The following is a 102,302-nucleotide window of genomic DNA, read 5'->3' as shown; positions in this document are numbered from 1 at the left end:
GCCATCTTGGCCTCCTGGCTTTAATGGCGGTGTATTTTACAGAAAATCGTATTTCTTGGGTTTACGTACAGAGCCTAAGCGCGCTTTTAATTTAGTTGCCTGTATTCTTGGCTGTCAATGAACGCAGTTTCAACTTGCGCGAGCGAATTAATATTTTGGTACATGTTTATTTTTGTTCGGTGCTATTCACTGTTCGGTTGGTGTGGGAAGGCGCTGGAATGCGGGTGTGACCGGCGTTTAATAATACGGAGGCGTGAACTTGAGTGTAGGTACAAGGGTGAGTGTGTGAGGTGTTTATTGTAGGGCTGTCAATAGAGTGCTTTTTTACAGTCAGGGCGTTTTTTTAAGTTGTGTAGGGCTCATCACTCATTTCAGGAATTAAGCGAGAGTTCGACGCGATAGGCAGTATTTTCTTACTAAAACCTTATGGGGCGAGTGTTTGTCGGATGTGGCTCAGTAAGGTGGGCTCAAGTGCATTGTGGCCTGCCTTGACCAGCAAGCTTGGGCCGCTCGAGCGCTCTTGCAGCCAGCGCATGCTCAGCAGTCCGCATGGGTCGTCTATTCCTTGGATAAGGGTCGTGTTGGGGCCGATTCGAAGATTCAGGTCCTCAGGGGTGAAGAAGTAGTGGTTGAGGTGATAGTGCAGTTCGAGACGAATGGAGGCGATGGCCGAGCTGTCTACAAAGTCATCCAGTTGCTCATCGGTCATGATCCCTGCGAGGTGGGCCTTGCTCCAGTTGAGCGCTGCAGCGCGGCGGGCTTCATGGCTATCTGTGCACAGCGCCTTGTAGGTTTGGTTGAGGGTCACGCCTACATCGGGTAAACGTTCAAGGGTTTGCTCGAGTATCCGTTCATAGGCACTAAACACTTTTTCTTCAGGTGCAAATACCGACGCAGCAACGCACCGGTTAACGCGATGCTTGAACCGGTGCTGATATTTCAGAGCCAGCCAACTGCCCCATGACACCCCGAGCACGCTGAGGCGTTCAAATCCAAAGTAATGGCGCAGAGCGTCTATGTCTTGAACCAGTGCATCCGTATTGTTATCCGTTAGTCGCCCTTGGGGCGTGGAGCGCCCGCAGCCCCGTTGATCAAATAAAACGACATCAACGTGCTTAAGATCAAAGAACAGCAGATGTTTTTCATTACAGCTTCCGCCGGGTCCGCCGTGAATAAAGAAAACGGGTTCGCCGCCGAGGTTTCCATGTCGTTCCCAATACAACTGGTGGCCATCGGTCGTTGAGTAATAACCGCTGGACTGGTGAAGAGTCTGCATGGGTCATTTTCCTTTGGTATTTTAAAAGTCGGTGCGCAGTTTTATTTATTGTTTCTAAGGCAGGAAGCTCGCGAGGCAGCGAATGTATGAGGGATAAAAATACCTGTCAATGCACCGTGTTTTTCAGTTTTGTAATAAGTATTTGATAATTTGTATGTGCAGGAAGGGGACGTATAGAGGCGCAGGCTGCTGTCGTTGCTGAGTGTTTCGCAAGGTATAAACAGCAGAGGGGAAAGCAGTGCCAATGGCTAAGCGTGGGTGAATTAACAGTGTGTAGGTAAGTGTCAATATCGAGTCTTTGGCAATCAATATTCAGAACTATTTTGGCATTACCCAGCTCGCGGGCTGTTTATAAACAGCTGATAAAAAAATACCCCGTGAAAGCCAGGCTTTCACGGGGTAGCGGGTCGGGCGAGAGGGGTTAGCCCAGCAAGCCCAGGGTGGCGCGTTGTACCAGTTCCAGCATCGGCTGAGGGTAAACACCCAGCACGAAGACCAATACCGACACAGCGAGCAACATCACGCCGCCTGCTTGCTGTTCCCAATTGAGCGGAGCATCGTGGCGATGCAGTTTCGGTTCAACAAGGTACAGAGTGACCATCACACGCAGGTAGTAGAAGACGCCGATGGCACTGCCCAGGATCAGGGAAGCCACCAGCCACCATTGCTGCGCCTGAACACCGGTAGCAATGATGTAGAACTTGCCGATGAAGCCTGCGGTCAGGGGAATACCGGCCAGCGACAGCATCATCACCGTCAGTACGGCGGTCATGTACGGACGGCGCCAGAACAGGCCGCGGTATTCATACAGGGCGTCCGCGTCACGGCCTTTGTAAGGCGAGGACATCAATGTGATCACACCGAACGCACCCAGACTGGTGAGTACGTAGGTGATCAGGTAGACGCCGATGGCTTCCATGGCCATGCCTTTACTGGCGACCAGAGCAATCAGAAGGTAGCCGAAGTGGGCGATGGACGAATAACCCAGCAGACGCTTGAGGTTGGTTTGCGTGAGTGCCAGCAAGTTACCGAACAGGATCGAGGCAATCGCGATCACGGTCAGTACGTCGCTCATGACGCCGGTGGTGGCGGCAGGAGAGATCTGGAACAACCGTACCATCACAGCAAATACCGCGACTTTCGAAGCGGTCGCCAAAAACGCCGCTACGGGCGCCGGAGCGCCTTCGTACACGTCCGGCGTCCAGAGGTGGAAAGGCACCAGCGACAGCTTGAACGCCAGACCGACCAGCATCATCCCCAAACCGAGCTGCGCGATGGCACTCGGAGCACCGGTAGCGGCCAACGCATGGCCGATGCCGCTGAAGCTCAGGCTGCCGGCTTCTGCGTAGAGCAAGGCCATACCAAACAACAGGAACGCTGAACCAGCGGCCGACAGCACCATGTATTTGATGCCGGCTTCCAGTGAACGTTTGTTGAAAAAGGCATAGGCCACGAGCCCGTAGACAGGGACCGAGAGCAGTTCCAGACCGATGAACAGGCCTGCCAGGTGTTGTGCGCTGACCAGTACCAGACCGCCCGACGCTGCCAGCAGCATCAATAAGTAAAGCTCTTCGCGGTTGCCCGGGTAACCTGTACCGCCTTCACCCAGATAGGCATGCGCAAGTGTCACGCAGGCCAGGGTCGCGACCAGGATCAGCCCGATATACAGGTAAGCAAAGTTGTCCAGCATCAACAGCGGAGTGACGGCCAATGGAGCGACTTTCAACGCCGGGAAGATCGACAGCAGTGCCAGGTTGAGACCCGCTACCGAGAGCAGGAAGGTCTGTGAGTGGTTGCGGCGCCACGCGATTGCCAGCATCACCACAACGAGGGTGATGCTGGTAATCAACAGTGGAGCAAGCGCGATAAAGTGTTGGATCGTGAATTCCATAGCGCTCTTACCGGGCCGAAGCGAGTTGAGTGAAGGCGGTGCCGAGCCATTGCTGCACGCCATTCATGGTCGCAGCAGAGGTGTCGAGGAACGGTTGCGGGTACACGCCGATGAAAATCAGCAATACCGCCAGACCGAGCACCATGATCATTTCACGTGCGTCCATGCCGGCCAGTACGGCGTCCGACTTGGAAGGGCCGAAGTAGGCGCGGTGAATCATGATCAACGAGTAGACCGAGCCAAACACCAGGCCGGTCGTGGCAATCGCCGTGACCCAAGGGAAGCTGGCAAACGAGCCAATCAGGATCAGGAACTCGCCGACAAAGTTACCGGTGCCCGGCAAGCCCAGCGACGCGGCAGCAAAGAACAGGCTAATGGCCGGCAGGTAGGCGATCTTCGACCACAAACCGCCCATTTCACGCATGTCACGGGTGTGCAGGCGCTCGTACAGCTGACCGCTGAGAATAAACAGCGCCGCCGCCGATACACCGTGCGCCAGCATCTGGATCACAGCGCCTTGCAGAGCCAGCAGGCTGCCGGAGTAAATCCCGATCAGTACGAAGCCCATGTGGGAAACACTGGAAAAAGCGATCAGACGCTTGATATCGGTTTGTGCGAAAGCGAGGAATGCGCCGTAGAAAATCCCGATCAGACCCAGGGTCATGGCAATCGGCGCGAATTCGGCCGAAGCGTTCGGGAACAGGGGCAGGGCGAAACGCAGCAAACCATACGCCGCGGTTTTCAGCAAGATACCGGCCAGGTCGACCGAGCCTGCAGTCGGCGCTTGTGCGTGAGCATCCGGTAACCAGGAGTGAAACGGTACAACCGGCAGTTTCACGGCAAAGGCAATAAAGAAGCCGAGCATCAGAATGTACTCGGTAGTGAGTGACATCTTGGTTTTCAGCAACTCGGCATAGCTGAAGGTCAGCACGCCGGTTTCATTGAAGTTGACCAGCACCAGACCGAGGATCGCCACCAGCATGATCAGGCCGGAAGCCTGAGTGAAGATGAAGAACTTGGTCGCTGCGTAAATGCGGGTTTTCTTACCGTCCGATGAACTGTGACCCCAGAGCGCGATGAGGAAGTACATCGGCACCAGCATCATTTCCCAGAAGAAGAAGAACATGAACAGGTCGATGGCGAGGAACACGCCGACCACACCGCCCAGGATCCACATCAAGTTCAGGTGGAAGAAGCCCACGTGACGCTGGATTTCTTTCCAGGAGCACAAGACCGACAGCACACCGAGCAAGCCGGTGAGCAAGATCATCAGCAGGGACAGGCCATCGAGCGCCAAGTGCACGCTGATGCCGAAGCGTTCGATCCAGGTGTGCTGGAACTCAAGCGCCCAGGCCGGGGCTGCGCCCGGGTTAGGTGCCAAGTGGTAGTCCCCGTGCGCCCACAGCCAGAGGCCGAGCGCAAGTTCAAGGGACATGGTCAGCAACGCAATCCAGCGTGGCAAGGTGGCGCCGAAGCGCTCACCCAGCCAGCACAGCAGGCCGCCGATAAAGGGGATCAGGATTAGCCAAGGCAGAATCATGACGGGCTCAATTCCTTTCGCAATGTCGAAGGTTCATATCAGACCGCTACCAGTACGATGGCGCCCATGACCAGTACCGCACCGGCAGCCATGGAAGCAGCGTACCAACGCAGTTGACCGGTTTCGCTGCGGCTCAGGGCGTTGTGCCCGGCCTTGGCCATCTTAGGTACCAGACCGATGGTCTGATCCAGAGGGTCTTTGCGCAGCAGGCGGCAGATCAACAGGTACGGTTTGACGAACAGTTTGTCGTACAGCCAGTCGAAGCCCCATGCAGCAAACCACCAGGCCGACAGGAAGCGACCAATACCGCTGTTGGCCACAGCCGTCACGAAACGACGCTTGCCCAGGTAAAGCAGGGCGGCCAGCAGGATACCCGCCAATGCGATGGCACCCGAGGCGATTTCCAGGCTGTGCTTGGCTTCGCCGCCGGCATGGCCAACGCTTTGTGGCAGTACACCCGCCAGTGGAGGCGTGATCATGGCGCCGATAAAGGTCGACAGGACGATCAGTACACTCAGTGGCAGCCAGTACGACACACCATGGCCTGCATGGGCTTGTGTCTTGGCTTCACCGTGGAAGGTGATGAAGATCAGGCGGAAGGTGTACAGCGAAGTCATGAAGGCACCCACCAGACCGGCGTACAGCAACTCGTTGTTGCCGCTGGCGAATGCTTCCCAAAGAATTTCGTCTTTGGAGTAGAAGCCTGCGGTCAGCAGAGGCAGTGCAGACAAGGCCGCGCCGCCGACGATGAAGCTGATGTAAGCCAGTGGCAGTTTCTTCCACAGACCGCCCATCTTGAAGATGTTCTGCTCGTGGTGGCAGGCAACAATCACCGCACCCGAAGCAAGGAACAGCAATGCCTTGAAGAAGGCGTGGGTCATCAGGTGGAAAATCGCGCCATCCCATGCTCCGACGCCCAAGGCGAGGAACATGTAGCCGATCTGGCTCATGGTGGAGTAGGCGAGGATACGTTTGATGTCGGTTTGCACCAGTGCCGCAAAACCGGCCAGTACCAGTGTCACACCTCCCACGATGCCCACCAGATGCAGCACTTCAGGCGCTAGTGTGAACAGGCCGTGGGTACGCGCGATCAGGTAAACACCTGCGGTCACCATGGTAGCGGCGTGAATCAGTGCCGACACCGGCGTCGGGCCGGCCATGGCGTCTGCCAGCCAGGTTTGCAGGGGCAGCTGCGCCGATTTACCGACCGCACCACCCAGCAGCATCAGGGTCGCCAGTACAATCCAGAAATCGCCGGCCTGGAACTTGAGCGGTGCCTGAACCAGCAGCTCCTGAATGTTCAACGTGCCCAATTGCTGGAACAAAATGAACAGGCCGATGGCCATGAACACGTCGCCGATGCGGGTCACGATGAACGCTTTGAGTGCGGCGTTACCGTTGTTGCGGTTGCTGTAGTAGAAACCGATCAACAGGTAGGAGCACAGGCCCACGCCTTCCCAGCCGAAGTACACGAACAGCAGGTTATCGGCCAGGATCAGGAACAGCATGCTGGCGATAAACAGGTTGGTGTAAGCGAAGAAGCGCGAGTAGCCGTCTTCACCGCGCATGTACCACGAGGCAAAGATGTGGATCAGGAAGCCTACACCGACCACCACGCCGAGCATGGTGACGGACAGACCGTCCAGGTACAGGGCGAAGTTCGGCTTGAACTCACCCACCGCCATCCACTGCCACAGCACTTGCGTGTAGTGACCGCCTTCAGGCGGCGAGACGTTGAATTGCCAGATCACGTACGCGGCCACAAGGGTCGACAGGCCGATGGAGCCAACGCCGATCAGGGCCGAGAGGTTTTCGCTGAAGCGTCCACGGGAGAACGACAGCAGCAAAAAGCCGATCAGGGGGAATACGAAAGTCAGAAAGAGAAGGTTCATCCGCGCATCTCACTGGCAGCATCGATATCAAGCGTGTGGAAGCGGCGATACAGCTGCAGCAGGATCGCCAGGCCAATACTGGCCTCGGCTGCTGCCAGGGTGATCACCAGAATGAACATGACCTGTCCATCCGGTTGCGCCCAGCGTGCACCGGCAACGATGAACGCCAGTGCAGCAGCGTTCATCATGATTTCCAGACTCATCAATACGAAGAGAATGTTACGGCGAACCATCAGTCCAACCAGACCGAGGCAGAACAGGACGCCTGCTACCGCAAGGCCATGTTCCAAAGGTATTCCAGGCATCTTATTGCTCCTTCGCCTCGTTGCGGCCCACGTGGAACGCCGTCACCGCTGCTGCAAGCAACAGCATGGAGGCGAGTTCGACCACCAGCAGATACGGGCCGAACAGGCTCACGCCGACGGCTTTTGCATCAATGGTGGTTTGACCGATGGCAGCGCCGCTCTGCTGTGCGAACAGCACGTACAGCAGTTCGGCCAGCAGGATGGCGGACAGAATGCTCGGTCCGATCCATATACCGGGTTTGAGCCAGTGACGCTCCTGCGTCACCGAGGCCGGGCCCTGGTTAAGCATCATCACCACAAACACGAACAGCACCATGATGGCGCCGGCGTAAGCGATCACTTCGAGGACGCCGGCAAAGGGCGCGCCGAGGCTGAAGAAGGTCATCGCCACGGCAATCAGCGAAATAATCAGGTAGAGCAGGGCGTGCACAGGGTTGGTGTTGGTGATCACGCGCAGCGTGGACACGACAGCAACACCCGATGCGAAATAGAAAGCGAATTCCATCGTTCTTCCTTAAGGCAGCAAGCTCTTCACGTTGATCGGCTCGGCTTCGTTCTGAGCAGCGCCTTTCGGCTTGCCTTCAACGGCCATACCCGCAACACGATAGAAGTTGTAGTCAGGGTTCTTGCCGGGACCGGAGATCAGCAGATCTTCTTTCTCGTACACCAGATCCTGACGTTTGAACTCGGCCATTTCGAAATCCGGCGTGAGCTGGATGGCGGTGGTCGGGCAGGCTTCCTCACACAAGCCGCAGAAAATGCAGCGTGAGAAGTTGATGCGGAAAAACTCCGGGTACCAGCGACCATCTTCGGTTTCGGCTTTTTGCAGCGATATGCAGCCTACCGGACACGCCACGGCGCACAGGTTACAGGCAACACAACGCTCTTCGCCGTCCGGGTCGCGGGTCAGGACAATCCGGCCACGGTAACGCGGTGGCAGGTAGACCGGTTCTTCCGGGTATTGCAGCGTGTCACGCTTGCGGAAGGCATGGCCAAACACCATCACCAGGCTGCGAAGCTGGGTGTAGGTGCCATGCACGATGTCAAACAAGTACTTGAACATGGGTCTCTATCCTCACTGAACCGCGCCGGCGGGCGTGTTCAACAACACGACTGCGGCGGTTACCAGCAAATTGATCAGGGTCAGCGGCAGGCAGAACTTCCAGCTGAAATCCATCACTTGGTCATACCGAGGGCGCGGAATAGAAGCGCGCAGCAGGATGAAGATCATGATGAAAAACGCGGTCTTCAGGGCGAACCAGATAAACGGAATCTGCGGCAGGATGCCGAAAGGCCCGTGCCAGCCACCGAAGAACAGAGTCACCAGCAACGCCGAGATCAACACGATCCCGATGTATTCACCGACGAAGAACATGCCCCATTTCATACCGGCATATTCAATGTGGTAACCATCGGCCAGTTCCTGCTCCGCTTCCGGCTGGTCGAACGGGTGACGGTGAGTCACGGCGACGCCGGCAATGAAGAAGGTCAGGAAACCGAAGATCTGCGGAATGATGAACCACAGGTTCTGCGCTTGATATTCAACGATATCGCGCATGTTGAACGAGCCAACCTGCACAACGATACCCATCAGCGACAGGCCCATGAACACTTCGTACGAAACAGTCTGAGCCGAGGCTCGCAGGCTGCCGAGCAGGGCGAACTTGTTGTTGCTCGACCAGCCTGCGAACAACACCGCGTACACCGACAGGCCGGCCATGGCGAAGAAGAACAGGATCCCGATGTTCAGGTCCGCCACACCCCAGGTCGGGGTGATGGGGATAATCGCGAAGGCGATCAGCAAGGCGCTCATGGCCACAACCGGTGCCAAAGTGAAAATCACCTTGTCGGCAAACGGCGGTGTCCAGTCTTCCTTGAAGAACATTTTGATCATGTCAGCGGCGATCTGAAACGCGCCGAACGGGCCGACGCGGTTCGGACCGTAACGGTCTTGCCACAGGGCGAGCAAGCGGCGCTCGACCCAGCTCAACAGCGCACCGCATACCACCACGGCGAGCAGGATTACCACGGCTTTGACCACCGAGAGAATCACGTCGATCACTTCAGGCGTGAACCAGGTCATTGGGCTGCCTCCTGCAAACCGTCAACGGTAAGGCCAAAGATCGCTGGCGGGATACCGGCCAGACCGGCAGGCAATGCCACCAGGCCAGCACCCAGCTCTTCATTGATACGCAGCGGCAAACGCAGGCTCACACCGGCTACGTTCAGGCTGAGCAGTGCACCGTCATTAACGCCCAGGCGATCGGCTTCGGACTTGGCCAGCGCGATATAGGCGGCAGGAATGCGTTCTTGTACCGGCGCGGCTTTCGAAGAGTTTTCTTCGCTGCCCAGCAGGTGATAGAACGGCACCACTTGCCAAGTGCCACGCGCCGGGTTGAATGCGCCCGGAATGTTGGCGAACCAGCTTAGCGAATCGCCCTTGCTTTCGATCAGTCGAATGCCTGGATCGCCCGCACGGATGTGACCGCCGACTTCGTCCTGGAACTTGTTCCACGCTTGTGGCGAGTTCCAACCCGGCGACCAGGCAAAAGGCACTTGCTGACGTGGCTCAACGGAGCCCGAGTAGCCTTCCATGGAGAAGGCGAACGCAGTGTCCGGGTCTTGCGGGGTACGCGGCTCGTGCACACTGATGTTGGCGCGCATGGCCGTGCGGCCGCTGTAGCGCAGCGGTTCGCGGGCCAGTTTCAGGCCTTTGATGCGGAAGGCCGCCGAAGGCGCCGCTTCAACGATGCCGGCCAGTTCAGGCGTGCAGGCGGCTGTAGCCTGAGTCACATGGTCCAGCAGCGTCCAGTCGACCGGTTTGTTCAGCAGGGTGCTGCGCAGGGCGTGCAACCAGCGCCAGCCTTCGTGGATCAGGTTGCTGGCGTCCAGATAACGTGGGTCAAACACCTGGAAGAAGCGCTGGGCGCGGCCTTCCTGGCTGACCAGTGTGCCGTCGCCTTCAGCGAAACTGGCCGCTGGCAGTACCAGGTCGGCACGGTCGGTGGTGGCGGTTTTCTGATGGTCGGCAACGATCACGACTTTGGCTGCGTCCAGCGCAGCGTTCACTTTCACGGCATCTACGCGGGTGAAGAGGTCGTTTTCCAGTACCACGATGGCGTCGGCCTGGCCGTCAATCACCGCTTGCAGCGCGGCGTCTACCGATTCACCGCCGAGCATGGCCAGGCCAAGGCTGTTGGCTTCAGGCACGACAAGGCTGATGGAACCGGCTTTTTCGCGCAGGTGCAGGGCTTTGGCAATGTTGCCCGCCGCTTCGATCAAGGCTTTGGAGCCCAGTGAAGTACCGGCAATGATCAGAGGACGTTTGGCGGCGAGCAAGGCGTCGGCAATGCGTTGCGCCAGTGCCTGAGCTTCAGTGTCCAGTCCGGTAACGGCAGGCGCGCTGGCATCGAGGGCATGAGCCACGGCGAAACCGATGCGGGCCAGATCGTCCGGCGCGGCGTGAACGCATTCTTCAGCCACGTCGTCCAGCTTGGTTTCTGCAAGGCTGGCAATGAACAGCGGGTTCAGCGCGTGCTGACCGATGTTTTTCACCGCCGCGTCAAGCCACGGCTGAACGCGCATGGCGTCGGCCATGTCTTCGGCTTTGCCCTTGACCGACTGACGCAACGACAGAGCCATACGCGCGGCGGTCTGGGTCAAGTCTTCGCCCAAGACGAAAATCGCGTCGTGGTCTTCGATATCGCGCAGGTTCGGCACCGGCAGCGGGCTGTCCTTGAGGACTTGCAACACCAGACGGATACGCTCCAGCTCACCGGCTTCGATACCCGAGTAGAAATGCTCGGCGCCTACCAGCTCGCGCAGTGCGAAATTGCTTTCGAGGCTGGCGCGAGGCGAACCGATACCCACAATATTGCGACCGCGCAGCAGTTCGGCTGCCTTGTCCAGTGCAGCGTCGACGCTCAGCTTGTTGCCGTCGGCCAGCAGCGGCTGACGCGGGCGATCGGTACGGTTGACGTAGCCGTAACCGAAGCGACCACGGTCACACAGGAAGTACTGGTTGACAGAACCGTTGAAGCGGTTTTCGATGCGGCGCAATTCGCCATAACGCTCGCCCGGGCTGATGTTGCAGCCGCTGGAGCAACCGTGGCAGATGCTTGGCGCGAATTGCATGTCCCACTTGCGGTTGTAGCGCTCGGAGTGGGTTTTGTCGGTGAACACACCGGTCGGGCAGACTTCGGTGAGGTTGCCCGAGAACTCGCTTTCGAGAACGCCGTCTTCAACGCGACCGAAGTACACGTTGTCGTGAGCGCCGAATACGCCGAGGTCAGTACCGCCAGCGTAGTCTTTATAGAAACGCACGCAGCGATAACAGGCGATGCAGCGGTTCATCTCGTGAGCGATGAACGGGCCAAGTTCCTGGTTCTGGTGGGTGCGTTTGGTGAAACGATAACGGCGCTCGTTGTGACCGGTCATCACGGTCATGTCTTGCAGGTGGCAGTGACCGCCCTCTTCGCACACAGGGCAGTCGTGCGGGTGGTTGGTCATCAGCCATTCGACAACGCTGGCACGAAACACTTTCGCTTCTTCGTCGTCGATGGAAATCCAGCTTCCGTCAGTGGCCGGGGTCATGCAGGACATCACGATACGACCACGGGTGTCGTTCTCGTCGGTGTATTGCTTGACTGCGCACTGGCGGCAGGCGCCAACACTGCCCAGGGCAGGGTGCCAGCAGAAATACGGAATATCGAGTCCCAGCGACAGACAGGCCTGTAACAGGTTGTCTGCCCCATCGACTTCGAGCTCTTTGCCGTCTACGTGGATAGTGGCCATGGTTCAAAGGTCTTCGTTGGCCCGGTGTCAGCGGGCGTGGCTAATGGAATCTTGTTATTCGTTCGAAGCTACCCAGCCTTACGGCGTTATCGAACGATCAGAGGGCGGCACGGACCACCCTCATTCAGAACGTTACGCGCCGATTACAATCGGGCGTGCCAGAGGTGGAACACCGGGTTTTGCTTGCGCAATGCCGGCTTCGAATTCTGGACGGAAGTACTTGATTGCGCTGCCCAGTGGCTCCACGGCGCCCGGTGCGTGGGCACAGAACGTCTTGCCCGGGCCCAGGAAACCCACCAGACCCAGCAGGGTCTCGATGTCGCCCGGCTGGCCTTCACCTTTCTCGATGGCCATCAGCAGCTTGACGCTCCATGGCAGGCCATCGCGGCAAGGCGTGCAGAAACCGCACGACTCGCGGGCAAAGAACTGCTCCATGTTGCGCAGCAGCGAGACCATGTTGACGCTGTCGTCCACGGCCATGGCCAGGCCCGTACCCATGCGGGTACCCACCTTGGCGATCCCGCCGGCGTACATTTGTGCGTCCAGATGTTCAGGCAGCAGGAAGCCTGTACCGGCGCCGCCCGGCTGCCAGCACTTGAGCTTGAAGCCGTCTCGCATGCCGCCCGCGTAATCTTCGAACAGCTCGCGCGCAGTCACGCCAAATGGCAGTTCCCACAGGCCGGGGTTCTTGACCTTGCCGGAGAAGCCCATCAGCTTGGTGCCGTGGTCTTCGCTGCCCTCGCGGGCCAGGGATTTGTACCAGTCAACGCCGTTGCCGATGATGGCCGGTACGTTGCACAAGGTCTCTACGTTGTTGACGCATGTCGGCTTGCCCCAAACGCCCACAGCCGCCGGGAAGGGCGGTTTGGAACGCGGGTTGGCACGTCGGCCTTCAAGGGAGTTGATCAGTGCGGTTTCTTCACCGCAGATATAACGCCCGGCACCGGTGTGCACGAACAGTTCGAAATCAAATCCCGAGCCCAGAATGTTTTTGCCCAGCAGGCCCGCGGCCTTGGCTTCTTCGACGGCACGGCGCAGGTGCACGGCCGCTGTGGTGTATTCGCCACGCAGGAAGATGTAGCCACGGTAGGTTTTCAGTGCACGGGCACTGATCAGCATGCCTTCAATCAGCAGATGGGGCAGTTGCTCCATCAGCATGCGGTCTTTCCAGGTGTTGGGCTCCATCTCATCGGCGTTACACAGCAGGTAACGGATGTTCATGGATTCGTCTTTGGGCATTAGCCCCCACTTCACGCCGGTGGGGAAACCAGCACCGCCGCGACCTTTGAGGCCAGCGTCTTTCACGGTCTGGACGATGTCGTCCTGAGCCATGTCAGCGAAGGCTTTGCGAGCCGCCGCATAGCCGTTTTTGGCTTGATATTCGTCAAGCCACACCGGCTCGCCGTCGTCACGCAGGCGCCAGGTCAGGGGATGGGTTTCTGCCGTGCGCGCAATGCGGTTGGCAGGCCCGAAAGAAGTCAGGGTCATGGGTAGCCCTCCAACAACGTTGCAACGCCCGATGGCTGGACATCACCGAAAGTGTCGTCGTCGATCATCAACGCAGGCGCTTTGTCGCAGTTGCCCAGGCAGCACACCGGCAGCAGCGTGAAGCGACCGTCTGCTGTGGTCTGGCCCAGGCCGATGCCCAGCTTGGTCTGGATCTCGCTGACCACGGACTCGTGACCACCGATGTAGCAGACCATGCTGTCGCATACGCGAATGATGTGTCGACCGACCGGCTGGCGGAAGATCTGGCTGTAGAACGTGGCCACGCCTTCGACGTCACTGGCGGGGATGCCCAGCAGTTCGCCAATGGCATAAATCGCGCCGTCCGGCACCCAGCCACGTTCTTTCTGAACGATCTTAAGCGCCTCGATCGACGCTGCGCGCGGATCTTCGTAGTGATGCATCTCGTGCTCGATGGCCGAGCGCTCGGTTTCGCTAAGGGCGAAACGGTCTGTCTGGATAAGCGTGCTGTTCATGCTTAGCGGTCCACGTCGGCCATAACGAAATCGATACTACCCAGGTACGCAATCAAGTCCGCGACCATTTCGCCTTTGATCACCGAAGGGATCTGCTGCAAATGGGCAAAGCTTGGGGTGCGAATCCGGGTGCGGTAGCTCATGGTGCCGCCATCGCTCGTCAGGTAATAACTGTTGATGCCCTTGGTCGCTTCAATCATCTGGAAGGATTCGTTGGCCGGCATGACCGGGCCCCACGAAACTTGCAGGAAGTGCGTAATCAAGGTCTCGATGTGCTGCAAGGTGCGCTCTTTGGGCGGCGGCGTGGTCAGCGGGTGATCCGCCTTGTACGGGCCGGCCGGCATGTTGCGCATGCACTGCTCGATGATTTTCAGGCTCTGGCGCATCTCTTCGACACGCACGATGCAACGGTCGTAGGCATCGCCATTGGCCGCCAACGGCACTTCGAACTCGAAGTTCTCGTAGCCCGAGTAGGGACGCGCCTTACGCAGGTCGAAGTCGCACCCGGTAGAACGCAGGCCAGCACCTGTAACGCCCCATTCGAGGGCTTCTTTGGTGTTGTACTGTGCAACGCCGATGGTACGGCCTCGCAGGATGCTGTTGTCCAGAGCGGCTTTTTGATATTCGTCCAGACGCTTTGGCATCCACTCGACGAATTCCTGAACCAGTTTTTCCCAGCCGCGAGGCAGGTCGTGAGCAACGCCGCCGATGCGGTACCAGGCCGGGTGCAGACGGAAACCGGTAATCGCCTCAATCACTTTGTAGGCGCGTTGACGGTCAGTGAAGGTGAAGAACACCGGCGTCATGGCGCCCACGTCCTGGATATAGGTCCCCAGGAACAGTAGGTGGCTGGTGATACGGAAGAACTCGGCCATCATGATGCGGATGGTGTCGACGCGGTCCGGTACCTTGATCCCGGCCAGTTTTTCAACCGAGAGCACGTACGGCAGGTTGTTCATCACGCCGCCGAGGTAATCGATACGGTCGGTGTACGGGATGAAACTGTGCCACGACTGGCGCTCGGCCATTTTTTCGGCGCCACGGTGGTGGTAGCCAATGTCAGGCACGCAGTCGACGATTTCTTCGCCGTCCAGTTGCAGGATGATGCGGAAGGCACCGTGAGCCGAAGGGTGGTTCGGCCCCAGGTTGAGGAACATGTAGTCCTCGTTTTCGCCGGAACGCTTCATGCCCCAGTCTTCAGGCTTGAAGCGTGCGGCTTCTTCTTCCAGCTGGACTTTGGCCAGGCTCAGGCTGTACGGGTCGAATTCCGTGGCGCGTGCAGGAAAGTCCTTGCGCAGCGGGTGACCTTCCCAGGTCGGGGGCATCATGATGCGCGACAGGTGCGGGTGCCCGGCAAAGTCGATGCCGAACATGTCCCACACTTCCCGCTCGTACCAGTTGGCGTTCGGCCAGATCCCAGTCACGGTCGGCAGGCTCAGATCGCCTTCGGACAGGGCGACCTTAATCATGACGTCGCTGTTACGCTCAAGCGACATCAGATGATAGAACACAGTGAAGTCGGCACCCGATGGCAGGCCCTGACGCTTGGTGCGCAGACGTTCGTCGACACCGTGCAGGTCATAGAGCATGACGTAGGGTTTTGGCAGGTTGCGCAGGAAGGTCAGCACGTCGACCAGTTTGGCGCGGGCAACCCAAAGCACCGGCATGCCGGTGCGCGTGGCCTGGGCAGTGAATGCATCAGGGCCAAAACGGTTATTCAGTTCGACAACCACATCGTGGTCGTCAGCCTTATAAGGCGGGATGTACAGAGCGGAGCCTGTAGTCATGGTTTTTTATCGCTTTCGTTCAACGTAAAGAATGAAGCCAGTGTCTCGTTCTATAAAAAAGACGCGGGGCTGGATCAGACTTCGTCGGGGCTGCGCAGGTTGGTCACCTGAATACGCTGTTCGCGGCGCTGTTCCTTTTGCGATGGCATCTCGGCGCGGTACACGCCTTGTTCGCCAACGACCCAGGAAAGTGGGCGACGCTCCTGGCCAATCGACTCTTGCAAGAGCATCAAGCCTTGCAGGAAAGCCTCAGGGCGGGGTGGGCAGCCGGGTACGTAAACGTCCACGGGCAAAAACTTGTCCACCCCTTGAACCACGGAGTAGATGTCGTACATGCCACCGGAGTTGGCGCACGAACCCATGGAGATGACCCATTTAGGTTCAAGCATTTGCTCGTAGAGACGCTGAATGATCGGCGCCATCTTGATGAAGCAGGTACCGGCAATAACCATGAAATCCGCCTGGCGCGGCGAGGCCCGGATAACTTCGGCGCCAAAGCGCGCGATGTCGTGGGGCGCCGTGAAGGCGGTGGTCATTTCCACGTAGCAGCACGACAGACCGAAGTTGTACGGCCACAGGGAGTTTTTACGCCCCCAGTTGACCGTGCCGTTCAGCACGTCTTCAAGCTTGCCCATGAAAATGTTTTTGTGGACTTGATCTTCTAACGGATCGGCAACGGTTTCCCGTTTGCCGATCGGGTATTGCTCGTTAGGAGCATCCGGGTCGATCCTGGTGAGTTCGTATTGCATCGCCAAAGCCTCATTGTTTCAGCTTGGCCTGCCGCTTACGACGAGCTTCCGGTGCCCAATCAAGAGCACCCACCCGAAATAGGTAGACAAGGCCTGCCAACAGAATTGCTATGAAAACGAGAGCTTCGACGAATCCGGTCCAGCCGCTTTCGCGAACAGACACAGACCAGGCAAAGAGAAAGAGGGCTTCGATATCGAAGATCACGAACAGCATCGCGACCAGATAGAATTTTGCGGAGAGCCGCAAGCGGGCGCCACCGGTGGGTAGCATGCCGGACTCGAACGGTTCATTTTTGCTGCGGCCCCAGGCTTTTGACCCGAGGAGGCTGGAGACGCCAAGCATGAAGGCACAAAGGCCGACAACGCCGAGAAGGAAAATGGCAAAGCCCCAGTTGTGGGCTATGAGTCCTGTCGCTTCGGGCATGCTGGTAATCCTTAACAGAGAGCCAATGTCTCTGAGCTCAAAAAGGTAATAAAGCAGTGACGATATGTCGCAGCGCAATTGATGGGCGGGATTTTATGGCTAAACACCCAGCAAGTAAATTTTCTAAGATGAATTAATTCAGTCCTTTAGTGGTATAGCTTCCTCCAAAGTCTACGTAGGCCACGTGATGCGGGCCTTACAGCTTATTTCAGCAATGATGTTTTGTTTGCACGGCTAAGCACCGGAACGCTTACAAATGATAATGAATATCGTTTGGGTGCGAGTGTGTTGTTTTACAGCTTAGCCTGCCTGCGCAAGTTGGCTTATATATGTAGCCGTTGCAAGTTTCGAACTTGGTTTTTTAACCTGATTTTGTTTTCGATGTATGGATCTGGGTCAGGTTTTGGTCGGCGTGCGGGCACATTTTCACAAAATCCAAATAAAAAAACGCCCCGAACCGGTCGGGGCGCTATGTTCAAGGCATTGCGATTGTTCTTTACAGGCGAGGCAATGGCCGTCGTTTCACTGGTTGCCGGGCAATCAGTGGAACTGTTCTTCTTCAGTCGAGCCGGTCAGGGCGGTGACCGAGGACGAGCCACCCTGAATCACGGTGGTCATGTCATCGAAGTAGCCAGTGCCCACTTCTTGCTGGTGCGCAACAAAGGTGTAGCCTTTGGCAGCATCAGCAAATTCCTGTTCTTGCAGCTTCACGTAGGCGGTCATGTCGTTACGGGCGTAGTCATGCGCCAGGTTGAACATGCTGTGCCACATGTTGTGGATGCCGGCCAGGGTGATGAACTGGTGCTTGTAGCCCATTGCCGACAGCTCGCGCTGGAATTTGGCGATGGTCGCGTCGTCCAGGTTTTTCTTCCAGTTGAAGGAAGGCGAGCAGTTGTAGGACAGAATCTGGTCCGGGTATTCCTTCTTGATGGCTTCAGCAAAGCGACGCGCTTCGTCCAGGTCCGGCTTGGCGGTTTCACACCAGATCAGATCGGCATACGGTGCGTAGGCCAGGCCACGGGCAATGGCTTGATCCAGGCCAGCGCGCACTTTGTAGAAGCCTTCCTTGGTGCGTTCGCCGGACACAAAAGGCTTGTCGTACGGGTCGCAGTCAGAGGTCAGCAAGTCGGCAGCGTTAGCATCCGTACGGGCCAGAATGATGGTTGGCACGCCCGCCACGTCGGCAGCCAGTCGCGCAGCCGTCAGCTTCTGTACCGCTTCCTGGGTTGGAACCAATACCTTGCCGCCCATGTGGCCGCATTTTTTAACCGAGGCCAGTTGATCTTCGAAGTGAACGCCCGCAGCGCCCGCTTCGATCATGTTCTTCATCAGCTCGTAAGCGTTCAGTACGCCGCCGAAGCCAGCTTCAGCGTCTGCCACGATGGGTGCGAAGTAGTCGATGTAACCTTGATCACCCGGGTTTTTGCCGGATTTCCACTGGATTTGGTCGGCGCGACGGAACGAGTTGTTGATGCGCTTGACCACGGTTGGAACGGAGTCCACCGGGTACAGCGACTGGTCGGGGTACATGGATTCGGCAGAGTTGTTATCTGCCGCCACTTGCCAGCCCGAGAGGTAGATAGCCTGGATGCCGGCTTTAACCTGTTGTACTGCCTGGCCCCCGGTCAGGGCGCCCATGCAGTTGACGAAATCTTTTTCAGGACGGAAGGACGGGTGTGCGCCCTGAGTCACCAGTTTCCACAGCTTTTCGGCGCCCATTTTTGCAAAGGTGTGCTCGGGTTGAACCGAGCCGCGCAGGCGGACCACGTCAGCAGCGGAGTAATCGCGAGTCACGCCTTTCCAGCGTGGGTTTTCGGCCCAGTCTTTCTCGAGGGCTGCAATTTGCTGTTCGCGTGTCAGTGCCATGGTGATAAACCTCGTCGCATAGGTCTGGGTTGAAAAATTTTTGCTCCACCAGGCACACAACCATTTTGTTCGTATACGTGCGTGAATGGCTTCTCGCTTGCGGTCGGGGGCGCTTTGCAGGGCCTCTGATCGGCGGGAGCGGGGCCATCATGCCTTCGCTTTTTTGAGCCGTCAAACGTTTTGTAGTGCTTTTATGGTTGCACTACATATTTGGTCTAATACGACCCGTCAGTCAGTTTTGGCCCTTTTGGTCGAGCGCGTCGACTTTGACCCGCAATGTCATGTCATCCCGGTTTTGGGTCGAGTATGTAAGGGTTTGGCCCTGCTGCCCTGCTTGATTCTGGCCGCTGATGCCCGCCACTGTGATCCATTGTCCAAGGGGGCCGCTGACTTGTGTGTCGGTACTTTGCACGTTCACTACATCCGGTTGTTCCTGGCTCATGCGGTCGCGGTTGGTGCTGATCGCCAGGTGTACCGTTTCACCTGTAACACTGGCTGTGATGTAGAAACCCCGGGTCACAGTGCGGTAAGTGGTTTGTGCAGAGAGGCGCCCGTATGCGTCGGTCTGGGTGCTGGTCTGGGGAATGCTTTGGCCTGTCTGGATCAATGCGGGCACACCTTCAGTGGCCTGAATTTGCTGAACGCCGCCGTCACGGCTGGCGGTGCTGTAAACCCGTGTGCTGCTGTTGGTGTCCGGCAGGTTGTTATCGCTGGTGTCGACGGTGATGAGTAAACGGCGTGCAGGTTTGTCGAGTTGTCTGAGCAGCGCTTCCAGGCTTTGGATTTTCTCTGACGGCGCCTCGACGATAAGTTGATTGCCGTAAACGCTGACGTTGCCGTCCTTGCCGATAAACTGCTGTGCAACCGGCAGTAAGTCTGCGCTGGTGCGGTTTTTCAGGGTGATGACTTGGGTGTCGGCAACGGCGTTGAGGCTGAACAGCAACATCAGACCGGCGATGAGGGGGCGTAAGACCATGTCTGTTATCTCCGCAAGGCTTGAAAAGGGATGAGGGCAGTGTGCCAGTTTGTCGGCGCAAATGTGACGAGGTTGAATGACACTTGGCAAAACGCCCTGCGATCCGAAGATGGCAGGGCGTTTTCTTATCCAGCAACAGGGATCGCTCGTGTCAAGCGCAGCGCACCATGTCCACGTGCGGAATGCCCGCCTCCAGAAACTCTTCACTCACAATCTTGAACCCGAGTCGTTCATAGAAAGGCGTAGCGTGCACTTGCGCACTTAGCTTCTGCTCTTTCAGGCCGCGTTTTTCGGCTTCTTTGAGGGTGGCTTGCATCAGCGCGTCGCCAACTTTCAGCCCGCGCCAGTCCTTGAGCACGGATACCCGGCCTATATGGCCGTCAGCCAGGAGCCTGGCCGTGCCAATCGGGTAATCACCCTCAAACGCCAGAAAGTGCACGGCGCTGCTATCGTCCGAATCCCACTCCAGCTCGGGCGGCACCTGCTGTTCATTAATAAACACCGCTTCACGGATGCGTCGAAGTTCGGCGTTATCCTTTTGCCAGTCGGCGACACGTACGTGAATTCTATTCATCAGCGAACCCCAGGCTTCCTTGTTTAACCAGCTCACAGAGCAGGTTGCGTCCATCTTCATCGGCCAGCCATGGGCCGAGGTTTTCAGCGTGCAAGGCATCAGCCGCACAGATCATTTTCAAGAGCTCGCGCAGTTTGCCCGGTAGCAGGCGGCTCTGGCCGCTGGCAAACAACAACAGGTCTTCATCCACTTCAGACCAGGCTAAGCGGGCGCTCGGGTTGCGAATCAATACCGCGCCCTGGTCGAGACTGCCCAGCAAGTCTTCCTCTTCGAGTTCGGGGCCAACCACGAGTTCCGGATATCTTGGCTCGGTCATGAATTGGCCGAACCAGGTCAGAAGCATGCGTTCATCGCTCATGTGCTCAGCGAGCAGCCCTTTGAGGCGATCCAGCGCATCGTGCTGGATCTGATGCGGGTCGCTGACCGGTTGCGCGTCGGCGTCCGTATAGCGCTCTTCATCGGGCAGGTACTGGCTCAGGAAGTCGGTGAAGTGAGTCAGTACTTCAGCTGCGCTCGGCGCGCGGAAACCGACCGAGTACGTCAGGCAGTCGTCGACTGCCACTCCGCAGTGGGCCAGGCGTGGCGGCAGATACAGCATGTCGCCGGGTTCCAGGGTCCACTCGTCGGCGGCCTCGAAGTCAGCCAGGATACGCAGGTCGGCGTGTTCCAGCAGTGCGCTGTCTGAGTCGCACATCTGACCGATCTGCCAGTGGCGCTTGCCGGCCCCTTGCAGCAGGAACACGTCGTAATTGTCGAAGTGCGGGCCTACGCTGCCGCCGGGCGCGGCGTAGCTGATCATCACATCGTCAATACGCCAGCTTGGCAGGAACCGAAAGTTCTCCAGCAGCTCGCCCACTTCCGGCACGAATTGATCCACCGCTTGTACCAGCAGGGTCCATTCGCGCTCGGGCAATTTGCCGAACTCATCTTCGGCAAAAGGCCCGCGGCGCAGCTCCCACGGGCGTTCGCCGTGCTCGATGACCAGTCGCGATTCGACCTCTTCTTCAAGCGCCAGACCGGCCAGTTCGTCGGCATCGATCGGGCTTTCGAAGTCAGGGATTGCCTGTCGGATCAGCAGCGGTTTTTTCTGCCAGTAGTCGCGCATGAATTCGCGTGCAGTGATGCCGCCCAGAAGTTGAAGAGGAAGATCAGGATTCATGTGTAACCTATTGAAAAGTTGCGCTTTGTATTCGGGAATAAAAACGCCCGGCACGGCCGGGCGTTAGTAGGTCGTACAGCGATCAGATGCGCTTGGCCTGTTCGACCGCGTTGCCGATGTAATTGGCAGGGGTCAGCAGCTTCAGCTCGGCCTTGGCCGCTTCCGGCATTTCAAGGCTATCAATGAAAGTCTGCAGCGCTTCAGGGCTAATGCCCTTGCCGCGCGTCAGCTCTTTAAGCTTCTCGTACGGGTTTTCAATGTTGTAGCGACGCATGACGGTCTGGATAGGCTCAGCCAGGACTTCCCAGCAGGCATCCAGATCCGCAGCGATCTTCTGGGCATTGAGCTCCAGCTTACTGATGCCTTTGAGGCTGGCTTCGTACGCGATCACGCTGTGGGCAAAACCCACGCCGAGGTTGCGCAGCACGGTGGAGTCGGTCAGGTCGCGCTGCCAGCGGGAGATTGGCAGCTTGCTGGCCAAGTGCTGGAACAGTGCGTTGGCGATACCCAGGTTGCCTTCGGAGTTTTCGAAGTCGATCGGGTTGACCTTGTGCGGCATGGTCGACGAACCGATTTCGCCAGCGATGGTGCGCTGTTTGAAATAACCCAGGGAGATGTAGCCCCAGATATCACGGTCGAAGTCGATCAGGATGGTGTTGAAGCGCGCAATGGCGTCGAACAGCTCGGCAATGTAGTCGTGCGGTTCGATCTGCGTGGTGTACGGGTTGAAGCCGAGGCCCAGTTCGTCTTCGATGAAGGCGCGGGCGTTGGCTTCCCAGTCAATCTGCGGGTAGGCCGACAGGTGGGCGTTGTAGTTGCCTACGGCGCCGTTGATTTTGCCCAGTAGCGGTACCGCGGCCACTTGAGCGATCTGGCGCTCCAGACGGTAAACCACGTTGGCCAGCTCTTTACCCAGAGTGGTAGGCGACGCCGGTTGGCCGTGGGTGCGCGACAGCATCGGCACGTCGGCGAAGCGGATGGCCAACTCGCGGATGGCTTCAGCAGTTTGACGCATCAGCGGCAGCATCACGTCATCGCGGCCTTCGCGCAGCATCAGGGCGTGGGACAGGTTGTTGATGTCCTCGCTGGTGCAGGCAAAGTGGATGAATTCGCTGACGTTGGCCAGTTCAGGCAACTTGGCGGCCTGTTCCTTGAGCAGGTACTCAATGGCTTTGACGTCGTGGTTGGTGGTGCGTTCGATCTCTTTGACGCGTTCGGCGTGTTCCAGAGAGAAGTTCTCGGCCAGTTCATTCAGAACGGCGTTGGCTTCGGCGGAGAAGGCCGGTACTTCAGGGATGGCGGCGTGAGCGGCCAAACGCTGGAGCCAGCGAACTTCAACCAGTACGCGGGCACGGATCAAACCGTACTCGCTGAAAATAGGGCGCAGGGCCTGGGTTTTGCCGGCGTAGCGGCCGTCAACAGGGGAAACCGCAGTGAGCGAAGAGAGCTTCATGGGGTGTTCTCGGACAGTCGGGCAACGAAATGGGGCGCGTATCATACATGAAAAAAAACGGCCGGTCCGTTGCCAAGTGACCGGCGTCTTACGCGAAAGCGACGTTACAAAAGTGTGCGTTCTGGCGGTTTTTAGCCGCGCAGCATTGGATATAGCTCTTTGAGCAGTTTGCGACGGCTGAATACCAGCTGCCAGCGGTGACCGCCCAATTGCCGCCACAAGCGTGCCGAGCGAATCCCTGCCAGCAGCAGCGCGCGAATTTTGGCGGCGTTGTTGGGTTGTTGCAGGTTGCGCATGTCGCCGTGAACCTGAATCCGCTGTCGCAGGGTGCTCAGGGTGTCCTGATACAGTGCGCCGCACGCAGCCACTACGTTTTCATGGGCCGGACCGAAGTGCTCGACCTGTGACTGGATCTGCGGCAAGCGTTTGCCGATGAGTTCAAGCATGTCATCGCGCTTTGCCAGTTGGCGCTCCAGATTGAGCATCGACAGTGCGTAGCGCAAAGGTTCGCGCTGCAAGGTATTGGGATCGCGCTCAAGGGCGCCGATGAGCGCACGGTAACCCTCGCGCAGGTTGATGTCGTCGCCGCCAAACACTTCCAGCGTGTCTTTCGGGTCGCGCACCAGCAATGTGCCAAGCATGCAGGCCAGGTCAGCTTCACCAACCTGGCCGGTACGCGCGATCTTGTCCACCAGCACGGCAGCCAGAAAAACACCGCCGAGCGCGATCAGTTGTTCCTGGGTGGCATTCATGCCTGTTCGCCCTTGTTGGACCAGGGTTCAGCAACTTCGATCACGCCGCCGCCCAGGCACACGTCACCCTCGTAGAAGACCACGGACTGGCCAGGAGTAACGGCGCGTTGCGGGTCATCGAAGGTCGCGCGGTAGCCGCTTGCGGTTTTTTCCAGCGTGCACGGCTGATCGCTCTGGCGATAGCGCACTTTGGCGGTCAGGCGCAGCGGGCTGCCGAGATCAATCGGGTTGACCCAAAAGATTTCCGAAACCAGCAGGGCGCGCGAAAACAGCCATGGGTGATCGTTACCCTGACCGACAATCAACTCGTTGTTTTCGAGGTCTTTGTGCAGCACGTACCACGGCTCGTCGCTGGTATCTTTGAGGCCGCCAATACCCAGACCCTGCCGCTGGCCAATGGTGTGATACATCAGGCCGTGATGACGGCCGATGACCTCGCCTTCGGTGGTTTTGATCTCGCCCGGCTGTGCGGGCAGGTATTGCTTGAGGAAGTCGCTGAAGCGGCGTTCACCAATGAAGCAGATGCCGGTGGAATCTTTCTTCTTGGCGGTCGCCAGGCCGTGTTTCTCGGCAATTTTGCGCACTTCGGGCTTTTCCAGTTCGCCGACCGGGAACAGGGTACGGGCGATTTGCTCGCCGCCGACGGCGTGCAGGAAGTAGCTTTGATCCTTGTTCGGGTCCAGGCCCTTAAGCAGCTCAGTGCGGCCGTCGAGGTCGCGACGGCGCACGTAGTGGCCGGTGGCAATCAGGTCGGCGCCAAGCATCAGGGCGTAGTCGAGAAACGCCTTGAACTTGATTTCACGGTTGCACAGGATGTCCGGGTTGGGCGTGCGCCCGGCCTTGTATTCGGCCAGGAAGTGTTCAAACACGTTGTCCCAGTATTCGGCGGCAAAGTTGGCAGTGTGCAGCTTGATGCCGATTTTGTCGCACACGGCCTGGGCGTCTGCCAGATCATCCATGGCGGTGCAGTAATCCGTTCCGTCGTCTTCCTCCCAGTTCTTCATGAACAGGCCTTCCACCTGATAGCCCTGCTCCATGAGCAGAACGGCGGAAACGGAAGAGTCAACACCGCCGGACATGCCGACAATGACGCGCTGTTTTTCGGGGGCGACTAAGGCTGGATCACGCATAGGGGTTCAATGAGTGTCTTGAAAAAGGACGCGATTCTAGCAGGCCCGAGCGCTCAAGGCTAAACCGAAGGGCGGATTAACGAGAGGTCGAACAATTTGCCGGCCAGATAATCATCAATGCAGCGCAGGGTCAGTTCGCTGCGCCAGCGGTGGCGCTGTGCGAGTAGTTCGTTTCGGGTCAACCACAGTGGGCCGATAATCCCGGTATCGAGGGGCGAGTCGGGGTGATGCTTGAGCACTTTGCCTGCAAAGCACACGCGCTGATACGTCACACCATTGCTGGGGGCGGTGTACAGGTAAATGCCGATCACGCCGGTCAATTCGACGTCATAGCCAGTTTCTTCAAAGGTTTCGCGAATCGCGGCTTCGAGGAGGCTTTCATTGGGGTCCAGGTGCCCGGCAGGTTGATTAAGCACGGCACGTTCGTGCTTCAGTTCTTCGATCATGAGAAAGCGGCCGTGGTCCTCGACGACTGTGGCAACCGTGATGTGGGGTTTCCATTCCATGAAATCTGCTCGGCTTGAAGGTGGTGGGGTTCTGGATGCTACAGAAAGTTTGTGCCAAGCCCCAAATGTGCAGGTGTCGCAACACGGGGGGGGCAAAAACACAAACCCCGGCGTCGTGGGCCGGGGTTTGTGGTGTTGCGGTGTTGCTCTTACACCGACGCGATGATCGCGTTCAGCGTGGCGCTAGGGCGCATTACGTTGCTGAGCTTGTCGGCATCGGCGTGGTAATAACCACCGATGTCTACCGGCTTGCCCTGAACAGCGTTGAGTTCGGCAACGATGGTTGCTTCGTTCTCGGCCATGGCTTTTGCCACAGGGGCAAATTGGGCTTGCAAGTCTTTGTCTTCAGTCTGGGCTGCCAAGGCTTGTGCCCAGTACAGTGCCAAGTAGAAGTGGCTACCGCGGTTGTCGATATTGCCGACTTTGCGCGATGGCGATTTGTTGTTGTCGAGGAACTGGCCGGTGGCCTGGTCCAGGGTTTTGGCCAACACCAACGCTTTCGGGTTGTTGTAAGTCGTGCCCAGGTGCTCCAGGGAAGCTGCCAGCGCCAGGAACTCACCCAGCGAGTCCCAGCGCAGGAAGTTTTCTTCCAGCAGTTGCTGCACGTGCTTGGGCGCCGAACCGCCAGCGCCGGTTTCAAACAGGCCGCCGCCATTCATCAGCGGAACGATCGACAGCATTTTGGCGCTGGTGCCCAGTTCCATGATCGGGAACAGGTCAGTCAGGTAGTCGCGCAGAACGTTACCGGTCACCGAAATGGTGTCCAGACCCTTGCGGGTGCGCTCCAGCGTGAATTTCATGGCTTCGACCGGGGACATGATGCGAATGTCTAGGCCGCTGATGTCGTGATCCTTCAGGTAAGCCTGAACTTTCTCGATCATCACGCCGTCGTGGCTGCGTTTTGGGTCGAGCCAGAAGACAGCCGGGGTGTTGCTGGCGCGAGCACGGTTGACGGCCAGTTTGACCCAGTCACGGATCGGCGCGTCTTTGGCCTGGCACATGCGCCAGATGTCGCCAGCTTCGACTTTTTGTTCCATCAACACGTTGCCGTTGCTGTCGCTCACGCGAACCACGCCGTCTGTCTTGATTTGGAAGGTCTTGTCGTGGGAGCCGTACTCTTCGGCTTTTTGTGCCATCAGGCCGACGTTCGGCACGCTGCCCATGGTGGTCGGATCGAAGGCGCCGTGTTGCTTGCAGTCTTCGATAACCGCCTGGTAGATGGTGGCGTAGCAGCGGTCCGGGATCACGGCCTTGGCATCGTGCAACTGACCGTCGGTGCCCCACATCTTGCCGGAGTCGCGGATCATGGCGGGCATCGAGGCGTCGACAATGACGTCGCTCGGCACGTGCAGGTTGGTGATGCCTTTGTCGGAGTTAACCATGGCCAGCGCAGGACGATTGGCGTAGACCGCCTGGATGTCCGCTTCGATTTCGGCTTGCTTGTCCGCAGGCAGGGCCTTGATGCGGGCGTACAGGTCACCGATGCCGTTGTTCAGGTTGAAACCGATTTCTTTCAGGACGTCAGCGTGTTTTTCCAGCGCGTCTTTGTAGAACTCGGCCACGATCTGACCAAACATGATCGGGTCGGAGACCTTCATCATGGTGGCTTTCAAGTGCACCGAAAACAGTACGCCTTGTTTCTTGGCGTCTTCGATTTCGGCCGCTACGAACTGGCGCAGGGCTTTTTTGCTCATCACGGAGCAATCGATGATCTCGCCGGCCTGTACGGCCGTTTTTTCTTTCAGGACGGTAGTGGTGCCGTCTTGAGCGATCAATTCGATTTTGACGTTGTCCGGGGCTTCAATCAGGGCTGCTTTTTCGCTGCCGTAGAAGTCGCCTTCGCTCATGTGAGCCACGTGGGACTTGGAGTCTGCGGCCCAGGCACCCATTTTGTGCGGGTGCTTGCGCGCGTAGTTTTTCACCGACAGCGGGGCGCGGCGGTCGGAGTTGCCTTCGCGCAGTACCGGGTTTACGGCGCTGCCCATGACTTTGCTGTAACGCGCTTTAACGTCTTTCTCGGCGTCAGTGGTTACAGACTCAGGGTAATCCGGGATATCGAAGCCCTGCGCTTGCAGTTCTTTGATCGCGGCCTGCAATTGCGGGACTGAGGCGCTGATATTAGGCAGCTTGATGATATTGGCTTCAGGGGTAACGGCCAGGGCGCCCAATTCGGCGAGGTGGTCCGCTACAGCCTTGGCACCCAATTGCTCGGGGAAGCTGGCAAGGATTCGGCCTGCCAGAGAGATGTCGCGCGTCTCAACAGCGATATCAGCCGGCGCGGTGAACGCTTCGATGATAGGCAGCAGTGAATAGGTGGCGAGGGCCGGAGCTTCGTCGGTGAAGGTATAGATGATCTTCGAACGGGTGGGCATTTCGGATTAACTCTCTTCTTTGCTGAGCGTGCTCAGATTCTCGAGATGCGCAGGGTAGGCGCTTTCGTTCACAGTGAACAATGAGCCGAAAGTCGAGGTTCTTCGCGGTGATGTGAATGCATCAGTAGAGCGTCAAGCGGTCGAGCCGGGGTAACGGCTCAGCCTTTCTAGGCCTGAAAGACTCATTGCAGTGTGGTGCCTCGCGATGACTCCGCGGTCACCGGCGCAGTATACATAGGTCACTAATGTTCCGGCGAGGGCTGAGGTGGATCAGTGGTCATCCATTGGTCTAAGAAGCGTTCGCATATCGCCCTGTGTTTTGTCGCCAGGCCCTTTGTATCCGGGGTTGTCAGGGGCGCTGTGGCAGGCATGTAACCGGGTATGTAGAACATTCGGTTTGCGTGCCCATTCAACTGGGTTACGCTCGAGAGCGGCATAGATGTTAAACCCACATATGGAGTTCAGCATGGGATACAACAAGATCAAGGTTCCAGCCGCAGGTGAAAAAATCACCGTCAACGCAGACCACTCCCTGAACGTGCCCGATAACCCGATCATTCCTTACATCGAGGGTGATGGCATTGGTGTCGACATCAGCCCGGTCATGATCAAAGTAGTGGATGCTGCCGTGAACAAGGCCTACGGCGGCAAGCGTAAAATCTCCTGGATGGAGGTGTATGCAGGCGAGAAGGCGACTCAGGTTTACGATCAGGACACCTGGCTACCACAGGAAACACTGGATGCCGTCAAGGAATACGTTGTGTCGATCAAGGGGCCGCTGACCACGCCGGTCGGTGGCGGTATTCGATCGCTGAACGTGGCTCTTCGCCAGCAACTCGATCTGTATGTCTGCCTGCGCCCGGTGCGTTGGTTCGAAGGCGTGCCCAGTCCGGTCAAAAAGCCGGGTGATGTGGACATGACCATCTTCCGCGAGAACTCTGAAGACATTTATGCCGGCATCGAATGGAAGGCCGGTTCGCCCGAAGCCAATAAAGTCATCAAGTTCCTGAAAGAAGAAATGGGCGTGACCAAAATCCGTTTCGATCAGGATTGCGGTATTGGCGTCAAGCCAGTTTCCAAAGAGGGCACCAAGCGTCTGGCGCGTAAAGCCTTGCAATATGTCGTGGATAACGACCGCGAGTCGCTGACCATCGTGCACAAAGGCAACATCATGAAATTCACCGAAGGTGCTTTCAAGGAATGGGCCTATGAAGTGGCGGCTCAAGAGTTCGGCGCAACCTTGCTCGACGGCGGGCCGTGGATGCAATTCAAGAACCCGAAAACGGGGCGCAATGTCATCGTCAAGGACGCCATTGCCGACGCTATGCTTCAGCAGATTCTGCTGCGGCCAGCAGAGTATGATGTGATCGCCACGCTCAATCTCAATGGCGATTATCTGTCCGATGCGCTTGCTGCTGAAGTCGGCGGTATTGGCATTGCGCCAGGTGCAAACCTGTCCGACACCATTGCCATGTTCGAAGCGACTCACGGCACGGCGCCCAAATACGCGGGCAAGGATCAGGTCAACCCCGGATCACTCATTCTGTCGGCTGAAATGATGCTGCGGCACATGGGCTGGACCGAAGCGGCCGACCTGATCATCAAGGGCACCAATGGTGCGATCTCGGCCAAAACCGTCACTTACGACTTCGAGCGCCTGATGGAAGGCGCCAAGCTGGTGTCGTCTTCAGGTTTTGGCGATGCGCTGATTGCGCATATGTAAGCATTGCAGTAACAGAAAAGGCCGACTCACGTGAGTGAATCGGCCTTTTTTTGGCGCTGACTGTGGGATCGGCGGGTCAGACCGAGAGGCTATTGGCCTCTATGGCGGTCGCGGCAGGGGCGACTTTGGTGCTGGTAATATTCACTGCATGCAGGCCTTTGGGGCCTTGAATGATTTCGAAATTGACTGGCTGGCCCGCTTTAAGCGTCTTGTAGCCGTCCATGTCAATGGCTGAAAAGTGAGCGAAAAAGTCGATCTTGTCTCCTTGTTCATCTTTGCCTTCCTTGGCGTCCGTGTTGATAAAGCCGAAGCCTTTGGCATTGTTGAACCACTTGACCGTGCCTTGCATACTCATATCCCTCTGCTGCAAACGACTCCATCACTGGAGTATCATCCAGTTCACTCGCACATCGACCCTGAAAGTGGTTGACTGTGCGGACCTTTACTCCCCACATTGGGTACCAATGGTTGTAACACCGTTTTACCGATAGTCAAGGTCACGCGGCGGCGCTGTTGAAATTTGACGCGCCTGCCTCCATCACTGTAACCGCACAACGACGAACCTTTCTTTCCATGCATGCAATCAGCCAGATTCGACTAACATTCAATCAGGATCGACCCGATTTTGATGACGACGACTCCGCTGGCTTGGCTGTGCAAGAGGCTAAGCCCGCACTTCAGGCGCCGCCGATGTACAAGGTGGTTTTGTTCAACGATGACTACACACCCATGGATTTCGTCGTCGAAGTACTTGAGGTGTTTTTTAACTTGAATCGCGAATTGGCGACCAAGGTCATGCTGGCCGTTCATACAGAAGGACGGGCAGTGTGCGGCATCTTTACCCGCGACATCGCCGAGACCAAGGCCATGCAGGTAAACCAGTACGCACGCGAAAGCCAGCATCCGCTACTCTGTGAAATCGAGAAGGACGGTTAACGCCGACCACTTGGGTATGAGGTGAAGCCATGTTAAACCGCGAGCTCGAAGTCACCCTCAATCTTGCCTTCAAGGAAGCCCGCTCCAAGCGTCATGAATTCATGACGGTAGAGCACCTCCTTCTTGCGCTTTTAGATAATGAGGCAGCCGCAACCGTTCTACGCGCCTGCGGCGCAAACCTCGACAAACTCAAGCATGACCTGCAAGAGTTTATTGATTCCACAACGCCCCTGATCCCCGTTCACGATGAAGACCGTGAAACCCAGCCTACGCTCGGTTTTCAGCGGGTCTTGCAGCGTGCGGTGTTCCATGTCCAAAGCTCCGGCAAGCGCGAAGTCACGGGCGCCAACGTGCTGGTGGCCATTTTCAGCGAGCAGGAAAGCCAGGCTGTCTTCCTGCTCAAGCAGCAAAGTGTTGCCCGTATTGATGTGGTGAATTTCATCGCGCACGGCATCTCCAAGGTGCCGGGCCATGGCGAGCATTCTGACGGCGAGCAAGACATGCAAGACGAGGAAGGGGGCGAGTCCTCTTCTTCAAGCAATCCGCTGGACGCCTATGCCAGCAACTTGAACGAACTGGCCCGCCAGGGCCGTATCGATCCGTTGGTTGGTCGTGAGCATGAAGTTGAGCGTGTGGCTCAAATTCTGGCCCGACGTCGCAAAAACAACCCGTTGCTGGTTGGCGAGGCCGGTGTGGGTAAAACCGCGATTGCTGAAGGCCTGGCTAAACGTATTGTTGATAATCAGGTTCCGGACTTGCTGGCCAATAGCATCGTCTATTCGCTGGACCTTGGTGCATTGCTGGCTGGCACCAAATACCGTGGCGACTTCGAGAAGCGTTTCAAGGCGTTGCTGGGTGAGCTGAAGAAGCGCCCTCAAGCGATCCTGTTTATCGATGAGATCCACACCATCATTGGTGCTGGCGCTGCATCGGGTGGCGTGATGGACGCGTCCAACCTGCTCAAGCCCCTGTTATCTTCCGGCGATATCCGTTGCATTGGTTCCACGACCTTCCAGGAATTTCGCGGTATTTTCGAGAAGGACCGGGCACTGGCGCGTCGCTTCCAGAAAGTGGATGTCTCCGAGCCGTCGGTTGAAGACACGATAGGCATTCTGCGCGGGCTGAAGGGGCGTTTTGAACAGCACCACAGCATCGAATACAGCGACGAATCGTTGCGTGCCGCAGCCGAGCTGGCGTCACGCTACATCAATGATCGGCATATGCCGGACAAAGCCATTGATGTCATCGACGAAGCGGGTGCTTACCAGCGTCTGCAGCCGGTTGAGAAGCGCGTCAAGCGTATTGAGGTCGAGCAGGTCGAAGACATCGTGGCGAAAATCGCCCGTATTCCGCCAAAGCATGTCTCCAGCTCTGATAAAGAACTCCTGCGCAACCTTGAGCGTGACCTGAAGCTGACCGTGTTTGGTCAGGATGCGGCCATTGATTCGTTGTCGACAGCCATCAAGCTGTCACGTGCAGGGCTCAAGTCACCTGACAAACCGGTAGGGTCATTCCTGTTCGCGGGCCCGACGGGTGTGGGTAAAACCGAAGCGGCGCGTCAACTGGCTAAAGCGCTGGGTGTCGAGCTGGTGCGCTTCGACATGTCCGAGTACATGGAACGCCATACCGTCTCGCGTCTGATCGGTGCTCCTCCGGGGTACGTGGGCTTCGATCAGGGCGGTTTGCTGACGGAGGCAATCACCAAGCAGCCGCATTGCGTGTTGCTGCTCGATGAAATCGAGAAGGCGCACCCTGAAGTCTTTAACCTGCTGCTGCAGGTCATGGATCACGGCACGCTGACTGACAACAACGGGCGCAAGGCCGACTTCCGCAACGTGATCATTATCATGACCACTAACGCAGGGGCTGAGACAGCATCTCGGGCTTCGATCGGGTTCACCTTCCAGGATCACTCATCCGATGCCATGGAAGCGATCAAGAAAAGCTTCACGCCGGAGTTCCGTAACCGCCTGGACACCATTATTCAATTTGGTCGCCTCAGTCACGAGGTCATCAAAAGTGTGGTGGACAAGTTCCTTACCGAGCTTCAGGCGCAGCTGGAAGACAAACACGTACAGCTTGACGTCACCGATGCAGCGCGGGGCTGGCTGGCAGCGGGTGGTTACGATGTACTGATGGGCGCGCGTCCGATGGCGCGTCTGATTCAGGACAAGATCAAGCGCCCGCTGGCGGAAGAAATCCTCTTTGGCGAATTGGCCGATCATGGCGGTGTGGTCCACATCGACCTGAAAGATGGCGAATTGACCTTTGAGTTTGAAACGGCTGTCGAAATGGCTTAAAGCAGCCAAGTATAAAAAAAGCGCCGAAAGGCGCTTTTTTTATGGAGTAAGCGGACGCTGACAAATCCCGGGCAAACAAAAACGCCCGGCAGAACCGGGCGTTTTGTATTGACTTGATTAGCGAGCGCGGTAAGTGATGCGCCCTTTGCTCAAGTCATAGGGCGTCAGCTCGACGCGCACTTTGTCACCGGTAAGAATACGGATGTAGTTCTTGCGCATCTTGCCGGAGATATGCGCGGTTACGACGTGCCCATTTTCCAACTCCACGCGAAACATGGTGTTGGGCAGGGTGTCGACGACAGTGCCTTCCATTTCGAAGCTGTCTTCTTTCGACATGCAGTAAAGCCCTCGGTGTCCAGTGAATGGCCCGGTGCAACTGCGCCAGGCAAAAGCGGCGTGCATTGTGCCCGAAAAGTGGGGTTCACGCCAAGGGGGTTCAGTAAAGAGTGCTCCATCTTTGGTTAATCAGCAGTTCAATAGGCCTGTATTCGGTCTTGTAATTCATTTTTTTGCAGTTTTTGATCCAGTAGCCCAGGTAAACGGCCTCCAGTCCAAGGCGCTCCGCCTCGGTGATTTGCCACAGGATGCAATAGCGGCCCAGGCTGCGGCGCTCTTCGTCGGGATCATAAAAGGTGTAAACCGCAGACAAGCCGTTAGGCAGCACATCCGTCACGGCCACCGCCAGTAACCGTCCGTCCAGCCGGAACTCATAGAATCTGGAAAATGGCAGATCACGCACCAGAAAGGTCGAAAACTGATCGCGACTCGGTGGGTACATGTCGCCATCGGCATGGCGCTGCTCGATGTAGCGCTGATACAGGTCGAAGTGTTCTTCACTGAAGCCCGGCCTGGCCACTTGCACGTGCAGGTCGGCATTGCGCTTGAAAATGCGTTTCTGCTGACGGTTCGGGTTAAAAAGCGCCACAGGAATACGTGCCGCTGTGCATGCGTCGCATCGCAGGCAGTGCGGGCGGTAAAGGTGGTCACCACTGCGACGAAAGCCCATTTCGGACAAGTCGGCATACACCTGCACGTCCATCGGCTGGCTGGGATCGAGGAACAGCGTCGTAGCTTGTTCATCGTGCAGGTAGCTGCAAGCGTGAGGTTGAGTGGCATAAAACTTCAAACGCGCCAGCTCGGTCATGATCGGCCCTCGGTGAATCTTTGAATTAAGTGTAAGCCAGCTCGGAAAACTCGCCTGTTAAACCACGACTGTTCGCCCGCGGCCAGTGCGGCAGTTTTAATTGTCGGGCGTTGATTAGCGGGGCCACTTGGCGCTTGTCGGTTGATCCAGGTGGTTATGCAGATAGTTGGCGAATTGTTCGCGCGGAATTGACCGCGCACCGAGGCTTTCGAGATGTCGGGTAGGCATCTGACAGTCAATCAAGACAAATCCCCACGCTTGAAGCTGTTTGACCAGCGTGGCAAATCCTGCTTTTGACGCGTTATCTGCGCGGCTGAACATGGATTCGCCAAAAAACAGTTGGCCCATCGCCAGGCCATATAATCCGCCCACCAGTTCATCGTGCTCCCACACTTCTACAGAATGGGCGTGTCCACGTTCGTGAAGTTCGATGTAAGCGTTTTGCATGTCGTCCGTGATCCAGGTGCCATCGGCGTAGGCGCGTGGCGCTGCGCATGCGTGGATGACAGCCCGAAAATCACGGTCGAAGGTGACGGTGTATCGCTGCTGGCGCAGCAATTTGCCCAGGCTGCGTGAAACATGGAGCTCTTGCGGAAATAGCACCGTGCGAGGGTCTGGTGACCACCACAAGATGGGCTGGCCCTCGGAAAACCACGGAAAACACCCATGACGATAAGCTTGAATCAGGCGGTCAGCCGACAAGTCGCCGCCTGCGGCAAGTAAACCATTGGGCTCGCGCATGGCGTTGGCCAGGGGCGGGAATGTCAGGGAGTCGCGTTTCAACCAGGTCAGCATGGCATTGAGTCTTACAGTAGAAGGGGAGGGCGGCTGCAACTCTGTCGCGCAAGTGCGGTCTCAGTCGATCTGGCAGTCAATTCAGGGGGCTGTGTCGGGCCTGTTATAAGTCTTTGTCACATAAGGCAATGCATGCTCAAATTGGCGCGTTGGGGCGTTCTACAAGACAATTTCTGTAACCTCGGGTGCCAGCATGGCATCGGCGGCGCAAACCCGTACAATGGCCCGCCTGTTTGAGCTGTTCTAAGCTGCACAGTATTCACTGTTTTACATGGCGGGCTGGTCATGGAAAAACACGTAATAGTACAAGGCTGTGTGTAAGGCTAGTCCAGTTTCATGTCTGAACTTGTCACCTGCTCGCCGTGAGCAGTATTTTTGCAGTCAATCAATTGTTGGGCGCGCCACAGGCGCAGGAAAACACGCGTTTTGAAGAAATCCACAGCAGCACCTAAAGAAGTTCCTCTCTGGCGTCAGCAACTGCACTACCGGCTCAAGGAAGGTGCATTGATTGCGATTGGCGCCCTTTGCCTGTTCCTGATGATGGCCTTGCTGACCTATGGCAAGGACGATCCCGGTTGGAGTCACAACAGCCGCGTGGTGGATGTGCAGAACTTCGGCGGGCCTGCCGGTTCTTACAGCGCAGACATCCTGTTCATGGTGCTGGGCTACTTCGCTTATATCTTCCCGCTGCTACTGGCGGTCAAGGCTTATCAGATCTTCCGTGAGCGGCATCAGCCCTGGCAGTGGAGCGGCTGGCTGTTTTCGTGGCGCCTGATCGGGCTGGTGTTTCTGGTGCTGTCAGGCGCAGCCCTGGCCCACATTCATTTTCACTCGGCTTCCGGCCTGCCGGCTGGCGCCGGTGGGGCGCTGGGTGAAAGCCTGGGCGATCTGGCCAAGAACGCGTTGAATGTACAAGGCAGTACGCTGCTGCTGATTGCTCTGTTTCTATTTGGTCTGACCGTATTTACCGACCTGTCGTGGTTCAAGGTGATGGACCTCACGGGCAAGATCACCCTTGATCTGTTCGAATTGATCCAGGGCGCCGCCAATCGCTGGTGGTCGGACCGCGCCGAGCGCAAGCAACTGCACGCGCAATTGCGAGAAGTCGATACCCGTGTCAATGAAGTGGTAGCGCCGAGCGTTCCCGACAAGCGCGAGCAAGCCAAGGCCAAGGAACGCCTGATCGAGCGTGAGCAGGCCCTGAGCAAACACATGTCCGAACGTGAAAAACATGTGCCGGCAGTGATTGCCCCTGCACCCGCCAAGGCGCCGGAACCCAGCAAACGCGTGCAAAAAGAAAAACAGGTTCCACTGTTTGTCGACAGTGCGGTTGAGGGCACGTTGCCACCGATCTCGATTCTTGATCCGGCCGAAAAGAAGCAGCTCAACTACTCCCCTGAATCACTCGCGGCGGTGGGGCATTTGCTAGAGATCAAGCTCAAGGAGTTTGGCGTAGAGGTGTCGGTGGACTCGATCCACCCTGGCCCGGTGATTACCCGTTATGAAATTCAGCCTGCAGCAGGCGTCAAGGTCAGCCGCATCGCCAACCTCGCCAAGGACCTTGCACGTTCCCTGGCGGTAACCAGCGTGCGCGTGGTTGAAGTCATTCCCGGTAAAACCACCGTGGGTATCGAGATCCCCAACGAAGACCGCCAGATCGTGCGCTTCAGCGAGGTGCTGTCGACTCCCGAATTTGATAATGCCAAGTCGCCCGTTGCCTTGGCATTGGGGCATGACATTGGTGGTAAGCCGGTCATTACCGATCTGGCGAAAATGCCGCATTTGCTGGTGGCCGGTACAACGGGTTCCGGTAAGTCGGTAGGTGTCAACGCGATGATCCTGTCGATCCTGTTCAAGTCGGGCCCGGAAGACGCCAAGCTGATCATGATTGACCCGAAAATGCTTGAACTGTCGATCTACGAAGGCATTCCGCACTTGCTGTGCCCGGTGGTGACCGACATGAAAGACGCCGCCAACGCTCTGCGCTGGAGCGTGGCGGAGATGGAGCGTCGCTACAAGCTGATGGCCAAGATGGGCGTGCGTAACCTTGCCGGCTTCAACCAGAAGATCAAAGATGCCCAAGAGGCTGGCGAACCGTTGACCGATCCGCTGTACAAGCGCGAAAGCATCCACGACGAAGCGCCGTTGCTGACCAAATTGCCGACCATCGTGGTGGTGGTTGACGAGTTTGCCGACATGATGATGATCGTCGGCAAGAAGGTGGAGGAGCTGATTGCCCGTATCGCGCAGAAAGCCCGTGCCGCAGGGATTCACTTGATTCTTGCGACCCAGCGTCCCTCGGTGGATGTGATAACCGGTCTGATCAAGGCCAACATTCCGACGCGCATGGCGTTTCAGGTGTCGAGCAAGATTGACTCCCGGACCATTATCGATCAGGGCGGCGCCGAGCAACTCTTGGGCCATGGTGACATGCTGTACATGCCACCGGGAACCAGCCTGCCGATTCGCGTGCATGGCGCGTTTGTATCCGACGAAGAAGTTCACCGTGTGGTCGAGGCCTGGAAGCTGCGCGGCAGCCCGGATTACAACGACGACATCCTCAACGGGGGGGAAGAAGCGGGCAGCGGCTTTGAAGGCGCAAATGGCGACGGTGGAGAGGATGCGGAAACCGACGCCTTGTATGACGAAGCTGTCCAGTTTGTGCTGGAAAGCCGTCGTGCCTCTATCTCAGCCGTTCAGCGAAAATTGAAAATCGGCTACAACCGCGCGGCACGCATGATTGAATCCATGGAAATGGCCGGGGTTGTAACCTCAATGAATACTAATGGCTCGCGTGAAGTTTTGGCGCCAGCTCCAATACGCGACTGATCGGCCCGCGGTGTACGCGCGGGCCTGGTTTAACTAATCAAAGAGGGTTTTCATGCGTTTTGTCAGCATGCTGTTGCTACCGGTTCTGGCTATGTCTTCTCTTACGGCTCATGCCGGCGAACAGGATGTAAAGCGGTTAGGCCAACTGCTGGGGCAGTCCAATACCATCACTGCCCGTTTCAGTCAGTTGACGCTGGATGGCAGCGGCACCCAATTGCAGGAAACGACCGGTGACATGTCGGTCAAGCGTCCGGGGCTGTTCTATTGGCACACCGATGCGCCTCAAGAACAGACCATGATTTCTGATGGCAAGAAAGTGACCCTCTGGGACCCGGATCTGGAGCAGGCGACGATCAAGAAGCTGGATGAGCGCTTGACCCAGACGCCTGCTTTGCTGTTGTCGGGAGACGTCTCAAAAATTGAACAAAGTTATGACGTAAGCTCCAAGACGCAGGGAGAGGTCATGGAGTTCATCCTGAAACCTAAAACCAAAGACACCCTGTTCGATTCGCTTCGTTTGTCTTTCCGTAAGGGCAACATCAGTGAAATGCAATTAATCGACAGTGTCGGTCAACGCACCAATATCCTGTTCAACGAGGTGAAGGTGAATAAAGAGATTCCTGAGAGCAAATTCAAGTTCGTGGTGCCTAAAGGCGCTGATGTCATTCAGGAATAACTCACTGTGCCTATGGGGCGGTGACACGGGGCTCGCACTTTTCTGGCCGTTTTCAAGGCGATGTTATCGCTTGGTCACCGCCTTTGCGCGAAGGCGTGAGCACCGCCATGGCATTGGCCCGCAGCACACACGTGAGGTTGTTTAAGCAGTGATGGACCTGTTTCGAAGTGCACCAATCGCTCAGCCCCTGGCAGCCCGTTTGCGCGCCGCCAACCTGGATGAGTACGTGGGCCAGCAACATTTGCTGGCGCGCGGCAAGCCCTTGCGTGAAGCGCTCGAACAGGGGGCGCTGCATTCAATGATCTTCTGGGGCCCGCCGGGTGTGGGCAAAACCACGCTGGCGCGGTTGCTGGCGCAAGTCTCCGATGCACACTTTGAAACGGTCTCCGCCGTGCTGGCCGGGGTCAAAGAGATTCGTCAGGCCGTGGAAGTGGCCAAGCAGCAGGCCGGTCAATATGGCCGTCGCACCATTCTGTTTGTCGATGAAGTGCATCGCTTCAACAAGTCGCAGCAGGACGCGTTCCTGCCCTATGTGGAAGATGGCACCCTGATTTTTATTGGCGCCACTACGGAAAACCCGTCTTTCGAGCTCAACAACGCACTGCTCTCGCGGGCGCGGGTGTATGTGCTCAAAAGCCTTGATGAAGCGGCATTGCTCAAACTGGTGCAGCGCGCACTGACCGAGGAAAAAGGCTTGGGCAAGCGGGGGCTGACCCTCAGTGATGAGGGCTTTCACGTGCTGCTCAGGGCCGCCGATGGAGATGGTCGACGCCTGCTCAACCTGTTGGAAAACGCCGCAGACCTGGCCGAGGACAACAGTGAGATCGGTATCGACTTGCTGCAAAGCCTGCTCGGCGATACCCAACGACGCTTCGACAAAGGCGGCGAAGCCTTCTACGACCAGATCTCGGCCCTGCACAAATCTGTACGTGGTTCCAACCCTGATGGCGCCCTTTACTGGTTTGCGCGGATGATCGATGGCGGCTGCGACCCGCTGTACATCGCGCGCAGGGTGGTGCGCATGGCCAGTGAAGACATCGGTAACGCCGATCCGCGGGCCCTGAGCCTGTGCCTGGCCGCCTGGGACGTGCAGGAGCGTCTCGGCAGCCCCGAGGGTGAACTGGCCGTGGCGCAGGCGATTACCTACCTGGCCTGCGCGCCTAAAAGCAACGCGGTGTATATGGGTTTCAAGGCTGCGCTGCGCAGTGCGTCGGAATATGGCTCGCTGGAAGTGCCCCTGCATTTACGCAATGCGCCGACCAAGCTGATGAAACAGCTCGGGTATGGCGGCGAGTACCGCTACGCCCACGACGAACCGGATGCCTACGCGGCGGGGGAAGATTATTTCCCCGATGAGCTGGCGCCTTTGCCGCTCTATCAACCGGTGCCGCGCGGCCTGGAGCTTAAAATCGGCGAGAAGCTCAAACACCTTGCTGCACTGGACCGTGCCAGCCCCTTGCAGCGGAGAAAACCTTGATTCCATTGGTCGCAGCTGTTTCTATCGGCGGTGTCGCCGGCACATTATTGCGCTTTGCGACCGGAAACTGGATCAACGCCAATTGGCCGCGGCACTTCTATACCGCGACATTGGCCGTTAATATCGTGGGCTGCCTGCTGATTGGCATTCTTTACGGACTTTTCCTGATCCGCCCGGAAGTACCGATTGAGGTCCGCGCCGGACTGCTGGTGGGTTTCCTGGGTGGCTTGACCACTTTTTCATCCTTTTCACTGGATACGGTGCGCCTGCTGGAAAGCGGGCAGGTGCCACTGGCACTGGGCTATGCGGCCCTCAGCGTATTCGGCGGGCTGCTCGCAACCTGGGCTGGCCTGTCCCTGACCAAACTTTGATAAACGAGAAACCGACATGCTCGATTCCAAACTGTTACGTAGCAACCTTCAGGACGTAGCGGATCGCCTGGCATCCCGAGGCTTCACGCTGGACGTGGCGCGCATTGATGCGCTCGAAGCCAAGCGCAAAGAAGTCCAGACCCTGACCGAGAAGCTGCAGGCAGAGCGTAATGCGATCTCCAAAAGTATCGGTCAAGCCAAGGCACGTGGCGAAGACATCGCGCCGCTGATGGCCAGCGTAGAAACCATGGGCAGCGATCTGGCCAACGGCAAGGTTGAGCTGGAAGCCATTCAGACTGAACTGGACTCGATCCTGCTGAGCTTGCCTAACCTGCCGGACGCTTCCGTGCCTGTAGGCGCGGACGAAGATGATAACGTCGAGATTCGTCGCTGGGGCACGCCTGCTGCTTTCGATTTCGAGATCAAGGACCATGTCGCGCTCGGCGAGCAACACGGCTGGCTGGATTTCGAAACGGCCGCCAAATTGTCTGGCGCCCGTTTTGCCTTGCTGCGTGGCCCGATTGCCCGTCTGCACCGCGCACTGGCGCAGTTCATGCTGAACCTGCACATCAATGAACACGGCTATGAAGAGGCCTACACGCCTTATCTGGTTCAGGCCCCGGCGTTGCAGGGTACTGGCCAGTTGCCTAAGTTCGAAGAAGACCTGTTCAAGATCAGCCGCGAAGGCGAAGCCGACCTGTACCTGATCCCGACCGCTGAAGTGTCGTTGACCAACATCGTCTCTGGCGAAATCGTTGACCACAAAAACCTGCCGATCAAGTTCGTGGCACACACACCGTGCTTCCGCAGCGAAGCCGGGGCGTCGGGTCGCGATACCCGCGGCATGATTCGCCAGCACCAGTTCGACAAGGTTGAAATGGTGCAGATCGTCGAGCCGTCCACGTCGATGGATGCGCTGGAAGGTCTGGTCGGCAACGCCGAAAAAGTGTTGCAGCTGCTTGAACTGCCGTACCGCACCCTGGCCCTGTGCACAGGCGACATGGGTTTCAGTGCGGTCAAGACCTACGACCTGGAAGTGTGGATTCCGAGCCAGGACAAGTACCGCGAAATCTCGTCGTGCTCCAACTGTGGTGATTTCCAAGCGCGTCGTATGCAAGCGCGCTTCCGTAACCCGGAAACCGGCAAGCCGGAGCTGGTTCACACCCTCAACGGTTCGGGGCTGGCGGTAGGCCGTACGCTGGTGGCCGTGCTGGAAAACTACCAGCAGGCAGACGGCTCGATCCGTGTACCGGACGTGCTCAAGCCTTACATGGGCGGCATCGAGGTCATCGGCTAAATGGAGTTTCTGCCGCTGTTTCATAACCTGCGTGGCAGCCGTGTCCTGGTGGTCGGCGGCGGGGAGATTGCCTTGCGCAAGTCCCGGCTGCTGGCAGACGCCGGTGCGGTATTGCGGGTAGTTGCACCCGCCATTGAGCCGCAGTTGTGCGCGTTGATCGACAGCAGCGGTGGTGAGCAAGTCTTGCGCGGCTATGTGGAAGCGGACCTGGAAGGGTGCGTGCTGATCATTGCCGCCACCGACGACGAACCGCTCAATGCCCAAGTCAGCGCCGACGCTCATCGGCGTTGCATGCCGGTCAATGTGGTGGACGCACCTGCACTGTGCAGCGTGATTTTCCCCGCCATCGTTGATCGCTCGCCGTTAGTGATTGCGGTGTCCAGCGGGGGCGATGCGCCCGTCTTGGCCCGCTTGATCCGCGCCAAGCTCGAAACCTGGATTCCATCGACCTACGGTCAATTGGCGGGCCTTGCGGCGCGTTTTCGGGCGCAGGTCAAAGGCCTGTTTCCGGACGTGCAACAGCGACGTGCATTTTGGGAAGACGTGTTCCAAGGCCCGATTGCCGATCGCCAGTTGGCCGGGCAGGGTGGCGAAGCGGAGCGCTTGTTGCTGGCCAAAATCAATGGCGAGGCGACCCTGGCTACCGGCGAGGTTTACCTGGTAGGAGCCGGGCCGGGCGATCCGGACTTGCTCACATTCCGCGCACTGCGTTTGATGCAACAAGCCGATGTGGTGCTGTACGACCGCTTGGTGGCACCTGCAATCCTTGAACTGTGCCGCCGTGATGCCGAGCGCATTTATGTCGGCAAGCGCCGTGCCGAACATGCGGTCCCGCAAGATCAGATCAACCAGCAACTGGTGGACCTGGCCAAGCAGGGCAAGCGTGTGGTGCGCCTTAAAGGTGGCGATCCGTTCATCTTTGGGCGCGGCGGTGAGGAAATCGAAGAGCTGGCCGCCCATGGAATTCCGTTCCAGGTGGTGCCGGGGATCACGGCGGCCAGCGGTTGTGCCGCCTACGCCGGGATTCCGTTGACCCACCGTGACTACGCGCAGTCGGTTCGATTCGTCACCGGCCACTTGAAGGATGGCACCAGCAATTTGCCTTGGAGCGATCTGGTCGCCCCGGCGCAAACCCTGGTGTTTTACATGGGGCTGGTGGGGTTGCCGATCATCTGCGAACAGTTGATCAAACATGGTCGCGCCGCTGATACCCCGGCAGCGTTGATCCAGCAGGGCACCACGACCAATCAGCGGGTGTTCACCGGCACGCTGGCCAATCTGGCCACCTTGGTGGCAGAGCACGAAGTGCATGCGCCCACCTTGGTCATCGTCGGCGAAGTGGTGTTGCTGCGTGAAAAACTCGCGTGGTTTGAAGGGGCGCAGGCCGACGTCTGAGAGCGCCCACCCCAACCCTGTCCCTGCGGGAGGCGGTTGGGGTGAGCGATGCTTTTCAGCTCCGGTTATCCCCAACCAGGCTGTCAACCGATGGCACCCGGGTGTCGCTTTCCATTTGTGTGTCGTGCTCCAGCTGGTGACTGAACCTGTCCAGTGAGCCTTGCGCAGGTTGTGCATCGCTGGCAAACACCGGCGGGCTCATCATGTACGCCCCCAGTAATCGACTTAACGCCGCCAGGCTATCGATGTGCGTGCGCTCATAGCCGTGGGTGGCATCACAGCCAAATGCCAGCAGCGCACAGCGTATGTCATGCCCCGCCGTGACCGCCGAGTGCGCATCGCTGAAGTAGTAGCGAAACATATCCCGACGCACAGGCAGTTCGTTCTCCGCCCCCAGACGCAACAAGTGCCGCGACAAGTGATAGTCATAAGGGCCGCCTGAGTCCTGCATTGCGACGCTCACGGCGTGTTCGCTGGAATGCTGGCCTGGGGCGACCGGGGCAATGTCGATGCCGACAAACTCACTCACGTCCCAAGGCAGTGCCGCGGCAGCCCCGCTACCCGTCTCTTCGGTGATGGTGAACAGCGGGTGACAGTCGATTTGCGGCTGCTCGCCACTTTCCACAATGGCTTTCAAGGCTGCCAGCAGTGCAGCCACACCGGCTTTGTCATCCAGGTGGCGGGCGCTGATATGACCGCTTTCGGTGAACTCTGGCAACGGATCGAAGGCGACAAAGTCTCCCACGTTGACCCCCAGCGAATCGCAATCGGCCCGGGTCGCGCAATAGGCGTCCAGACGCAACTCGATATGGTCCCAACTGATCGGCAGTTCATCCACTCCGGTATTGAATGCATGACCGGACGCCATCAAGGGCAACACACTGCCGCGGATGACACCGTTGTCGGTAAACAGGCTTACGCGACTGCCTTCGGCAAACCGGCTGGACCAGCAACCCACCGGAGCCAGTACCAGACGCCCGTTGTCCTTGATTGCCCGTACGCTGGCGCCAATGGTGTCCAGGTGCGCAGAGACAGCGCGATCCGGGCTGTTTTTCTGCCCCTTGAGGGTGGCGCGTAACGTGCCGCGCCGGGTGAGTTCAAAGGGAATACCCAATTCCTCAAGGCGTTCGGCCACGTAGCGCACGATGGTATCGGTGAAACCTGTGGGGCTGGGGATGGCTAGCATTTCCAGCAATACCCGTTGCAGGTAATCGAGGTCGGGTTCGGGGAACGTGCGATTCATAAACACTCCTGACGCGAGACCCACCGCACGCGCTGCGTACGGGGGCCTGATGGGATGTTCAGCGACTGGACCTACGGCACAGGCTGACGGTGAGGAAACAACAAGTCGATAAAGCGTTCGGCGGTAGGTTGTGGCTCATGGTTGGCCAGCCCGACCCGCTCATTGGCTTCGATAAACACGTACTCGGGTTGGTCGGCAGCGGGCACCATCAGGTCGAGCCCTACCACGGGGATGTCCAGCGCCCGAGCGGCACGCACCGCGGCATCCGCCAGCACCGGGTGCAAGATGTCCGTGACATCTTCCAGGCACCCGCCGGTGTGCAGGTTAGCGGCGCGGCGCACAGCCAACACTTCCCCGGCTGGCAGAATATGGGTGAACTCATACCCGGCCGCCTGCACGGTGCGCTCGGTTTCAGCATCGACGGGAATGCGGCTCTCGCCATCGGTGGCGGCCTGACGTCGGCGGCTCTGCGCTTCAATCAGTTGCAGGATACTGTGGTGACCATCGCCCACCACCTGCGCGGGGCGCCTGATAGCGGCGGCCACCACTTCAAAGCCGATCACCACAATGCGCAGGTCGAGGCCTTCGTGGAAACTTTCCAGCAGCACGCGACTGTCAAACGTTCGTGCAGCTTCGATGGCCTGCTGCACCTGCTCAATATCGCTCAAGTCAACGGCCACGCCATTGCCTTGCTCGCCGTCCAGCGGTTTGACCACGATGCGTCTGTGCTGCTCCAGAAACGCCAGGTTATCGTCGGCTCCACCCGCCCGTTGTTGCGTCGGCAAGCTCAGGCCCGCGTCACTCAACACCTTGTGGGTCAGGCTTTTGTCCTGACACAAACTCATGCTGATGGCGCTGGTCAGGTCCGACAGCGACTCGCGGCACCGAATGCGCCGTCCGCCGTGGCTGAGGGTGAACAGCCCGGCCGAGGCGTCATCAATCTGCACGTCGATCCCGCGCTTGTAGGCTTCTTCCACCAGGATCCGTGCATAAGGATTGAGCCCGGCTTCAGGGCCTGGGCCGAGAAATAGCGGCTGGTTAATGCCATTCTTGCGCTTGATGGCAAAGGTCGAGAGGGTGCGAAACCCGAGCTTGCTGTAGAGATTCTTCGCCTGCTGGTTGTCGTGCAGCACCGACAGGTCGAGGTAACTCAGGCCACGGCTCATGAAATGCTCCACCAGATGGCGCACCAGCACCTCACCGACCCCGGGGCGCGGGCACAGCGGATCGACCGCCAGGCACCACAGGCTGCTGCCGTTTTCCGGGTCGTGAAAGGCGGTATGGTGATTCAACCCCATGACGCTGCCGATCACCGCGCCGCTGTCTTCATCTTCCGCGATCCAGTACACCGGGCCGCCCTGATGGCGGGCAGTCAGCAGCGTTGGGTCAATCGGCAACATGTTGCGGGCGATGTACAGCGAATTGATGGCATCCCAATCAGCATCGGTTTGCGCCCGGCGAATACGAAAGCCGCGAAACACGCGGGTGGCCTGACGGTAGTCGGTAAACCACAGGCGCAAGGTGTCCGAGGGATCGAGAAACAACTGCTGGGGCGACTGTGCCAGCACCTGTTGCGGCGCTGCCACATACAGGGCGATATCACGCTCGCCGGTTTGCTCATTCAAGAGTTCGTTGGCCAAGCTGGCCGGGTCGGGAAAGGTGTGCCCGATCAGCAGGCGTCCCCAGCCGCAGTGCACGGCTACCGGCTGGGCATCGAGCGCACTGCCGTCTTCGGCAAAACGCGCTTGCAGTCGTTCGTAAGTCGGGGCTTGTCCGCGCAACAAGCGTTGGCTGTAGGCGGTGGCGAGGGGTTTCATGGGTTAGATTCCTTGTTCGCTCAGCCACAGGTTCAGGGCGGCCAGTTGCCACAACTTGGAGCCGTTGAGCGGCGTTAACTGGCTTTGCGGGTGGGTCAGCAGGCGGTCCAGCATGGCAGGCTGGAACAGGCCGCGGTCCTGGCTGGGGTCGAGCAGCAAATCACGCACCCAGTTCAGGGTGTCGCCTTGCAAGTGTTTCAGGCCGGGGACCGGGAAGTAACCTTTCTTACGGTCAATGACTTCACTGGGGATCACCAGCCGCGCAGCTTCTTTTAGCACTTGCTTGCCGCCATCCGGCAGTTTGAAACGTGCCGGGATACGCGCTGACAGTTCGGCCAGCCGGTAGTCGAGAAACGGCGTACGGGCTTCAAGGCCCCAGGCCATGGTCATGTTATCGACGCGTTTGACCGGGTCATCCACTAGCATCACCGTGCTGTCCAGCCGCAGCGCCTTGTCCACGCCAGCATCGGCACCGGGCTGGGCGAAGTGCTCGCGTACAAAGTCCCCGGCGGCGTCATTGGCCGTTAGCCACTGTGGCTGCACAGTGGCTTTGTAATCGTCATAGCTGCGATCAAAAAAAGCCTCGCGATAGGCGGCATAGGGATCGCTGGCGCCATCGACCTGCGGGTACCAGTGGTAGCCGGCAAACAGTTCATCGGCGCCCTGGCCGCTCTGTACCACTTTGCAATGCTTGGCGACTTCCCGCGACAGCAAGTAAAACGCGATGCAGTCATGGCTGACCATTGGCTCGCTCATGGCGCGGAACGCTGCGGGCAGTTGCTCAATGATTTCGTGTTCGCCAATGCGCAGTTGGTGATGACGCGTGCCGTAGTGCTTGGCAATCAGGTCCGAATACTGGAATTCGTCCCCGCGTTCGCCACCTGCGTCCTGAAAACCGATGGAAAAGGTCGACAAGTCTTGTACGCCGACTTCCCGCAACAGCCCCACCAACAAACTGGAGTCCACGCCGCCCGAGAGCAGTACGCCGACATCCACCGCTGCGCGCTGGCGAATAGCCACAGCTTCACGGGTGCTGTCGAGTACACGGTCGCGCCAGTCTTCCAGTGTCAGGTGAGTTTCGTCGGCGTGAGGGCCATACGGTAACGTCCACCAAGTGTGCTGTTCGGTATTGCCTTGGGCGTCGATGCGAAGCCACGTGGCAGGCGGCAGTTTTTCGATACCGGCAATCAGGGTGCGCGGTGCTGGCACCACGGCGTGGAAATTCAGGTAGTGGTTCAATGCAACCGGATCGAGCATCGGGCTGATGTCGCCGCCTTTGAGCAGGGCCGGCAGGGTAGAGGCGAAGCGCAAGCGTTCGCCGGTGCGCGACAGGTACAGTGGCTTCACGCCCAAACGGTCGCGGGCAATGAACAGGCGCTTGGCACCACGCTCCCAAATGGCAAAGGCAAACATGCCATTGAGCTTGGGCAGCAACGCCTCGCCCCACGCGTGATAACCCTTGAGCAACACTTCGGTGTCGCCCCCGGAGTAAAAGGCATAACCGAGGGCTTCGAGTTCAGCGCGCAGTTCGGGGAAGTTGTAGATCGCACCGTTGAACGCCAGTGAAAGGCCCAATTGGCTATCGATCATTGGCTGGGCTGAACCATCGGACAGGTCCATGATTTTCAGCCGGCGATGCCCGAGGGCTATCGGCCCTTGGCTGTGAAATCCCCAGGCATCGGGGCCACGGGGTGCAAGGTGGTGGGTGATGCGTTCGATGGCTGCCAGGTCGGCAGGTTGTTGATCAAAACGTAACTCTCCAGCTAATCCGCACATATTCCATTGGGCCTTGTATTTGCTGGGCCTAGGCGTATCTACCGTGATTCAAGTACCAATTTTGTACCGTTTTTCGGTAAATCCAGCTTTTCAAGCTCCGCGAAATCGCTCGAAGAGCTGATCCACTTGGCATAGGTCGAAAGCAGTACCTGGACGCTGTGTCCAAGTTGCGCAGCGATGAATGCGGGATTCATTCCGGACATCAGGCACATTGTTGCGTAGGTGTGCCTGGTGTCGTACATCCGGCGATACCGTATTCCGCTCTTGCGCAGGGCTGACAACCAATAACGCTTAGCCCCAGTTTCGGATCGGATGTACAGCTCTGATCTTTCACCCGAGCCTTCCGGCGCGAAAACGTAATCAGAGCGCGCCGCCGTAAGTAGTCTGGCTTTTTCGAGTGCCTGCAAGGCTCGATCGTTCAATAAAACTTCCCGCGAGACCTTCGTTTTGGTCCTCTCCTTGATCTTGCCGTACAGCCTGATACGGCACACCTTGGCGCGCCGAGAGCGCGTATCAACCTCGCTCCAGCGCAGGGCCATCGCCTCGCCTGGACGCATTCCTGTATAGAAAGAAAACTCAAAAAAACACGCGTAAATAGCCTGCAAGCCGCTCGTCACTTCGTACAGCTTCTCGATCAATTCGTCAGCCTCTTCGCGACTGAACGGGTCGATCTCGCGCTTGGTGACACGCGTCGGCGGGATCGAGTTGGCCGGGTTCCTCAGAATCAACTCATCATTCACGGCCTGGGTCAGCAGGCCGGTCACCAGCCGTATGGCGCCCTTCCTGCGGATTGGCGAAGTCCACGTAATACCATTGACGATTTTCCGCATGAGCACCGGCGTGATCTTGTCGAGCGGGTACGTGGCCAGGTGCGGTACCCAGTAGTTTTGCATGGTGCTTCTGTAGTTCTTGCGCGTGCTGTCTTCGATCTGGAGGCTGTTCAGCCAGTCCTGGGCGTAATCGAAAAATATGGGCATTTGCCCAGTGGAGTCGCTCCGACTATTAGGGAACAACTCCCTGTATTTCTCCGGTGTAAGCGCGCCCAGCTTGGCCAGCTGTATTACTTGAGAACGTAAAGCCTCGGCTGCTGCGATTCCCCGAGCGGTTTGCGGGAGAGTGAGCGTTTCGCAGTGCCGCTTCTTGTTCCAGGAGAACCTGATCCTGATCGACTTCCCGACAAGCTCAACTCCGGTGGGCAGCTCCATTGGCTCTCTAGCCATTCGTCATACCTCCATTTGCTGTACATGATTCGCCCGTCGATTTTCGACCAGACGCCGGCTGGGATGATGTTACGTTCTCGTTTGCGCTGCAGGGCTTTCGGCGTGGTGCCCAGCAGTTCGGCCATCCGCTTTTCGGTGACCTTGTCATGGCCGGACTCATCGCCCAGCTTCTCGGCTGTCGCCATGGTGATGCTCCTTGCCGCGCTGGGCAGCAGAAGGTGGGTTAGCGGGTGGCCTTGGAGATGGCGTCCCTGGCTTGCGAGATCACGGCGAGTTCTCGCTCATGCTCCGGGGTGGTGTGCTTGAACTCGTTTGCCAGCAGGGTCCAGCGCTCGACTGCAAGGGTCAGTGCCGCGACCAACTCTTCGCACCCGGCACGCTCCTCTCTGCCTATCTGCCAGAACTGCTGCGCCCAGTGATCCACCGGCGGCGGGCTGGAGTTCTGGGCACCCAAAGCCAGTGCCCCTACAATCGTGTCGCACAGGTCGCGCTTGTAGGCGTTGTCGCCGTCGATGCTCAGGCCGCGCCGGCGCAGCGCGCTGACCACTTCGTTTCTATCCAGGCCCTGGTCTTCCAGGATGATGTCTCGCTCCGGCTCGCCCGGGGTGACAATGACCAGGGCAAGCTTCGCGCCTGGCAGGCAGTACTCGCTGAGTTTGACCAGGGCGTCGTTGGCTGCTTCGTGGAATCGCTGAACTGCTGACATAGGAATACCTCGCCCGCCGCTCACCGGCAGGCATGTAGGGGGATTGGGAGTAGGGTTTTGCCTGCGAAAAGTGGTTCTAGATCACAAAACCATATTTCGATCGCGCCCCTTGCTGGGCTTCCAAGAACTTTTACTGCTTTGGAAGGTCGATCAATAACCTAAAATAGATAGGCAGCTATGCGATCTCTAATTCTTGATATGCCTAATGGGCGCGCGCTCGTCGAGGAGCTTGATCTTGCGACTGAGCTAATGATGTCCATTCCCATCGAGCTTGTCGGCGGTGAGCAATGGCAGGCAGCTTTTGATAGGCAGCAGTTAGCATTCAAGGCTTGGCGCTCATACCTTCTTTGCATAGCCAAGCATCCGAAGCGTGACGCTCAGTGTGAGATAAGTAAGATCGCCTGAGCCTCAATGTGGGCCGGTAGGCGAACCAGAGGGTGGCGATCATGGCGTCACCCGCGCCGCCGCGATTTCATCGATGAGCGATTGAGGAAGCTGCGCGACGTACTCGCCTTCGGACCACGACAAGGGCTCTGACTGGCGGATCATCTCGTTCAGCAGATCGAACGCTGCGAGCAACTGGTCGTCGCGGATCTCGCCGTCCTCCGGCAAGTCATCGCAGAAGTGGTCTGCTGGATCGATCTGGCTGGGGTAATTGGGTTCGCAGATGCAGAGCTGCAGATCAGCCAGGTCGATATCGCTTTCGATCAGGTAGTCGCGCAAGCTGTCCACATCGAAGAAGTACTGGTCGCTGTCAAAGAAAACCAGCGGTTCCCCTGACCACTCTTTGATGGGCATCGCCGCAAACTTCGCTCGGCGCCTTGCCTGGTGGCATTCCTTGCAGTAGCTGTTCACCTCATAGATTTTATGCTCTGGGTTCACTTCGCAACGGCGATGAGTCGCGCCGGAATAGCGGGCAAGGTCCTCATTGTTGCCGAAAAAACGGCCATCAGCAGAAACCCAGCCAGTCACCGTTTTGAGGCTGGCTGCTTCTGGAGCGTCGTACATGATGATTGGCTTTTGTGCAGACATGACTTCGTCCTTGCCGCTATAGCGGCTGACTTTGAAGGGGGAGGGGTTACAGATGTTTCAGCAAATCAGTTGTGCCAGTGCCAGCAGGCACCAGCTGTAGGCAGGGAGTTTGGATTTCATGGATTACGCGCAGGAGCTGGTTCAGGAGAGCCACAAAGGTGGTGGTCCATCTGCTCCCGGCAATCCTGCTCGGTGTAGCCGCAATCCGGGCAACGAGGTGGTGACGGAATGCGTGCCGATTTTCGGTCGCCCCAAAAGTCGGTAACCAACCGGCAGATATCAGCTTCAAGATCCAGATGCTTTTCTCTTGTCAATTCTCCGGTATCAAGAACGCACTCCAGAAGCGAGATGGCTGTATCCACCCGCTCATCCGCTGCGGTCAGGCGCCGTCCAATTTCAGCCATGCGCTTACGATGAAGTTCGTTCAGGCGGTCGATTGCCTTCTGCGCCTGATTGAAAAGTGACTGATAGCGCCCAAGCTCAGCCAGCGCCGCGTCACGCTCGGCGGTTACGCGGTCGAAGTCAGCCGCCAGCACAACACTGAGCCTCCCCAGTGATTCACCCTCTACAAGCCCTGTTTCGGTTACGTGGTAACGCTTTACTTCGGACACAGCTGTTTCCTTGCCGGGCATGCCCGGGCGGTGGAGTGTGGGAGTTATGCGGCTGAGGCGGAGAGGATCACAACCGATACGCTGGTGCCGGCAAATTCGTTGTTGTAGATCTGTGACCACTCATGCTTCAGACCTGGCAGCACGTCTTTACCTTTCGCGCTAGCCGGCAAAACTGCGACTAACCGCCCACCGAGCTTGAGCATGGATGCTGCACGCTCAATGTGAGCCTGCCAGCGACCTTCGCTGTATGGCGGGTTCATAACGATGCGGTCGTACTTGCCGGTGATCTGCCATTTCAGAAAGTCGGCGCACTCGACGTAGTAACCCTTGGCTTTCAATACTTCGCAGTGAAGGTCGCTGATTTCGATGCAAACCGTCTTCGCTTTTGGCATCAGGTCGGCCAATCCACCCATACCGGCGCTAGGCTCAAGGCAGCTATGCTCGGGCTCGATCTGCGCCATTTCAACGGCTGCTGCGGCAACGTTTTCAGGGGTCGGGTAGAACTGGTGAGCTTTCTGATCGGGAATGCACCCGCTCGAGATGATTTCGTCCAGAGCAGAGCGCGGGTTGAAATCGAACTCGAACCAAGAGTGCCCACCGGCCGTGCGCTTTACTCCGCCGATCATAGCTAGAACCTTCTCCGCTTCTGCCTGGGTGATTGCGCTGTGTCGGTCATAGCTAAACTGCAGGGCGTTGGCGTTATCTGTCAGCGGCTCGCGTGGCAGGCTCCAGTGGTCCACCTGTACCGGCTTGCAAGGCTGCTGCTTCATCCCCGCCAGCGCATTTACTACCGTGAAGGGCAAAGGGCGGCCAACCATCTGGAACTCTTTGGTTCTGCGTGCAGGTTTAGTGCGGAAGCTGGCAGGAATGGCGGAAGGGTAGATGCTGGCCAATACCGAATTTAGGCGCCAGGCCATTTCCGGGTGAATCTCAATGTGCGCTGTGCCTTTCTTGTAAAGCCGGATCTTCATTGCGTGACCATCTACCGAATGCCACTGGCCGGTGTTTCGCCGCAGAATCTCCAGAAGTGGTCCGGTGCTGTTGTGGCTCGGCTCCTCCCGACCCATGAACTTTGCAATGATGCAACGCAAGTCATTCAGGTAGCCCGCACGGTCATGGTCCACGGTGTCGTAGTAGGTCAGCATACGGGCGACGATCATTCGCTTACCGAAAGCCGAGGGTGAGTTCGTTACGTGCTCGCCAGAAAGCGCCTGGAATATCCCGTCCACCCGTTCAGCGAAGAACTTAGCGCGGGCCGCAAGTAATTCGCTCAGTGTTGCCCGCACCGTGCTTTCTTCAAAGTCTGGTGCTTTGTGCTCGCGAATCTGCTCGTTCCATTCGTTGCGGCGCTTCTGAGGCATTGCGTCGTAAACATCTGTCAGCGCCAGGGCTTCTCCCCAATATGACGAGTTGAGTGATGCTATAGCACCTGGAAGCTGGAATAGGCGTTCTACCGAGATTGTTCCGTGTCGCCCGTTATCGCCATTACCGTCGAGGAAGTAGTTCAGCGCACCAGCTTTCCCGCCAGCTATCACGAAATCATGAAGCGCTTCGATGCTCCTCCGGGCCGAGTCGTAGCGACCCAACAGGCCGTCAATTGCATCGCCCGCCATCGGCGCGAAGAACTCAGCGACATCATCAACAATCTCCCCGTATGCCGGGGCAGCTACTGCGTTCATGGATTATCTCCAGTCAGGCGCCGCCCTCCGCGTGACCGGATGCAGCGAGTAGGGTGGGTTATGCGGGTTCGATGATTTCGTCGCCCGGGTCTTTCTGTATCGCGAGAAGGCTTTTATTGCGAAATTCCCGCGCCACGTTTTGCGATATCTCGATTTCGTGGCGCGGCGGATTCAGCAGAGGCTGGCATTTCGCAGCGCCCATTGCGTGCAGATGGTGGATCATCAGCGTCATCGCCTCGCCCTGCTCAGTAATGCCTGACCACTCCATCAGGTCGGCCAGTGCCTGCCGTGTGCCTGGCCTGACCCGTAGCCGCAATTCCTCTTCCTGAGCCTTGGACCGCCTGAGCGATGTCCGCTCGTCCCGTTGCTTCTGACTCAGTGCCATCACGCAGCCCTCAGCGCTTCATCCTCATGATCGAGGTTTTCGAGCGATGCCCAGATGATCTCGCGGGGCGCTTTCGACATAGCGCACATCGCGACGATCTTGCTGATTGCCGGGCTCTTGGCTCTACTGCCGACATCTGCCAGCACTTCCTTGAGTATCGCGGCGGACGGCTGAAGCTCGGCGGCCAGCGCCATGACCAGAAGGACATGAAGGCCATCTACCGGGCGTTTCTCAGCGCGCCACCACAAGTGCGGCTTGCCGATTGCTGCGCGCTCTCGGGCGGTCTTGCCCTTCAGTTCAAGTTCGGCAAGGTCTGCGCGCACTGCCTGGATGGTCATGCCGGTCGACTCGGCCAGCATCTGAGCCGTCATGCCGGCCGATTGAGTGAGGTAACGCCAGATTGGGGTCATACTGAATACCGCTCGGTGGAATTTTTAGTTGTTCGGCTCTGCGCCGGGTTCGAACCTGCTTACTAATGCGCCTCATGCTGCCTGGGCCCGCTGGCGCCACACGCCCATGGCGGTGAATACGCGGTTGGCCTCGACCTCAGTGAGCGTCACGTCGTCCGGTATGGCGAGCCAGCCCGACCCGATCATGTGATTCGGGTTGCTCGCCGCGACCAGCTCTGCATGCTTCTCGATCATCAGCTGTTCCAGATTCGCCACCAGGTGCACGCCGACGGGCGAGAACTCGGTTGACTTGCTGTACTGGCTGCCGTCCGGCTGCTGGCAGAAGACGCTCATGTAGATCGTCCAGCGGTGGGCCAGGTCGCAAAGGGCGTTGGCCACTGGGAGGCTGGTGATCTGTCGGCAGTTCTTCCAGTTCAGCATCACCTGTCGATCGGGCGGCTGAACGTCGACCACTGCAGCGTGATTGGTTCGCACCAGGGCGCGGCGGGACCGGTCAATCTGAGCGCGCCGGTTGCAGGGCTTGCGGACTTTGCTCATATCGCCTCCGCCAGCTTGCGCAGCCTGAACCGCTCAGCCCGCGTGAATAGCACGCCTTTGCGCTTGAGTACCGTGTCGGGGTCGATCCAGCTTTTCCGTGGCGGCTTCGGCTCAGGCCGGAAAACCCCTACCTGCCGCACCTCGCCGCCACGCATTTCAAACTCGGCCATGGCCGCAGCCAGGCGCGCCGATTCGACGCTGTTGCGCTGAATTGCGCTCAGTTCTGTGGTCATCATGCTGCCACCTGCTCCAGGGTTACCCCCGGCATATTGAATTCAGAGCCTTGCGACTCAACCATGTCGTCGAGGTTTTGCCAGTTGACCGTCAGCACCGAAATAGGGACCTCTCCGGCCGCGACTGCCTTGACCAACGCTTCCATGTCAGTGACTCGCGCTTCGTGACGTACTGGTTTGGCCTGGACCTTCGTAGACGGAACTGCAGCAACTCGGGCAACCGCGGGGGCAGGCTGTGGAGCGGCTTCAACGACTGGAGCAGGCTTTACCTCAGCCAGACGCTTCTGTTCGGCTTCGTCCGCCAGGCGCTTGGTTTCCGCTTTGACTGCTTCGGCCTTCTGATGCTCATCGATCCGAAACTTGACCAGCGTCACCAGGTCGTCATTGGCCTTCATAACCAATTGCTGAAGGTCGTTGAACAGAAAAGCGTGGTCGGCGGCCAGTTCGGCAAGGCTTGTCAGGTTCAAGCGAATGCTGTCGGCCGTTTGGCTCGCATCGATCTTCGCCCGGGCCAGCTCGGTATCAACAGCGTCCTGCAGGCTGGCGATGGTGCGCTTGTTCTTCATGGCGCCGACGAAGTCCGCGTGCACGCTCGGCAGGACTACCTTGCCCAGGGTTTTGTTGATCGCCGCGACGTGATCGATCAGCGCCTGTTCGGCCTTCTGCTTGATGTTGGTCTTTACGGCGAGCTCCTGCGCCTTCACCAATTTGTCGACCTTCAGGCGGGTTTCGCGGGCATGCTTGCTGATGCGCTCCAGTGCGCTGAAAAGCTCGTCGATGGTCTGGGTTTGCGAAAGCGCCTGTTTCTTCGCCGCCGTCACTGCGTCTTCAACATCGCCGCACCACTTGACGGCTTTCTTCGCGTCGGCGAAGTCTTGGTCAGTGGTCAGCGTGGTTTTTACCGAGTCAATGACCGCCAGTGCCGACTGCTCAAACACTTTCAGGTTGCTGGCGGTAACCATGCCGGTCAGCTCAATGCGCAGCGCTGGCAGCTCGTCCGGGGCCTTGCCGACGACAATCGACGGCGCCTCGGCCATTTCGAAGTTGCCTAGGTCGGCCTCGAACTGTTTCCAGCCTTCGACCAACTGGGCCGCGCGCCCGGCTACGGGCCGGTACTCCATGTGCACGAAGTTCTCCGGCGTGCCGTCCGAGCAAACAAAGATAACCCGCTCAGCGCCGCTCACCAGCAGTTGCTGCTCAAGCTGCCAGTAGTAATGCGGAGCCAGGTCGCCGGCTTTCACCTGGGCCACGACCGACTCATTCCACAGCTTGTGTTCGAACAGCGTCTCGCCGAGCATCGTGGCGCCATCCATGGATGCCAGCAGGTTGCCCTCGGTAGCAACGATCGGATAAAGCTCTTCGCCGATCAGCGCTTCAGTCAGTGGGCGGGCCAGGGCTTCAGTAGCGTGACCTTTGTCGAAGATAAACTGCTGAGAGGGCGTGATGTCCGGCGTGATGCCGGTCTTTTTGGCTGCCAGCAGGTCCGTGCGGGTTTGGTACTTCGAGGCGCCCATCATTGCCGGGGCTTCGGAGGCTGTACGGAACCTGGCGCGAAGGGCAAGCCACTCGGCGGAGCCTTGAGCTACGTTGTGAATTTTCATGCTGAATCTCCATCGAGGGCTTTGAGGTTGGTGATTTTTTCAATCTGCGCCGGGCTCAGCGTGTACTTGCTGCTGATGGTCGCAATGAGGTGTTCAGGGCTCGTGCGGTTCGAGTCTATAAGTGGCTGCCACTTCACGATGTTCTCGGTCAGCAGTTCGTCGGAGTAGGCGGTCAGCGCTTCTGGCTCAGGTTGGGCTTGCTGTCGTGGGCTGACATCGCGTGCCGGCTCCTCGAAGGCCTTGCCTTCCATCTCGTCAGCCGTTGGCGCCGATCCAACTTCAGGAAACGCTTTGCGCAGGGCCTGGGCCTCGGCGCATTTGGCGAGCTGGGCAAATGCTCGACGCTTCCACATGGCGTTGGGCGCCGCGGTGTCCTTGCTCGAAGTCGCGTAGTTCTCAAGCCAGCGCTCGTTGGCGGTGTACTCGGCCACCAGCCCGTTGCTCATCTGCCGCTTGACGGTCACGCGGCACCATTCGGGATACGTGACTTCTACGCCGCTCAACTTCGCCGTTACTGGAGGGCCATATTCAGGCTCGCTGATTCCGGCGTACTGGCCGGTGCGTGCCGCTTGAATGCGGTACAGGCCGATGCCCGGCATCACCGTGTCCTGCATCTTTTTCGTCTTCGAATTCCAGATCGGGACGATGTGCACCGGCTTCAACATTGGGTCCAAGTGCGCGGCCTGGCAGTAAGCCAACACCATCACCACCGAGTTCTTTTCTGCGCCCGGGTAGAGGCTGCTGCTCAGCACTTCAACAAGTGCCGCCTCAGACATGGCAGGCAATTGATCTTCCTGCTTCATTACTGCGCTCACGGGAAATCCTTGCCGCGACATGCGCAGCGATTGAATGCTTGGGTTATTGAGTGATGCGGTCGGCGTAAGCGCTGAGCAACATCAGGACGGTGCAGACGGCGAGGGCAGAGAAAGAGCCGCGCCAGATGAGCATGCGCCGGGTGCGCTGGTGGGCGGTCATGGCGATGGCTGCTTGCGAAATCCGGCGTCGTAGATTCGACCCGCCTGATGGTATTCGGCTGAGTCATGGCGGTTATCGATCAGGATATGGGCAATTTCAAATACGGCCTTCTCTCGCTCTTCCGCCGCGATCTGCTCGGGCGTGCGAATAGGGCGAAACGCACTTGACCATCCAGTCAAGCGACCACCGCTTCGCACACCCACAGCAGAGCCTTCATGCTCAGGGTGATGCCAAACCACCACGGCTTCAGCCCACTGGTGGTTCATGCTCGGAAGCATCGCTTCACACACCATCCCAACAGGCGGCAGGCCTTCGCCGGTCCAGGGTTCAGGCTGGGCAATCTCAAGGTAAGAGTTGCTCATGCAGCCAAACCCCATTTCCCACTCGCCATCCTTGAAGAACTGATAGCTTCCAGAGTTTCCGCCAAAGCACTTAATCCAAAGGCCCGAATGCGGGTTTATATGGGTTGCGCCTTCTGGTTTTTTGCTCAGATCAATTTTCATACGCTCACCTTGCAAGTCCAGCGGCCCGCACACTTGCAAGGCTGCTCGATCCATTTCACTTCGGCCAAAAGCAAGAAGCCTCGATTTCTCAAGGCTTCCACGATTCCTGTAAATGATCCGGCGATGATGGTCATGACACCTCCTTGCGCCGGGCAACAATCTTGTTGAGGCGCCCGCAGTAGTGGTTGAATTCGGCGATGGTGATGCGATCGTCTAGCATCATTTCGCTCAGCGTTTTCTGGATCATCACCGACCAGCTGACCGGTGTTTGGCTATCTTCAAGGGTCTCAAGCTCTTCGCCGATCAGTACGTGAGGGCTCATAGATCACCATCCACATCGTCTTCACGCTCTTCCCGTTCTGCTGCAACAGCGTCGGCGGCGTATGGCTTCAGAAGCTCCATGGCGATGCGCTCGGCGGCTTCTATGGGACGCTGCTGGCCGATCAGGTCGGCGACGTGTGTCCTGGCATCGCTCTGACTTCCAAGGATTGCCGAAAGGAACAGTCGGGCGAGTGAGTCGCGCTCATCCAGTCCGTCTATTTGGCGCTGATTCAGGATGCCTTGCAGATAGGTGCAGTACCGGTCGAAGGTCACGACCTGCGGACGGCCAAAGCGCCGCTTCCACTTGATGTCCATGCCGCACACCAACTGCTCGGCCGAGTGTTCCAGCCATTCCTGTTCCGGGTTCGCCTCGCTGATATCTGGAGGCAACTGAGCGTCGTAACGCTCTTGGCATATCTTCAATGCTGCGTTCATGGTCGCCTCCAGGGTGGCGGGTTAGTCGTAGTAGTCCTGATCGGCCAGATACTCGGAATGCTCGTTTACAAGCCATTCTTCCATCGAGGCGATTTCTGATTCAGTCATGAAGCTGGTGTCGTCTTTCGACTCCCAATTGATTTCGCAATGTCCGAAGTACTCGTCGGGATCAGCGGCTTGGGAGCTGAAGTTGCCTTTTCGGGCTGAGAAATATGCGACGGTCAGGCTGATGGCAACGTCCTCGCCGCCCTTGACCGTCCAATATTCGTAAGTGCGGGCCATGGCGACCTCCAGTGTTTGGGGTTAGGCGGTGCACAGGAAGGCACGAGAAGCGAGCATTGCGTCCGCCATCTTGTAAGCGGCTTTGGCGGTATCGCTTTCGGCGCCATCCAGCCCGAAAATGCTTGGGCGAACCGCAGTTGAAATCAGCGCCTGCATGGCGTGAGTTGCGAAGTGGTCGCGGATGGTGATGCCGTACTCGCGACCACACTGGTGATCTGGCGCAGAAGGAAACGCTGCCGAACGACCAGCAAGCATTGCGTCATCGTGGGCAAGCTGGGCGCCTTCAATCTGGCGGTCCATCTGGTCTGCCATGTAGTCCATGACTGAATCCTCTGTGGTTGATCCAACAAAACCCGGCTGCACTCATCCGCTCCGCTGGTTGCCGTTGGGCGCGGAGGGGAGTGCATGCGAGTGATGTCGGGGGAGGGGGATGCAGGCGGGGAGCGCTTCCTCCCGTGCGTCAAGTCTGGCCAGCTATGCCCTCGGACTCGCCTGCGGTACATCGTCGTCATTTCGGTTGTGCCTACCGGAACTCCGGTTGATGCGCGGTCACATCGTCGGCCCTGCTGTCCGCTGCCTGTATGGGTGTTGGGCGCAGCCTTCAGGCTTGCTGTGCCACGCGGGTGGATCGGTTACTGGTGCATGGGTGCAAATCCTCCGTGCTGGGTGGTTGGTGAATGCAGGGGCCGCTTTCGCGGTGTGTACTCGTCCGCATCGGGGTGTGATCTGCCCAGGAATCGAACCTGGAAGACTTACGCGTTCGGCTACCGGGCGCCCGTCGCCTTACGCTGCGTATCTGTGGCGATACCGGCCTTCATACCGTCGAACCGATCCACAAATCACACTCCGATGCAGCCTGGTGCTGGGGAGTACCAGGGCCTCGGGCAGTTTGCGTCAGGCTGACGTAGCGCTTGCCTTCATCCTCGCCACCGCCTTGCTGACGGCTTTGGGCATCTTCTTCTCCCTGATAGCCTTGATTTGGCTATCCGTCAGCATGTCGGCCATGTACAGGTCTGTGATCGCATGATTCAGGCGGTCCAGGCGCTCAGCATCTTTAGCATCCATGCCTGGGAACTGCTCTCCGAACGAGCGAGCAGCCCAGCCCTGTTCAAATGTTTGCGTCATTGTCTTGCCCTCGGTTGTTTTCCCAATGCCCACCGCTCTGGATGGGCATCAGTGAAAAGGTCCGTCATGCTGCGAACAGCTCTTGCTGGTGTGGCTGAGGCGAACAGCGCTGGAGGCCTGCGCGTATGGCTGACTCCAGCAGTTCGGCGTCTTGCTCTAGCTCAGGGAAGGCTCCGGAAAACTCGCTCACCGCGCTGCGCAGTCCTGCCGCCTCACGCTGCAGAGTTGGAATCACGATGCTGATCATGTTGCCGATCGTGCGCAGATCAAGGCTGCATTCCCGGCAAAGCCGGATGTAGTCGAGCATGTACTTCGGCATTTCACTTACTCCCGGTTGTCATCCCAAGCAGCCCTCGCGAGAAGGCTGCTCAGTGATGCTTTCCGCCGTGACCCGCTACTGGCGTCGGTCACCGGCTTGAATCAATGTGGTCGCCTGTTTTTACAGGGGCAGGCTCCCTGTTTCCTCGCTTTCCACAGTCGAGGGAAAACCATATGCTTCGGCCTCCACAGTCGAAACAAGGAATGCAGTTATGGCGAATTACATGGTGCGGGTTGAGATCTTCAAGGCTGACGGCGAGGAATACGCAGACCTGCATAAGGCACTGGAATCGCTTGGCCTCAAAAGGACGGTTCAAGGGGATAATGGGGTTCTCAGGATGCCGCCTGGCACCTACTACGGAGCAAGCTCGCTGGGAACCTATGAGCTGAGGGAGAAAGTTAAGACTATTGCCGCCCCCTTCTCCTACCCTGCCGATCCTTCAGTGTTTGTCTCTGAGTCAAGCGACTGGTCTGGCTGGCTTCGACTAGCCTGAGACGAACTACCGCCGCCAGCGGAAGGTCTTCCTTTGGGCATTTCACTTACCCAGTAGGCCAGGTAGTTTGAAGCGATGGCGAAAGCCTCATCAAAAGTGACGCTTTCATCCGTCGCGATCTCCTGAATAATCTGGCGAAACCGCTCAATCTGTTCTTCGTTCATCTCACTCTCCTGCTTTCCGCGTGGCCCTGAGTAGGGCCACCTGGAGAGCATCCGACTTGAATTTGGTGCCCGGATATTTACCCACGCCGGGCCGTGCTAGCCTCTCCAGTCCCTACAACCGTTGAGGCAATACCGCATGAACATAGAGCTTCAGTGCAGCAAGTGCGGCTGCAAAGACTTCCAGCACCCCGACGACCTGAACGACGAGTCGACCATCACATGCAACGACTGTGGCGCATCCGCCCCCTACGGCGAGGTGAGAGAGCAGGCCATCACCAAGGCGAAGGAGTTCATCGACGGGAAACTCGGGAATCTGTTTAAGGGCAGCTAGGTCGGCTCGCATGGATTCAATTAGTGCGATTGTTTTTGTCGCATCAACATCAATGTGAAGCTGCATCTGCTTCTCCTGCTTTCCGCGTGGCCCTGAGATAGGGCCACCTGGAGAGCATCCGGCCCACACTCGGCGGGCCGGTAATCTCTATTCCTTGCATAGGCCAACGGTCGCTTTCCCGTTGATGACTTTCAGCGCGACAGGGGATCAAGGTCCCAAGGCCAGACGCTTACTTGCCACCACGCAGCCTCTCCAGCTGCGCCCTCCGAATGAGGTCTCCTATGCCCAGCGCCGACATTAGGTCGAATCGCTGCGTACCGTTGCGCGGTACGTCCGCTGGCTATGCATCGGCCAGCTCGGCGTTCATCAAGTTTTTAAAGAGCGGCGAGCCGTGAGGCCCTGGCGAGTCCCTGTTGGGTGACTCGATGGGGTGAACTATCACGCATCGTGTTTATTTCGTCAACACAAAATGTGATTTATTTTTGCAAATAAACACGGCCGAAATCTGTTTACGCCTGCTACATGGTCGAGCTATGATTTTTCTACTACTGGTTATATGTACAGCAAAGGAGGAGTGTATGGGTATGGCGCAGGCGAAGGCGAAACCAGCAGTACGAGTTGAGATGTCCGGAGTGGAACGCCTGGGGCTGCGAGTTTCAGGAATGATCAATCACCCATTTTCGCAAGAGCGGCGCTGGGTGAAGATTCATCGGCTGGATACCGACGGGGATAGGGAGTGGGGCGAGGTAATGGGCTTGCTGGCCGAGACGGACGGCATCGACATTACCTTCAACGATGACGAGACGGTGACGCTAAGGTGGGAAGCAAGCGCGGATGATGAGCGCCCAATTGAAGTGGTCGAGGCGGTAGAGGAGGAGCCAGCGCCTTTCTGATAGGCATAAAAAGCCCGCTCAGTGGCGGGCTTCGAGGCTTCACGAAAGACTAGCTTTTCGCGTCGCTATCTTTTTCTGGAGGGGGAGGCGAGATGCTTTTCCTGAAGTCTTCGGCGACGGGCTTGGAGAGCCCTTTGTTCTCGCCAAAGGCAGTTTTCACGGCATCATCAGCGGCAAGAAACTTCTCAATTTTTCCTTTTGCGCCTTTGGATTCATCGATCTTCTTCTGAAGTGTGGCTATCAGATCATCTGAAGCAGAAGCGAACCTTTTATGCTTCCACTCCCTTTCTGAAGATGAGGCCTCGTGGAGTTCCTTGGTGGCCCGATCATATGCTTCCTGGGCGTTACTCTCCTCCACCATAAGGCGGACCCTAGCGGAAGCGAGTCTTGTCATTGCCTTGCACCCGTCAATGAATGCGAGCGCTACATCTCTGTCAGCAGGGCGGTGAGACCAGTCCACCGAGGCCAGCTTGCCAGCCTCTTTATCCAGTGACTCCAATGTGCCGGATGCGCGACTCGAGTACTCAGCAAGGGTTATGCCATCCTCATCCCGAGCAGAAATCTGCCTTTCGAATAAAACCGCCGATGCCTGAACCGCGCTTAATGCCTGGCTGCTCTCTTGGTGACTCTGGTAGGCGCCCCACCCAAACCAGCAGCAGACTGCGACCAGGGCGGCGATAGAAATCCCTACTATTGAAGCCTTCATCCTTAAGCTCTCCATATGAAAGGCCCGCACTTTACCATTCGTGGCGCACAGCCACCATTTATGGCAGGGATGTTCCGCTACAACACTTCCGCCGCCAAGGAAGACTCAGGGGAGTACTGCAATCGCCAGGGCCAGTTGCGTGTCTGACATAAGCGGCGGTGCGCTGGTCGAGCGGTAGTATCTGGAGGCCTGCTCAAACTGGGCCCCGCGAATCTCTCCGTCCGAACCAATGAACGCCAGGGCGTCGGTCTTGGCTGACTTGAAAACCTCTGGCGGCTCGGTCGTGAGAGACGTGGTAGCCCCAATTAAAAGGGTCGGCGCGCAAATGGTCAGAAATATCGCGGCAGCGATAGGGTTGGCGTCGTCACCTGACACGGCCTGCGTGCTAACCGATATTAGTAGGGCAGCTGCCAATGTCTTCCGTAAGTCCATTCTTCGATGCGTCCATTGCGATCTGAGAACGCTACCTTAACAGGGCAGGGGATCGCCAGATACAAGAAGCCCGGCGCTGGGCCGGGCTCGGGTTTAGGCGGCAAATGCCTGGATCAGGTGGGTTGACCCCGTATAGATAACCACCTCTGCAGCATCAGCAAGCGCTGTAGCGGCCTTCCGATTGTCATCCTCGTCGCCAGGCTCAAGAACAACCTTTCTGTGTGTATTGCCGTGGGCGTTTTTGATATCGAGCATTTTACCAACGGCCCGATATACCAGGCTCCAGTCTACCTTTCCGTGCTTGGTTGGGATCGTCTGAATCAGAGTTGTCTCCCGATCCTCTCCCGTAATAGCAAATGGCAAAGTTAGTTGGTGTCCGCTGGCGCCGATGATATGGAAATCGGTTTTCAAGCTGGCAGCGAATGCCGAGCGAAGTGCCGTTTCGACCACCCGATCAAACCGCGAGATAGGCGATGGACGGAGCTTGTTGCAAGCGAAGCTGACGTGCTCCGCTGCTTCTATGAAGCGGGCCAGGTAATAGGCGAGCTGATCTTCGCTGCACGATTTGAAAATTTCACCGTCATCCGAAAGCTCAAGACCGCTCATTTCCACAAGCTCGGCCAGCTTTCGGCCTTTTGCGGCGGTTGGCTTCACGCCATGGGTGATCGCGGCAAACAGCGTGTCGGCGTTATCGCTTATGCGCACATTCCCGTTTCCAAGATTTTGGACGTACGCGCCTATTAAATTTCCATCGAAAGCCAGAGTCAGCGGCGACTCCAGATAGAAGACGTCATCCGTGACTGGCTTGCACTTAAAGCCGAGCTGGCTGCTGATTAATGTGCAATTCATACGATTAGATCCATTTGTCCTGATTCGGGAAGCTCTATTCTTGGGGCTCCAGCAATGTTCGCTTTCGTCAAGAATAGACCCCAAAGCTCCTGAACAGTAGTGCTATTCAGCGGTTCGGCATAACCGTAGCTGCTTTCGGGAATTGGAATGTGCAGATGAGGAAAATCAATTGAGCGCTGGTATTGAGGAAGCCCGACGCCGACTTTGTTTAGGTGTGATCCGTGGCCGTTGTCATCGATAGCTATGACCCTGGATTTGTTCACGATGAACGTAATCGAGATAGTATCTCTCACACCGGGCACGGAGCTTTTTTTGTAGTAAAGCTCGACAAACCAGTCCTCAGCGAATTTTGTTTGTGTCTCGTCGAGCGCGAGAGAGACCCGGAAACTATAAGGTGCAGGAAACCGTTTTGTTGAAGACGATTTCCAGTCAAAAACCACGCCCTTCGGCCAGATTTTTTTGGCGTTAACCGCCAGCATTGCATCATCGTAAGGAATGGTTTTAGGCTGCGCCATCTAAAGTCTTGCTCCGTGCATTGTTTGACCGCTACAAATCCCCGTCACGCCACCTACTCAGTCTTCCCCCGCACAATCCCCGCTCCGACCTCATCCGCATACCCCGCCAGCCGATCCTCCCCAGCATGAAACACAGTGCACATCTTCAGTACCGCCTGCGCATCCGCCTCATTCCCGGACTGACTCAACCAGTCAGTGATCCGCCCCAAATCGACAGCCGACCACTTCAGGTCTGAGGCGATGCCCTGTAGGTAGCGCTTGAGGTCTTGGCTTGGCTTGGTGAGGGGCATGGCATTACACCAAGTTGGCATTCCAGACGAGGAGCACGCGCGCCTGGATGTAGGTCTCATCGATAAAAATGTCCTCGGCTTTGTGCTTACGGTTGTCCGAGATCATCTTGAATTTGTCTTTCCCCTTCATCTGCAGGCGCTTGATGTACTGGAAGCCCTGATAGGAGAAGAAGTAAATCCCGTCGCCGATGAATTCCTTGATGCTGACATCGACCAGTAGCGGATCGCCATGCTTGATGGTTGGCGTCATGGACTGCCCCCAGCCGGTGATCATCTTCAGATGGAAGTGCTCTTTGAACTCGACGCCCATGGCTCGGAGCTTGGAGGGGCTGACGCGCACGTCCTGGAGCATCTCGGGGAAATCATGAGCAATTTCGCCGCCGCCCAAAGCTCCGCGCACGTCGTAGTGAGCAATCCATACCTCGTCCCCAACAAGGCCGGGGCGGGAGAAGTCCACCGTGACGACGTTGCTGTCTGCAGTATCCGCTACGGCAATAATTTTCTGCTTCAAAGCCTCCGGCACATTCTTCCCGCTCTTGGCGAGCATTGCCCGGACTGCATCGGCGGCGCTGCCTGGGGCGACCGAGGTCTGCGCAGTCTCAAAGCTGAGGGGGCTAAGGTCGGCTGGTGGTGTGCTTAGCAGTAGCTGTGCGTCATCAATTCTGAGCGCTTTGGCTATCGCGGAGATGTCAGCCAGGTTTGGCTCTCTGGTCCCCGCCTCGTAATTACCCACTCTCGACTGAGACTTCCAGCCGCAAGCATCTGCCAACTGGGCCTGGGAGAGGCCAGCTTCTTTCCTGAGGCGCTTTATGCGCTGCGCTAAAGATTCGTTCATTCGCGGGATTCAATCACGAATTGAAATACCCGGCTTTCACTTATTGTGTTTGCCTTTAACACGATGCGTGTTTATCCTGTGTTTAATTATGAAGGAGCACCAGATGAATCAAGTCCGAATGATCCGCGAGAGGGCTGGCGTCACACAGGCAGCGCTGCGCCGGGCGCTCGGCTGGAATCAATCCCGCCTGGCGAATTACGAGTCCGGTCTTCGTTGCCCAGGGCTCAGCGAGGCCCGACTCATCGTCAACGCCTTAAATGTGCTCGGCGCGGAGTGCGAGCTGGATGACGCCTTCCCTCCCGAAAAACAGCCATTAACAGCCGCTTAAACCCAATTCATCAGCCAGGAGCATCGACGTATGTACATGGACCCCAATCAAAAGCGCGCCATTCCGGTGAAGGTTCGTTTCGAACCAGTGCTTGATCGGATTCTGCGTAAAGCTGCCAGCAAGACCCGTATGCAGCACGCCACATATCTCTACGAAATCATCGAGTGGGCAGTTTCCAACGGCGTCATCGAAGAGCTCATGCAGGACAAACAGGAAGATATCGCGGGCTGAAGCCCCTTTGGAGGGCCAAATGACCGTAGAGCTCGAAAGGCTGCCGCCCAAAACGCGACAGCGGGTAGAGGAGTTGATGCGCGCGAATGGCTGGAGTTTCAGCCGCGCCATCAACGAGATAACAGAAACAGCTATCGCCAGCGGGGCTTTTGCCCAGGTCGGCAAGAAGAAGGCGCAGGTCCTTCAGTTGGTTACCCCAATGAGGGCCTCAGGCAGGGACTCTTCCGGGTAATCCAGAGGGCCTCTGCCAAATTCGTGACGAAAAAAAGCCGGGGTAGTGACCCGGCTCTCTTAAAACGCTTGTGGAGCAAATCATGCACCAATCAATCCAAACGATCAATACCCCGGCCAGTGTCGCGCCACGTTTTCTGCAATCGCAAAACGTGTCGCGCTGCAATTTCCATCTCGATGCAGCAATGAGCGCAGCGAAGCAGATTCGCTTCCAGTACTCCAAGCCATCCAAAAATAAGCTCGTGCGCGAATGCCTTGATCATCTCCAGGCTTTCCTGGCGTCGTCGGAAGGCGCTCACCCATGAACAATGTCATTCCTCTCAAAATCACCGGGGGTTTCACCCGGATGGAAAACAAGCTCATCGAAGCCTTGATGGTTGTCGATCTGCCTGGGCGAGAGCTGAAGGTTGCACTGTACGTGGCCAGAGCCACCATAGGCTTCCATGTGCCCGAAGCTCGCATCCAGGCTACCGAGATATCCAAGGCGACCAACATTCATCCTGACGTCGCTTCCAAGGCCATCAGTCACTTGCTCAAGCGCCGGGTTCTCTACCGCGTTGGCGGAGCCCGTGGCGATATCGGTATCAGCGACCCCTCTGAATGGATCTTCTACGACATCAAAAATGAATGTCCGAATCAGACCATATCGTCCGACTCGGATCATTCGGCCCGAGTCGTCAGCATTGCGAGACAGACCAAATCCGACGACTCCCTTCTTTATACAAAGAAAGAACCCCTAGTAACTGTTTCTACGAAACAGATTACTGCCCCCCAAGGGGCGGAACCCACCCAGCCTGAAATCAAAACCGAAAAGCCAGCAGCTCTGGTTTCGTTCGATGGTGAAGATTTCGAAGTCGACGCCACCCTGATCACCAAGTGGGCGGAAGCCTACTCGCCGACCGACGTCGAGGCGGAGATCAAGCGTGCCGCCGCCTGGGCCAGTGGGAGCAAGCCGAAAAAGGACTGGCGCCGCTTCCTGGTCAACTGGCTGGGCCGCGAATTCAAGAAGAATCCAAGTGGCGCGTCTGAGGCCGGTGTCCCGGTGGACAAGATCATCGACCTGTACCACAAGGTCTGCCCAAATCTGCCGGCCGTCACCGTGGCGAGCGACAAGGTTTTGCGCAGCATGATCGCCGAGCGCTGGAACGAGTCGCCGGCTCACCAGAGCGGGCAGGGCTTCTGGCTCCCGTTCTTCCAGAAAGCAAACAACCGGAGCCAGGTGTTCTTCCGTGGCGCCAACGTCGCGCCGCGTCTTGAGGCCCTCGTTAGTCGCGCAGTCTTTCGCGAAGTGTCGGAGGCAGCCCAATGATGGAACTTCAAAGTCTTGAAGCCGAGCACGGCGTCTTGGGCGCAATGCTTCGCCAGCCTCACTTGATCGACGTTCTCAGCGAGGACCTGGCTGCGGCCGCCTTTGCGTGGGAAGACAACGCTGATCTTTATCGTCTGATCCTTGAGCTGCACGCCGATGGGCATCCAATCGACGTCATCACGCTGAGTGACCGCCGCGCCGAACTGCCTAGCGGCACCCGTGTCATGGCTTACGCGGGCGAGATACAGGCCAACACACCGAGCGTGGCCAACGCCAAAGCGTACGCACAGATCATCCGCGACCGCGCCGTATGCCGGCTGATGTCCTCTGCTGCCGACCGCATCAATGAGCTCGCGCACGAAGAGGCCAGCATCGAGGACAAGATTTCACTCGCCCAATCAATCGTCCTTGGCCTCGACAGCAGCGGCAGTGAAGGTGAATGCCAGATGGTCGGTGACATCCTCATGGCGCACGTCGAGATTCTGCAGGATCGACTCGACAAGTTCGCAGCAGGCGTGACCTTTGACGGTCTCGGTACCGGTATCCCTGATCTGGATGGATTCACGCAAGGGTTGAAGTCCGGCCAGATGATCGTTGTTGCCGGGCGCCCTGCAATGGGCAAGACAACCCTAGCGATGAACATCGCGGCAGACGTGGCCATCAACCAGAAAAAACCGGTTCTGGTCATTAGTCTGGAAATGAGCAAGACCCAGCTCATGGATCGCCTGCTCGCCGCCGTCGGAGGCATACCGCTTCCGTCGCTGAAAACCGGTGAGTGCAGCAACGACTACGTGACAGAGCTGAACGCTGCCGTGCTTAGGCTTCGCGATGCACCGATAGCGGTGTCCGACGTGCCGGTCATGACCATGCCCCGCATCCGCTCAATTGCCCGTCGTCAGTCCCACCGCATGGGTGGGCTTGGCCTTGTGGTTATCGATTACCTCGGGCTCGTCGAGGGAGAGGGCAAGGGTCGTACCGAAGACGTTACAGCCATGTCCCGCCAGATCAAGCTATTGGCTCGCGAGCTGGATTGCCCGGTGATCATCCTATCCCAGCTCAATCGTGGCTGTGAGGGCCGTCCAGACAAACGTCCGGTGCTCAGCGATCTGCGCGAGTCGGGCGCCATCGAGCAGGACGCTGACATCGTCATGTTCGTGTACAGGGACGAGGTCTATCACCCGAACACTCAGGACAAAGGCATTGGCGAAATTCTCATCCGCAAAAACCGGGATGGCGAAATTGGCATGGTTCCGACCGCCTTCCAGGGCGCCAAGTCGCGCTTCCTTCCGCTGGCAAACCACGCCCGCCAAGACAACGTCGTGAAGGTGAATTTCTGATGAGAGAGCGCAGAACGATCTATCACCATAACGGCTACCGGCTTCGCTCCTACACCGAGCTTATGTGGGCCCGCCTGTTGGAAGCGTCCGGAATCTTTTACCTGTACGAGCCGGATCTTGTCCGCGTCGACGAGGGTTACTACCTCCCGGACTTCTGGCTGCCGAACGCGGGCATTTACCTTGAAGTGAAAGGCAAGGAGCCAACGCCTGAAGAAATCCAGAAGGCTGATGCAGTCATGGCGCGGACCGGCAAAGAGGTCATGTTTCTTATCGGGTTGCCTGAGTCCGACCGTGGCGGGCTGTTCAATTGCGGACTCCTTATGCGTGGCGCGAACGGCTGGCGCCACAACATCTCCCCCATCGATCTCCAATGCCTGGTTCGCGATCACGTCAGCCCCGAAGCAGCGGCGCGCATGTCCCTTTCAGTCCAGAAGGACGACATGGATTACGTACGGCCAATCGGCGAAATCATGGAGGAAATGTTCCTGGCTCGCGCGGACCGCTCAGACATGGAGCGCGTGCTCCGCGAAACGCATGCCGAGGCAAACGCCCAGCGCTTGACCCTCATGCCGGAGCCAACCATTTGCGAGACCGCACTGAAAGCATTTCTCGACCGCCAGCTATTTCGGACTTCTCAGCGAGGTGCAGCATGAAACGAGCAAACCCAGCACAGCTAAGGCAATCCCTTGAGATGGCGAACACCATGGTCAAGCACGGAATACGTTTCGTGTGCATACCGGTGGTGGATGAGGCCGACGGTATGAATCTGGCCAGTCAGGCCGCCGAGCGCATGGAGCGCATGGCATTGATCGCAGAAGCAGCGGAGCAGCGGACATGACCGACAAGATGCGTGAAGAGTTTGAAGCCTCGGTGCTGAGCGAATACCCCAATCAAAACATGGGCAAATTCGCCACCGGCGAGTACCAAAGCACCACGATTGAGCATTGCTGGTGGGCATGGAAGAAATCCCGCGAGGTGCTGGTGATTGAGTTGCCCCAGATCGTTGGGTACGAGGCCGGTTACGACTCGATCCGCGAAAACGAATACGCCTCACAAAGCAGCGAGCTTTTCGATGCTGATGAGGTGTTTGCTCTGTGTCGCAGCATTGAGGTTCGTGAAGCCATCGAAGCCGCTGGCGTGAAGGTGAAGTCATGACCGACAACACCGAACTGAAACGTCTGGCCGAAGCTGCAACGGCAGGACCTTGGAGTATGTGCGGCGAAGCTGACGGCAGCCAAGGCTTTGAGATTATCCAGGACATTTGGAATGAGCACGGAACCCACACCGGCAAAGATGTAGTGGTCTACGAGTGGAGTGATGAAAGTGACCCTTTGGGTGTTATCCATCGCGCGGATGCTGAGTTCATCGCTGCTGCCAATCCGGTCGCAGTCTTGGCCTTGATCGCCGATAGCAATCGCCTCGAAAGCGAAGCCGTTTATGCTGCTGCCGGTTTCAATGCGGCGCGCGAAGAGATCGCCAAGATCCACGCCGAAGTAGCCGGCCTACGCACCGGCTACGAAGCCTACGAGCGGGTGAATGCTGAGCTGAAGGCTGAGGTTGATGGGCTGCGCAAGTCCCTACTGGATGCAGCCGAAGAAATTGATGCATGGGGCTCATACGCAAGTGATTACTTCCAGGAAAAGCATGACCTTGCTGGCTGCGTAGCAAAGTTCCATGCGGCCGCCATGGGCAAGGGAGAGCAGTCATGACCCTGGATTCAATCGCTTTGTGGCTTGGCTACGGCTCAATGATTGTTGGCGCCGTGCTGCTGATCACGTCGATGCTCTTCGTTGGCGGTTGCGCGTTTGCTGCGGTCGCCAACAAGAGCCTTCGCGCGCTGATCCGCATCTACGACCTCAAGACCCTGCGCGCAACCATGCGCCAGCTTGAGGCTGAGGGGAAAGTGAGTATGAAGACGGGGGTGAAAAATGGCTGAGGTCGCTCTTATTCGTACCGCCCAAGGCCTCGTGCCAGCCACTGAAGCTGATCGCGAGCTGACCCAGAAGTGGAAGCTGGGCCAGGTCATCCACGGCAAATTCACCAAAATGCGCAACGCAAAATTTCATGGCAAGTTCTTCTCCATGCTGGATCTGGCTTGGGAGTATTGGGAGCCGGTTGGCGGCCTGATTCCTCGGCAAGAGCTCCGCGGGATTCAAGGGTTGGCCAAGTTCTTCGAAGCGCAAAGCGGTAAGCCTGGGCAGCTGTCGGATGCTGTGGCTGCGTACATCTCAGGCCTTGAGTCTTCGCGCGCGGATCGCTTTCCCGTGGTGGACAAAAGCCGTGAAGCATTTCGCGAATGGGTAACGATCGAGGCGGGACACTTCCACCTGGTGCACACCCCTGAAGGCGTTCGCAAAGAAGCCAAGTCAATCAGTTGGTCGAGCATGGATGATCTGGCATTTGAGCCGCTGTATCGCGACGTTTTCAATGCCTGTTGGCGGCTGGTGTTGTCGGCGCACTTCGAAGCGGAGCAGGACGCCTTGAGTGCTGCTGATCAGATCGGGAGCTATGCATGAGTCTCGCAGTAAAGCAGCCTCGTCCAAAGATGTGTAAGAACCCGGCATGCGGTATTAGCTTCCAGCCGCAGCGCTTGGGGCAGGCAGTTTGCAGTCCGGCCTGTGCGTTGGCCATCAAGGACGTGAATCAGCAGAAGGCCCGCAAGTCGCTGGCTCAGGTCGAGCGCAAAGAGATCAAGGTTCGCAAGGAGAAGCTGAAGTCACGTAGCGACCACATGAAAGACGCCCAGCAGGCTTTCAACGAGTTCATCCGGTGGCGGGACCGGTCGGCGGGCCGTGCGTGCATCTCCAGCGGCCGGCCGCTGGATTGGAGCGGCAACCAGACAGATGCTGGCCACTATCGCAGCGTCGGCTCGGCACCGCACCTCCGCTTCGATGAGCGCAACTGCCATGCACAAAGCAAGCAGGACAACCGGTTTCTGTCTGGCAATGCCGTGGATTACCGGATCGGGCTGATCGCCAGGATCGGGCTGGCTGCCGTCGAAGCGCTCGAGGCTGACCAGTCGGTGAAGAAATACACGATCGATGAGCTGAAGGCGCTGACCGCGCATTACCGGGCGCTGACCAGAGAACTGAAGAAAGGAGAGGCGGCATGACTTACAGAAATGTTGTGGCAGCAGTAGTCCGGGCCCTGGCCGCCGAAACGATCAACTCCGCCGGCGGCTGCGACTTCGAGCCAAAGGTGCAGTGCGCCAAGCAGAAGGGGGAGATCGTCGGGAAGGAGGCTGCATTCCTCGTCGACTGCATGGTTCACGCAAGGCTTCGTGCCCAGCTCGCCCCTGATCATTGGAATGCGCTGGTCGCCCAGTACTCGACCCACGCGGAGCGCAAACACGCCGCGATAATCTTGATTGCCAAGGCCATTAGGTCGCCAGCGCCGGAGCGATTCAGACATGCGGCCGTCGTGACATGGGCTATGCCCAAGCTCCCAGGTCAGGAGAGCAAGCGCTCAACTAGCGTCCTGCCTGCGGGCTGGTATTCGATGGATAACTGGCTAGATGATCCGGTACCCGAGCGCACCCAATACCGCTGGAAGTCCGCCATCTGCAAGGACCTGCGGCGCAGAGTTGATGAGGCGCTGAGTGAGGCTCAGGGCATTCTGGATGGGGAAGGGTTGATTGCTCAAAATGCTGCTTGACGGATAGTGGCAGAATGGCATAGATTAATGCCTATCTTGTCCTTCTTGCGTGTTAAGAATGACAACAAAGAACCCGGCCACTGTGTCGGGTTTTTTTGTGCCCACGATTTACCCAAACCCCTCGGAACCTCTGCCTGCAAGTTCAACGAGGGCCTCATTAGTGTCTCTGCATGCGCAGGGCATTTGCTTTCGGAGTTCGGCGATGAAGAGTGAATACCGCTGCCTGGTTGAAATGATTATTAGCGACGAGCGGAAGTTGGCCGAGGCGACGAAGCTCCATGCGGAGGCGCTGGAGCGCTTTCAGAAGGCTGCAGAAACACTTGTCGCTGTCAGTAAGCGCCTTGACTCCAGGCGTATAGAGCTGAGCCGGTTAGATGAGCTGCTTGATCGGGCTCGTCCGGCGAGTGGTGGCGGTAAAGCGGCGCCCCAGGATCTCGCTCCGACCGATGGTGGTGCTGAGATCCGGGCGCTCAGGGGAGACGTCAAGTCGCTGCAAGCGTCTGTACGGCTGCTCTGTCGGGAAAGCGTGAGAACCGAGATCTAAAGTTCGGTGCTCTTTGTAAGCACTCGCATGCCGATGGACAAAGCCTGATTCAGAGCCTCCTTGGCCATCTCCTTGGCTCCGCTCTTGGTGGCGGTGGAGAGCTTTTCTCCAAGGGTCTCGCTGCCGAGTGATGGCTTTGGTACGTGCTTAAGCGCCTGAAGTCCGAGCGAGGTCAGTACGTAGGTACAGGAGAAATGACCGTTATCTTTGCGCAGCACAAATCCTGACTGGACCAGCCAAGCCAAAGTCGCCTCAAAGAAATCGGTTTCCGGGTCGCGCTCTCCGGCGGTTTCGGAAGTTCCAGTCACAGGGTCATAGTCCAGGATTTCGACCTCGGCGAGGCCTGCAGTCCGGGGCGATACACCTGTGTGCACAGGGAATGCTTCATACAGGTGGGCGAGTATGTCTGCGCTCATCTCATCAAAACGCTCGATATTTGTTTTTGCCATGGCTCGGTCCATCGTCTTGCTGTAGGGGCGTCGACGATAGCACGGAGCCATACGCCCGCCTTTGTGCGGGTTTTTTCTTTGTGGAGTATCAACGATGGCCGAACCGAGTACCGGTGCGCTGGCGGTGACGGCTGCTGTTGGCATGACCACTGCCAGCCTTATCCCTGGAATTGATGTAAATGCAGTGGTCGGGGCTTTTGCCGGTGCCATGTTCTTTGTGGTATTTGCCAGAGAGCTGACGCCCTGGTCGCGCTTCGGTTACTTCCTTGCCTCTTGGGTGCTGGGCTATTACGTGTCGAGCGAGGTGATGGGCCGCAACTGGGCCAACACCTCGGGTCTGGTGGCCTTCTTCGGCGCACTGTTTTGCGTGGTGATCTGCATCAGCCTGTTGGAGTGGGTTCAAGGCGGAAAGACGCCTGGCTGGTTGCGCTTCATCGCTGACCGCTTTGGAGGTCGCAATGGTTGACCCTTGGACGTTAATTGCAGGCGCCCTGTGTGGCGCCATTTGCTACCGCATTGCGGCTTATCGCCGTGACGGTGCTCGGTACCGCGCAGGAGTGTCATGGCTGGCTTACTTGCTGGCCGTTGGCACAGGGTGCGAGTCACTACTTATCACGTTGTCGGTGATGTTTTCCAAGCCCGTGCCGACGGTGTCGCCTTTCCTGTTGATGGTACTGATTGTTCTGTCGGTACTGGTATATCGCGCTCGGGGCAATGTCGCTCGCATTCTGCGGATGGATTGAGCCGCGCCACGTTTTCGAATGCGCCAAATCGTGGCGCGCAATTGTGAGGGATTTGTATGAGCGTCAAGGTGCTGGAGTTCAAGCGGCCCAACGATCCTCACTCTTCCGGTGAAGCCATCTGCTCCCAATGCAAGCATGAATGGGTGGCTGTAGCGCCGGCGGGCCAGCGGAATCTTGAGTGCCCGGCCTGTAGTTCGCACCGAGGCGTATTCAAGTGGCCCTATGGGCCATCTGAAGGCGATGAGAGCTATCAGTGCAATTGCGGCTCCGAAGACTTCTTCATCATGCGCCGGGGCAAGCAGGCCAATGGCGCGGTGTACTGCCGTGGTTGCGGCACAGAGGCAACTGGATGGTTTGAATAACCATTGAATGACGTTCGAACGACGTTGAATGAACACCCTTTCGCGAAACACCCCATGAATGAGGCAAGCCCATGGCCCAATGCGGCGCTAAAACGCGCTCAGGGGAACCATGCAAGCGACACGCTGTTCCGGGTTCCTCTAAGTGCAAGTTACACGGCGGGGCTGCGTCTAAAGCCAATAAGGCGAATAAGCACGCCGCCAAGCCCGGCTCTATCTATAGCCAGTTCCTGACCGATGAAGAGAACAACCTACTTGCCAGCATTGAGCTGGGTCGGGTTGATGACGAGCTGCGTTTGACGCGCATTCGATTGATGCGTGTGCTAAGTCGTGAGAATGAGTTCGGCAATGAGCTGGAGATTGACAGCGAAAAGATCGAAGACGGCGAGAAGGCGACTACCAGTAAGGTGCGCGACTACTCAGGTTTAATCGACCGGCTGACCGCCAGAGTCGAGAGCCTAGAGCGCACGAAAGAAGACCTTGAGACTCGTCGTCTCACCAACGAGAAGCTGCGCCGCGAGCTGGAAGACCCGAATAAGGGTTTGCCTGAACCCAAGCAAGTCATCATCGGGGTAGAAGATGCAAGCCGTCCTGATGCTGAACAAGCCGCAGTTTGAGTTCATCAAGAGTCACAAAAAGTTCATGGCGTTCGTCGGAGGTTATCGCAGCGGCAAGACGTTCGTGGGGTGTGTGCGAATGTGCGTCAACGCGCTGGAGTTCCCCGGCATTCCGCAGGGCTACTTCGCGCCGACCTATCCGCAGATCACCGACATTTTCTTTGACACCATGCCGGGCGTGGCCGAAGCGTTCGGCTTGTTCGCGGACATTGTGGCCAGCAAGAAGCGCGTTTACCTGCGCGACAACCGGGGCCGATGCTTGAGCACCATTGTGTGCAAGAGCATGGAGCACCCGCACCGCATCGTCGGCTTCAACATTGCGCATGCGCTGGTCGATGAGATCGACTGTATGCCGATCAAGAAGGCTGACAGCGCCTGGAAGAAGATTATCGCCCGCATGTCCACGGTTTGGCCTGGGCGCGATCAGAACACCATCGACGTTACGACGACGCCAGAAGGGTTCAACTGGGTTCACCGCAAGTTCGTCAAGGAGCTGGTCGACGAGCCTGAGCAGCGCGAGTTCTACGGGATTGTCCATGCCAGCACACGGCAGAACGCCAAAAACCTGCCAGTTGACTACATCCCGTCCCTGCGCAAGTCGTACCCGGCCAATCTGGTGGACGCTTACATCGATGGCCTATTCGTCAACCTGACCTCCGGGTCGGTCTACCCGAACTTTTGCCGGGTGAAGAATCACACCTACGAGACGATCCGCCCTGGTGAGCCTCTGCACATCGGAATGGACTTCAACATCAACCGCATGGCGGCCTGCGTGTTCGTTCTGCGCGGTGGCCAAGCCCTGCTGCTGGATGAGATCACCAAGCTATTCGACACGCCTGCAATGATTGTGGCCATCAAGCAGCGTTTTCAGGGTCACAACATCACCGTTTACCCGGATGCCAGCGGGAAGAACCGCAAGAGCGTGAACGGCAGCGAGTCGGATCACGCGTTGCTTCGGCAGGCTGGATTCAATCTACAGGTCAATCCTTCGAACCCATTTGTTCGCGATCGAGTGTTGTCGGTCAACGCCCAGTTCCTGAATGGCGACGGCGAGAGAGCTTTGCTGATCAATACCAACCGCTGCCCGCACACCACGCAAGTGCTGGAGCAGCAGGCATATACCGAACAAGGCGAGCCAGCCAAGGATGGGACGGAAGACCCGGCCGATGCCTTCGGTTACTTCGTCGTCTATCGCTTCCCTATCCACGTTGCCACAACATCCACCCAGCCTCTGAGAATGTAATCATGTCCAACGACCCAAGCATCACACTGGATGCCGTAGACCAGATGAGCTCCTATTGGGACGTGATTACGCCTCTGATGGGCGGGACGCTGGCCATGCGTGCGGCTCCGGCTTTACTGCCTAAGTACCCGGCAGAAGACGATGAGGTTTACAAAGAGCGTTTGCGCCTGTCCACGCTGCTGCCTGCCTACTCCGAGACGGTCGGAAACATGACCTCCCGCGTGTTCGCTGAGCCGCTGCAACTGGGTGACGACGTGCCTGAGCAGGTCGTGGAGCTGGCCAGCAACATCGACAACGCGAACAACGACATCAACGCTTGGTCGGTGGACTTCTTTCGGGAAGGTCTCAGCCACGGCTTGTGTCACGCGTTCGTTGACCACCAGAAGGCGGAAGGTGTTCGCACTCAGGCCGATGAGAAGGCAGCCGGGGTTCGCCCTTACGTCGTCATGGTGAAGCCTGAGCAGGTTTGCGGGTGGCGCGTGCGTGATGGCGTACTGAGCCAGGTGCGTTACCGCGAAATGATCGAAGAGTCTGACGGAGACTTCGGCACCAAACGCGTCGCACAGATTCGCGTGCTGGAGCCTGGCAAGTGGACGACCTACCGCAAGCCTAATGAGGGTGGCGTATGGGCGATTCACGATCAGGGGACAACCAACCTTAGCGTAATCCCCTGGGTGACGTTCTACACAGGGCGCACAGGCTTTATGACGGCTAAGCCGCCGCTGCTGGAGCTGGCCCACCTCAACATCAAGCACTGGCAGAGCCAGAGCGACCAAGACAACATCCTGCATGTGATCCGCGTGCCTATTCTGGTGCGTATCGGCGTGCAGGCCCAGTACGACAATCAAGGGAAGGTAATCCCGCCTGAGTTCAAGGTGGGCACCGGGGCGCTTACGGACCTGCCCATTAACGGCGACATGAAGTATGTCGAGCACACCGGCAAGGCTGTCGATGCCGGACGTCAGGCTTTGTTAGACCTGATTGCGGAAATGCGTATGGCTGGAGCAAAGCTGCTCACGCCTGACAAGTCTGCCACCAAAACGGCCACGCAGGCCGAAGAAGAGGCTGCGCAGGATCTTTCCCCACTGTCGCGCATGGCGAACCACTTCGCCGACTGCCTGGCTCAGCTGCTCCAGTTCATGGCCGACTACCGAAGCCTGGGCGAGGGTGGCACGGTTGAGATGCGCGGCAGCTTCGACGTGGATTACATGCCCGAAGTGTCACTGCCCACGCTGGTGGCCATGGCGAACGCTGGCATGATTTCCAAGGAAACACTGTTCACTGAAATGCAGCGGCGCGGTGTGATCAGCGATGAATACGACTGGGCTGATGAGCTGGAAAAGATCGACTCACAAGGGCCAGCGCTCGGGGAGCTGTAAATGGCAACCGTCAACGAGCAGATGCAGGCAGCCTCCATCGGCCACGCGGTAGACCTTCAACACCTCAGCAATGCCGAGGTTCGCAAGGTTATGCGGCTGCTCAATAGCGTGGACGCTGATCTGCGTGTAAAGCTGATAGAAGCGATTGAGCGTCTTGGGCCTGACTCATACACGACCAGACACTTAAACACCGTCTTGGCCTCTGTGTACGAGCTGAATAAGTCGGTTTACGCCTCGATTGGCGAAGCTATGGCCGAATCTGTTGTGAGCATTGGTCAGTACGAGGCTGGCTATCAGGGCGCGTTGTTCGCCAAGGTTATCCCTGCGCAGGTACTGGCTCAGGTCCGCCTGAGCACTGTAAGTCTTGCCCAAGTGCGTGGCATTGCGCTTGCTCGGCCATTCCAAGGGCGCTTGCTCAAGGAGTGGATGGGCGACCTTGAGGCGGGCCGGGCTGCAAAGATCCGCGACAGCATTCGCATGGGGATGGTCGAGGGACAAACCACAGGCCAGATCGTGCGCCGCATCATGGGCACCAAGGCTCAGGGCTATGCTGACGGGATCATCGAGCGCAGCCGTCGCGACGTAGAGTCGATGGTCCGCACGGCTATTAGCCACACGGCGCAGGGCGTGCGCGAGTCCTACTACAAGGCTAACAGCGACATTGTTGCTGAGGTTAGCTGGCTAAGCACGCTGGATGGTAGGACTAGCGCCCCTTGCAGGCTGCGCGACCGCCTCATTTACACCAATGACGACGATCACGCCCCTGTTGGCCACAAGGTGCCCTGGCTCAGCGGGCCGGGCAAACTGCACTGGTGCTGCCGCTCGACTTCAACCCCGATCATCGCAAGCTATGAAGCCTTGAAGCAGGCCAAGGGGCTGCCAGAAGGTGTCAGGGCTAGCATGGATGGTCAGGTGCCGCAGTCAACGAACTATGGCGAATGGATCAAGTCGCAGGGCGCGGCAAGGCAGGATCAGGTGTTAGGCCCGGCGCGCGGCAAGCTGCTGCGTGATGGTGGTCTCGACCTCGATCAGTTCTACAACGACAAGGGCAAGCTGCTCACCCTTGATCAGCTACGCGAGCAGGACGCCGCGGCATTCGGCCGGGCGGGCTTGTAGTTTTCCGCGCCACGTTTAACGCGCTCACAAAACGTAGCGCGCACTTTCACAGCCTCGGCCATTGCCGGGGCTTTTTATTGCCTGTCTGTTCGGATGAGCGGGGCGCACTGGGCCGGATGGCCCGACAACTGGCCGGATGGCCTAGAGAGACGAAATGAAGCTGAAGCTCGATGAAAACGGCAACGCGGTTCTGCAAGATGGCAAGCCTGTCTATGTCCATGAGGACGGCAAAGAGGTGGCATTTGATGCTCCTGGCACCGTGGCCACCATCACGCGCCTGAACTCCGAAGCCAAGGGCCACCGCGAGCGCGCCGATAATGCTGAGAAGGCCGTAAAGGCTTTTGAAGGCATCGACGATCCGGCCGCAGCCAAAAAAGCCCTGGCAACCGTAGCCAATCTCGACGCCAAAACACTGGTGGATGCCGGTGAAATCGAGAAGGTTAAAGCCGAAATCAGTAAAGCCTTCCAGCTCCAGTTGGACGAAGTGACCGGCAAGGCGCAGACCTTCGAGCAGCAGCTGTATGCCGAGAAGATCGGCGGCAGCTTCTCCCGCTCGAAGTTCATCGCCGACAAGCTGGCTGTTCCGGCTGACATGGTTCAAGCCACGTTCGGGCAAAACCTGAAAGTTGAAGACGGCAAGGTGGTCGCTTACGACGCCCAAGGTCAGAAGATTTTCAGTCGCGCACGCCCTGGTGAGCTGGCCGACTTCGACGAAGCTATCGAAACACTCGTCTCGCAGTACCCGCACCGCGACCACATCCTGAAGAGTTCCGGCGCCATTGGCGGCGGCGCTCAGAACGGCGGTGGCAACAACCAAAACACCAAGGGCAATTTTGGCGGGGGCAAAGACGACCGAGTCGCCGCTATCAAGGCCATGACCGCAACCAGTTAAGGAGTCACCATGTCCCTGTCGAACATGAAGGTATTCAACGATTACCTGAAGAAAATCACCATCGAAACTCTGACGCAGGACGTTGCGAAGTTCAACGCTGCCTCCGCAGGCACCATCCGCTTGACTACCCAAGGTATCGACGGCGACTTCCTGCAAGAGTCCTTCTGGGCTGGCCTGCACGGCGCGCAACGTCGTGTAGACCGTTACGCTGCCAACGGCACTCAGGCAGCAACGCCGCTTGCTCAGAAGCAGTACGACTCTGTGAAGATCGCAGGCGGGTTCGGCCCGATCCTGTGGGAGCCTTCGCAACTGTCGTGGGTTCAGAAGAACCCCGAAGAAGCGCTGGAAGTAATCAGCCGCAACCTGTCCGAAGCCATCATGTCGGATCAGTTGAACACCGCCATCGCCGCCCTGGTCGCTGCCATCGGCAACCAGCCGGGCGCTACCAACGACGTTTCCGCCACTGGCGGCTTGAACTACATCGCTATCAACAACGCGCACGCGCTGTTCGGTGATGCTTCGCAGCGCCTTGTCGCCCAGGTGATGACCGGCGCCATGTACCACAAGTTGCTGGGTCAGAACCTGGCCAACGCTGAGCGCCTGTTCAGCTTCAGCGGCGTGCAGGTGGTCGATATTCTCGGCAAGGCCGTGATCGTTACGGATGCGGCCGCTTTGTTCGAGGCGGGCACTCCTGACAAGCAGAAGGTGTTGAGCCTGGCTGACGGCGCGGCGGTGGTGATGGACGGTTCCGACCTGATTACCAACATCGAAACCTCCAACGGTAAGGAGCGCATCGAAACCACCATGCAAAGCGATTATTCGTTCGGCCTGGGCCTCAAGGGCTTCACTTGGGACACCGCCAACGGCGGCAAGTCTCCGACCAGCGCTGAGCTGGCCACGGGCACCAACTGGGATCTGGTTGCGAACAGCATCAAGGGCTCGGCGGGTGTAATCACGATTGGCGATGCTGCCAAGTAATCGAGCGGGCGGCCTTCGGGTCGCCTTAACTATCTGCAAGGAGTCCGTCATGGGCGAGAAAGTCATTTACGAGAAACACCCGGTCACTGCTGAGCGTAAAGCTGAGCTGCGCCAGAAGGGCTACAAGATCATTGATGCCCAGTTTGCGCCGGCTGATTACAAGAATCCCGAGCCGATCAAAGCTGGCAAGTCCAGCGGTGGCAACAAGCCGAAAACCGAAGCAGAGAAGCAGGCCGCACACGCCGCCGAAGTCGAAGCGGTCAAGTCTGCGCTGACTGCCAAGAGCATCGAGTTCACCGCAGAAGCCACCCTCGATGAGCTGAAAAAGCTACTGGACGAGGCCAAGTAATGACCATTTACATCACCGTTGCGCAGGTTAACGAACTGCTCGGGGCTACCTGGGTGCCAGAAGACCAGAAAGCGCGCGCGGTGCTGATGGCTAATACCTGGTTAACCAATCTCGGCTTGCCTGAATTCGACCCGGTCCCGGGTGACGTGATCCAGGCAGGTGCAGAGATCGCCCGCGAGGCCGCAGCAGGCAACATTTACGGCAGTGTTGAGACCGGCGTGCTGAGCAAGTCGGTTGATGCTGATGGCGTGTCGAGCAGCAAGTCTTACTCGGCATCGTCTCGCAAAATCAGTGCCGGCGAGTCGTTCGCCATGGCGCTGCTGTCCCACTACTTGAGTGGTAACAATGGGCAGACCAAGATCGTGAGGGGCTGACATGGGGCTGCGCGACGAACTACAGGCAGATCTGGCCGAAGCATTCAGCACAGACTTGGCAGACGCGGTACTGCCATTCACGGGCACCTACACAGTGCCCGGCGCATGGGACCCTGTGACCGAGACGGACACCAGCGTCGAGGCGACTTACACCGGGCGCGGCGTGCTGGGCAAGTACGAAACCAGACGCATCGACAATATCAATATCTTGTCGAGCGACCTGAAGCTGACGGCGCTCACCAACGAGGTGACTGACCGCCCGGCCGAAGGCCATACGATCAAGGCTCCGGATCTGGCAGACCGCACTCAGTTGGTCAGCTACCTGGTGAAGGCGGTTCAGGTTGACCCGGCGTCCGCCACGTTTCGTATTCAGCTGAGGGCAACCTAATGGCCATACGTGGAAGCTGGAGTGTGCCGCCCAGCCTATTTGCTGACGTAGTTGAAGAAGACTTAATGAAGCGAGTTCGAACTATTGCCCTCGCAATGCTTCAAGAAATCGTGCTGCGTTCTCCTGTTGATACCGGTCGGTTCCGAAACAACAACATCGTAAGCATCGTCAGCCCCGTTTATGCGTCCACGGTTGAGACTGATGCCTCTGGTGCAGGGACTATCTCCCGCGGCGCAGCTGCAATGAGCGGCCTTGAGCCTTATACGACGGTATTCATTCAGAACAACCTCCCTTACGCGCAAAGGCTTGAAGATGGTCACTCTAAGCAGGCGCCTCCAGGCGGAATCTACGCAGCCTCATTCCACGGCGTATCACAGGCGTTCAAATAATGACCTTTGAGCAGATCCGCAACATCATCACCACGCGAATGACTCAATGGACTGGAATCCCTGCAAGTGATGTTGATTACCCCAACTCGCCGAAGCCCTTCAATCCTGCTAGACGGGCGATATGGGCGCGATTGGCTGACATTCCTGCGCTGTCCTCAACCCCTGAAATTGGCTTAAGCCCGAAGGTGCGCCGTACAGGGTTGATCGTCGTTCAACTGTTTGTCCCGAGTTATAAGGGCACTCTGGCCATCACCCGGGCCGCAGACGCGCTCGTCCAGCACTTCGAGTTCTTCAGTGAAGCTGGCTTTGACTGCTACGCGGCCTCGGCTACGACGGTTGGCGATGACGGAAACGGTTGGTATCAGGTCAACATTCAAATTCCTTACCGGGCCTACTAGGCCCAATTCAGTTTCGCCGAAAGGCAACCCATACACATGCCCGCCACTAGGCGGTTTTTTTACGCCTATTGATAGGAGAATCACCCAATGAGTTCAGGCGCCAAGAACAGAACGGCCTACGTCGAAGAGGTGACGCAGGGCGTGACCCCTGCCATGGGTTGGAAGGAATTGATCCGAACTTCTTACGGCCTCGGGCCTAAACAAAACACCGCCGAGAACAATGAGATCTCGCAAAACCGCATGAGCCAAGGCACAAGCGCGACCACCGTCGATGTGGCGGGTGAAATCGGCATGAAGTGGCGCTATGGCGGCGCAATTGATGACTTCCTCGAATCCTGTTTTGGAAGTCGCTGGAAGGCCGACACGCTGACCATGGGCGATGAGCGCATCAGCTACTCGGTTGCGTCATTCGCAAGTGACGTGCTGGTGTCCTCGATTGCGCGGGGCGCACAGGTCGGCAGCATGGCCTTCACGTTCGGCACCGACGACGACATTACCGTCGCTGTGAACCTGACAGCCACGGGCTGGGCGGGCAAGGTTGACGCTACGCCTTACTTCTCAGCAGCAGCTCCAGAAGTAGGCACCGAACGCTTCAACTTCAAGGACTTCACCTCCTTGACCCTGGATGGCGTGGAAGCAACGCCCGGCAGTGGCACCTGCATCAGCGCTATGGATCTGACGTTCGATAACAACGTACAGACCCAGCGCTGCATCAATAACGGCGCCTACATTGGCAACGTGATCCCGACAACCTTCACCGCGAATGGCTCCGTCACAATTGCCTGGTCTGCCGCCTCTTACGCGCTGTGGATCAAGCAGCAAACGGGCGGCGCCATCGCCCTGAGCTTCACCATTGAGAATGGCGAAGGCAGCTACACCATCACCTTGCCAGAAATGGAAGTTAACGGTGACTGGCCGGACGGCTCAGCAACTGATGTGATCGAGGTGACCCTGAACGTCTCCGCGCGCCGCATCCCCCCAACGATCACTCGCAAGGCAGCCGGTGCTTAGTCCGCCGACCAGCCAAGTACAAAATTAACCACGGGTAGCCGCCTGCAACTGGGCGGCGAAGGATCGACATGGCATTTATTCTCAAGAAAAAAGACGTGATGGACACCATCAGTACGCGATGGATTGAGCCCGCGCCGGGTTTGCGTTTGCTGATTGGTTCGACGGCGCGTCCTGGTTACAGCAGCGATTACCGACAGATCCAGCGTCACTTGGATGCTGCAGCGCGTCAGCTGGGTGTCGGCACGGGCGACTTCGACATCCTGAAAAAGACTGACTACGACATTCCAGACCCGGACATGCTGTTTATCGACCTGGCCTGTAAGCACCTCATCCTTGACTGGGAGGGCGTGGCCGAGGCGGAAGACCCTGAAACGCAGGCACCGTACACCCCGGAACGTGGTCGCCTGCTGATCGAGCAGATGCCGGAGATTTACTTGCTCGTCCTGAGCACCGGCAACGCTATCGCATTGCGGCAGCAGGAGCAGATCGCTGAATCAGTGGAAAAGCCGTTGCCGCCTACCGTTGGGCCGCGGAGTGGGCGGGTGCGGAAAACGAAAGAAAGCGTCAAGTCCGCGAAAGGCTGAATGTCGAAATCCCCGATCCGCCCGCGATGAGCTGGGTTGCGTCGGAGATCATCGAGGCCTATTACGTCATCGGCCGCGGTCGGCAGTTCGTGGGCGCGTCCTGCTCGCCAATGCCTATCTCTGTCGGGATGATCAGCGAATACCTGAGCGCTCACCAGTCGAGCATTGATCGGCGTGAGTTCGATGCTGTGATCTTTGCTATCGATGATGAGTTCCGCGCCAAATGGGCGGAGAGCAGCAAGCCCAAGGAGAATGGGTAGACAGAAGAGAGTCCGGCTCCGCTGGACTTTTTCGCCTGGCGGGCTGAGGATATCCTCACCCTCCAGACTTCGCAGATGCATTCTGTTTCCGAAGCAATTCCTTGGCTTTGGCTGGTCGCGACAGAATCGCGATTGAGCGAGGCCCTTTATGGGTCAGCGCTGCATGCTTTGCTTTGACTATTGACTGGCCCTTGTAGTCATCAGTGATTGCCTTCCAGCGCATGCAAATAGCGATCTCGCCTGAATAGTCCTTGTTCCTCCGGTGGAGGATTGCGGCTCGCTCGAAATAAAAAGGAGCAGCACAGAGGCGAGCACCTTCTTGCTGGCCCCAGTAGTTGATGTCTTCCGCATCGCAGCACTGAAGCATCGCATCAATGTCGTATTTTTGGTCGGCAAGCTCATGTGTTGGGCGCCCGTCGACTACGGCCAACGCATTACTCTTTCGCATTAGATCTTTGGAACTCATGTTGGGAAAACTCATGCACGATCCTTGGGGTGTTTGTTACGAGGCTTTGGTTTTCTACGGAGCGGCCGAATCTTGTCGGCCGCTAAGGCCAATTGATTCGCAAGACCGTAGGGAAATGGCCGATGCTGGTCAAGGGCAAATGCGGGGTTTTGGTGCTTCTGTTTGAAGCCGGTAGACTGACCGCTTCTAAATGGAGAGCAATTGTATGGCTAGGGTATTTACGTTAATGGCCGTCTTGTCGCTTGGCGTGCTTTCGGGATGCAGCGATGAGTCAAAAATGAAAAGCGTTTGTACTGATATTCTGCATGGCGTTGCAATCGATCCATCCTCTGTAAAAATCAATAAAATTGATGTGAGCGGAAGAAGGCTATCGCATAGCGAGGCTCTCGATCGATACAGCATGGCCGCGGATGGCAAGGTTGGGGATTCAAGAAAACGTTACTTGTCTAGCCTGTACGAAGATGGCGAAAGCGTCTCTGAGTTTTTTACAGAGATCGACTACACAGCAAGTGCTCGCAGTGGGATTCAGCGTAGCTCTGTTCTGTGCTCTTTTATAAAGCCGGCGAGCTCGACACCATTCCTCTCAGTGGTAACCGTAAACAATAAAGACATTCAAGGGTTCGCTCTTAGCATGATGCTCAGCGGCAGCAAACGACCGAGCGGCCTTGGCGTAGATATGAAGCTGAATTAGAAGACGTGACAAAAACAAATTCAACCGCCTCCGGGCGGTTTTTTTACGCTCGGAGAAAAGCCATGACCCAGCAGTCCAGCCGCTTAGACGTAATTATTGATTCGCGGTCTGCGCAGAGAAATGGTGAGCAACTGAGGATCACGCTAAACAACCTAAACGTTGTTGGCGATCAGACAACCCGCTCAATGAGTGGTGCAGGTAATGCTGCGCGCGCCGCTGGCGCCGCATTCGCAGCTCTGGGCGCTGGTCAGGTTGCGCGGGAAATCGTCCGTCTGACCGACGCATTCAAGTCGATGCAGGGTTCGCTGGCTCTCGTCAGTGCTTCCACTGGAGCAGCTTCACAAGCATTCAGCGCACTGCTCGGCATGGCCAACAATACAGGCAGCTCGCTTGAGTCGACCGTGGCCCTATATACGCGCCTTGCCAACGCAACGAAGGGTGTCGGATACAGCCAGGAGCAGCTACTTAACGTAACTGATGCTATCAACAAGGCGTTTGTCGTTTCTGGCGCCACTGCGCAGGAGGCTTCTAACGCCGCTATTCAGCTTTCGCAAGGCTTGGCGGCCGGCGCTTTGCGCGGTGAGGAATTAAACTCCGTAATGGAGCAAGGTCCGCGCATCACGCGCGCACTTGCTGACTATCTTGGCGTTACCAACGGTCAGATTCGAGCCATGGCTGCCGAGGGCAAGATCACGGCCGAGGTTGTAACTAACGCTCTGTTGCGTTCGCTTTCATCGCTCAATGAAGAGCTGGATCGAATGCCGCGCCGTTTCGAGCAGGCATCAACCGCGCTAAAGAACAATTTCCTTGCAGCGGTTGGGCAGGTGGATATTGATCCTCTAATCAGCTCTGTTGATGCTCTGGCAACGTCACTCGCTGACCCCAAGGTAATTGATGGTATTCAAAGCATCGCCACCGGGATTGGTCAGGTCGTCGCTGTTGGGGGGGCCGGACTTAAAACTGTGGTGAGTAACACCGATGCCCTGATGGCGATAACTGGTGCCTACGCCGTCAAAGTTGGCGTTGGCTTGGCTAACTCTCTTTTTGTTTCCGCCAAAGCTCGCTTGGTTGATTTAGCAGCAACCAATCAACAGATCATAGCTTCGAAACAGGCAGAGGTTGCCTCTGCTGCTGAGGCTGTGGCAATGCAGAGCGTTGTGGTTTCCTCTACCGAGGCAGCTCTAGCTAGGGCTTACTACGCCAGGTCAGAGGCGATAGCCACCTCGCAGTCTGAGCTGAATAGCATTCGCCAATTGAAGGCTGTAACGGCTCAGCTGGCTGCCGATAGAAGCCTTGAGATTCAAAGACAAAAGGCGCAAATAAACAACATCGGCTTGGCTGCCTCTCATACAAGGCTTGCAGAAATACGCACAGCCGAGGTGGCCATTACGTCTCAGCTAGCAGCAGCGGAAGCGAGACTTGCGGTTTCACGGCAGGCAGAGCTGGCCACTGGGGCAATTGTAGGTCAGCAGACGGCTGCTCTTAATGCTGCGCGCACTGAAGGCGCGGGTATTTTGGCTGCTCAAACAGCCGCTCAAAATGCACTGAATGCTGCCGAGTCAAGAGGTGCTGCTACCCGCGGCGCCGCGCTTGCAGCTCTTGGGGGGCCGCTTGGCTTAGTAACGCTTGGCCTCGCCGCCGCCGCCGCTGGCTACATCTACTTCAGCAGTTCGGCTGATTCGGGCACGCAGTCGCTTATTGAGCAGAACCTCACGCTTGATGAGACAGTCGATAAATTTGACCAGCTCACAGCGGCTCAGCAGCGAAATCAGGCGTCGAAGTGGGCCGAGGCTCAAAAGTCAGCACTCGACGATGCTGCATCGTCGGCACGCAAGTACGCCAATATTGCGCAGGGAGCCTTAACGTCGTCTGGTGCGGCTCGCGTCGAGGATATGCGTGCTCTATCGGCAATGATTGCCGAGGTGGGCTCCGGCAAGAAGACGTTAGATGATGTGACGGTCTGGCTGCAATCCACTCAGTCTCTTGCAGGGGGCTTTAAAACATCGCTTGAGGAAATAGCAGCCGGCTATGACTCAAGCCTGCAAAGCGCTGCGGCGTACGGCGATCGCATTAACGCAGTTGCAACCGCATCCAATCAGGCAGCAGGAAGCACTGACCGGCTGGCCGCGGCACAATCCAAGGCCGGTGATAATCAAAAAGTAAGCGCCGCCGCCTGGGACAAGTACATCGAGCAGCTCACCAAGGCTCGCGACCTGATAGGCGCTAACGCTGCTGCTGAAGCCGAATACACCGCTCGCAAGATGGGGGCGGCGCCCGCGCAAATCGAAGAAGCAAAGCGCATTGCTACGCAGACGGATTTGCTGGGCAAGTATCAAGATGCGGTGCGGGACGGCAATAAGGCTGAGCAGGAGCGCCTGAAGGTTCTGCTCCTTGCGGCTTTCTCCGCGCAGAAAGCGGCAGAGGATTCAGCCTCAGCTCAGCAGAAGGCCTTGAAGGATACTGCCGATGCAGCGGAGTTGAGTGCTAAGCGACAAGTAACGGCCATTGAAAAAGTGGCAAGAGCCTCTTACGCGTCGCTGCTTGTGAAGCCTGAGAGCGGGAATCAAAGTGGTTACGGTCTGCTAACAAATGGCGGAACCCCGCCGGAAGCCTCTACCCCCCAGTCAAAGTCGGCAGAGCAGCGCCTTCAGGACTTGCTTGAGCAGATCACTGCCGGCACCACGCCAAACAAGACGAAAACCCCGAAAGGTGACAGTGGTAAAAGCGCGCTAAACGCGGCCATGACTGCCTTCGATGAGCTGTACAAGAAGGCAGATCCGGCAGCTCAGGCGGTGCGTGATTTAACTGAGGCTCAAGAAAAACTACAGCTTGCGCTATCGAAAGGAAAAATCACGCAAGAGCAGTACGGCGTCGCCATGGGGCAGGCTTCGCGTGATTACGCGGCAGTCCTGGCCAGCACCAAGGCAATGAACGAGGCGCAAAATGATCAGGTTCAGCTACTGACCCTGACCGGGCAGCTGCGGGCAGCCAACACGCTCAAGTCGAGCATTGATGATGCCGCGCAGTTGGTCGAGTACGAGCGTCAAGGCAACTTCGAGGCCGCCAAGCGCCTTGAAACCATGATCAAGATACGCGACGTAAACCTTAAAGCATCTCTGAAGCCAGGGACGGTGGAGGGCGTCTCTGAAGCCCCGCAGCTTGGCGGGCTCGATACCTCGGCAGGTGGAGCTTACGGCGAGATAAAGCGCCTGAATGACGAGGCGGCCAAGGTAGACGCGTGGCGCACTATGGAGCTGGAGAAGCAGCGCGCTTACCTGGATCTTAAAGGTGTCAACGAAGCCACCTACGCCGAGCGTGTCGCCAATATCCATAAGCAATCACGCGAAAGCCTAACGAAAATCGAAGGCGCTAAAAACGCGGCGATCATCACTTCAAGCGCTGACTTCTTCGGAAATATGGCAACGCTGAGCCAGTCAGGCAACAAAAAGCTGGCGGCGGTTGGCAAGGCGGCGGCTATTGCTCAAGCAACCATGCAGGGGTTTGTTGCAGTGCAGAACGCCTTGGCTGTCCAGCCTTACCCACTCGGCATGGCTTTAGCTGTCTCCGCTGGTGTTGTGGCAGCAGCGAACGTGGCTTCAATTGCCGGTGTCGGCTTCTCTGGTGGCGGCTATACCGGGCCAGGAGGGGTGCACGAGGAAGCGGGCGTTGTGCACAAAGGCGAAGTTGTCTGGAGTCAAAAAGACATTCAGCGGTTCGGCGGCGTTGCCGCGGTTGAGGCACTGCGAAAGGGAGATGTGTCGGCAGTTACATCGCCGGCATCGGCTTCGGCTGTGCGCGGATCAAGCGCAGCAATGGCGGCACCAGAAATAAAAATCTATGTCGGCGGTGATGGCTCAGGCGGATCTGTTAGCGCAACGGAAGGCTACGAGCAGATGGGTATTGCTGTTTTGGCAACTGTTCGATCCGAAATGCCAAAGATCGCCCGCAGTGTCATCCAGCAAGAGAAGGGGCAAAACGGACTTCTCGACCCTAGCAACCGGAGGAATCAGTAATGGCTGAGGCTTTTACATGGCGCGCCCAACTTGGCAGCTCGGGCGATGAAGAGCCGAGCATTCTGGAATCGCAATACAACAACGGTTACAGCCAGCGCATATCGGTCGGCATTAACAACTTATCAACTTCTTGGCCTGTTTCATTTATGGGTCGCGAGGATTACATCAAGCCGATTCTTGAGTTCTTCAGGCGGCACAAGGGCGTTACTCATTTTAAGTGGACGCCCCCGCTGCATGACCCTGGCATGTTTATCACGTCGGGAGGCTGGAACTTGAAGCCGGCTGGAGGCGGGACTTTCGTGCTTTCAACCAAATTTCAGCAGGTATTCAACCCATGATCACCTTGGACAACCAGAAGCTGGAGCCGGGCGCGCTGATCCAGCTAATCGAACTGGATGGCGAAGCGCGCGGCATGGGCATTTTGCGGTTTCATGCTCACCAGCAATCAACACCGATTATCTGGAAGGGTGAGGCCTACCTGCCCAGACCCTACGAAACGGGCGGCTTTGGGCGCAGCGTGGAAGGCAACTCGTCAACCCCGATGCTCAAGATCAGTAACATCGACGGCACGATCACCGCGCTGTGCCGCCAGTTTCAGGGCATGAGCGGGGTCAAGCTCACGGTGCGGCAGACCTACGCTAAGTACCTTGATGCGGCGAACTTTCCCGAGGGCAACCCGGGGGCTAGCAGCATGGAAAAGCTGGATATTTCCTACATCAATCAGGTCACCAGCCTAGGTCGCCAAGAGGTGCTGTTTTCTCTGGCACCGCCCACTGCCGTGAAAGGGCAGAAGCTCCCCGGCGGCCTGATCATGAACCGCTGCGAGTGGTGCCTCTGGGGCGAGTATCGCGGGCCGGACTGCAACTACACCGGCATCAAGATGTTCGACCTCGACGGCAATCCGGTGGATGACCCTGCGCTTGATCGTTGCAGTGGTCTGCCGAGTGCGTGTGAGCTGCGCCACGGTCGCGGCAATCCGCTGCCATTCGGCGGGGTGCCAGGCGCTTCGCTTATTGGATAGGTAACCCATGAACAAAACGATGCTCAAACAGATTCAGGCCCACGCGGCCGCTGAATTTCCAAAAGAAAGCTGCGGGGTGGTGATTCGCGAGGCGGGTCGCCTGAAATACATCCCATGTCGCAACGACGCTAAAACACCCAGCGAACACTTCATCATCAACCCGGCCGACAAATGCGATGCCGAAGATCGCGGCGAGGTGACGATGATCATTCACAGCCACCCGGACGTGCCGCCCATCCCGAGCATGACCGATCGGGTCAGCTGCGAGCTGCACGAAAAACCGTGGGGTATCGTCAGTTGGCCGTCGGGCGAGTACTTCGAGTTCAAGCCCTGCGGCTATCAGGCACCGCTGATTGGGCGCGAATTTGGCCACGGTCTGCTCGACTGCTACGCCCTGTGCCGGGACTATTACGAGCGCGAGCACGGCATTGAACTGCCGAACTATCCGCGCCGGGACGGCTGGTGGAATGACGGCGAAAGCCTCTACGAGAAGTACTACGAAGACGCCGGGTTCTATCCTGTGTCGGTGCCGCGCAAGGGCGACATGATCGTTATGCAGATCAACGCTGACGCACCCAATCACGCAGGCATTTACCTCGATGACGGCCTGCTGGCCAGCGAGCCGGATGTTCACCCGGCCCCTGGCACCTTCCTGCACCACCGCTACAACAAAAAATCCACTCGCGATGTGTACGGCAGCATGTGGGCCGATTACACCGTGCTGATTCTTCGGCACCAACGCATGCCGGAGGTTGCCTGATGGCCATGAAAACCTTGATCCGCCCGCAACCGCTGGTGGTGCTGGTGATGCTTTACGGCGTATTGGGTGCCCGGTTCGGGCGCGTGCACCACTTAGCCGTGGCCTCTGGTGCCGAGGCGATCCACGCCCTGTGCGTGAAAATTCCGGGCTTTAAGCGGTTCTTGCGGTTTTCCGAAGAGCGCGGCTTGAATTACGCCATTTTTCGCGGCAAGAAAAACCTCAGCGAAAACGAAATTGGAATGCGTCAGGACACGGTCGAGCCCATCCGCATCGCGCCCATTGTGATCGGCAGCAAGGGTGGTGGCCTGTTCGCCACGATTGCAGGCCTCGCGCTGGTGGTCATTGGCGCCGTCACTCAGCAGTACTACCTGGTAGCAGCAGGTGCAGGCCTGATGATCGGCGGTATCGCCATGAGTATGTCGCCATCTCCGGCGGGCATCTTGGACAAGGAGGGCGACGGAAACCGGCCTTCTTATGCGTTCGGCGGCGCTGTCACCACCATGGCTCAAGGCCGCTGCAAACCACTGCTTTACGGCGAGCGCGACATCGGCGGCGCCCTCATCTCGGCTGGCGTCTTCTCGGAAGATCAGCAGTAAGGAAAAACTATGGCCAAGTCTGCAACAGCGCCCGCTGCAAAGCGTCGGCGCCGGATTCCTGCTGCCCGCGTTACAGGCGCGAAGGGAGGCGAATCCAAGCCCTATACCCCGTATAAGGCGCCTGATACTGCGCTCTCGGTCGCCACGGTAAAGATGTTGTACGCGCTGAGCGAAGGGCCAATTGTCGGGCCGGTGGATGGCAAAAGGTCAATCAAGCTCAACGGCACGCCTTTGGTTTCGCCGGATGGCAGTGAAAACTTCCCCGGCACCGTGTGGGACTTTCGCGCAGGCACGGTCGATCAGGAACACATCGCAGGCTTCCCGTCCATCGAGAACGAAGCCTCGCAAGGTCTGCCGGTCGAGCTGAAGTCAGACAACGCCTGGACGCGCGCCATTACCGACCAGCAGCTGTCGGCCGTGCGTATTCGCCTCTCATGGCCGCAGATTTGGGAGGTCAAAACCAACGGCGATCAGGTCGGCTATCGCATTGATTATGCCATTGACCTCTCTGTCGACGGCGGCAGCTATCTGACCGTGCTCTCGGCCACGCTGAACGATAAAGGCACCACTGAATACGAGCGCACGCATCGCATCGACCTGCCAGAAGGGTTCAACAGCGCGCTGGTACGCGTGCGCAGGCTCACCTCCAATCGTAATGATTCGAATTGGGCGGACCTCATGCGGATTAAAGGCTTCACCGAAGTCATCGACAAAAAGCTGCGCTACCCGAACTTGGCATTGGGCGGTTTGCAATTTGATGCCAAGCAGTTCCAGGACACGCCGAAGTTCAGCGCCCTGATGCGCGGCCGCATCGTACAGGTGCCCACCAACTATGACCCGACAACCCGCACCTACACCGGCGACTGGAACGGCACGTTCAAGCTGGCCTACACCAACAACCCGGTATGGGTCTGGCGTGACCTGCTGTTGCATCGCCGCTACGGGCTGGGTCGGCGCATCACCGCCGACATGGTTGATCACTGGACGTTGTACGAGATTGGCCGCTACTGCGACGTGATGGTGCCCGATGGCAAAGGCGGCTTACAGCCGCGCATGACCACCAACGTCTACATTCAGGACTCCATCGAGGGCTACGCGCTGCTGTCTGACTTGGCCAGTGTGTTCAGGGGCAGCAGCTGCTGGAACGGCTCTCAGGTGACGATGGTGGCAGACATCCCGGGCAACGAAGACGGCTACGTGTTCACCCGCTCCAACATCATCGGTGAATTTGAATACGTTGCCGCTGCACTGCCGGACCGTCACACACGTGCCAAGGTGGCTTGGGACAACCCGGAAAACGAGTTCAAAACGCAACCGGCACCGGTGACCAACGACGACTTAATCGGTGCACTTGGCCACCGCATGCTCGACATCTCGCGCTTTGGCTGCACGGTCGAGGGCGAAGCCATTCGCCACGGCATTTGGGCGCTGAAATCTGAGCAGTACGAAGAGTGGTCTGTCACGTTCACCACCGGCATGGAAGGCCGCAACATCGAGCCCGGCCAAATCATCTGCGTGGCGGATGAGATGTTTTCCGGGCGCCCAAACGGTGGGCGCATCAGCGCCGCTACCAAGCGGGTTATCACCTTGGACATCGATGCCGAAGTGCATGAGGAAGATCGGCTAATCCTCAACTTGCCCAGCGGCAAATCCGAAGGGCGAATCGTCAAGTCGGTCTCGGGCCGCCTGGTCACCGTCATGGCTGACTATTCCGAGCAGCCTGAACCTGAATGCAGCTGGTCGGTAGAAAGCGCTGACCTGGCTGTGATGCGGTTTCGGGTGCAGACCATCGAGCCGCAAGGGCTACACCAGTTCAAGATCGCCGCAACCCAACACGAACCCTTGAAATACACGGCCATCGACACGGGCGCGCGGATCGATCCGCAGCCCACCAGCATCATTCCGCCCGGCGTAATGGCGCCTCCTACGGGCATTAAGCTGGAGTCGCGCAGCGTGGTGTCGCAAGGGATCGCCGTCACCAGCATGCGTATCACTTGGGAGGCTGTACCGGGCGCCGTTGCCTACAACGTCGAATGGCGCAAGGACAGCGGCAACTGGATACGCCTGCCGCGCACCGGAAATCTCGGTGCTGAAGTCGAAGGCATCTACAGCGGGCGTTATCTTGCGCGTGTCAGCTCAGTCAACGCCATGGACGTGTCCTCGATCTGGGGCGCGAGCCCGGAGGTGATACTCACAGGCAAAGTCGGACTGCCACCCGCTGTCACACACCTGACCACCGAAAGCCTGGTCTACGGCATCCGTCTGAACTGGGGCTTCCCACCGGGCGCCGAAGACACCCAGCGCACTGAGATCTGGCAGAGCAAGGCCAATGACCTGCAATCCGCAATCAAACTGGGCGATTACGCCTACCCGCAGGCCCGCCACGAACTGCAAAACATCGTGCCCGGGACCAGTCTGTTTTTCTGGGCGCGGCTGGTGGACCGCACCGGCAATGTCGGGCCGTGGTTTCCGGAGAAGTTTGGGGTCAACGGGCAGCCGAGTTCTGAGCAGACGGAGTACGAGAAGTATTTCCTCGGCAAGATTCAGGAGTCGGCGTTTGGTCAGGCGTTACTCGAGAAGATCGGCAAAATAGAGCTAATCGACGGTGATGGCCCGGGTTCTGTGAATGAGCGGCTCGATGCGGCCAAGCAGGAGCTGGCAGAGCTGATCAAGGAAGTGACGGATGCGCTGGAGTACGACAACGCCAAGCCTTACGCCTCGGGAGATGTGGTTCGCTTGGGTAACCGGCTGTTCCAGGCCATCGCAGCCACCACCGGCCATGCGCCGCCTAACGCCACTTATTGGGTGGATATGGGCACATTGGCCGAAACAACCAATGCCCTGGTGCTGCAAGTGCAAAAGAACTCGGCCAGCATCATAGAGCAGGACGGCAAGATCACCGCGCAGGGCAAACAGATCAGCGCTATCGACGCCAAAGTCACCGACCCGAAAACAGGGCTGGTGGCCACGGCTAACGGGCTGAACTCACTGACCAGCACCGTCGAAACCCTCGACGGCAAAGTCAAAGCCACATCGGAGAAAGTAGACGGTGTGTATGCGCTGGTCAAAACCGATTCGGCGGGCGACACCAGCGGCAGCGCGGGTGACTCCACGTCATCGGCCGGCGCGTGGTCGATCATGTCGGCCGTTGCTGAACGTGACTTTGCACAGTCAGTGCGTACCGACGAAGTCGAAGCCAAGGTGGCGGACAATGCTGCGAAAATCATCGATGTTTCGACGGCTGCCGCAGACGCCACCTCAGCTGTGGCCACGCGCGTCACCCAGCTCAGCGCCAAGGTCGACACCAATGCAGCCACCTTCAAATCGGAAACCACAGCGCTCGCAGACGCGGACAAGGCGCTGAGCAGCCGCATCGAAACAGCTCAAGCCCAGACGCTGAGCAACGCAGCCGCCATTCAGGAAGAGGTGACAGCGCGGACCAATGCGGATAGCGCAATGGGACGCCGGGTGGACACGGTGCAAGCGTCCGTAGGGGATGTTACGGCGTCGGTGAAGCAAGTCAGCCAAGCCGTTGCGGACGTGAACGGCAAGGTAACTGCACAGACCACGATCAAAGCCCAGACCACTGCAGGGGGGCGCACGGTCATGGCCGGGTTGTCGATTGCTGCAGGGGACACGGCAGAGATTCTGGCGTTCGCCCAGCGCTTTGCCATCATAGACGAAGTGACGGGTCAGCTCCGTGCGCCATTTATTGTTTCGGACGGCCAGGTGTTCATCAATTACGCGATGATCGACACAGCGTTCATTCAGAATTTGGTGCTGGGCATGACGTTGCGGTCCAGTGCAGTCAACGCCAAGGGCCAGCCGCTACTGGAAATCAACATTCCGGCGGGCATGTTGACCTTACGTAGCGCGGGTGCGGGCGGTTCATCAACCCTGAATAACGACGGGTTGGTAGTGACTGATGAAGGCGACGTGGTGCGTACTCAAGTCGGGAAGCTGAAGCTATGAGCTATGGATTAAGAACATGGAATGCTAAGGGCGTGCTGGAGCTGGACACCAACACGTTCACCTATCAGGTGATCCACAATCAGGTGTACCAGCTGACGCTACGGGCGGTGCTAACGGTGCCCATTGCAGGGTTCACCCCGGCAAATTGCGTGGCAACGATCCTGCCCATTACACCACCTAATACTTCGTACAACCGCTGTTACGACGCCATGCCTTATATGAGCGTCGGCAATGGCCAGGTCGTCGTCAGGTCGCAAAACCCGATGGAGCCCGACGCCAATAACGGCTCAACGATCCAGTTTAGATTGCTGGTCATGAGGTACAAAAATTGAGCTACGGACTGCGGGTCGTTAATGACAATTCCTATGTGCAGATCGACTCTGACACGCCCAGGCTTTGCAGCCTCTACAACGGCACCTACTCGGCAGGCAGCCGGATAGCCATTGTTACCTTTCCGGCGGCGATAACTACACCGGAACCGCCGTGCATTTTTATCAGGAACTCGCCAACGGCGCCGAACGATGTTTATACGCAAACCATCCTGACCGGATCGCCCGGTAATTGGACCGGGTTTCAAGTCTGGGCAAACAATATCAACTCCAGACCCAATGGAAAGTGGTTTGCAGCTGTATTTGCAACCAAGGCCAACGGGAATTACGGGATGCGTATTTGGGGGGCGAACGGCCAATTGGTATTCGACTCGGGGGCAACGCCGGTCACGGTTACAAGAGCCAGTAACTCGTGGAGTTACGTGAGTTATGGCGCACAAGGGCCTATTGGCACGGCCACTTTCTACAAGTGCAACATCGCGAACGGGCCGCTTCTGGAAGATGAGTACTTCATGATCAACCCGTTTTCCCGAACCATGCTGGCACCGAACAACATCACCTCCATGGATGCGGGCATACGGTGGATGTATGGGAGCAACCAACTGTCACTTTACGCCATAGGATCCCGGGCCAACTGGCTGGACATCGGGTCGCCGGGCGCCGTTTTTGCAAGATTGCCCGGTACTTGATCGCGGGGAGCCCGCTCACTCATTTGTCACTTCCAGCCCGCCCAGTCGCGGGTTTTTTTTCGCCTGGAGAACAACATGGCACGACAAGAAATTATCTTGGGAACACCACCCGCTGGGCTTGGCGGCGACCCTCCGCGTACAGCAAGCATGAAAATCAACGCCATGACGCAGGAGCTATACGACAAGAATGCGGCACTTGGAACAGCATCCTTAGCGAACATGACTACAAGCCGGGATGACACAACCCCGGGGCGAGCCACCAAGACAGGGGATTACGGAATCGGTCTGCCGCTTTCAGGCCGTAATACCCTTAACCGCATGCAGCCAATAGCAAAGGCGGGCGGCGTATCGTTTGATTACTTGACAGGTGAGGGGCGCCCAGCCGGTTCAGCGGATGGGGCACTGATGACCCTCACCTATAACAATGAGTTCTACTTTCAGACCTACTTTGATTGGCGAGCGGGTGACATTCATACAATCTCAAAAGCCACTCCGACCACTCCAGAAGTCTGGCGGAAGTTCTATAACAGTGAAAACGCCTTGGGCCTGGTATCTAACGGCGCCTTGCTTGAATTTGGCTCAAATGCCAATGGTGAGTATGCAAGGTTTGCCAGTGGGGTTCAGATGTGTTGGCGGACGACCATCTCTACGGGCTTGATAAACAGTTCTAACATCGGCGCGACTTGGAACTTCCCCATGCCATTCCTGGGGGAGCCAAACGTCATGGTGAACTTCGCAGCGGGCGAACTAGCAGTGAGAAAGCCATTTAATGGTCCGGGTGCGGTATCCAGAACCGCGACAAATTGCTTGGTCTCCCTTTGGTCACAGGGGGCCTTCGTTCAGGCCGATGTGGATGGTGTGGTTTTTAGCGTCGTGGCCGTTGGAAGGTGGAAATAATGAAAATCATCCTGTCACCTGTACGCACTGACGAACCGGAGCCAAAGTTTTCAAGGCAAGGTGATGTCATTTTCATCAATGGCCAGCCTTTTGATTTTAGACGCATGGAAGAGGGAGACATCCTGCCCGTAAGCGCAATCAGCTCTGATGACTTTCATGGGGACGTCACCCGAGTTGATGGTGAAATTCATTTGGTCCTCCGCTTTCCATACCCGGCTAACTACAGCGAAGAACAAGCCTTTCCCGCACCTATTCAAGTCGACTTCGATGGCCCGATTGGTCTGCCTCAGCCCTTGCCGACGCCACCAGAACCAGAGCCCTTGCCGCCTGTAACAGCGGAGGAACCCACGAATGAGCAACATTGATTGGTCGAAACTGCGCAAGGCCGCCGATATCAAGGCTGAAGCCGAACTGGCGCGCTTGGCGCCCTTGATTGCAGAAGAAACTCAGTGGGTTGAGTCTGAGCGTAACTACGTCTCCGAACAACTGGAGGCCATCGAGGACGGCGAAGAAATCCCAGGCACTGAGCGCGAATGGCGCGACTACCGCATTCAGGTACGCGCGTGGAAAGAGGGTGCGGAGGGTTTTCCCGATTCCGATAAAAGGCCTGCACGACCAAGCTGATAACCAACGTTGCGATAAAGAACCCCGCCATGTGCGGGTATTTTTTTGCCCGGAGAAAGCCATGCCCATTACCGAGCAGCAGTTGCTGCAGATCCTCCCGAACGCCGGCCGCCAAGCCGGCGTTTTTGTTCCTGCCTTGAACACAGCGATGAACCGTTACCAGATCGTCGGCCTGAAGCGTGTCGCCGCCTTCATCGCCCAAATTGGTCACGAATCGGGCCAGCTCAAATACGTCAAAGAGATCTGGGGCCCGACCAAAGTCCAGGCCCGCTACGAAGGCCGCGCTGACCTCGGCAACACTCAGCCGGGAGACGGCTCCAAGTTTCGCGGCCGTGGCCTGATCCAGATCACGGGCCGCGCCAACTACAACGCGTGCGGCGAAGCGTTGGGCCTGGACCTGCTCAGCAAGCCAGAACTGCTGGAGCTGCCGCAGCACGCCGCGATGTCGGCGGCTTGGTTCTGGTCTATGAAAGACCTGAACACGCTGGCGGACAAGGGAGATTTCGTGAAGATCACTCGGCGCATCAACGGTGGGCTCAACGGCCAGGCCGACCGCCAGGGGCTGTACGACAAGGCGCTGAAGGTGCTGGCATGACGCCCGGTCAAGTCCTGGCCGCTATCCTGCTGGCGCTCGCCATCGGATTTGGCGGTGCCTGGCAGGTGCAGGACTGGCGCATGGGCGAGCGACTGGCCGTGCAGGACGGCTTGCACCAGTCGGACCTGACAGCTATCGGCAATGCCGCGGCCGCCCAGGCCCGTATCGAGCAGGACAAGCGCCTGGGCCTAGAAGGCCGTCTTCAATCTATAGACGAAGCGCATTTCAAGGAATTTAGTGATGCACAGAAAAATATTTCAAGGCTGCGTGATCGCCTTGCCACTGCTGATGTGCGGCTGTCAGTCCTTATCGACGCCACGGATTCAGCCAGTGGCTGCAACGTGCCTTCCACCACCAGCGCCGTCGGCGTGGTTCATGCAGCCCGTCGAGCCCAACTTGACCCAGCGCATGCTCAACGAATTATCGCCATCACCGACGCCGGCGACCAAGGACTGATCGCGTTACGGGCGTGCCAGGCGTACGTCAGGGCTGTGTTGCGTTAAGCTAGACCGAATGGATTGAATCGCGCACAAGGAAAGGCTATGGGTCAGGATTTTGTAGGGCTGGGAGTGCTGCTGGTCATCGCCTGGATGGTTGCCATTGCGCTTATTATTTACGTAGCGGCCAAGTAGAAAAGCAAAGCCCGGAGGTTCGCGGCTCCAGGGCTTCTATTTTCGCCTCCATCCCTTAATGGCTGACGAACGTGGCTGGGAGATTACCAGCGACTTTCGGATATTTCACTACGACTATAGGAGTTAGTATTCGGTCGGCAGGACGCCGTGGAGGGATTGGAGCTCGTACCACTTTTCGTACCAATCAATGTTCCCTTGAGGGACTCTCGGGGGTCTCAGAAGGCGCTGAAACCCCTTGTCTAGCGCCTTTGGAATACTCCAGCTAATCCGCACATACTGCTTGAACCCTTTTAAATCCGGGCCTCTCTCGCTACTGCTGTGAGTGCAGTACGCACTGCGTACTGCGTTGCAGAGATCGAAAGCACGTTCTGCACGCCGAGACCACGTTGGGTGGGGCAATAAACGCCGAGTTCATCCCGTCTCTCAAACACCGTGGCATACGTGTGACGGGTGTCGGTCGTTTTGCCGTGTCTCGAACCCAGCGTACGCAGTGCTAACAACCCGTAGCGTTCAGGCCCTGTTTCGGATCGGACATGTTGCTCTGACCTGTCTCCCGATCCTTCCGGCGCGAATACACAGTCAGAGCGCGCCGCTTTTAGTGACTTGGTTTTTGTGAGTCCCTGGAAAGCGCGATCGTTCAAAAAAGTTCGCGAGTGGTCAGGGGGCTTGCCCTTTTTTTGCAGCCACAGCCGGAAATGCCGTGCGCAGCCTTGGAGCCTCCATCGCGCCCTGGCGCGGCTCCCAGGCTAGCCTGCACCTATTCGCGCTGTGAAAAAAACGGGATAAAAAGGCCTGAATGCCGAGGGGACCGTTCGTCAATTCCCGGTCAAGGCTGTGAACTGGGCGCAGGATTTGCACCGGTCATATTTATCTAGGTCATTGCACAAGCCGTGCGGGGATAGCGTGGAGTGCTTCTTCGTCCTTGCCCCGAGCGGTTGATATGACTGATACCCCCCTAACGTTACCCCTTGATGCCCGTGATTCCACCCTGAGTGAGTTGGAACCCCTGGAACTCGTTCGCGGGCACATGCCCAAGTGGCTGGTGAATGCAACACCGGATGCCATCAAGGCGTTGAACACGGCCATGGCTCAAAGCCGTGCTTACCATGCCTTGTCCGGCCAGCGTTTTTCCGAACTGGAAGGCATTGAAGCGTATTGCGCCCCGCTTCTGGCAGCGGAGGTCAAACGTCGCTTTGGCCACGCGCTCGACATTTTTCATGATCACCTGCACATCGTGCATGTGCACCTGATCACGGACGACACGCTCCTTGCCACGATTCGCCATTACACCTTGCTGGATGAGCCCAAAACGCTGCTGTGGGCGGCGCTTCAGAACTTTTCCGAAGACGAGGCTCTTCCTGGCGGCTTCAATCCGCAAAGCCGGATTCGCCTCACGCGGCAACAGGGGGCAATCAGCCCTGTGCATCCGCGCCACTTTGCGGCGTTGTGCCGCGAGCTTAACTTGGGGCTCAAATATCAGCAGTACCTGCAAGACTTCTTGGGAGTGGCGCCCAGCGGGGTGACAGCGCAAAGCGTCAGGGAGCAGGAGACTGAGTCCAACCTGCGCTTGCTCAAACGTTATGACATGGAGGTCGATGCCCGCGTAGCGTTCCTGAAAAAACACATCAGCGACTCTGCCCATACAGCCCTGATTGCCCTGCTGGGCGAGCACGCTTCCTCGGGAACGAGGGGGCGTGGCGCAACACTGGACGGCAAACCCCTTCAGCTCAGTTCGTTGTCACTGCTCGATAGCGTGATTGACGGGGTTGTGATCTTTACGGCAAATGCGCCCTTGCTGCATCCCGATCAGCGGGTGATCGTCTACATCCCCAATGATCCCTTGGCACCGTTCTTTGAGTTCAGTTCGCTGCAGGTCTTCATTGAAGAGTTGAAGGTCCGGCTGCGACGATCAGAGTACGTGGATTTTTTCTCACGTTTTGTTGCTCTGGGCGACCGGCCTGTGTTTTTGCAGAAGGCGCGGGCCCTCCCCGAACGAATGGGGCTGGTCACGACGCCCTTGAGCTTGAGCGCTGCGCATTACCTGTGTGCGGTGCAATTAAAAAACATGTTTGCCGAAGCCCAAGTGCTGGCCGTTCCTACGGGCGTGCTGGATGCGCAGGAGCGCGAGAAGAAATGGCAGCTCTACCAGGGTGTCGGCCTGTTTATCGTCAATGTGGCGTCCTTGTTTGTGCCAGTGCTGGGCGGCGCGATGTTGGCCCTTGCGGTGGGGCAAATGCTTGTAGAGGTGTACGAAGGCGTTGATGACTGGGCCCATGGGGATGTTGATCATGCGCGTGAGCACTTGTTGAACGTGGCGCTGGACATGGCCGCCACGGTGGTTGGGGGCGTAGTGGTTAAAAAACTCACCAACCGCTTGAGTGCAGCCACCCACAGTTATTTTGAAGACTTTCAGCCCGTCATTCGTCAGGACGGCACGGCCCGGTTATGGAATAAACAGGTGAATCATTACGCACACAGCGGTGCGGCCGAGCTGCATCAGTACACGCGGGACGCTCAAGGTTTTTTCAACGTTGAAGGCAAGCAACTTGTCACGGTCAATGGCAAGCACTTTGCCGTGGAACACGACAGCGCGGCCCGGCAGTGGCGTATTGTCCACCCGCGTCGGCCACACGCGTACAAGCCAGGGTTGCTGCACAATCAGCACGGTGCCTGGCAGCACGCACATGAACGCCCGCTGGAATGGGAGGGCAGCGGCGTGTTACTGGGGCGATTGGGCCATCACTTTTCCAGTTTGGACGAACCGT

The 102,302-nt window shown here is 57.8% G+C and carries 117 protein-coding genes (1 of these 117 only partly in view); 58 read left to right on the top strand and 59 right to left on the bottom strand.

Annotated features, from left to right (window positions below; all coding sequences use genetic code 11):
* Positions 1-424: 424 nt before the first annotated feature.
* From CJF39_RS06290 to CJF39_RS06180, 23 genes are all read right to left on the bottom strand, one after another.
* Positions 425-1,276 (bottom strand): alpha/beta fold hydrolase, encoded by an 852-nt coding sequence (locus tag CJF39_RS06290; RefSeq protein WP_094992626.1) that lies wholly within the window; start codon positions 1,274-1,276, stop codon positions 425-427.
* A gap of 421 nt (positions 1,277-1,697) precedes the next feature.
* Entirely contained in the window at positions 1,698-3,167 is a 1,470-nt protein-coding gene (gene nuoN / locus CJF39_RS06285; RefSeq protein WP_094992625.1) for an NADH-quinone oxidoreductase subunit NuoN, read from the bottom strand.
* A gap of 7 nt (positions 3,168-3,174) precedes the next feature.
* On the bottom strand, positions 3,175-4,707 hold the full coding sequence (gene nuoM, locus CJF39_RS06280; RefSeq protein WP_094992624.1) for an NADH-quinone oxidoreductase subunit M: 1,533 nt from the start codon (positions 4,705-4,707) through the stop codon (positions 3,175-3,177).
* A 38-nt stretch (positions 4,708-4,745) separates the two neighbouring features.
* Positions 4,746-6,599, bottom strand: coding sequence for an NADH-quinone oxidoreductase subunit L (gene nuoL, locus CJF39_RS06275; protein ID WP_094992623.1), 1,854 nt, complete (start codon positions 6,597-6,599; stop codon positions 4,746-4,748).
* A complete protein-coding gene (nuoK, locus tag CJF39_RS06270; RefSeq protein ID WP_003446970.1) occupies positions 6,596-6,904 on the bottom strand; it encodes an NADH-quinone oxidoreductase subunit NuoK in 309 nt (102 codons plus the stop codon). Before nuoK ends, nuoL begins: the two co-directional genes overlap by 4 nt.
* A 1-nt stretch (position 6,905) precedes the next feature.
* Complete coding sequence (nuoJ, locus tag CJF39_RS06265) at positions 6,906-7,409, bottom strand: NADH-quinone oxidoreductase subunit J (protein ID WP_094992622.1); 504 nt, start codon at positions 7,407-7,409, stop codon at positions 6,906-6,908.
* A 9-nt stretch (positions 7,410-7,418) separates the two neighbouring features.
* The gene (gene nuoI / locus CJF39_RS06260) at positions 7,419-7,967 is read right to left on the bottom strand and encodes an NADH-quinone oxidoreductase subunit NuoI (protein WP_016780194.1); all 549 of its coding nucleotides are present in this window, start codon (positions 7,965-7,967) and stop codon (positions 7,419-7,421) included.
* A 12-nt stretch (positions 7,968-7,979) separates the two neighbouring features.
* Positions 7,980-8,987 carry an NADH-quinone oxidoreductase subunit NuoH gene (gene nuoH, locus CJF39_RS06255; RefSeq protein ID WP_047274301.1) on the bottom strand — a complete coding sequence of 336 codons (1,008 nt, stop codon included), beginning with the start codon at positions 8,985-8,987 and terminating at the stop codon, positions 7,980-7,982.
* Entirely contained in the window at positions 8,984-11,698 is a 2,715-nt protein-coding gene (nuoG, locus tag CJF39_RS06250; RefSeq protein WP_094992621.1) for an NADH-quinone oxidoreductase subunit NuoG, read from the bottom strand. The genes nuoH and nuoG overlap by 4 nt, the downstream gene beginning before the upstream one ends.
* 132 nt (positions 11,699-11,830) lie before the next feature.
* Complete coding sequence (nuoF, locus tag CJF39_RS06245) at positions 11,831-13,186, bottom strand: NADH-quinone oxidoreductase subunit NuoF (protein WP_094992620.1); 1,356 nt, start codon at positions 13,184-13,186, stop codon at positions 11,831-11,833.
* A complete protein-coding gene (gene nuoE, locus CJF39_RS06240) occupies positions 13,183-13,680 on the bottom strand; it encodes an NADH-quinone oxidoreductase subunit NuoE (RefSeq protein ID WP_047274305.1) in 498 nt (165 codons plus the stop codon). The genes nuoF and nuoE overlap by 4 nt, the downstream gene beginning before the upstream one ends.
* A gap of 2 nt (positions 13,681-13,682) precedes the next feature.
* Entirely contained in the window at positions 13,683-15,467 is a 1,785-nt protein-coding gene (gene nuoC / locus CJF39_RS06235; RefSeq protein ID WP_094992619.1) for an NADH-quinone oxidoreductase subunit C/D, read from the bottom strand.
* A gap of 74 nt (positions 15,468-15,541) precedes the next feature.
* A complete protein-coding gene (locus CJF39_RS06230; protein ID WP_094992618.1) occupies positions 15,542-16,216 on the bottom strand; it encodes a NuoB/complex I 20 kDa subunit family protein in 675 nt (224 codons plus the stop codon).
* Between the two features lie 10 nt (positions 16,217-16,226).
* Entirely contained in the window at positions 16,227-16,640 is a 414-nt protein-coding gene (locus CJF39_RS06225) for an NADH-quinone oxidoreductase subunit A (RefSeq protein WP_003446990.1), read from the bottom strand.
* Positions 16,641-17,180: 540 nt separating this feature from the next.
* Positions 17,181-18,506, bottom strand: coding sequence for an isocitrate lyase (aceA, locus tag CJF39_RS06220; RefSeq protein ID WP_047274311.1), 1,326 nt, complete (start codon positions 18,504-18,506; stop codon positions 17,181-17,183).
* A 232-nt stretch (positions 18,507-18,738) separates the two neighbouring features.
* On the bottom strand, positions 18,739-19,482 hold the full coding sequence (locus CJF39_RS06215) for a secretin N-terminal domain-containing protein (protein WP_094992617.1): 744 nt from the start codon (positions 19,480-19,482) through the stop codon (positions 18,739-18,741).
* A gap of 151 nt (positions 19,483-19,633) precedes the next feature.
* A complete protein-coding gene (locus CJF39_RS06210) occupies positions 19,634-20,056 on the bottom strand; it encodes a GNAT family N-acetyltransferase (RefSeq protein WP_094992616.1) in 423 nt (140 codons plus the stop codon).
* A complete protein-coding gene (locus tag CJF39_RS06205; protein WP_094992615.1) occupies positions 20,049-21,215 on the bottom strand; it encodes a cupin domain-containing protein in 1,167 nt (388 codons plus the stop codon). Before CJF39_RS06205 ends, CJF39_RS06210 begins: the two co-directional genes overlap by 8 nt.
* A gap of 82 nt (positions 21,216-21,297) precedes the next feature.
* A complete protein-coding gene (gene purB / locus CJF39_RS06200) occupies positions 21,298-22,668 on the bottom strand; it encodes an adenylosuccinate lyase (protein WP_070411975.1) in 1,371 nt (456 codons plus the stop codon).
* A gap of 131 nt (positions 22,669-22,799) precedes the next feature.
* Positions 22,800-23,420 (bottom strand): high frequency lysogenization protein HflD, encoded by a 621-nt coding sequence (hflD, locus tag CJF39_RS06195; protein ID WP_070411976.1) that lies wholly within the window; start codon positions 23,418-23,420, stop codon positions 22,800-22,802.
* Positions 23,417-24,550 carry a tRNA 2-thiouridine(34) synthase MnmA gene (mnmA, locus tag CJF39_RS06190; RefSeq protein WP_094992614.1) on the bottom strand — a complete coding sequence of 378 codons (1,134 nt, stop codon included), beginning with the start codon at positions 24,548-24,550 and terminating at the stop codon, positions 23,417-23,419. The genes hflD and mnmA overlap by 4 nt, the downstream gene beginning before the upstream one ends.
* 59 nt (positions 24,551-24,609) lie before the next feature.
* Positions 24,610-25,056 carry an NUDIX hydrolase gene (locus CJF39_RS06185; RefSeq protein ID WP_094992613.1) on the bottom strand — a complete coding sequence of 149 codons (447 nt, stop codon included), beginning with the start codon at positions 25,054-25,056 and terminating at the stop codon, positions 24,610-24,612.
* 149 nt (positions 25,057-25,205) lie between these two features.
* Positions 25,206-27,428: an NADP-dependent isocitrate dehydrogenase gene (locus tag CJF39_RS06180; protein ID WP_094992612.1), complete on the bottom strand. Its 2,223-nt coding sequence runs from the start codon at positions 27,426-27,428 to the stop codon at positions 25,206-25,208.
* 466 nt (positions 27,429-27,894) lie between these two features.
* On the opposite strand from CJF39_RS06180, the gene icd reads away from it, so the two are divergent.
* Complete coding sequence (gene icd / locus CJF39_RS06175) at positions 27,895-29,151, top strand: NADP-dependent isocitrate dehydrogenase (RefSeq protein WP_094992611.1); 1,257 nt, start codon at positions 27,895-27,897, stop codon at positions 29,149-29,151.
* 76 nt (positions 29,152-29,227) lie between these two features.
* Here the strand turns inward: icd and CJF39_RS06170 are convergent, their stop codons facing one another.
* Positions 29,228-29,500 (bottom strand): cold shock domain-containing protein, encoded by a 273-nt coding sequence (locus CJF39_RS06170; RefSeq protein ID WP_141232167.1) that lies wholly within the window; start codon positions 29,498-29,500, stop codon positions 29,228-29,230.
* A 224-nt stretch (positions 29,501-29,724) separates the two neighbouring features.
* On the opposite strand from CJF39_RS06170, the gene clpS reads away from it, so the two are divergent.
* Entirely contained in the window at positions 29,725-30,087 is a 363-nt protein-coding gene (clpS, locus tag CJF39_RS06165) for an ATP-dependent Clp protease adapter ClpS (protein WP_047274327.1), read from the top strand.
* A gap of 29 nt (positions 30,088-30,116) precedes the next feature.
* Positions 30,117-32,387 carry an ATP-dependent Clp protease ATP-binding subunit ClpA gene (gene clpA, locus CJF39_RS06160; protein WP_094992609.1) on the top strand — a complete coding sequence of 757 codons (2,271 nt, stop codon included), beginning with the start codon at positions 30,117-30,119 and terminating at the stop codon, positions 32,385-32,387.
* Positions 32,388-32,504: 117 nt separating this feature from the next.
* Here clpA and infA read toward each other — a convergent pair whose 3' ends face one another.
* From infA to aat, 3 genes are all read right to left on the bottom strand, one after another.
* Positions 32,505-32,723 (bottom strand): translation initiation factor IF-1, encoded by a 219-nt coding sequence (infA, locus tag CJF39_RS06155; RefSeq protein ID WP_002553999.1) that lies wholly within the window; start codon positions 32,721-32,723, stop codon positions 32,505-32,507.
* A gap of 100 nt (positions 32,724-32,823) precedes the next feature.
* On the bottom strand, positions 32,824-33,531 hold the full coding sequence (locus tag CJF39_RS06150) for an arginyltransferase (protein ID WP_094992608.1): 708 nt from the start codon (positions 33,529-33,531) through the stop codon (positions 32,824-32,826).
* 114 nt (positions 33,532-33,645) lie between these two features.
* Complete coding sequence (aat, locus tag CJF39_RS06145) at positions 33,646-34,326, bottom strand: leucyl/phenylalanyl-tRNA--protein transferase (RefSeq protein WP_094992607.1); 681 nt, start codon at positions 34,324-34,326, stop codon at positions 33,646-33,648.
* Between the two features lie 426 nt (positions 34,327-34,752).
* Here aat and CJF39_RS06140 point away from each other — a divergent pair, with 426 nt between their 5' ends.
* The 6 genes from CJF39_RS06140 (at position 34,753) to cysG (ending at position 42,371) form a co-directional block, all read left to right on the top strand.
* Complete coding sequence (locus CJF39_RS06140) at positions 34,753-37,155, top strand: DNA translocase FtsK (RefSeq protein WP_094992606.1); 2,403 nt, start codon at positions 34,753-34,755, stop codon at positions 37,153-37,155.
* 52 nt (positions 37,156-37,207) lie between these two features.
* Entirely contained in the window at positions 37,208-37,831 is a 624-nt protein-coding gene (gene lolA, locus CJF39_RS06135; protein ID WP_094992605.1) for an outer membrane lipoprotein chaperone LolA, read from the top strand.
* A gap of 151 nt (positions 37,832-37,982) precedes the next feature.
* Positions 37,983-39,308, top strand: coding sequence for a replication-associated recombination protein A (locus CJF39_RS06130; RefSeq protein WP_094992604.1), 1,326 nt, complete (start codon positions 37,983-37,985; stop codon positions 39,306-39,308).
* Entirely contained in the window at positions 39,305-39,679 is a 375-nt protein-coding gene (gene crcB, locus CJF39_RS06125; protein WP_047274335.1) for a fluoride efflux transporter CrcB, read from the top strand. The genes CJF39_RS06130 and crcB overlap by 4 nt, the downstream gene beginning before the upstream one ends.
* Before the next feature lie 16 nt (positions 39,680-39,695).
* Positions 39,696-40,976 (top strand): serine--tRNA ligase, encoded by a 1,281-nt coding sequence (serS, locus tag CJF39_RS06120; RefSeq protein WP_094992603.1) that lies wholly within the window; start codon positions 39,696-39,698, stop codon positions 40,974-40,976.
* Positions 40,977-42,371 carry a siroheme synthase CysG gene (gene cysG, locus CJF39_RS06115; RefSeq protein ID WP_094992602.1) on the top strand — a complete coding sequence of 465 codons (1,395 nt, stop codon included), beginning with the start codon at positions 40,977-40,979 and terminating at the stop codon, positions 42,369-42,371.
* Between the two features lie 55 nt (positions 42,372-42,426).
* On the opposite strand, the gene CJF39_RS06110 is transcribed toward cysG, so the two are convergent.
* The 24 genes from CJF39_RS06110 to CJF39_RS22765 form a co-directional block, all read right to left on the bottom strand.
* Complete coding sequence (locus CJF39_RS06110; protein ID WP_094992601.1) at positions 42,427-43,614, bottom strand: osmoprotectant NAGGN system M42 family peptidase; 1,188 nt, start codon at positions 43,612-43,614, stop codon at positions 42,427-42,429.
* 71 nt (positions 43,615-43,685) lie between these two features.
* A complete protein-coding gene (gene ngg / locus CJF39_RS06105; RefSeq protein ID WP_094992600.1) occupies positions 43,686-45,431 on the bottom strand; it encodes an N-acetylglutaminylglutamine synthetase in 1,746 nt (581 codons plus the stop codon).
* Between the two features lie 3 nt (positions 45,432-45,434).
* Positions 45,435-47,207, bottom strand: a complete 1,773-nt coding sequence (locus tag CJF39_RS06100) for an N-acetylglutaminylglutamine amidotransferase (RefSeq protein ID WP_094992599.1) — start codon at positions 47,205-47,207, stop codon at positions 45,435-45,437.
* 38 nt (positions 47,208-47,245) lie between these two features.
* Positions 47,246-48,367: a tyrosine-type recombinase/integrase gene (locus CJF39_RS06095; RefSeq protein WP_249275325.1), complete on the bottom strand. Its 1,122-nt coding sequence runs from the start codon at positions 48,365-48,367 to the stop codon at positions 47,246-47,248.
* On the bottom strand, positions 48,268-48,612 hold the full coding sequence (locus CJF39_RS23265) for a helix-turn-helix domain-containing protein (RefSeq protein ID WP_240478008.1): 345 nt from the start codon (positions 48,610-48,612) through the stop codon (positions 48,268-48,270). The genes CJF39_RS06095 and CJF39_RS23265 overlap by 100 nt, the downstream gene beginning before the upstream one ends.
* A 38-nt stretch (positions 48,613-48,650) precedes the next feature.
* The gene (locus CJF39_RS06090; RefSeq protein ID WP_047274342.1) at positions 48,651-49,133 is read right to left on the bottom strand and encodes a hypothetical protein; all 483 of its coding nucleotides are present in this window, start codon (positions 49,131-49,133) and stop codon (positions 48,651-48,653) included.
* Between the two features lie 444 nt (positions 49,134-49,577).
* On the bottom strand, positions 49,578-50,165 hold the full coding sequence (locus CJF39_RS06080; protein WP_094992598.1) for a hypothetical protein: 588 nt from the start codon (positions 50,163-50,165) through the stop codon (positions 49,578-49,580).
* 116 nt (positions 50,166-50,281) lie between these two features.
* Entirely contained in the window at positions 50,282-50,776 is a 495-nt protein-coding gene (locus CJF39_RS06075; protein ID WP_094992597.1) for a hypothetical protein, read from the bottom strand.
* Between the two features lie 44 nt (positions 50,777-50,820).
* Positions 50,821-52,455, bottom strand: coding sequence for a class I SAM-dependent methyltransferase (locus tag CJF39_RS06070; protein ID WP_094992596.1), 1,635 nt, complete (start codon positions 52,453-52,455; stop codon positions 50,821-50,823).
* Between the two features lie 58 nt (positions 52,456-52,513).
* Positions 52,514-52,840, bottom strand: a complete 327-nt coding sequence (locus tag CJF39_RS06065) for a hypothetical protein (protein WP_094992595.1) — start codon at positions 52,838-52,840, stop codon at positions 52,514-52,516.
* Positions 52,840-53,250 (bottom strand): hypothetical protein, encoded by a 411-nt coding sequence (locus CJF39_RS06060; RefSeq protein ID WP_141232166.1) that lies wholly within the window; start codon positions 53,248-53,250, stop codon positions 52,840-52,842. The genes CJF39_RS06065 and CJF39_RS06060 overlap by 1 nt, the downstream gene beginning before the upstream one ends.
* Positions 53,251-53,322: 72 nt before the next feature.
* Positions 53,323-53,787 carry a hypothetical protein gene (locus tag CJF39_RS06055; protein ID WP_048375890.1) on the bottom strand — a complete coding sequence of 155 codons (465 nt, stop codon included), beginning with the start codon at positions 53,785-53,787 and terminating at the stop codon, positions 53,323-53,325.
* Positions 53,784-54,023 (bottom strand): hypothetical protein, encoded by a 240-nt coding sequence (locus CJF39_RS06050; protein ID WP_048375893.1) that lies wholly within the window; start codon positions 54,021-54,023, stop codon positions 53,784-53,786. Before CJF39_RS06050 ends, CJF39_RS06055 begins: the two co-directional genes overlap by 4 nt.
* The gene (locus tag CJF39_RS06045) at positions 54,020-55,621 is read right to left on the bottom strand and encodes a YqaJ viral recombinase family protein (RefSeq protein ID WP_094992593.1); all 1,602 of its coding nucleotides are present in this window, start codon (positions 55,619-55,621) and stop codon (positions 54,020-54,022) included. The genes CJF39_RS06050 and CJF39_RS06045 overlap by 4 nt, the downstream gene beginning before the upstream one ends.
* Complete coding sequence (bet, locus tag CJF39_RS06040; RefSeq protein ID WP_094992592.1) at positions 55,618-56,424, bottom strand: phage recombination protein Bet; 807 nt, start codon at positions 56,422-56,424, stop codon at positions 55,618-55,620. Before bet ends, CJF39_RS06045 begins: the two co-directional genes overlap by 4 nt.
* A gap of 168 nt (positions 56,425-56,592) precedes the next feature.
* Positions 56,593-57,099, bottom strand: coding sequence for a hypothetical protein (locus tag CJF39_RS06035; protein ID WP_094992591.1), 507 nt, complete (start codon positions 57,097-57,099; stop codon positions 56,593-56,595).
* Complete coding sequence (locus tag CJF39_RS22960; RefSeq protein WP_162843711.1) at positions 57,096-57,233, bottom strand: hypothetical protein; 138 nt, start codon at positions 57,231-57,233, stop codon at positions 57,096-57,098. Before CJF39_RS22960 ends, CJF39_RS06035 begins: the two co-directional genes overlap by 4 nt.
* On the bottom strand, positions 57,230-57,421 hold the full coding sequence (locus CJF39_RS06030; protein WP_047274360.1) for a hypothetical protein: 192 nt from the start codon (positions 57,419-57,421) through the stop codon (positions 57,230-57,232). Before CJF39_RS06030 ends, CJF39_RS22960 begins: the two co-directional genes overlap by 4 nt.
* A complete protein-coding gene (locus CJF39_RS06025) occupies positions 57,418-57,855 on the bottom strand; it encodes a hypothetical protein (RefSeq protein WP_094988679.1) in 438 nt (145 codons plus the stop codon). The genes CJF39_RS06030 and CJF39_RS06025 overlap by 4 nt, the downstream gene beginning before the upstream one ends.
* A 21-nt stretch (positions 57,856-57,876) precedes the next feature.
* Positions 57,877-58,137 carry a hypothetical protein gene (locus tag CJF39_RS06020; RefSeq protein WP_094987772.1) on the bottom strand — a complete coding sequence of 87 codons (261 nt, stop codon included), beginning with the start codon at positions 58,135-58,137 and terminating at the stop codon, positions 57,877-57,879.
* Between the two features lie 21 nt (positions 58,138-58,158).
* Positions 58,159-58,458 (bottom strand): hypothetical protein, encoded by a 300-nt coding sequence (locus CJF39_RS06015; protein WP_094987771.1) that lies wholly within the window; start codon positions 58,456-58,458, stop codon positions 58,159-58,161.
* A gap of 573 nt (positions 58,459-59,031) precedes the next feature.
* The gene (locus tag CJF39_RS06010; RefSeq protein WP_047282194.1) at positions 59,032-59,262 is read right to left on the bottom strand and encodes a hypothetical protein; all 231 of its coding nucleotides are present in this window, start codon (positions 59,260-59,262) and stop codon (positions 59,032-59,034) included.
* Between the two features lie 64 nt (positions 59,263-59,326).
* The gene (locus CJF39_RS06005) at positions 59,327-59,581 is read right to left on the bottom strand and encodes a hypothetical protein (protein WP_047282135.1); all 255 of its coding nucleotides are present in this window, start codon (positions 59,579-59,581) and stop codon (positions 59,327-59,329) included.
* A 423-nt stretch (positions 59,582-60,004) separates the two neighbouring features.
* On the bottom strand, positions 60,005-60,238 hold the full coding sequence (locus tag CJF39_RS22765) for a hypothetical protein (protein WP_141232165.1): 234 nt from the start codon (positions 60,236-60,238) through the stop codon (positions 60,005-60,007).
* A gap of 136 nt (positions 60,239-60,374) precedes the next feature.
* Between CJF39_RS22765 and CJF39_RS23630 the strand changes: the two genes are divergently transcribed.
* On the top strand, positions 60,375-60,569 hold the full coding sequence (locus CJF39_RS23630) for an ECs_2282 family putative zinc-binding protein (RefSeq protein ID WP_024013555.1): 195 nt from the start codon (positions 60,375-60,377) through the stop codon (positions 60,567-60,569).
* Between the two features lie 584 nt (positions 60,570-61,153).
* Complete coding sequence (locus tag CJF39_RS05990) at positions 61,154-61,462, top strand: DUF1654 domain-containing protein (RefSeq protein WP_094987795.1); 309 nt, start codon at positions 61,154-61,156, stop codon at positions 61,460-61,462.
* Between the two features lie 49 nt (positions 61,463-61,511).
* On the opposite strand, the gene CJF39_RS05985 is transcribed toward CJF39_RS05990, so the two are convergent.
* From CJF39_RS05985 to CJF39_RS05960, 6 genes are all read right to left on the bottom strand, one after another.
* Positions 61,512-62,168, bottom strand: a complete 657-nt coding sequence (locus tag CJF39_RS05985; protein ID WP_094988681.1) for a hypothetical protein — start codon at positions 62,166-62,168, stop codon at positions 61,512-61,514.
* A 105-nt stretch (positions 62,169-62,273) separates the two neighbouring features.
* Positions 62,274-62,600, bottom strand: coding sequence for a DUF2388 domain-containing protein (locus CJF39_RS05980; protein WP_094992590.1), 327 nt, complete (start codon positions 62,598-62,600; stop codon positions 62,274-62,276).
* Positions 62,601-62,693: 93 nt separating this feature from the next.
* On the bottom strand, positions 62,694-63,449 hold the full coding sequence (locus tag CJF39_RS05975; RefSeq protein WP_094992589.1) for a DUF1828 domain-containing protein: 756 nt from the start codon (positions 63,447-63,449) through the stop codon (positions 62,694-62,696).
* A complete protein-coding gene (locus tag CJF39_RS05970) occupies positions 63,446-63,964 on the bottom strand; it encodes a hypothetical protein (RefSeq protein ID WP_094992588.1) in 519 nt (172 codons plus the stop codon). Before CJF39_RS05970 ends, CJF39_RS05975 begins: the two co-directional genes overlap by 4 nt.
* Before the next feature lie 53 nt (positions 63,965-64,017).
* A complete protein-coding gene (locus CJF39_RS23260; protein WP_094992587.1) occupies positions 64,018-64,254 on the bottom strand; it encodes a hypothetical protein in 237 nt (78 codons plus the stop codon).
* A 4-nt stretch (positions 64,255-64,258) separates the two neighbouring features.
* Positions 64,259-65,089: an XRE family transcriptional regulator gene (locus tag CJF39_RS05960; protein ID WP_048375914.1), complete on the bottom strand. Its 831-nt coding sequence runs from the start codon at positions 65,087-65,089 to the stop codon at positions 64,259-64,261.
* Between the two features lie 103 nt (positions 65,090-65,192).
* Here CJF39_RS05960 and CJF39_RS05955 point away from each other — a divergent pair, with 103 nt between their 5' ends.
* The 15 genes from CJF39_RS05955 (at position 65,193) to CJF39_RS05885 (ending at position 72,723) form a co-directional block, all read left to right on the top strand.
* On the top strand, positions 65,193-65,417 hold the full coding sequence (locus CJF39_RS05955; RefSeq protein WP_047274381.1) for a helix-turn-helix transcriptional regulator: 225 nt from the start codon (positions 65,193-65,195) through the stop codon (positions 65,415-65,417).
* 30 nt (positions 65,418-65,447) lie between these two features.
* Positions 65,448-65,648 carry a hypothetical protein gene (locus CJF39_RS05950; protein ID WP_034120602.1) on the top strand — a complete coding sequence of 67 codons (201 nt, stop codon included), beginning with the start codon at positions 65,448-65,450 and terminating at the stop codon, positions 65,646-65,648.
* Positions 65,649-65,667: 19 nt separating this feature from the next.
* On the top strand, positions 65,668-65,880 hold the full coding sequence (locus CJF39_RS05945; RefSeq protein ID WP_094992586.1) for a hypothetical protein: 213 nt from the start codon (positions 65,668-65,670) through the stop codon (positions 65,878-65,880).
* 82 nt (positions 65,881-65,962) lie between these two features.
* Positions 65,963-66,184: a hypothetical protein gene (locus CJF39_RS05940; RefSeq protein ID WP_094992585.1), complete on the top strand. Its 222-nt coding sequence runs from the start codon at positions 65,963-65,965 to the stop codon at positions 66,182-66,184.
* Positions 66,181-67,188, top strand: a complete 1,008-nt coding sequence (locus CJF39_RS05935; RefSeq protein ID WP_047282139.1) for a replication protein — start codon at positions 66,181-66,183, stop codon at positions 67,186-67,188. Before CJF39_RS05940 ends, CJF39_RS05935 begins: the two co-directional genes overlap by 4 nt.
* On the top strand, positions 67,185-68,525 hold the full coding sequence (gene dnaB / locus CJF39_RS05930) for a replicative DNA helicase (RefSeq protein WP_024013548.1): 1,341 nt from the start codon (positions 67,185-67,187) through the stop codon (positions 68,523-68,525). Before CJF39_RS05935 ends, dnaB begins: the two co-directional genes overlap by 4 nt.
* Positions 68,525-69,178, top strand: coding sequence for a hypothetical protein (locus tag CJF39_RS05925; protein ID WP_094992584.1), 654 nt, complete (start codon positions 68,525-68,527; stop codon positions 69,176-69,178). Before dnaB ends, CJF39_RS05925 begins: the two co-directional genes overlap by 1 nt.
* On the top strand, positions 69,175-69,363 hold the full coding sequence (locus CJF39_RS05920) for a DUF1382 family protein (protein ID WP_094992583.1): 189 nt from the start codon (positions 69,175-69,177) through the stop codon (positions 69,361-69,363). The genes CJF39_RS05925 and CJF39_RS05920 overlap by 4 nt, the downstream gene beginning before the upstream one ends.
* The gene (locus CJF39_RS05915) at positions 69,360-69,680 is read left to right on the top strand and encodes a hypothetical protein (protein WP_047274393.1); all 321 of its coding nucleotides are present in this window, start codon (positions 69,360-69,362) and stop codon (positions 69,678-69,680) included. Before CJF39_RS05920 ends, CJF39_RS05915 begins: the two co-directional genes overlap by 4 nt.
* On the top strand, positions 69,677-70,234 hold the full coding sequence (locus CJF39_RS05910) for an ead/Ea22-like family protein (protein WP_094988691.1): 558 nt from the start codon (positions 69,677-69,679) through the stop codon (positions 70,232-70,234). The genes CJF39_RS05915 and CJF39_RS05910 overlap by 4 nt, the downstream gene beginning before the upstream one ends.
* Positions 70,231-70,461: a hypothetical protein gene (locus tag CJF39_RS05905; RefSeq protein WP_048375922.1), complete on the top strand. Its 231-nt coding sequence runs from the start codon at positions 70,231-70,233 to the stop codon at positions 70,459-70,461. The genes CJF39_RS05910 and CJF39_RS05905 overlap by 4 nt, the downstream gene beginning before the upstream one ends.
* Complete coding sequence (locus CJF39_RS05900; protein WP_094992582.1) at positions 70,454-71,041, top strand: DUF1367 family protein; 588 nt, start codon at positions 70,454-70,456, stop codon at positions 71,039-71,041. The genes CJF39_RS05905 and CJF39_RS05900 overlap by 8 nt, the downstream gene beginning before the upstream one ends.
* Positions 71,038-71,637: a recombination protein NinG gene (locus tag CJF39_RS05895; protein WP_094988693.1), complete on the top strand. Its 600-nt coding sequence runs from the start codon at positions 71,038-71,040 to the stop codon at positions 71,635-71,637. The genes CJF39_RS05900 and CJF39_RS05895 overlap by 4 nt, the downstream gene beginning before the upstream one ends.
* Positions 71,634-72,179, top strand: a complete 546-nt coding sequence (locus CJF39_RS05890; RefSeq protein WP_094992581.1) for a hypothetical protein — start codon at positions 71,634-71,636, stop codon at positions 72,177-72,179. Before CJF39_RS05895 ends, CJF39_RS05890 begins: the two co-directional genes overlap by 4 nt.
* A gap of 202 nt (positions 72,180-72,381) precedes the next feature.
* The gene (locus CJF39_RS05885) at positions 72,382-72,723 is read left to right on the top strand and encodes a hypothetical protein (protein WP_048375928.1); all 342 of its coding nucleotides are present in this window, start codon (positions 72,382-72,384) and stop codon (positions 72,721-72,723) included.
* Here CJF39_RS05885 and CJF39_RS05880 read toward each other — a convergent pair.
* A complete protein-coding gene (locus CJF39_RS05880; protein WP_048375930.1) occupies positions 72,720-73,172 on the bottom strand; it encodes a hypothetical protein in 453 nt (150 codons plus the stop codon). The genes CJF39_RS05885 and CJF39_RS05880 overlap by 4 nt on opposite strands.
* Positions 73,173-73,266: 94 nt before the next feature.
* On the opposite strand from CJF39_RS05880, the gene CJF39_RS05875 reads away from it, so the two are divergent.
* The 17 genes from CJF39_RS05875 to CJF39_RS05795 all read left to right on the top strand — a co-directional run bounded on the left by CJF39_RS05875 (position 73,267) and on the right by CJF39_RS05795 (position 84,252).
* Entirely contained in the window at positions 73,267-73,638 is a 372-nt protein-coding gene (locus CJF39_RS05875) for a putative holin (RefSeq protein WP_048375931.1), read from the top strand.
* Complete coding sequence (locus tag CJF39_RS05870; RefSeq protein WP_094992580.1) at positions 73,631-73,915, top strand: phage holin family protein; 285 nt, start codon at positions 73,631-73,633, stop codon at positions 73,913-73,915. The genes CJF39_RS05875 and CJF39_RS05870 overlap by 8 nt, the downstream gene beginning before the upstream one ends.
* A 56-nt stretch (positions 73,916-73,971) precedes the next feature.
* Entirely contained in the window at positions 73,972-74,277 is a 306-nt protein-coding gene (locus CJF39_RS05865) for a hypothetical protein (RefSeq protein WP_212555976.1), read from the top strand.
* A 71-nt stretch (positions 74,278-74,348) separates the two neighbouring features.
* Positions 74,349-74,891: an HGGxSTG domain-containing protein gene (locus CJF39_RS05860; protein WP_094992579.1), complete on the top strand. Its 543-nt coding sequence runs from the start codon at positions 74,349-74,351 to the stop codon at positions 74,889-74,891.
* Entirely contained in the window at positions 74,854-76,134 is a 1,281-nt protein-coding gene (locus CJF39_RS05855; RefSeq protein ID WP_170942645.1) for a terminase large subunit domain-containing protein, read from the top strand. The genes CJF39_RS05860 and CJF39_RS05855 overlap by 38 nt, the downstream gene beginning before the upstream one ends.
* Positions 76,135-76,136: 2 nt before the next feature.
* A complete protein-coding gene (locus CJF39_RS05850; RefSeq protein WP_094992578.1) occupies positions 76,137-77,513 on the top strand; it encodes a DUF4055 domain-containing protein in 1,377 nt (458 codons plus the stop codon).
* The gene (locus CJF39_RS05845; RefSeq protein ID WP_094992577.1) at positions 77,514-78,629 is read left to right on the top strand and encodes a hypothetical protein; all 1,116 of its coding nucleotides are present in this window, start codon (positions 77,514-77,516) and stop codon (positions 78,627-78,629) included. It begins immediately after the preceding gene.
* A gap of 154 nt (positions 78,630-78,783) precedes the next feature.
* Positions 78,784-79,521: a DUF6651 domain-containing protein gene (locus CJF39_RS05840; RefSeq protein ID WP_094992576.1), complete on the top strand. Its 738-nt coding sequence runs from the start codon at positions 78,784-78,786 to the stop codon at positions 79,519-79,521.
* 9 nt (positions 79,522-79,530) lie between these two features.
* The gene (locus tag CJF39_RS05835) at positions 79,531-80,499 is read left to right on the top strand and encodes a major capsid protein (protein ID WP_094992575.1); all 969 of its coding nucleotides are present in this window, start codon (positions 79,531-79,533) and stop codon (positions 80,497-80,499) included.
* Positions 80,500-80,548: 49 nt separating this feature from the next.
* Positions 80,549-80,848: a hypothetical protein gene (locus CJF39_RS05830; RefSeq protein ID WP_094992574.1), complete on the top strand. Its 300-nt coding sequence runs from the start codon at positions 80,549-80,551 to the stop codon at positions 80,846-80,848.
* Complete coding sequence (locus CJF39_RS05825) at positions 80,848-81,222, top strand: hypothetical protein (protein WP_047275949.1); 375 nt, start codon at positions 80,848-80,850, stop codon at positions 81,220-81,222. The genes CJF39_RS05830 and CJF39_RS05825 overlap by 1 nt, the downstream gene beginning before the upstream one ends.
* A 1-nt stretch (position 81,223) precedes the next feature.
* Positions 81,224-81,610 carry a glutamate 5-kinase gene (locus CJF39_RS05820; RefSeq protein ID WP_094992573.1) on the top strand — a complete coding sequence of 129 codons (387 nt, stop codon included), beginning with the start codon at positions 81,224-81,226 and terminating at the stop codon, positions 81,608-81,610.
* Positions 81,610-81,999, top strand: a complete 390-nt coding sequence (locus CJF39_RS05815) for an HK97 gp10 family phage protein (RefSeq protein ID WP_094992572.1) — start codon at positions 81,610-81,612, stop codon at positions 81,997-81,999. Before CJF39_RS05820 ends, CJF39_RS05815 begins: the two co-directional genes overlap by 1 nt.
* A complete protein-coding gene (locus CJF39_RS05810; protein ID WP_047274436.1) occupies positions 81,999-82,397 on the top strand; it encodes a phage tail terminator-like protein in 399 nt (132 codons plus the stop codon). Before CJF39_RS05815 ends, CJF39_RS05810 begins: the two co-directional genes overlap by 1 nt.
* A gap of 87 nt (positions 82,398-82,484) precedes the next feature.
* Positions 82,485-83,408, top strand: a complete 924-nt coding sequence (locus CJF39_RS05805; protein WP_094992571.1) for a phage tail tube protein — start codon at positions 82,485-82,487, stop codon at positions 83,406-83,408.
* Between the two features lie 68 nt (positions 83,409-83,476).
* Positions 83,477-83,992: a hypothetical protein gene (locus tag CJF39_RS05800; RefSeq protein ID WP_094992570.1), complete on the top strand. Its 516-nt coding sequence runs from the start codon at positions 83,477-83,479 to the stop codon at positions 83,990-83,992.
* A 26-nt stretch (positions 83,993-84,018) separates the two neighbouring features.
* Positions 84,019-84,252 (top strand): hypothetical protein, encoded by a 234-nt coding sequence (locus CJF39_RS05795; RefSeq protein ID WP_094992569.1) that lies wholly within the window; start codon positions 84,019-84,021, stop codon positions 84,250-84,252.
* A 55-nt stretch (positions 84,253-84,307) separates the two neighbouring features.
* On the opposite strand, the gene CJF39_RS05790 is transcribed toward CJF39_RS05795, so the two are convergent.
* Positions 84,308-84,733 (bottom strand): hypothetical protein, encoded by a 426-nt coding sequence (locus tag CJF39_RS05790; protein ID WP_094992568.1) that lies wholly within the window; start codon positions 84,731-84,733, stop codon positions 84,308-84,310.
* 190 nt (positions 84,734-84,923) lie between these two features.
* Here CJF39_RS05790 and CJF39_RS05785 point away from each other — a divergent pair, with 190 nt between their 5' ends.
* The 15 genes from CJF39_RS05785 to CJF39_RS05715 form a co-directional block, all read left to right on the top strand.
* On the top strand, positions 84,924-85,409 hold the full coding sequence (locus CJF39_RS05785) for a hypothetical protein (protein WP_094992567.1): 486 nt from the start codon (positions 84,924-84,926) through the stop codon (positions 85,407-85,409).
* Between the two features lie 62 nt (positions 85,410-85,471).
* On the top strand, positions 85,472-89,422 hold the full coding sequence (locus tag CJF39_RS05780) for a tape measure protein (RefSeq protein WP_094992566.1): 3,951 nt from the start codon (positions 85,472-85,474) through the stop codon (positions 89,420-89,422).
* Complete coding sequence (locus CJF39_RS05775) at positions 89,422-89,760, top strand: phage tail protein (protein WP_047274447.1); 339 nt, start codon at positions 89,422-89,424, stop codon at positions 89,758-89,760. Before CJF39_RS05780 ends, CJF39_RS05775 begins: the two co-directional genes overlap by 1 nt.
* On the top strand, positions 89,757-90,443 hold the full coding sequence (locus tag CJF39_RS05770) for a phage minor tail protein L (protein WP_094992565.1): 687 nt from the start codon (positions 89,757-89,759) through the stop codon (positions 90,441-90,443). The genes CJF39_RS05775 and CJF39_RS05770 overlap by 4 nt, the downstream gene beginning before the upstream one ends.
* 7 nt (positions 90,444-90,450) lie before the next feature.
* Positions 90,451-91,203, top strand: coding sequence for a C40 family peptidase (locus CJF39_RS05765; RefSeq protein ID WP_094992564.1), 753 nt, complete (start codon positions 90,451-90,453; stop codon positions 91,201-91,203).
* Positions 91,203-91,799 (top strand): tail assembly protein, encoded by a 597-nt coding sequence (locus tag CJF39_RS05760; RefSeq protein WP_094992563.1) that lies wholly within the window; start codon positions 91,203-91,205, stop codon positions 91,797-91,799. The genes CJF39_RS05765 and CJF39_RS05760 overlap by 1 nt, the downstream gene beginning before the upstream one ends.
* Positions 91,800-91,808: 9 nt before the next feature.
* The gene (gene gpJ, locus CJF39_RS05755) at positions 91,809-95,771 is read left to right on the top strand and encodes a TipJ family phage tail tip protein (RefSeq protein WP_094992562.1); all 3,963 of its coding nucleotides are present in this window, start codon (positions 91,809-91,811) and stop codon (positions 95,769-95,771) included.
* Positions 95,768-96,103 (top strand): hypothetical protein, encoded by a 336-nt coding sequence (locus CJF39_RS05750; RefSeq protein WP_094992561.1) that lies wholly within the window; start codon positions 95,768-95,770, stop codon positions 96,101-96,103. The genes gpJ and CJF39_RS05750 overlap by 4 nt, the downstream gene beginning before the upstream one ends.
* Positions 96,100-96,789: a hypothetical protein gene (locus tag CJF39_RS05745; protein ID WP_094992560.1), complete on the top strand. Its 690-nt coding sequence runs from the start codon at positions 96,100-96,102 to the stop codon at positions 96,787-96,789. Before CJF39_RS05750 ends, CJF39_RS05745 begins: the two co-directional genes overlap by 4 nt.
* Positions 96,790-96,864: 75 nt before the next feature.
* The gene (locus CJF39_RS05740; RefSeq protein ID WP_094992559.1) at positions 96,865-97,686 is read left to right on the top strand and encodes a hypothetical protein; all 822 of its coding nucleotides are present in this window, start codon (positions 96,865-96,867) and stop codon (positions 97,684-97,686) included.
* Positions 97,686-98,051, top strand: coding sequence for a hypothetical protein (locus tag CJF39_RS05735; protein ID WP_249275324.1), 366 nt, complete (start codon positions 97,686-97,688; stop codon positions 98,049-98,051). The genes CJF39_RS05740 and CJF39_RS05735 overlap by 1 nt, the downstream gene beginning before the upstream one ends.
* Positions 98,038-98,310, top strand: coding sequence for a hypothetical protein (locus CJF39_RS05730; RefSeq protein ID WP_094992558.1), 273 nt, complete (start codon positions 98,038-98,040; stop codon positions 98,308-98,310). The genes CJF39_RS05735 and CJF39_RS05730 overlap by 14 nt, the downstream gene beginning before the upstream one ends.
* 61 nt (positions 98,311-98,371) lie before the next feature.
* Positions 98,372-98,905 (top strand): glycoside hydrolase family 19 protein, encoded by a 534-nt coding sequence (locus CJF39_RS05725; RefSeq protein ID WP_094992557.1) that lies wholly within the window; start codon positions 98,372-98,374, stop codon positions 98,903-98,905.
* Complete coding sequence (locus tag CJF39_RS05720) at positions 98,902-99,408, top strand: lysis system i-spanin subunit Rz (protein WP_047275364.1); 507 nt, start codon at positions 98,902-98,904, stop codon at positions 99,406-99,408. Before CJF39_RS05725 ends, CJF39_RS05720 begins: the two co-directional genes overlap by 4 nt.
* 1,069 nt (positions 99,409-100,477) lie before the next feature.
* Positions 100,478-102,302: the beginning of an NEL-type E3 ubiquitin ligase domain-containing protein gene (locus tag CJF39_RS05715; RefSeq protein ID WP_094992556.1), read on the top strand. It continues 2,975 nt past the right edge of the window; 1,825 of the gene's 4,800 nt are visible here — the first part of the coding sequence; its start codon is at positions 100,478-100,480; its stop codon lies off the right edge, out of view.

Source organism: Pseudomonas lundensis (genome assembly GCF_002269125.1).
GTDB classification, from domain to species: Bacteria; Pseudomonadota; Gammaproteobacteria; order Pseudomonadales; family Pseudomonadaceae; genus Aquipseudomonas; species Aquipseudomonas lundensis_A.
This window is presented reverse-complemented; position numbering and strand designations above follow the sequence as displayed.

Excerpts from the sequence above, each read along its gene's own strand:
- CJF39_RS06290 (WP_094992626.1), bottom strand. The coding sequence starts at position 1,276 with ATGCAGACTCTTCACCAGTCCAGCGGTTATTACTCAACGACCGATGGC.
- nuoN (WP_094992625.1), bottom strand. The coding sequence starts at position 3,167 with ATGGAATTCACGATCCAACACTTTATCGCGCTTGCTCCACTGTTGATT.
- nuoM (WP_094992624.1), bottom strand. The coding sequence starts at position 4,707 with ATGATTCTGCCTTGGCTAATCCTGATCCCCTTTATCGGCGGCCTGCTG.
- nuoL (WP_094992623.1), bottom strand. The coding sequence starts at position 6,599 with ATGAACCTTCTCTTTCTGACTTTCGTATTCCCCCTGATCGGCTTTTTG.
- nuoK (WP_003446970.1), bottom strand. The coding sequence starts at position 6,904 with ATGCCTGGAATACCTTTGGAACATGGCCTTGCGGTAGCAGGCGTCCTG.
- nuoJ (WP_094992622.1), bottom strand. The coding sequence starts at position 7,409 with ATGGAATTCGCTTTCTATTTCGCATCGGGTGTTGCTGTCGTGTCCACG.
- nuoI (WP_016780194.1), bottom strand. The coding sequence starts at position 7,967 with ATGTTCAAGTACTTGTTTGACATCGTGCATGGCACCTACACCCAGCTT.
- nuoH (WP_047274301.1), bottom strand. The coding sequence starts at position 8,987 with ATGACCTGGTTCACGCCTGAAGTGATCGACGTGATTCTCTCGGTGGTC.
- nuoG (WP_094992621.1), bottom strand. The coding sequence starts at position 11,698 with ATGGCCACTATCCACGTAGACGGCAAAGAGCTCGAAGTCGATGGGGCA.
- nuoF (WP_094992620.1), bottom strand. The coding sequence starts at position 13,186 with ATGACCCTGACTTCTTTCGGGCCTGCCAACCGCATTGCGCGCACGGCA.
- nuoE (WP_047274305.1), bottom strand. The coding sequence starts at position 13,680 with ATGAACAGCACGCTTATCCAGACAGACCGTTTCGCCCTTAGCGAAACC.
- nuoC (WP_094992619.1), bottom strand. The coding sequence starts at position 15,467 with ATGACTACAGGCTCCGCTCTGTACATCCCGCCTTATAAGGCTGACGAC.
- CJF39_RS06230 (WP_094992618.1), bottom strand. The coding sequence starts at position 16,216 with ATGCAATACGAACTCACCAGGATCGACCCGGATGCTCCTAACGAGCAA.
- CJF39_RS06225 (WP_003446990.1), bottom strand. The coding sequence starts at position 16,640 with ATGCCCGAAGCGACAGGACTCATAGCCCACAACTGGGGCTTTGCCATT.
- aceA (WP_047274311.1), bottom strand. The coding sequence starts at position 18,506 with ATGGCACTGACACGCGAACAGCAAATTGCAGCCCTCGAGAAAGACTGG.
- CJF39_RS06215 (WP_094992617.1), bottom strand. The coding sequence starts at position 19,482 with ATGGTCTTACGCCCCCTCATCGCCGGTCTGATGTTGCTGTTCAGCCTC.
- CJF39_RS06210 (WP_094992616.1), bottom strand. The coding sequence starts at position 20,056 with ATGAATAGAATTCACGTACGTGTCGCCGACTGGCAAAAGGATAACGCC.
- CJF39_RS06205 (WP_094992615.1), bottom strand. The coding sequence starts at position 21,215 with ATGAATCCTGATCTTCCTCTTCAACTTCTGGGCGGCATCACTGCACGC.
- purB (WP_070411975.1), bottom strand. The coding sequence starts at position 22,668 with ATGAAGCTCTCTTCGCTCACTGCGGTTTCCCCTGTTGACGGCCGCTAC.
- hflD (WP_070411976.1), bottom strand. The coding sequence starts at position 23,420 with ATGAATGCCACCCAGGAACAACTGATCGCGCTCGGCGGTGTTTTTCTG.
- mnmA (WP_094992614.1), bottom strand. The coding sequence starts at position 24,550 with ATGCGTGATCCAGCCTTAGTCGCCCCCGAAAAACAGCGCGTCATTGTC.
- CJF39_RS06185 (WP_094992613.1), bottom strand. The coding sequence starts at position 25,056 with ATGGAATGGAAACCCCACATCACGGTTGCCACAGTCGTCGAGGACCAC.
- CJF39_RS06180 (WP_094992612.1), bottom strand. The coding sequence starts at position 27,428 with ATGCCCACCCGTTCGAAGATCATCTATACCTTCACCGACGAAGCTCCG.
- icd (WP_094992611.1), top strand. The coding sequence starts at position 27,895 with ATGGGATACAACAAGATCAAGGTTCCAGCCGCAGGTGAAAAAATCACC.
- CJF39_RS06170 (WP_141232167.1), bottom strand. The coding sequence starts at position 29,500 with ATGCAAGGCACGGTCAAGTGGTTCAACAATGCCAAAGGCTTCGGCTTT.
- clpS (WP_047274327.1), top strand. The coding sequence starts at position 29,725 with ATGCATGCAATCAGCCAGATTCGACTAACATTCAATCAGGATCGACCC.
- clpA (WP_094992609.1), top strand. The coding sequence starts at position 30,117 with ATGTTAAACCGCGAGCTCGAAGTCACCCTCAATCTTGCCTTCAAGGAA.
- infA (WP_002553999.1), bottom strand. The coding sequence starts at position 32,723 with ATGTCGAAAGAAGACAGCTTCGAAATGGAAGGCACTGTCGTCGACACC.
- CJF39_RS06150 (WP_094992608.1), bottom strand. The coding sequence starts at position 33,531 with ATGACCGAGCTGGCGCGTTTGAAGTTTTATGCCACTCAACCTCACGCT.
- aat (WP_094992607.1), bottom strand. The coding sequence starts at position 34,326 with ATGCTGACCTGGTTGAAACGCGACTCCCTGACATTCCCGCCCCTGGCC.
- lolA (WP_094992605.1), top strand. The coding sequence starts at position 37,208 with ATGCGTTTTGTCAGCATGCTGTTGCTACCGGTTCTGGCTATGTCTTCT.
- CJF39_RS06130 (WP_094992604.1), top strand. The coding sequence starts at position 37,983 with ATGGACCTGTTTCGAAGTGCACCAATCGCTCAGCCCCTGGCAGCCCGT.
- serS (WP_094992603.1), top strand. The coding sequence starts at position 39,696 with ATGCTCGATTCCAAACTGTTACGTAGCAACCTTCAGGACGTAGCGGAT.
- cysG (WP_094992602.1), top strand. The coding sequence starts at position 40,977 with ATGGAGTTTCTGCCGCTGTTTCATAACCTGCGTGGCAGCCGTGTCCTG.
- CJF39_RS06110 (WP_094992601.1), bottom strand. The coding sequence starts at position 43,614 with ATGAATCGCACGTTCCCCGAACCCGACCTCGATTACCTGCAACGGGTA.
- ngg (WP_094992600.1), bottom strand. The coding sequence starts at position 45,431 with ATGAAACCCCTCGCCACCGCCTACAGCCAACGCTTGTTGCGCGGACAA.
- CJF39_RS06100 (WP_094992599.1), bottom strand. The coding sequence starts at position 47,207 with ATGTGCGGATTAGCTGGAGAGTTACGTTTTGATCAACAACCTGCCGAC.
- CJF39_RS23265 (WP_240478008.1), bottom strand. The coding sequence starts at position 48,612 with ATGGCGACAGCCGAGAAGCTGGGCGATGAGTCCGGCCATGACAAGGTC.
- CJF39_RS06090 (WP_047274342.1), bottom strand. The coding sequence starts at position 49,133 with ATGTCAGCAGTTCAGCGATTCCACGAAGCAGCCAACGACGCCCTGGTC.
- CJF39_RS06080 (WP_094992598.1), bottom strand. The coding sequence starts at position 50,165 with ATGTCTGCACAAAAGCCAATCATCATGTACGACGCTCCAGAAGCAGCC.
- CJF39_RS06070 (WP_094992596.1), bottom strand. The coding sequence starts at position 52,455 with ATGAACGCAGTAGCTGCCCCGGCATACGGGGAGATTGTTGATGATGTC.
- CJF39_RS06065 (WP_094992595.1), bottom strand. The coding sequence starts at position 52,840 with ATGGCACTGAGTCAGAAGCAACGGGACGAGCGGACATCGCTCAGGCGG.
- CJF39_RS06060 (WP_141232166.1), bottom strand. The coding sequence starts at position 53,250 with ATGACCCCAATCTGGCGTTACCTCACTCAATCGGCCGGCATGACGGCT.
- CJF39_RS06055 (WP_048375890.1), bottom strand. The coding sequence starts at position 53,787 with ATGAGCAAAGTCCGCAAGCCCTGCAACCGGCGCGCTCAGATTGACCGG.
- CJF39_RS06050 (WP_048375893.1), bottom strand. The coding sequence starts at position 54,023 with ATGATGACCACAGAACTGAGCGCAATTCAGCGCAACAGCGTCGAATCG.
- CJF39_RS06045 (WP_094992593.1), bottom strand. The coding sequence starts at position 55,621 with ATGAAAATTCACAACGTAGCTCAAGGCTCCGCCGAGTGGCTTGCCCTT.
- bet (WP_094992592.1), bottom strand. The coding sequence starts at position 56,424 with ATGAAGCAGGAAGATCAATTGCCTGCCATGTCTGAGGCGGCACTTGTT.
- CJF39_RS06035 (WP_094992591.1), bottom strand. The coding sequence starts at position 57,099 with ATGAAAATTGATCTGAGCAAAAAACCAGAAGGCGCAACCCATATAAAC.
- CJF39_RS22960 (WP_162843711.1), bottom strand. The coding sequence starts at position 57,233 with ATGACCATCATCGCCGGATCATTTACAGGAATCGTGGAAGCCTTGAGA.
- CJF39_RS06030 (WP_047274360.1), bottom strand. The coding sequence starts at position 57,421 with ATGAGCCCTCACGTACTGATCGGCGAAGAGCTTGAGACCCTTGAAGAT.
- CJF39_RS06025 (WP_094988679.1), bottom strand. The coding sequence starts at position 57,855 with ATGAACGCAGCATTGAAGATATGCCAAGAGCGTTACGACGCTCAGTTG.
- CJF39_RS06020 (WP_094987772.1), bottom strand. The coding sequence starts at position 58,137 with ATGGCCCGCACTTACGAATATTGGACGGTCAAGGGCGGCGAGGACGTT.
- CJF39_RS06015 (WP_094987771.1), bottom strand. The coding sequence starts at position 58,458 with ATGGACTACATGGCAGACCAGATGGACCGCCAGATTGAAGGCGCCCAG.
- CJF39_RS06010 (WP_047282194.1), bottom strand. The coding sequence starts at position 59,262 with ATGACGCAAACATTTGAACAGGGCTGGGCTGCTCGCTCGTTCGGAGAG.
- CJF39_RS06005 (WP_047282135.1), bottom strand. The coding sequence starts at position 59,581 with ATGCCGAAGTACATGCTCGACTACATCCGGCTTTGCCGGGAATGCAGC.
- CJF39_RS22765 (WP_141232165.1), bottom strand. The coding sequence starts at position 60,238 with ATGAACGAAGAACAGATTGAGCGGTTTCGCCAGATTATTCAGGAGATC.
- CJF39_RS23630 (WP_024013555.1), top strand. The coding sequence starts at position 60,375 with ATGAACATAGAGCTTCAGTGCAGCAAGTGCGGCTGCAAAGACTTCCAG.
- CJF39_RS05990 (WP_094987795.1), top strand. The coding sequence starts at position 61,154 with ATGGCGCAGGCGAAGGCGAAACCAGCAGTACGAGTTGAGATGTCCGGA.
- CJF39_RS05985 (WP_094988681.1), bottom strand. The coding sequence starts at position 62,168 with ATGAAGGCTTCAATAGTAGGGATTTCTATCGCCGCCCTGGTCGCAGTC.
- CJF39_RS05980 (WP_094992590.1), bottom strand. The coding sequence starts at position 62,600 with ATGGACTTACGGAAGACATTGGCAGCTGCCCTACTAATATCGGTTAGC.
- CJF39_RS05975 (WP_094992589.1), bottom strand. The coding sequence starts at position 63,449 with ATGAATTGCACATTAATCAGCAGCCAGCTCGGCTTTAAGTGCAAGCCA.
- CJF39_RS05970 (WP_094992588.1), bottom strand. The coding sequence starts at position 63,964 with ATGGCGCAGCCTAAAACCATTCCTTACGATGATGCAATGCTGGCGGTT.
- CJF39_RS23260 (WP_094992587.1), bottom strand. The coding sequence starts at position 64,254 with ATGCCCCTCACCAAGCCAAGCCAAGACCTCAAGCGCTACCTACAGGGC.
- CJF39_RS05960 (WP_048375914.1), bottom strand. The coding sequence starts at position 65,089 with ATGAACGAATCTTTAGCGCAGCGCATAAAGCGCCTCAGGAAAGAAGCT.
- CJF39_RS05955 (WP_047274381.1), top strand. The coding sequence starts at position 65,193 with ATGAATCAAGTCCGAATGATCCGCGAGAGGGCTGGCGTCACACAGGCA.
- CJF39_RS05950 (WP_034120602.1), top strand. The coding sequence starts at position 65,448 with ATGTACATGGACCCCAATCAAAAGCGCGCCATTCCGGTGAAGGTTCGT.
- CJF39_RS05945 (WP_094992586.1), top strand. The coding sequence starts at position 65,668 with ATGACCGTAGAGCTCGAAAGGCTGCCGCCCAAAACGCGACAGCGGGTA.
- CJF39_RS05940 (WP_094992585.1), top strand. The coding sequence starts at position 65,963 with ATGCACCAATCAATCCAAACGATCAATACCCCGGCCAGTGTCGCGCCA.
- CJF39_RS05935 (WP_047282139.1), top strand. The coding sequence starts at position 66,181 with ATGAACAATGTCATTCCTCTCAAAATCACCGGGGGTTTCACCCGGATG.
- dnaB (WP_024013548.1), top strand. The coding sequence starts at position 67,185 with ATGATGGAACTTCAAAGTCTTGAAGCCGAGCACGGCGTCTTGGGCGCA.
- CJF39_RS05925 (WP_094992584.1), top strand. The coding sequence starts at position 68,525 with ATGAGAGAGCGCAGAACGATCTATCACCATAACGGCTACCGGCTTCGC.
- CJF39_RS05920 (WP_094992583.1), top strand. The coding sequence starts at position 69,175 with ATGAAACGAGCAAACCCAGCACAGCTAAGGCAATCCCTTGAGATGGCG.
- CJF39_RS05915 (WP_047274393.1), top strand. The coding sequence starts at position 69,360 with ATGACCGACAAGATGCGTGAAGAGTTTGAAGCCTCGGTGCTGAGCGAA.
- CJF39_RS05910 (WP_094988691.1), top strand. The coding sequence starts at position 69,677 with ATGACCGACAACACCGAACTGAAACGTCTGGCCGAAGCTGCAACGGCA.
- CJF39_RS05905 (WP_048375922.1), top strand. The coding sequence starts at position 70,231 with ATGACCCTGGATTCAATCGCTTTGTGGCTTGGCTACGGCTCAATGATT.
- CJF39_RS05900 (WP_094992582.1), top strand. The coding sequence starts at position 70,454 with ATGGCTGAGGTCGCTCTTATTCGTACCGCCCAAGGCCTCGTGCCAGCC.
- CJF39_RS05895 (WP_094988693.1), top strand. The coding sequence starts at position 71,038 with ATGAGTCTCGCAGTAAAGCAGCCTCGTCCAAAGATGTGTAAGAACCCG.
- CJF39_RS05890 (WP_094992581.1), top strand. The coding sequence starts at position 71,634 with ATGACTTACAGAAATGTTGTGGCAGCAGTAGTCCGGGCCCTGGCCGCC.
- CJF39_RS05885 (WP_048375928.1), top strand. The coding sequence starts at position 72,382 with ATGAAGAGTGAATACCGCTGCCTGGTTGAAATGATTATTAGCGACGAG.
- CJF39_RS05880 (WP_048375930.1), bottom strand. The coding sequence starts at position 73,172 with ATGGCAAAAACAAATATCGAGCGTTTTGATGAGATGAGCGCAGACATA.
- CJF39_RS05875 (WP_048375931.1), top strand. The coding sequence starts at position 73,267 with ATGGCCGAACCGAGTACCGGTGCGCTGGCGGTGACGGCTGCTGTTGGC.
- CJF39_RS05870 (WP_094992580.1), top strand. The coding sequence starts at position 73,631 with ATGGTTGACCCTTGGACGTTAATTGCAGGCGCCCTGTGTGGCGCCATT.
- CJF39_RS05865 (WP_212555976.1), top strand. The coding sequence starts at position 73,972 with ATGAGCGTCAAGGTGCTGGAGTTCAAGCGGCCCAACGATCCTCACTCT.
- CJF39_RS05860 (WP_094992579.1), top strand. The coding sequence starts at position 74,349 with ATGGCCCAATGCGGCGCTAAAACGCGCTCAGGGGAACCATGCAAGCGA.
- CJF39_RS05855 (WP_170942645.1), top strand. The coding sequence starts at position 74,854 with ATGCAAGCCGTCCTGATGCTGAACAAGCCGCAGTTTGAGTTCATCAAG.
- CJF39_RS05850 (WP_094992578.1), top strand. The coding sequence starts at position 76,137 with ATGTCCAACGACCCAAGCATCACACTGGATGCCGTAGACCAGATGAGC.
- CJF39_RS05845 (WP_094992577.1), top strand. The coding sequence starts at position 77,514 with ATGGCAACCGTCAACGAGCAGATGCAGGCAGCCTCCATCGGCCACGCG.
- CJF39_RS05840 (WP_094992576.1), top strand. The coding sequence starts at position 78,784 with ATGAAGCTGAAGCTCGATGAAAACGGCAACGCGGTTCTGCAAGATGGC.
- CJF39_RS05835 (WP_094992575.1), top strand. The coding sequence starts at position 79,531 with ATGTCCCTGTCGAACATGAAGGTATTCAACGATTACCTGAAGAAAATC.
- CJF39_RS05830 (WP_094992574.1), top strand. The coding sequence starts at position 80,549 with ATGGGCGAGAAAGTCATTTACGAGAAACACCCGGTCACTGCTGAGCGT.
- CJF39_RS05825 (WP_047275949.1), top strand. The coding sequence starts at position 80,848 with ATGACCATTTACATCACCGTTGCGCAGGTTAACGAACTGCTCGGGGCT.
- CJF39_RS05820 (WP_094992573.1), top strand. The coding sequence starts at position 81,224 with ATGGGGCTGCGCGACGAACTACAGGCAGATCTGGCCGAAGCATTCAGC.
- CJF39_RS05815 (WP_094992572.1), top strand. The coding sequence starts at position 81,610 with ATGGCCATACGTGGAAGCTGGAGTGTGCCGCCCAGCCTATTTGCTGAC.
- CJF39_RS05810 (WP_047274436.1), top strand. The coding sequence starts at position 81,999 with ATGACCTTTGAGCAGATCCGCAACATCATCACCACGCGAATGACTCAA.
- CJF39_RS05805 (WP_094992571.1), top strand. The coding sequence starts at position 82,485 with ATGAGTTCAGGCGCCAAGAACAGAACGGCCTACGTCGAAGAGGTGACG.
- CJF39_RS05800 (WP_094992570.1), top strand. The coding sequence starts at position 83,477 with ATGGCATTTATTCTCAAGAAAAAAGACGTGATGGACACCATCAGTACG.
- CJF39_RS05795 (WP_094992569.1), top strand. The coding sequence starts at position 84,019 with ATGAGCTGGGTTGCGTCGGAGATCATCGAGGCCTATTACGTCATCGGC.
- CJF39_RS05790 (WP_094992568.1), bottom strand. The coding sequence starts at position 84,733 with ATGAGTTTTCCCAACATGAGTTCCAAAGATCTAATGCGAAAGAGTAAT.
- CJF39_RS05785 (WP_094992567.1), top strand. The coding sequence starts at position 84,924 with ATGGCTAGGGTATTTACGTTAATGGCCGTCTTGTCGCTTGGCGTGCTT.
- CJF39_RS05780 (WP_094992566.1), top strand. The coding sequence starts at position 85,472 with ATGACCCAGCAGTCCAGCCGCTTAGACGTAATTATTGATTCGCGGTCT.
- CJF39_RS05775 (WP_047274447.1), top strand. The coding sequence starts at position 89,422 with ATGGCTGAGGCTTTTACATGGCGCGCCCAACTTGGCAGCTCGGGCGAT.
- CJF39_RS05770 (WP_094992565.1), top strand. The coding sequence starts at position 89,757 with ATGATCACCTTGGACAACCAGAAGCTGGAGCCGGGCGCGCTGATCCAG.
- CJF39_RS05765 (WP_094992564.1), top strand. The coding sequence starts at position 90,451 with ATGAACAAAACGATGCTCAAACAGATTCAGGCCCACGCGGCCGCTGAA.
- CJF39_RS05760 (WP_094992563.1), top strand. The coding sequence starts at position 91,203 with ATGGCCATGAAAACCTTGATCCGCCCGCAACCGCTGGTGGTGCTGGTG.
- gpJ (WP_094992562.1), top strand. The coding sequence starts at position 91,809 with ATGGCCAAGTCTGCAACAGCGCCCGCTGCAAAGCGTCGGCGCCGGATT.
- CJF39_RS05750 (WP_094992561.1), top strand. The coding sequence starts at position 95,768 with ATGAGCTATGGATTAAGAACATGGAATGCTAAGGGCGTGCTGGAGCTG.
- CJF39_RS05740 (WP_094992559.1), top strand. The coding sequence starts at position 96,865 with ATGGCACGACAAGAAATTATCTTGGGAACACCACCCGCTGGGCTTGGC.
- CJF39_RS05735 (WP_249275324.1), top strand. The coding sequence starts at position 97,686 with ATGAAAATCATCCTGTCACCTGTACGCACTGACGAACCGGAGCCAAAG.
- CJF39_RS05730 (WP_094992558.1), top strand. The coding sequence starts at position 98,038 with ATGAGCAACATTGATTGGTCGAAACTGCGCAAGGCCGCCGATATCAAG.
- CJF39_RS05725 (WP_094992557.1), top strand. The coding sequence starts at position 98,372 with ATGCCCATTACCGAGCAGCAGTTGCTGCAGATCCTCCCGAACGCCGGC.
- CJF39_RS05720 (WP_047275364.1), top strand. The coding sequence starts at position 98,902 with ATGACGCCCGGTCAAGTCCTGGCCGCTATCCTGCTGGCGCTCGCCATC.